The organism is Streptomyces sp. PKU-EA00015, from assembly GCF_013387495.1.
Classification (GTDB): Bacteria; Actinomycetota; Actinomycetes; order Streptomycetales; family Streptomycetaceae; genus Streptomyces.
On the sequence record NZ_JABZEE010000003.1, the window covers coordinates 1 to 95,342 of the forward strand.

90 protein-coding genes, 7 pseudogenes and 1 riboswitch are annotated in these 95,342 nt (G+C 71.9%); of the genes and pseudogenes, 48 read left to right on the forward strand and 49 right to left on the reverse strand.

The features are described 5' to 3' along the window. The 6 genes and pseudogenes from HW130_RS03380 to nagB all read right to left on the reverse strand — a co-directional run. Nucleotides 1-482, reverse strand: a pseudogene (locus HW130_RS03380) (hypothetical protein); the annotation flags it as partial. Beyond that, entirely contained in the window at nucleotides 475-1,212 is a 738-nt protein-coding gene (locus tag HW130_RS03385) for a hypothetical protein (protein ID WP_177147870.1), read from the reverse strand. The pseudogene HW130_RS03380 and the gene HW130_RS03385, both read right to left, overlap by 8 nt. 25 nt (nucleotides 1,213-1,237) lie before the next feature. Next, on the reverse strand, nucleotides 1,238-1,762 hold the full coding sequence (locus tag HW130_RS03390; RefSeq protein ID WP_159694533.1) for a phage tail protein: 525 nt from the start codon (nucleotides 1,760-1,762) through the stop codon (nucleotides 1,238-1,240). A 36-nt stretch (nucleotides 1,763-1,798) separates the two neighbouring features. Beyond that, nucleotides 1,799-3,649 (reverse strand): phage tail sheath C-terminal domain-containing protein, encoded by a 1,851-nt coding sequence (locus tag HW130_RS03395; protein WP_177147871.1) that lies wholly within the window; start codon nucleotides 3,647-3,649, stop codon nucleotides 1,799-1,801. A 781-nt stretch (nucleotides 3,650-4,430) separates the two neighbouring features. Beyond that, nucleotides 4,431-4,982, reverse strand: coding sequence for a transglycosylase SLT domain-containing protein (locus HW130_RS03400; RefSeq protein ID WP_177147872.1), 552 nt, complete (start codon nucleotides 4,980-4,982; stop codon nucleotides 4,431-4,433). A 527-nt stretch (nucleotides 4,983-5,509) separates the two neighbouring features. After that, nucleotides 5,510-6,295 (reverse strand): glucosamine-6-phosphate deaminase, encoded by a 786-nt coding sequence (gene nagB / locus HW130_RS03405; protein ID WP_177147873.1) that lies wholly within the window; start codon nucleotides 6,293-6,295, stop codon nucleotides 5,510-5,512. A 199-nt stretch (nucleotides 6,296-6,494) separates the two neighbouring features. On the opposite strand from nagB, the gene HW130_RS03410 reads away from it, so the two are divergent. After that, a complete protein-coding gene (locus HW130_RS03410; RefSeq protein WP_177147874.1) occupies nucleotides 6,495-7,499 on the forward strand; it encodes an alpha/beta fold hydrolase in 1,005 nt (334 codons plus the stop codon). An 8-nt stretch (nucleotides 7,500-7,507) separates the two neighbouring features. Here HW130_RS03410 and HW130_RS03415 read toward each other — a convergent pair whose 3' ends face one another. Together HW130_RS03415 and HW130_RS35605 are read right to left on the reverse strand one after the other, a co-directional pair. Beyond that, nucleotides 7,508-7,723 carry a hypothetical protein gene (locus tag HW130_RS03415; RefSeq protein WP_177147875.1) on the reverse strand — a complete coding sequence of 72 codons (216 nt, stop codon included), beginning with the start codon at nucleotides 7,721-7,723 and terminating at the stop codon, nucleotides 7,508-7,510. 89 nt (nucleotides 7,724-7,812) lie between these two features. Next, nucleotides 7,813-7,944, reverse strand: a complete 132-nt coding sequence (locus HW130_RS35605) for a hypothetical protein (RefSeq protein WP_256355824.1) — start codon at nucleotides 7,942-7,944, stop codon at nucleotides 7,813-7,815. 197 nt (nucleotides 7,945-8,141) lie between these two features. Here HW130_RS35605 and HW130_RS03420 point away from each other — a divergent pair, with 197 nt between their 5' ends. Then, nucleotides 8,142-8,894, forward strand: a complete 753-nt coding sequence (locus HW130_RS03420; protein ID WP_177147876.1) for a hypothetical protein — start codon at nucleotides 8,142-8,144, stop codon at nucleotides 8,892-8,894. Between the two features lie 193 nt (nucleotides 8,895-9,087). Here HW130_RS03420 and HW130_RS03425 read toward each other — a convergent pair whose 3' ends face one another. Beyond that, complete coding sequence (locus HW130_RS03425; protein ID WP_177147877.1) at nucleotides 9,088-9,474, reverse strand: metalloregulator ArsR/SmtB family transcription factor; 387 nt, start codon at nucleotides 9,472-9,474, stop codon at nucleotides 9,088-9,090. 123 nt (nucleotides 9,475-9,597) lie between these two features. On the opposite strand from HW130_RS03425, the gene HW130_RS03430 reads away from it, so the two are divergent. Continuing rightward, a complete protein-coding gene (locus tag HW130_RS03430) occupies nucleotides 9,598-11,574 on the forward strand; it encodes a heavy metal translocating P-type ATPase (protein WP_177147878.1) in 1,977 nt (658 codons plus the stop codon). 351 nt (nucleotides 11,575-11,925) lie between these two features. Here HW130_RS03430 and HW130_RS03435 read toward each other — a convergent pair whose 3' ends face one another. From HW130_RS03435 to HW130_RS03475, 9 genes are all read right to left on the reverse strand, one after another. Continuing rightward, on the reverse strand, nucleotides 11,926-12,768 hold the full coding sequence (locus HW130_RS03435; RefSeq protein WP_177147879.1) for an ATP-binding cassette domain-containing protein: 843 nt from the start codon (nucleotides 12,766-12,768) through the stop codon (nucleotides 11,926-11,928). Further along, nucleotides 12,765-13,514, reverse strand: a complete 750-nt coding sequence (gene cbiQ / locus HW130_RS03440; protein WP_177147880.1) for a cobalt ECF transporter T component CbiQ — start codon at nucleotides 13,512-13,514, stop codon at nucleotides 12,765-12,767. Before cbiQ ends, HW130_RS03435 begins: the two co-directional genes overlap by 4 nt. Before the next feature lie 6 nt (nucleotides 13,515-13,520). Then, entirely contained in the window at nucleotides 13,521-13,919 is a 399-nt protein-coding gene (locus tag HW130_RS03445) for an energy-coupling factor ABC transporter substrate-binding protein (protein WP_177147881.1), read from the reverse strand. Next, the gene (locus tag HW130_RS03450; protein WP_177147882.1) at nucleotides 13,916-14,605 is read right to left on the reverse strand and encodes an energy-coupling factor ABC transporter permease; all 690 of its coding nucleotides are present in this window, start codon (nucleotides 14,603-14,605) and stop codon (nucleotides 13,916-13,918) included. Before HW130_RS03450 ends, HW130_RS03445 begins: the two co-directional genes overlap by 4 nt. Nucleotides 14,606-14,633: 28 nt before the next feature. After that, nucleotides 14,634-14,831: riboswitch (cobalamin riboswitch) on the reverse strand. Between the two features lie 94 nt (nucleotides 14,832-14,925). Then, nucleotides 14,926-15,339, reverse strand: a complete 414-nt coding sequence (locus HW130_RS03455) for a PTS-dependent dihydroxyacetone kinase phosphotransferase subunit DhaM (RefSeq protein ID WP_177147883.1) — start codon at nucleotides 15,337-15,339, stop codon at nucleotides 14,926-14,928. Beyond that, the gene (dhaL, locus tag HW130_RS03460) at nucleotides 15,336-15,950 is read right to left on the reverse strand and encodes a dihydroxyacetone kinase subunit DhaL (protein ID WP_177147884.1); all 615 of its coding nucleotides are present in this window, start codon (nucleotides 15,948-15,950) and stop codon (nucleotides 15,336-15,338) included. The genes HW130_RS03455 and dhaL overlap by 4 nt, the downstream gene beginning before the upstream one ends. A 49-nt stretch (nucleotides 15,951-15,999) precedes the next feature. Then, nucleotides 16,000-16,992: a dihydroxyacetone kinase subunit DhaK gene (dhaK, locus tag HW130_RS03465; RefSeq protein ID WP_177147885.1), complete on the reverse strand. Its 993-nt coding sequence runs from the start codon at nucleotides 16,990-16,992 to the stop codon at nucleotides 16,000-16,002. 439 nt (nucleotides 16,993-17,431) lie between these two features. Beyond that, nucleotides 17,432-17,569 (reverse strand): hypothetical protein, encoded by a 138-nt coding sequence (locus tag HW130_RS03470; protein ID WP_177147886.1) that lies wholly within the window; start codon nucleotides 17,567-17,569, stop codon nucleotides 17,432-17,434. A 628-nt stretch (nucleotides 17,570-18,197) separates the two neighbouring features. Further along, nucleotides 18,198-18,605: a hypothetical protein gene (locus HW130_RS03475; protein ID WP_177147887.1), complete on the reverse strand. Its 408-nt coding sequence runs from the start codon at nucleotides 18,603-18,605 to the stop codon at nucleotides 18,198-18,200. A 3-nt stretch (nucleotides 18,606-18,608) separates the two neighbouring features. Here HW130_RS03475 and HW130_RS03480 point away from each other — a divergent pair, with 3 nt between their 5' ends. Together HW130_RS03480 and HW130_RS03485 are read left to right on the forward strand one after the other, a co-directional pair. Then, on the forward strand, nucleotides 18,609-19,742 hold the full coding sequence (locus tag HW130_RS03480) for a PLP-dependent cysteine synthase family protein (protein ID WP_177147888.1): 1,134 nt from the start codon (nucleotides 18,609-18,611) through the stop codon (nucleotides 19,740-19,742). Further along, nucleotides 19,739-21,040 (forward strand): MFS transporter, encoded by a 1,302-nt coding sequence (locus HW130_RS03485; RefSeq protein WP_177147889.1) that lies wholly within the window; start codon nucleotides 19,739-19,741, stop codon nucleotides 21,038-21,040. Before HW130_RS03480 ends, HW130_RS03485 begins: the two co-directional genes overlap by 4 nt. Before the next feature lie 259 nt (nucleotides 21,041-21,299). Here the strand turns inward: HW130_RS03485 and HW130_RS03490 are convergent, their stop codons facing one another. Continuing rightward, a complete protein-coding gene (locus HW130_RS03490; protein ID WP_256355825.1) occupies nucleotides 21,300-22,838 on the reverse strand; it encodes an alpha/beta hydrolase in 1,539 nt (512 codons plus the stop codon). Nucleotides 22,839-22,916: 78 nt separating this feature from the next. Beyond that, nucleotides 22,917-24,470 (reverse strand): alpha/beta fold hydrolase, encoded by a 1,554-nt coding sequence (locus HW130_RS03495; protein WP_177147891.1) that lies wholly within the window; start codon nucleotides 24,468-24,470, stop codon nucleotides 22,917-22,919. 297 nt (nucleotides 24,471-24,767) lie between these two features. Between HW130_RS03495 and HW130_RS03500 the strand changes: the two genes are divergently transcribed. Together HW130_RS03500 and HW130_RS03505 are read left to right on the forward strand one after the other, a co-directional pair. Continuing rightward, nucleotides 24,768-24,911, forward strand: coding sequence for an alpha/beta fold hydrolase (locus HW130_RS03500; protein WP_256355826.1), 144 nt, complete (start codon nucleotides 24,768-24,770; stop codon nucleotides 24,909-24,911). 141 nt (nucleotides 24,912-25,052) lie between these two features. Beyond that, nucleotides 25,053-26,081, forward strand: a complete 1,029-nt coding sequence (locus tag HW130_RS03505) for an aminoglycoside phosphotransferase family protein (protein ID WP_177147892.1) — start codon at nucleotides 25,053-25,055, stop codon at nucleotides 26,079-26,081. A 241-nt stretch (nucleotides 26,082-26,322) separates the two neighbouring features. Here HW130_RS03505 and HW130_RS03510 read toward each other — a convergent pair whose 3' ends face one another. From HW130_RS03510 to HW130_RS03530, 5 genes are all read right to left on the reverse strand, one after another. After that, on the reverse strand, nucleotides 26,323-27,396 hold the full coding sequence (locus HW130_RS03510) for an acyl-CoA dehydrogenase family protein (RefSeq protein WP_177147893.1): 1,074 nt from the start codon (nucleotides 27,394-27,396) through the stop codon (nucleotides 26,323-26,325). After that, nucleotides 27,393-28,184: an MFS transporter gene (locus HW130_RS03515; RefSeq protein ID WP_256355827.1), complete on the reverse strand. Its 792-nt coding sequence runs from the start codon at nucleotides 28,182-28,184 to the stop codon at nucleotides 27,393-27,395. Before HW130_RS03515 ends, HW130_RS03510 begins: the two co-directional genes overlap by 4 nt. A 127-nt stretch (nucleotides 28,185-28,311) precedes the next feature. Next, a complete protein-coding gene (locus tag HW130_RS03520; protein WP_177147895.1) occupies nucleotides 28,312-29,301 on the reverse strand; it encodes an acyl-CoA dehydrogenase family protein in 990 nt (329 codons plus the stop codon). Next, nucleotides 29,301-30,479, reverse strand: a complete 1,179-nt coding sequence (locus HW130_RS03525) for an acyl-CoA dehydrogenase family protein (protein WP_177147896.1) — start codon at nucleotides 30,477-30,479, stop codon at nucleotides 29,301-29,303. The genes HW130_RS03520 and HW130_RS03525 overlap by 1 nt, the downstream gene beginning before the upstream one ends. Continuing rightward, nucleotides 30,479-31,336: an enoyl-CoA hydratase gene (locus tag HW130_RS03530; protein WP_177147897.1), complete on the reverse strand. Its 858-nt coding sequence runs from the start codon at nucleotides 31,334-31,336 to the stop codon at nucleotides 30,479-30,481. Before HW130_RS03530 ends, HW130_RS03525 begins: the two co-directional genes overlap by 1 nt. Before the next feature lie 102 nt (nucleotides 31,337-31,438). Here HW130_RS03530 and HW130_RS03535 point away from each other — a divergent pair, with 102 nt between their 5' ends. From HW130_RS03535 to HW130_RS03550, 4 genes and pseudogenes are all read left to right on the forward strand, one after another. Next, nucleotides 31,439-32,605 carry an acyl-CoA dehydrogenase family protein gene (locus HW130_RS03535; protein ID WP_177147898.1) on the forward strand — a complete coding sequence of 389 codons (1,167 nt, stop codon included), beginning with the start codon at nucleotides 31,439-31,441 and terminating at the stop codon, nucleotides 32,603-32,605. Next, complete coding sequence (locus HW130_RS03540; RefSeq protein WP_177147899.1) at nucleotides 32,602-33,390, forward strand: SDR family oxidoreductase; 789 nt, start codon at nucleotides 32,602-32,604, stop codon at nucleotides 33,388-33,390. Before HW130_RS03535 ends, HW130_RS03540 begins: the two co-directional genes overlap by 4 nt. Nucleotides 33,391-33,435: 45 nt before the next feature. Beyond that, nucleotides 33,436-34,028 (forward strand): annotated as a pseudogene (locus tag HW130_RS03545) (TetR/AcrR family transcriptional regulator). Nucleotides 34,029-34,050: 22 nt separating this feature from the next. After that, complete coding sequence (locus HW130_RS03550) at nucleotides 34,051-35,208, forward strand: acetyl-CoA C-acetyltransferase (protein ID WP_177147900.1); 1,158 nt, start codon at nucleotides 34,051-34,053, stop codon at nucleotides 35,206-35,208. 206 nt (nucleotides 35,209-35,414) lie between these two features. On the opposite strand, the gene HW130_RS03555 is transcribed toward HW130_RS03550, so the two are convergent. The 4 genes from HW130_RS03555 to HW130_RS03570 are packed head-to-tail and all read right to left on the reverse strand — an operon-like array spanning nucleotide 35,415 to nucleotide 38,858. Next, nucleotides 35,415-36,479, reverse strand: coding sequence for a nitronate monooxygenase family protein (locus HW130_RS03555; protein WP_177147901.1), 1,065 nt, complete (start codon nucleotides 36,477-36,479; stop codon nucleotides 35,415-35,417). Beyond that, nucleotides 36,476-37,246, reverse strand: coding sequence for a CoA-transferase subunit beta (locus HW130_RS03560; RefSeq protein ID WP_177147902.1), 771 nt, complete (start codon nucleotides 37,244-37,246; stop codon nucleotides 36,476-36,478). Before HW130_RS03560 ends, HW130_RS03555 begins: the two co-directional genes overlap by 4 nt. Beyond that, a complete protein-coding gene (locus HW130_RS03565; protein WP_177147903.1) occupies nucleotides 37,243-38,106 on the reverse strand; it encodes a CoA transferase subunit A in 864 nt (287 codons plus the stop codon). Before HW130_RS03565 ends, HW130_RS03560 begins: the two co-directional genes overlap by 4 nt. Continuing rightward, entirely contained in the window at nucleotides 38,103-38,858 is a 756-nt protein-coding gene (locus HW130_RS03570; RefSeq protein ID WP_177147904.1) for an enoyl-CoA hydratase family protein, read from the reverse strand. Before HW130_RS03570 ends, HW130_RS03565 begins: the two co-directional genes overlap by 4 nt. 77 nt (nucleotides 38,859-38,935) lie before the next feature. On the opposite strand from HW130_RS03570, the gene HW130_RS03575 reads away from it, so the two are divergent. Then, nucleotides 38,936-39,712, forward strand: coding sequence for an SDR family oxidoreductase (locus tag HW130_RS03575; protein ID WP_177147905.1), 777 nt, complete (start codon nucleotides 38,936-38,938; stop codon nucleotides 39,710-39,712). 121 nt (nucleotides 39,713-39,833) lie between these two features. Beyond that, nucleotides 39,834-40,748 (forward strand): SDR family oxidoreductase, encoded by a 915-nt coding sequence (locus HW130_RS03580; protein WP_177147906.1) that lies wholly within the window; start codon nucleotides 39,834-39,836, stop codon nucleotides 40,746-40,748. 406 nt (nucleotides 40,749-41,154) lie between these two features. Here the strand turns inward: HW130_RS03580 and HW130_RS03585 are convergent, their stop codons facing one another. Beyond that, a complete protein-coding gene (locus HW130_RS03585) occupies nucleotides 41,155-42,669 on the reverse strand; it encodes a hypothetical protein (RefSeq protein WP_177147907.1) in 1,515 nt (504 codons plus the stop codon). Between the two features lie 239 nt (nucleotides 42,670-42,908). Between HW130_RS03585 and HW130_RS03590 the strand changes: the two genes are divergently transcribed. The 7 genes and pseudogenes from HW130_RS03590 to HW130_RS03605 all read left to right on the forward strand — a co-directional run bounded on the left by HW130_RS03590 (nucleotide 42,909) and on the right by HW130_RS03605 (nucleotide 46,043). Then, nucleotides 42,909-43,694, forward strand: coding sequence for an acyl-CoA dehydrogenase family protein (locus HW130_RS03590; protein WP_309140308.1), 786 nt, complete (start codon nucleotides 42,909-42,911; stop codon nucleotides 43,692-43,694). After that, nucleotides 43,643-43,768: pseudogene (locus HW130_RS36650) on the forward strand (flavin-dependent monooxygenase); the annotation flags it as partial. The gene HW130_RS03590 and the pseudogene HW130_RS36650, both read left to right, overlap by 52 nt. A 76-nt stretch (nucleotides 43,769-43,844) precedes the next feature. Then, complete coding sequence (locus HW130_RS36655; RefSeq protein ID WP_309140309.1) at nucleotides 43,845-43,988, forward strand: hypothetical protein; 144 nt, start codon at nucleotides 43,845-43,847, stop codon at nucleotides 43,986-43,988. A 163-nt stretch (nucleotides 43,989-44,151) separates the two neighbouring features. Continuing rightward, nucleotides 44,152-44,244: pseudogene (locus HW130_RS36930) on the forward strand (2,3-dihydroxybiphenyl 1,2-dioxygenase); the annotation flags it as partial. Between the two features lie 40 nt (nucleotides 44,245-44,284). Continuing rightward, nucleotides 44,285-44,916, forward strand: a pseudogene (locus HW130_RS03595) (SDR family NAD(P)-dependent oxidoreductase); the annotation flags it as partial. A 232-nt stretch (nucleotides 44,917-45,148) separates the two neighbouring features. Continuing rightward, on the forward strand, nucleotides 45,149-45,682 hold the full coding sequence (locus tag HW130_RS03600; protein ID WP_177147909.1) for a GNAT family N-acetyltransferase: 534 nt from the start codon (nucleotides 45,149-45,151) through the stop codon (nucleotides 45,680-45,682). Nucleotides 45,683-45,848: 166 nt separating this feature from the next. Continuing rightward, a complete protein-coding gene (locus HW130_RS03605; protein WP_177147910.1) occupies nucleotides 45,849-46,043 on the forward strand; it encodes a hypothetical protein in 195 nt (64 codons plus the stop codon). Between the two features lie 45 nt (nucleotides 46,044-46,088). Here HW130_RS03605 and HW130_RS03610 read toward each other — a convergent pair whose 3' ends face one another. Then, on the reverse strand, nucleotides 46,089-46,916 hold the full coding sequence (locus HW130_RS03610) for a hypothetical protein (protein WP_177147869.1): 828 nt from the start codon (nucleotides 46,914-46,916) through the stop codon (nucleotides 46,089-46,091). A 77-nt stretch (nucleotides 46,917-46,993) separates the two neighbouring features. Then, on the reverse strand, nucleotides 46,994-53,899 hold the full coding sequence (locus HW130_RS03615; RefSeq protein WP_256355828.1) for an RHS repeat domain-containing protein: 6,906 nt from the start codon (nucleotides 53,897-53,899) through the stop codon (nucleotides 46,994-46,996). Nucleotides 53,900-54,445: 546 nt separating this feature from the next. Here HW130_RS03615 and HW130_RS03620 point away from each other — a divergent pair. Next, nucleotides 54,446-57,898 (forward strand): DNRLRE domain-containing protein, encoded by a 3,453-nt coding sequence (locus HW130_RS03620; protein WP_177147912.1) that lies wholly within the window; start codon nucleotides 54,446-54,448, stop codon nucleotides 57,896-57,898. Nucleotides 57,899-57,994: 96 nt separating this feature from the next. On the opposite strand, the gene HW130_RS03625 is transcribed toward HW130_RS03620, so the two are convergent. Continuing rightward, nucleotides 57,995-58,978, reverse strand: coding sequence for a LysR family transcriptional regulator (locus tag HW130_RS03625; protein ID WP_177147913.1), 984 nt, complete (start codon nucleotides 58,976-58,978; stop codon nucleotides 57,995-57,997). 302 nt (nucleotides 58,979-59,280) lie between these two features. Between HW130_RS03625 and HW130_RS03630 the strand changes: the two genes are divergently transcribed. After that, the gene (locus tag HW130_RS03630; protein ID WP_309140310.1) at nucleotides 59,281-61,485 is read left to right on the forward strand and encodes a M9 family metallopeptidase; all 2,205 of its coding nucleotides are present in this window, start codon (nucleotides 59,281-59,283) and stop codon (nucleotides 61,483-61,485) included. A 178-nt stretch (nucleotides 61,486-61,663) separates the two neighbouring features. Here the strand turns inward: HW130_RS03630 and HW130_RS03635 are convergent, their stop codons facing one another. Next, nucleotides 61,664-62,563, reverse strand: coding sequence for a LysR family transcriptional regulator (locus HW130_RS03635; protein ID WP_177147915.1), 900 nt, complete (start codon nucleotides 62,561-62,563; stop codon nucleotides 61,664-61,666). Between the two features lie 223 nt (nucleotides 62,564-62,786). Here HW130_RS03635 and HW130_RS03640 point away from each other — a divergent pair, with 223 nt between their 5' ends. From HW130_RS03640 to HW130_RS03685, 10 genes are all read left to right on the forward strand, one after another. Beyond that, on the forward strand, nucleotides 62,787-63,605 hold the full coding sequence (locus tag HW130_RS03640; protein WP_177147916.1) for a hypothetical protein: 819 nt from the start codon (nucleotides 62,787-62,789) through the stop codon (nucleotides 63,603-63,605). A 269-nt stretch (nucleotides 63,606-63,874) separates the two neighbouring features. Continuing rightward, nucleotides 63,875-64,174: a gas vesicle protein gene (locus HW130_RS03645; RefSeq protein ID WP_177147950.1), complete on the forward strand. Its 300-nt coding sequence runs from the start codon at nucleotides 63,875-63,877 to the stop codon at nucleotides 64,172-64,174. 65 nt (nucleotides 64,175-64,239) lie between these two features. Beyond that, nucleotides 64,240-64,674, forward strand: coding sequence for a gas vesicle protein GvpJ (gene gvpJ / locus HW130_RS03650; protein WP_177147917.1), 435 nt, complete (start codon nucleotides 64,240-64,242; stop codon nucleotides 64,672-64,674). Nucleotides 64,675-64,677: 3 nt separating this feature from the next. Then, entirely contained in the window at nucleotides 64,678-65,391 is a 714-nt protein-coding gene (locus HW130_RS03655) for a GvpL/GvpF family gas vesicle protein (RefSeq protein WP_177147918.1), read from the forward strand. A gap of 25 nt (nucleotides 65,392-65,416) precedes the next feature. Next, entirely contained in the window at nucleotides 65,417-65,671 is a 255-nt protein-coding gene (locus HW130_RS03660; RefSeq protein ID WP_177147919.1) for a gas vesicle protein GvpG, read from the forward strand. Nucleotides 65,672-65,827: 156 nt separating this feature from the next. Further along, nucleotides 65,828-66,271 carry a gas vesicle protein gene (locus HW130_RS03665; protein WP_177147920.1) on the forward strand — a complete coding sequence of 148 codons (444 nt, stop codon included), beginning with the start codon at nucleotides 65,828-65,830 and terminating at the stop codon, nucleotides 66,269-66,271. Beyond that, nucleotides 66,268-67,098, forward strand: coding sequence for a GvpL/GvpF family gas vesicle protein (locus tag HW130_RS03670; protein WP_177147921.1), 831 nt, complete (start codon nucleotides 66,268-66,270; stop codon nucleotides 67,096-67,098). The genes HW130_RS03665 and HW130_RS03670 overlap by 4 nt, the downstream gene beginning before the upstream one ends. Continuing rightward, entirely contained in the window at nucleotides 67,095-67,307 is a 213-nt protein-coding gene (locus HW130_RS03675) for a gas vesicle protein (RefSeq protein WP_177147922.1), read from the forward strand. The genes HW130_RS03670 and HW130_RS03675 overlap by 4 nt, the downstream gene beginning before the upstream one ends. Then, nucleotides 67,240-67,665: a gas vesicle protein K gene (locus HW130_RS03680; protein WP_375256504.1), complete on the forward strand. Its 426-nt coding sequence runs from the start codon at nucleotides 67,240-67,242 to the stop codon at nucleotides 67,663-67,665. Before HW130_RS03675 ends, HW130_RS03680 begins: the two co-directional genes overlap by 68 nt. A gap of 286 nt (nucleotides 67,666-67,951) precedes the next feature. Continuing rightward, nucleotides 67,952-68,326 carry a VOC family protein gene (locus tag HW130_RS03685; RefSeq protein WP_177147923.1) on the forward strand — a complete coding sequence of 125 codons (375 nt, stop codon included), beginning with the start codon at nucleotides 67,952-67,954 and terminating at the stop codon, nucleotides 68,324-68,326. A gap of 132 nt (nucleotides 68,327-68,458) precedes the next feature. Here HW130_RS03685 and HW130_RS03690 read toward each other — a convergent pair whose 3' ends face one another. The 5 genes and pseudogenes from HW130_RS03690 to HW130_RS03710 form a co-directional block, all read right to left on the reverse strand. After that, nucleotides 68,459-68,905: a roadblock/LC7 domain-containing protein gene (locus tag HW130_RS03690; RefSeq protein WP_177147924.1), complete on the reverse strand. Its 447-nt coding sequence runs from the start codon at nucleotides 68,903-68,905 to the stop codon at nucleotides 68,459-68,461. Next, nucleotides 68,902-70,959 (reverse strand): ATP-binding protein, encoded by a 2,058-nt coding sequence (locus HW130_RS03695; RefSeq protein WP_177147925.1) that lies wholly within the window; start codon nucleotides 70,957-70,959, stop codon nucleotides 68,902-68,904. The genes HW130_RS03690 and HW130_RS03695 overlap by 4 nt, the downstream gene beginning before the upstream one ends. 239 nt (nucleotides 70,960-71,198) lie before the next feature. Further along, nucleotides 71,199-71,745, reverse strand: a pseudogene (locus HW130_RS03700) (alpha-L-fucosidase); the annotation flags it as partial. Between the two features lie 198 nt (nucleotides 71,746-71,943). Further along, the gene (locus tag HW130_RS03705) at nucleotides 71,944-72,507 is read right to left on the reverse strand and encodes a rhodanese-like domain-containing protein (RefSeq protein WP_177147926.1); all 564 of its coding nucleotides are present in this window, start codon (nucleotides 72,505-72,507) and stop codon (nucleotides 71,944-71,946) included. A 122-nt stretch (nucleotides 72,508-72,629) separates the two neighbouring features. After that, nucleotides 72,630-73,205 (reverse strand): potassium channel family protein, encoded by a 576-nt coding sequence (locus tag HW130_RS03710; protein WP_177147927.1) that lies wholly within the window; start codon nucleotides 73,203-73,205, stop codon nucleotides 72,630-72,632. 208 nt (nucleotides 73,206-73,413) lie between these two features. Between HW130_RS03710 and HW130_RS03715 the strand changes: the two genes are divergently transcribed. The 4 genes from HW130_RS03715 to HW130_RS03730 all read left to right on the forward strand — a co-directional run bounded on the left by HW130_RS03715 (nucleotide 73,414) and on the right by HW130_RS03730 (nucleotide 78,050). Beyond that, nucleotides 73,414-73,848 (forward strand): hypothetical protein, encoded by a 435-nt coding sequence (locus tag HW130_RS03715; protein WP_177147928.1) that lies wholly within the window; start codon nucleotides 73,414-73,416, stop codon nucleotides 73,846-73,848. A gap of 248 nt (nucleotides 73,849-74,096) precedes the next feature. After that, nucleotides 74,097-76,199, forward strand: coding sequence for a SpoIIE family protein phosphatase (locus HW130_RS03720; RefSeq protein WP_375256503.1), 2,103 nt, complete (start codon nucleotides 74,097-74,099; stop codon nucleotides 76,197-76,199). A gap of 164 nt (nucleotides 76,200-76,363) precedes the next feature. After that, entirely contained in the window at nucleotides 76,364-76,834 is a 471-nt protein-coding gene (locus HW130_RS03725; RefSeq protein ID WP_177147929.1) for a cation:proton antiporter regulatory subunit, read from the forward strand. A gap of 4 nt (nucleotides 76,835-76,838) precedes the next feature. Beyond that, on the forward strand, nucleotides 76,839-78,050 hold the full coding sequence (locus HW130_RS03730) for a cation:proton antiporter (protein WP_177147930.1): 1,212 nt from the start codon (nucleotides 76,839-76,841) through the stop codon (nucleotides 78,048-78,050). Between the two features lie 63 nt (nucleotides 78,051-78,113). Here HW130_RS03730 and HW130_RS36935 read toward each other — a convergent pair. Further along, nucleotides 78,114-78,307, reverse strand: a pseudogene (locus tag HW130_RS36935) (2OG-Fe(II) oxygenase); the annotation flags it as partial. A 60-nt stretch (nucleotides 78,308-78,367) separates the two neighbouring features. After that, complete coding sequence (locus tag HW130_RS35615; protein ID WP_309140312.1) at nucleotides 78,368-79,273, reverse strand: LysR family transcriptional regulator; 906 nt, start codon at nucleotides 79,271-79,273, stop codon at nucleotides 78,368-78,370. Nucleotides 79,274-79,398: 125 nt separating this feature from the next. On the opposite strand from HW130_RS35615, the gene HW130_RS03745 reads away from it, so the two are divergent. Next, nucleotides 79,399-80,103, forward strand: a complete 705-nt coding sequence (locus tag HW130_RS03745; protein ID WP_177147931.1) for a type 1 glutamine amidotransferase domain-containing protein — start codon at nucleotides 79,399-79,401, stop codon at nucleotides 80,101-80,103. 6 nt (nucleotides 80,104-80,109) lie between these two features. On the opposite strand, the gene HW130_RS03750 is transcribed toward HW130_RS03745, so the two are convergent. Then, nucleotides 80,110-80,499, reverse strand: a complete 390-nt coding sequence (locus HW130_RS03750; protein WP_177147932.1) for a VOC family protein — start codon at nucleotides 80,497-80,499, stop codon at nucleotides 80,110-80,112. Between the two features lie 671 nt (nucleotides 80,500-81,170). Here HW130_RS03750 and HW130_RS03755 point away from each other — a divergent pair. Then, on the forward strand, nucleotides 81,171-82,016 hold the full coding sequence (locus HW130_RS03755; protein WP_177147933.1) for a VOC family protein: 846 nt from the start codon (nucleotides 81,171-81,173) through the stop codon (nucleotides 82,014-82,016). 59 nt (nucleotides 82,017-82,075) lie between these two features. After that, complete coding sequence (locus tag HW130_RS03760) at nucleotides 82,076-82,756, forward strand: HAD family hydrolase (protein ID WP_177147934.1); 681 nt, start codon at nucleotides 82,076-82,078, stop codon at nucleotides 82,754-82,756. Between the two features lie 77 nt (nucleotides 82,757-82,833). Here HW130_RS03760 and HW130_RS03765 read toward each other — a convergent pair whose 3' ends face one another. Beyond that, entirely contained in the window at nucleotides 82,834-83,871 is a 1,038-nt protein-coding gene (locus HW130_RS03765; RefSeq protein ID WP_177147935.1) for an NAD-dependent epimerase/dehydratase family protein, read from the reverse strand. A 175-nt stretch (nucleotides 83,872-84,046) separates the two neighbouring features. On the opposite strand from HW130_RS03765, the gene HW130_RS03770 reads away from it, so the two are divergent. The 5 genes from HW130_RS03770 (at nucleotide 84,047) to HW130_RS03790 (ending at nucleotide 87,661) form a co-directional block, all read left to right on the forward strand. Then, on the forward strand, nucleotides 84,047-84,733 hold the full coding sequence (locus tag HW130_RS03770; protein WP_177147936.1) for a HemK2/MTQ2 family protein methyltransferase: 687 nt from the start codon (nucleotides 84,047-84,049) through the stop codon (nucleotides 84,731-84,733). Beyond that, nucleotides 84,717-84,917, forward strand: a complete 201-nt coding sequence (locus HW130_RS03775) for a CDGSH iron-sulfur domain-containing protein (protein ID WP_177147937.1) — start codon at nucleotides 84,717-84,719, stop codon at nucleotides 84,915-84,917. Before HW130_RS03770 ends, HW130_RS03775 begins: the two co-directional genes overlap by 17 nt. Nucleotides 84,918-84,922: 5 nt before the next feature. After that, on the forward strand, nucleotides 84,923-85,942 hold the full coding sequence (locus HW130_RS03780) for an iron-containing redox enzyme family protein (RefSeq protein ID WP_309140313.1): 1,020 nt from the start codon (nucleotides 84,923-84,925) through the stop codon (nucleotides 85,940-85,942). Nucleotides 85,943-86,101: 159 nt separating this feature from the next. Next, nucleotides 86,102-86,353, forward strand: coding sequence for a DUF5133 domain-containing protein (locus tag HW130_RS03785; protein ID WP_177147938.1), 252 nt, complete (start codon nucleotides 86,102-86,104; stop codon nucleotides 86,351-86,353). A gap of 69 nt (nucleotides 86,354-86,422) precedes the next feature. Next, entirely contained in the window at nucleotides 86,423-87,661 is a 1,239-nt protein-coding gene (locus HW130_RS03790; protein ID WP_177147939.1) for an aromatic acid exporter family protein, read from the forward strand. Between the two features lie 201 nt (nucleotides 87,662-87,862). On the opposite strand, the gene HW130_RS03795 is transcribed toward HW130_RS03790, so the two are convergent. From HW130_RS03795 to HW130_RS03815, 5 genes are all read right to left on the reverse strand, one after another. Further along, nucleotides 87,863-89,128 (reverse strand): cytochrome P450, encoded by a 1,266-nt coding sequence (locus HW130_RS03795; RefSeq protein ID WP_177147940.1) that lies wholly within the window; start codon nucleotides 89,126-89,128, stop codon nucleotides 87,863-87,865. Between the two features lie 55 nt (nucleotides 89,129-89,183). Then, nucleotides 89,184-89,972 carry an RNA polymerase sigma factor SigF gene (locus HW130_RS03800; RefSeq protein ID WP_177147941.1) on the reverse strand — a complete coding sequence of 263 codons (789 nt, stop codon included), beginning with the start codon at nucleotides 89,970-89,972 and terminating at the stop codon, nucleotides 89,184-89,186. A 196-nt stretch (nucleotides 89,973-90,168) separates the two neighbouring features. Further along, nucleotides 90,169-90,909 (reverse strand): metallophosphoesterase, encoded by a 741-nt coding sequence (locus HW130_RS03805; RefSeq protein ID WP_177147942.1) that lies wholly within the window; start codon nucleotides 90,907-90,909, stop codon nucleotides 90,169-90,171. Then, nucleotides 90,906-91,160, reverse strand: coding sequence for a BON domain-containing protein (locus HW130_RS03810; protein ID WP_177147943.1), 255 nt, complete (start codon nucleotides 91,158-91,160; stop codon nucleotides 90,906-90,908). The genes HW130_RS03805 and HW130_RS03810 overlap by 4 nt, the downstream gene beginning before the upstream one ends. Continuing rightward, the gene (locus HW130_RS03815; protein ID WP_177147944.1) at nucleotides 91,157-91,855 is read right to left on the reverse strand and encodes a nucleotidyltransferase family protein; all 699 of its coding nucleotides are present in this window, start codon (nucleotides 91,853-91,855) and stop codon (nucleotides 91,157-91,159) included. Before HW130_RS03815 ends, HW130_RS03810 begins: the two co-directional genes overlap by 4 nt. Nucleotides 91,856-92,114: 259 nt before the next feature. Here HW130_RS03815 and HW130_RS03820 point away from each other — a divergent pair, with 259 nt between their 5' ends. Both HW130_RS03820 and HW130_RS03825 read left to right on the forward strand, forming a co-directional pair. After that, nucleotides 92,115-92,513, forward strand: coding sequence for an STAS domain-containing protein (locus HW130_RS03820; RefSeq protein ID WP_177147945.1), 399 nt, complete (start codon nucleotides 92,115-92,117; stop codon nucleotides 92,511-92,513). A gap of 11 nt (nucleotides 92,514-92,524) precedes the next feature. After that, a complete protein-coding gene (locus HW130_RS03825) occupies nucleotides 92,525-93,028 on the forward strand; it encodes an ATP-binding protein (protein ID WP_177147946.1) in 504 nt (167 codons plus the stop codon). Nucleotides 93,029-93,056: 28 nt separating this feature from the next. Here the strand turns inward: HW130_RS03825 and HW130_RS03830 are convergent, their stop codons facing one another. Then, entirely contained in the window at nucleotides 93,057-93,932 is an 876-nt protein-coding gene (locus tag HW130_RS03830; protein ID WP_177147947.1) for a SigB/SigF/SigG family RNA polymerase sigma factor, read from the reverse strand. 129 nt (nucleotides 93,933-94,061) lie between these two features. On the opposite strand from HW130_RS03830, the gene HW130_RS03835 reads away from it, so the two are divergent. Together HW130_RS03835 and HW130_RS03840 are read left to right on the forward strand one after the other, a co-directional pair. Beyond that, complete coding sequence (locus tag HW130_RS03835; RefSeq protein WP_177147948.1) at nucleotides 94,062-94,487, forward strand: ATP-binding protein; 426 nt, start codon at nucleotides 94,062-94,064, stop codon at nucleotides 94,485-94,487. A gap of 143 nt (nucleotides 94,488-94,630) precedes the next feature. Beyond that, a partial coding sequence (locus HW130_RS03840; protein ID WP_177147949.1) for a HAMP domain-containing protein occupies nucleotides 94,631-95,342 on the forward strand: 712 nt, incomplete at its 3' end.

Consider the following 95,342-nt stretch of genomic DNA (forward strand, 5'->3'; position numbering starts at 1 on the left):
GGCGCGGCCGCCGGTGCAGCGGCCACGGGAGCGGTGTGCTCCCGCGCCGCCGGGGCGGCGGGCCGTGGGGCCGCGTCACCGGTGTCCCGCGCCGCGCGGTCCCGGCGAGGGGTGCGCGGCGCCTGTTCCGCCGCGGCCCGTACCGGGGACGGCACGGGCGCGGCAGGCCGCAGATGGGGCTCGGGGGCCGGCCGGACAGGTGCCGGATCCGTCGTTGCTCCCCGTGTCCGCTCCGTGCGCACCACCGTGCGGTTCTCCGTCCGTACGTCGTGCTCGTGCCGCACCGTCGCGGCGGGTGCGGCCGGCGGCACGTGCGCCGTCGGGATCAGGGCCGCGGGCTCGTCGGGGTCCGGCGGCCCGTACCGCAGCGCCTCCACGCGCTCGAACGGACCGGGCAGCCGAGGCCGCACCCGGACGGGCGCGCCGGTGGCCGTGCCCACCGGCGTGTACCGGGCCAGCAGCCGGTCGAAGTAGTCAGACATCTGCGCACAGCTCCAGGTAGTAACGACGCCGCAGCGGGCTGAGCGCCAGGATCTCCGGCTCGCTCCACCCGTAGGCGGAGGCGAGGAGATGGACATCGAGCATCAGGTCCCGTGCCCAGGTGTCGAGTTCGGTCCACAGATAGGAGGTGATGTCCAGCTCGGCCGGTGTGGCCTCGCCGCACTCGGGGCAGGCGACGTCGAGCGTCACGTCCGCCGTCGGGTCGGCCTCCGCCGCCTTTTCGGCGATCAGCTTCTCGACGCGCTCCGGCAGCAGCGATGCCAGTTCCTCCGGAGCGACCGGTTCGCCGCCCCGCAGCGCCAGGAGCGTGCAGCCGGTCACCAGCCTGCGGCGCGCCCCGTCCGGGCGGGACGCCGTCGCGGCCGCCGCGAGGTCGGCGACGGTCGGCAGCCGGAACTCGACCACCCACTCGCCGTCCGCCACACGCAGCGGCCCCTCGGGCAGCGCGCTCCGCGCACCCAGCACGCTCGCGTCGAGGTCGAACTCCATCGCCTCGCCGCACGCCCCGCACTCCACACGCACCTGCATGCGCTCGCCGAACAACGCCCGGCGCAGCGCGAACAGATCCGCCTCACGTTCTCCGACCGGCACCGACAGCAGCTCGTCGGTGGTGGCCGCCGGGCGGGCGGCCCGGTGCAGCAGCAGCGATCGCTCCGCTGCCCGCTGCGCCAGGCCGGCCTCCCAGACGGCCAGCAGCTCGGTGGGTCCCACCCCTGTTCCCCGTCGCGCCCGGCGGTCAGGCCGGGTGCGTGAAGGACGGTTCGACGGGCTCCGGCACCTCGTAGTCCCGCTCCCAGCCCTCGCATTCGAGCTTCACGCTCTGGATGGCGACGGCGTTGGCGTTCGCGTCGAGCTCGCCGAGGACCTGGTACTCGCTGACCCACGCCCGGTAGAGCTTGTGCGAGACGGCGACCTGCCCGGCCTCGTTGAGGACCTGGATGATGATGTCCTTGCGGAAGTCCCGCAGCGACACCTCCGAGCCGAGCCCCGCCCCGACCTGCCAGACCTTGTTGGCCCAGCGGTCGAACTCGGGGTCATGGGTGACACCGCGCTCCAGGGTCACTCCCTCGAACTCGGAGCGGCCCGGGGACTTGCGCGGCGAGCTGGGGTCGCCGCCGTGGCGGTGCTTGACCACCTCGGTGGTGCGCTTGAGCGGACTGATCTTGCTGATGCCCGCGACCGTTCGACCGTCCCACAGGACCAGGAACTTGAAATTCTTGTAGGGGTCAAAACGATGGGCGTTTACCTGGAACTCAGCCATCGGTTTCCTTTGTGTTCCTCTTCCTCGGGCCTGCGACTACGACAGGTCGAACTGGCCGGCCATCTGCTGAATCTTGACGATCACGAACTCCGCGGGCTTGACCGGAGCGATTCCGATCACGACATTCACCACGCCGCGCTCGATGTCGGCTTCGGTGGTGGTGTCCTTGTCGCATTTCACGAAGTACGCCTCGCGGGGCGTGCCGCCCTTGAAAGCGCCCTGCCGGAACAGGTCGTTGAGATACGCCGACGCCTTCAGCCGGATCTGCTGCCACAGCTGCTCGTCGTTCGGTTCGAAGACGACCCACTGCAGTCCGCGGTACAGGCTCTCCTCGATGTGGAGCGCGAGCCGGCGCACCGGCACGTACTTCCATTCGCTCGCCAGGGCATCCGCACCCGCCAGCGTCCGCGCGCCCCACACCAGCGGCCCCACGACGGGGTAGGTGCGCAGGCAGTTGACGCCCAGTGGGTTCAGCAGGCCGTTGTCACGGTCCGTGAGCCGCACGGTCAGCGAACGGACCCCGGCCAGGCGCGCCTCGGTGCCCGCCGGCGCCTTCCACACACCGCGCTCGCCGTCCGTGCGGGCGATGACACCCGCGACGGCGCCGGACGGCGGAAAGGCCCGCATCCGGCCCGTGAGCGGGTCGGTGAGCTGCAGATGCGGGAAGTACAGCCCCGCGTGGTCGCTGCGCACGGTGTCGAACGCGCCGATGCCGGCGCGGGCCGCGTCGACGCTGCCCCAGGTGGAGGGCGAGTCGACGAGCAGGAAGATCCGCCGCTCCCGGCACAGCTGCTGCGCCGCGGAGACGACGGTGACCATGTCCTGCGTCGACTCGTAGGCCGCGAGTTCCGGCAGCGCCAGCAGGTTGACGTCGTCGACGTCCCGCAGCGCCTGCAGACCGGTCTTGTCCGCCTCGCTGCCGATCAGGTCGCGCGGTCCGGGGGCGTCGCCGTCCTTGCCGCCCTGGAGTGCGAAGACCGGCGGGTTGACCGAGGCCTCCAGGCCCAGGTCGTTGGCGCATTCGCCGACGAAGCGCACCACGTCGTCCGGGTCGAGGGACCCGGCGACGACCTGGAGCCGGCGTCCGAACGCCGTGACCTCGGCGCCGGCGTAGGCGTGCTTGCCCGGAGCGTCGGGCAGGGCCCGGAGCTTGCGCTCCAGCAGCAGGGCCAGCTCGGTGACGTCGGTGGGCGGCTCGCCGTCGCGGTCGGGCTCGTAGAGCGTGAACTCCCGCTCGACGTCACCGATCTTGACCTTCAGCTCGACGTGGAGGTCCGGCAGGTCGGCGGCGAACGGCTTGGAGACCGTGCCGGAGGGATCGGGCCTGTCCTCGTCGAGCGCCTTCACGCGTACGAGAGAGGATCCGGCGTTCACGACGGTCTCGACGAAGCGGCCGTGCCCGGAGTGCATCGACAGACCGGTGAACGACTCGCGCGCGTCGCCGCGTGCGTCCAGGACGTGCAGGTTGAACGTCTCGTCCGGGGTACGGGTGTCGTGGTCGACGGCCACCCGCAGGCCCGACCCCCACACGCCGGGCTCCTTCGCGTGCACCTCCAGCACCGGGCACTCGCTGCGCCCCTCGGTGGACTCGAGCGTGACGCAGGCCTCCTCGCCGGTGCCGGCCTTGGCCACGCGTACGACGACCGCGACCGTGCCGCCGTTGCCGAAGAACTGGTGCACCGCGTAGCCGACAGCGCTCTGGGCGGTCAGACCGCCGAAGCGGCGCTCGAAGTCCGCGAAACTGGTGATGCGGACCGGTTGGTTGAGCGGACCCCGGCGGGTGTGGCCCACGAACGCGGTCACCGATGTGGTGACCGAGGCGATGGTACGGACACTGCTGGGAAGTTCTTCGATGTATACGCCGGGATAGCCCATGTGCGTCGGCATTCCCCCTCCATTCCCTTTGCGCACCAAGAAATGAGGAGAGGACGTGAAGCAGATGTCCGCGCATGCGGACGCAACGAACGAGCTCTTCACTTTCCCCCGCCACACACCCCGTGCGATATCGGTCTCAGGGGCCATGCGCATGCGCATGCGTCTGTGACCCCTGGTACATGAGTGCCTCTGCGAGTCTCGTTCGTCGCTCAAGTGCCGGTCAAGGGACCGATTCGGTCATCCGCCCGAACGCAACCGTGAATGAAGTGGTGGGTTAATCGGCATGGTCAGGGCCATGTGGGTGACCGGATATGAAGAGTAATTCACAAGGGCTTCACACAATTCCGTCGGCCATGGTCGGAATCCGGCCGATCGAAAAATGCTCCGGCGCGCCGCCTTGTGTCCTTGATGCGTCGGATTGTGTCGGAATTCTGTCCGGTGCGGCGGGGCGTGCCCGCGTGCGCGCCGTCAAAACCGGTCCCCCATGTCGGAATCGTCTTTCCCGGTCTGGCCGCATCACGCCCAACCGTTCCGGCGTGCCGACCGGATCACGCCGCGGAGCGCCGCCGGAAGGGAGCTGCTGCGTACGCGGCCGGAAAGCGGTCAACCCAGGGCGCCGCGCGAGGAGTTCCTTCCCGCCGACGGCTGCCGGCCCGGGCGTTTTCGAGGGACAACGTCACCTCGGACGCGACGGCGTCGTCGGCGCCGTCCCGCGACGACGACGCGGCCCCGCCCGTGAGGGGCGGGGCCGCGGAGTGCCGAACGGTCCGGCGGGACGGTTCAGAAGGACGTGTCAGTAGGCGGAGTCGACGTTGTCGATGGAGCCGTACCTGTCGGCGGCGTAGTTCGCGGCCGCGGTGATGTTGGCCACCGGGTCGGTCAGGTCGTGCGGGGTGCCGTCGACGTGGTAGGCGTCGAAGGTCGGCTGGATGACCTGGAGCAGGCCCTTGGACGGCGTGCCGTTCTGAGCGTTGACGTCCCAGTTGTTCTGGGCGTTCGGGTTGCCGCTGGACTCCCGCATGATGTTGCGGTGCAGGCCCTCGTAGGTGCCGGGGATGCCCTCGGACTTCATGATGTCCAGCGCCTCCTTGATCCAGCCGTCGAGGTTGTCGGCGTAGACCTTCTTGGCCTTCTTCGCCTTCTTCGGGCTGTCCTTCTTCGTCGGCGCGACCTCGGCCGTCGCGACCGTGGCCTTCGACGCGCTCTCCGTGGCCGGAGCGGCCTGCGCCGGCGAGGGAGCCAGGGTCAGCGCCAGTGCTGCGGCGCCCGCCGTGGCCAGGCCGGTGACAGAGAGCTTGCGGAAGCGGGCGGTGCGGCTGGCGGTGGTCTGCGTGGCGGCGGTCATACGGAAGGAACTCTCCAAACGGGGGACGTCATGGGGAGGCCGGTCGTCGATGCGATCGGCGGGCGGCGGAGAAGGTCTCCGCCTCGGGGCCGGAGCGGTCGACCGGGTGGGATTTCACCCGGTCCCGGCGTTGGCTCCCCGGAACGTCAGCCATGGTTAGGGGCGGTTCGAACCGCGCGCAAGAATGTGACCTACTACCCCACTACAGAGCAATGTCGCCAAGAGACGCTTCTGGGCTGTTTGTCCCGCGGGTCGACAGGCGTCGGCTCCACTATCGCCTTTAGGAAGTGACGTGGCTCCTATGCCCGGCATCACAGAAGGGCCGGTGACGCGGGGCAGCTGCGCTACTCGCTGTGAGGGAGGCGTCGCCCGTCGGCGCCGCCGGCCCGGCCCCGGATCAGGCGCGGGCGGACGCGGAGTTCAGCGGGAGCCGTCGACCGGGGCGGCCGGCGCGAGCGCGGGCCGCCGACGGCGGAACGGGAAGGGCCCGGCCGATCCGGCCGGGCCCTTCCGTGTCGTGTACAGGCCTACAGCCCCTGCCACTCCGGCTTCGCCGCGTAGGTGGCCCGGAAGTAGTCGGCGAGCTTCAGGCTGGAGGCCGCGGCCTCGTCGACCACGACCGTCGCGTGCGGGTGGAGCTGCAGGGCGGAGGCGGGGACGAGGGCGGACAGCGGGCCCTCGACCGCGAGCGCCACGGCGTCCGCCTTGGCCTTCCCGGTCGCCAGCAGTACCAGGTGACGGGCCTCCAGGATGGTGCCGATGCCCTGGGTGATGACGTGGTGGGGGACCTGTTCGATGTCGCCGTCGAAGAAGCGGGCGTTGTCGACGCGGGTCTGCTCGGTCAGCGTCTTGATCCGGGTGCGCGAGGCGAGCGAGGAGCAGGGCTCGTTGAAGCCGATGTGGCCGTCCGTGCCGATGCCCAGCAGCTGGAGGTCGACCCCGCCCGCCTCCGCCAGCGCGCGGTCGTACACCAGGCACGCCGCCGCCACGTCGTCGGCGGCTCCGTCGGGGCCCATGAAGGCCGCCTCGCTCAGGCCGAGCGGTTCGACGACCTCGCGCAGGACGACGGACCGGTAGGACTCGGGGTGCCCGGCGGGCAGGCCCACGTACTCGTCGAGCTGGCAGATCCGGGCGCGGGAGGCGTCGACCTCCTTCGCCGCCACCTTGGCCCCGAGGGCTTCGTAGACCGGTAGCGGGGTCGACCCCGTGGCCACGCCGAGGAGGGCGTCGGGCTTGCGTCGCAGCAGGTCGGCCATGGCTTCGGCGATGAGCTCGCCGCCCGCGGCGGAGTCCGGAACGATGACAACTTCCACGAAGATCCCTGTTCTCTGAAGCGCTCAGTGGTGTAGACCAATCTACCCGGCGGAGGGCATCCTGTCTCCTGGAGAGAGCGGTTACGCGCCGGTGATCAGGCGGACCCCGCAGACGTATCCCGGGCGAAACCCGGCGGAAACTCCCCGTGCGACGGCGGTTCTACGCTCGGACGAGATCCTCGTCAGCAGGAGGCCGTCGATGCTCCCGCCCCAGACGTCCCCGTCCCCGCCCCAGGGCCGGCTGCGCCCCGTGTCGGCGGCGGACGTGCGACTGCACCACCTGACGGTGCACGGCTACCGCCGCGCCTACCGCATCGCCGGTCAGGGCCCGGCGCTCCTGCTCATCCACGGCATAGGGGACTCCTCGGCCACCTGGACCGACCTCGTCCCCGCCCTGGCCCGCCGCCACACCGTCATCGCCCCCGACCTCCTCGGTCACGGCGCGTCCGGCAAACCCCGCGCCGACTACTCGGTCGCCGCCTACGCCAACGGCATGCGCGACCTGCTCGGCGTCCTCGGGGTCGACCGGGCGACCCTCGTGGGCCACTCGCTGGGCGGCGGGGTGGCCATGCAGTTCGCCTACCAGTTCCCCGAGCGCACCGAGCGCCTGGTGCTGGTGAGCGCCGGGGGAGTGGGCCGCACGGTCAACCCCGTGCTGCGGGCCGTGTCCCTGCCCGGCGCCGAGGTGCTGCTGGCCGGCCTGCGCCTGCCCGGCATGCGCCACGCGATGCGGCTGTGCACCGAGCTGATGCGCAGACTCGACACCGGCCTGGGGCAGGACGCCCCGGAGCTGCTCGGCCTCGTGGACGCGCTTCCCGACGCCACCGCGCGCAGCGCGTTCATCCGGACGCTGCGGGCCGTCGTCGACTGGCGGGGGCAGGTGGTGACCATGCTCGACCGCTGCTACCTGACCGAGGGGATGCCGGTGATGCTGGTGTGGGGATCACGCGACAGCGTGGTGCCCGTGGACCAGGCCCACACGGCACATGTCGCGATGCCCGGCAGCCGACTCGAGATCTTCGAGGGGGCGGGGCACTTCCCGTTCCACACCGACCCGATGCGCTTCCTGGCCCTCGTCGAGGATTTCGTCGCCACCACCGAGCCCGCCGACTGGGACAGGGAACGCTGGCGTGAGCTGCTGCGGGCCGCGGGCGCCGGTGCCCGGAACTCGCCCGACCCGGCGAACGAGCGCAGCGCGACCTGAGCGCACCGTCAGAACAGCGGCAACTGCCCGGGGAACTCCGGCACGAAGCGGCCGTCCAGCGACGGTTGGAGCGCCGGAGCGACCGGCGCCTGACGCCGCGAACCGGGACAGGAGACCAACTCCGCGCCCGAGCGGGCACCGGAGGGGTCGTGGCGGGCGAACCGTCCCGCCACGACGGCGATCTCGCGGCGGCACTTCGGACACAACCGGCGGGGGGCTGACATGCGCTCCAGTCTGCCAGTCCCCCCTGACACACCCGGCCCACGGACCGGCCGCGCCTCCGCCGCGACGGACGGCAGCGACCCGTGCAACGTCACCTGCTGGTCGGGGCTTCCAGGCGCACATCGTCCGGGCCGGGACCGCCGAAGGTGGTGCGGACCATGTGCGGGGTGGGACGCCGGGCGGTGACGACGTGGAGGTGACGGACCGGCAGGGGCTGGGACATCTGGTCTCCGGACGGGGGGAGAGGGGATCGGGTGACACCGTCGCAGCGGCTGCCGACACGCCGCCGACAGCGCACCGACACGCCGGCGGCCCGTGGGGGAGAGCGCAGGGATGAGTAGTCGTACTCATGCCCCGTGTCCGCCGGAGCCGGACGATGTCGGCGGGACACCGGACGCGCGGCGGCGACAGGGGGACGGCATGGGGAAGCTCTTGGCAGCGGCACTGGCGGCGGCCGCGCTCGCGGGCGCGCTGGCACTGGCGTACGCGGTGGGCGCGCCTCCCGCCGTCGTCCTCGGCACGGCGGCGGGCGTGGTCGGCCTGCTCTGGCTCCTGGTCCTGCTGACCGTGCCTTGGAACCTGTACTTCCGCGCCCACTCCGTGCTGGCCGAGATCGCGATCAGCCGCGGCAAGGGCCTGGAGGTGTCCGGGGAACGGGACGCCGAGGCCGCGCGCATCGCGCGCACGACGCTGCGGGCGGCCGTCGCGGGGCACGTCGTGACCGCGGGCCTGCTGGTGGCGCTGACGGCGGCCACCGGCAACGCGGCCGGCTACTGGTTCGCCGGCTTCTTCCTGGTGAGCACGTTCTTCCGGCCCGCGGGCGCGTACTTCACCCAGCTGCGCCGCCGCCTCGGCGTGCTGCTGAAGGACGTGACCCACCCCCGCGACGACGTCGTGGAGCTGCGCCGGCAGGTCGCGCATCTCCATGCCGGTACGAGGGTGCTGGAGGAGAAGGCCGAGGAGCAGTACCGGACCGTCTCCGAACTGCGGCGCTCCGTCGATGCGTTGGGCATCTCGGTCTTCGCGCGGGCCGACGAGGCCGACCAAAGGATCGCCGCGATGGGGCGCGAGTTCGAGTCCGCCGTCAACCGCCTGACCGACAACGAGGAGATCATCACCGGGCTGAAGGCATTCCTCCGGATGCTCCGCACGCCCGACGCGACGGGAACGTGACCGCTCAGCCCACGGCGACCAGCCGGGTGGACGCGACCACGTTCCCCTCGTAGCCGGTGTCCTTCGCGTACCGGCCGCCGCAGGTGATCGGCCGGATCTCAAAGGCCGCGCCGTCCGCGTGGACCCGCTCGGCCGGAGAGTCCTTGTGCCGACGGGACAGGCCGGGCGGTGCCCGCCGGGGCGTGGCAGGGCGTCAGGCGCGGTCGGCGCCGTCCTCGGCAGCCTCCGGCTCCGGCAGGTCGCGGGCTCCCAGACGCAGATGCTCGATGTGGTAGACCGCCTCGTCCAGGAGCTGGGCGACATGCGTGTCGTACAGGCTGTACTCGATCCGGCGGCCCTGGCGGGTCCCCGTGACCAGACCCAGGGCGCGCAGCAGGCGCAACTGGTGGGAGACCGCCGACTGTTCCATGTCGACCGCGTCCGCGAGCTCGGTGACCCCGCAGGGCCCCTGGCGCAGCCGCGTGAGGATCATCAGCCGCGAGGGGGTGGCCAGGGCCTGGAGAGTGGCGGCGATCGTCGCCGCGGAGTCCGCGTCCAGGTGGGCGGCCGGTGTGATGCCGCTGCTGACTCCGTGTCCCATGCAGCACATCGTAGCCGTGCGCTCAGCCGTACGAATGAAGACCTCTTCATGTGTTCCGCTATGGTGAAGGGCGTCAGCCGAGACGGCTCCGCCCTGCCCGGAGCCCCGAGAAGAGGTGTCCCGATGGTTCCCCCGACCTCGCCGACCACCGCGCCCGCGCCCACGGCACGGCCGGCCGAGCCGCCCGCCGCACCACCGGGCCGGCCGCGTACCCGGCTGTTCGCCCTGGCCGAGGTCCGCTGGGCCGCCCTGTCCGCCGCCGCGTTCCTGTGCGCCCTGCCGCTCGACCTCGCCGGCGCGCCCGCATGGGCCTGGGGACCGCTCTACGCCCTGTGTTACGCGGCCGGCGGCTGGGAGCCCGGCCTCGCGGGCCTTCAGGCCCTGCGCGAGAGGACACTCGACGTCGACCTGCTGATGGTGGTCGCCGCGATCGGCGCGGCAGCCATCGGGCAGTATCTCGACGGCGGTCTCCTCATCGTCATCTTCGCCACCTCCGGCGCGCTGGAGGCCCTCGCGACCCGGCGTACCGCCGACTCCGTCCGCGGACTGCTCGACCTCGCCCCGGCCCGTGCGGCACGCCTCGCGGGCGACCGGTCCGAGGCGTGGGAGACGGTCGACGTCGCCGACCTGCGGGTGGGCGACACCGTCCTCGTACGGCCGGGAGAGCGGCTGCCCGCGGACGGCACGGTCATCGACGGCGCGAGCGAGGTCGACCAGGCCACGATCACCGGCGAACCCCTGCCCGTGGACCGCCGCGCCGGTGACACCGTCTACGCGGGCACCCTGAACGGCACCGGCTCCCTGCGCGTCCGCGTCGACAAGGACGCCGCCCGGTCGGTCATCGCCCGCATCGTCGCCATGGTCGAGGAGGCGAGCGCCACCAAGGCGCCCACCCAGCTCTTCATCGAGAAGATCGAGCAGCGCTACTCGACCGGTGTCGTGGTCGCCACACTCGCCCTGCTCACCGTGCCGCTCGCCTTCGGCGCCGACTTCACGAGCACCCTGCTGCGCGCCATGACCTTCATGATCGTCGCCTCGCCGTGCGCCGTCGTGCTCGCCACCATGCCGCCGCTGCTCTCCGCCATCGCCAACGCCGGACGCCACGGAGTGCTCGTCAAGTCCGCCGTGGCGATGGAGCGTCTGGGCGAGATCGACCGCGCCGCGCTCGACAAGACCGGCACGCTGACGGAGGGTTCACCACGCGTCGCCGAGGTGCGCGTGCTGCCGGGCACGGAAGTCACGCAGGACCGTGCGCTGGCCCTCGCCGCGGCCGCCGAGGTCCACAGCGAGCACCCGCTCGGCCGCGCGATCGTCGCGGCCGCGCGTGAACGCGGGCTGCGGCTGCCGGGGGCGCGGCAGTTCGCGTCGACGCCCGGACGCGGCGTCTCGGCGAGCGTCGACGGCAGCACGGTGCGGGTGGGAAGCCCCGCCGCGCTGCTCGCCGAGGAGTGCGCGGCGGCCGTCGAGGTGGAGGCCGAGGGCCGTACGGCCGTCCTCGTCGAGGCCGCCGGGGTGCCGGTGGCCGTGCTCGCCGTCGACGACCGGCTCCGGTCCGGGGCGCCGCAGGCGGTCGCCGCGCTCGCACGCATCACGGGCCGCACGCCGACGTTGCTGACCGGCGACAACGCCCGCGCGGCCGCGCGGGTGGCCGGCGAGGCGGGCATCGAGGACGTACGGGCCGGCCTGCTGCCCGAGGAGAAGGTCGCCGCCGTGCGCGCGTGGCAGGAGGCGGGGGAGAAGGTGCTGATCGTCGGCGACGGCGTGAACGACGCGCCCGCGCTCGCCGCCGCCCACACCGGAATCGCGATGGGCCGCGCGGGCTCCGACCTGGCCCTTCAGAGCGCGGACGCGGTGGTCGTACGGGACGAACTGGCCACGGTCCCGGCCGTGGTGGCCCTCTCGCGCCGGGCCCGCAGACTGGTGGTGCAGAACCTCGTGATCGCGTCGGTGTGCATCGGCGTGCTGGTGGTGTGGGACCTGGCGGGCCACCTCCCGCTGCCCCTGGGAGTGGCGGGGCACGAGGGCTCGACGGTCCTGGTCGCCCTCAACGGCCTGCGTCTGATGCGGGAGTCGTCCTGGCGCGAGGCGACGGGGGCGTGACACCGCGGGGGCGGCACCCGCGCCGTACGCGGCGGGTCCGGCAGACCCATGGGCCCGGTGCACCGTCCGGGCGGACCACCGGCTCCGGCGTCCCTGACCCGGGGCGGGCGCTCCGCCAACTTGTACGGCGGCCGATTCGTCGGCTCCCGTGCGCGCCGGACAGTCGTCGGCTCCGGCGGCCCGACCGGCATGCGTCGGCTGGGCGGTCCGACGACCGGCGGCCGGGGTGCGTCCGTAGGTGGTCCGGGCCGACGTCCCGGCCAGGCGCGTCGCCGCCATGGTGACACGGGCCGCCGTCCCCGCTTTTCCGGACCCGGGGCCGCGCGCGGCGGCCCGCCACGTGCGGCGGGGTTACTCCGTGCCGGCCCTGGCCGGGCCCGCCGCCCAGTGGGACAGGTCCTCCGGGGTGCGGGGCCCCGTTTCCTCCGGGGCGAGCAGGCCGTGCGACTTCAGCAGCTCCGCCACCGCCGTGCCCCACGGCCTCCGCAGGCGCGCCGCGTCCAGCAGGGCCCGGTCCGCGAGCAGTTCCGCGACGGGACCGGTGCGCAGGCCCGTCGGCGCGAGGACGGCCGCATCGTCCGCCCAGCGCAGGGCCAGATCCACGTCGTGGGTCGCCATGACCACCGTCGTACCGGACGCGCCCAGCGTGCCCAGCACCTCCAGCAGCCGCTCCTGGCCGTGCGGATCGAGCCCCGCCGTCGGCTCGTCCAGAATGAGCACGCGCGGCCGCATCGCCACCGCGCCCGCGATCGCCGCCCGTTTGCGCTGTCCGTACGAGAGAAGATGCGTCGGCCGGTCCCGCAGCGCCACGATGTCCATCGCCGCCAGCGCCTCGTCCACCCGGGCGCGTACCTGCTCCTGCGGCAGTCCGAGGTTCATCGGGCCGAACGACACGTCCTGTTCGACCGACGCCGCGAACAGCTGGTCGTCGGGGTCCTGCACCACCAGCTGCACACTCGTCCGCAGCCGGGTCAGCCCGGCACGGTCGTACCTCACCGGCTCGCCGTCCAGCCGGACGTGGCCCGTCGCCGGGCGCAGCCCGCCGCTCAACAGCCGCAGCAGCGTGGTCTTTCCGCTGCCGTTGCGCCCCAGCAGAGCCGTGGAGCGGCCCTCCTGGAGCGCGAGGCCGACGCCGCTCAGCACGACGGGCCCGTCCTCGTACGCGAAACCGGCGTCGACGAGCTCAACGATCACAGGACGAACCTTTCCAGCAGATGGGTGAGCAGCACGATGCCTGCCAGCAGCGCGGCCACGGCGGCGAGGAAGGGACGCGACACGGACGCACGCGGCACGAGGACCCGCAGCGTGCCGTCGTAACCGCGTCCGGCGAGCCCGGCCTGGAGCCGGCCGGCCCGGTCGAAGGCGCGGACGAACGCGGTCGCCCCCAGCCCTGCCAGCGAACGCCACGCCGCCGCCCGGCTCGTGTGGCCGAGACGGGCCGCCTGCGCCTGGCGGACCCGGCTCATCGCGTCCAGCAGCAGGAAACTGATCCGGTACATCACCAGCGCCACGTCCACCACCGCGGGCGGCACGCCCGCCCGCACCAGCCGGGGCAGGACGTCGGAGACCGGCGTGGTGAACGCGAACAGCAGCACCCCGAGCGATGCCGCCGAGGTCCGCAGCAGCAACGCGGCGGCGTGCTCGGGACCGTCGGGCGCCAACGCCACCGGCCCCGCGGCGCCGCCCACGGCGAACAACAGCGGCAGCGCCCCGGTGACACAGAACCCCAGGGGGATGCGGAAGGCCCGCCACAGCTGCCGGGGCGCGACCCCGGCCGGGCCCAGCAGGACGGCGAGGGAGGCGGCGGCCACGAGAACGGCGCCGGGCCAAGGCGGCAGGCACACGGCCGTCACCGTCAGCCCCAGCCCGAGCACGGCCTTCTCACAGGGATGGCGGCGGCGCCAGCGACTGCTGTGCGCCGCCGCGTCGATCGGCAGCATCGGCGCCTACGGCAGCTTCGCGGCCGGGGCGTCCCCGCTGCCGGGCTCCGCTCCGGGCGCCTCGACGGCGGCCTGTTCCCGGAGGGCGCCCGCACGCGCCGCGGCCCGCTCCTCACCCTGCCTGCGTCCTCTGCGCAGGCCGAAGTAGTACGCCAGTACCCCCGCGCCGAGCGCGGCCTGGAGCGCGAACAGCGCCGACTCGATCTCGGCCGACGGCGGCTCGTACAGCGGGGAGAACCACGGCTCGTAGTCCGGCTCCAGCTCCGTGATCGCCGTCTCCGCCTGCGCGTCGGAGCCGGTGAACGGCTCCTCCCTGTGGTCGCCGAGCCCCAGTACGAGTGGCAGGACGGCCAGCGCCGCCACGGCCAGCAACAGCAGCGTATTGATCCTCGCGTTACGGCTCATCGGACCGCGGCCTCCTTCTTCGCGCCCGGGACGAGGACGCCGAGACGGGCCAGGTCGCCCTTGCTGGACTGGCTGAGCAGGCGCATGACCAGCACGGTGAGCAGCCCCTCGCTCACCGCGAGCGGGATCTGCGTGAGCGCGAAGATGCCGCCGAACTTGGCGAGCGCGCCCGCGATTCCGCTGCTCGGGTCGGGGAAGGCCAACGCGAGCTGCACGCTGGTGACGCAGTACGTCGACAGGTCGGCGATGAACGCGCCGGAGAACACGGCCACCATCAGCGGGACGCCCGACCGCCGCAGCAGCCGGTAGACCCCGTAACCGGCCCAGGGACCGACGATCGCCAGGGAGAACACGTTGGCGCCGAGCGTGGTGAGGCCGCCGTGCGCCAGCAACAGGGCCTGGAACAGCAGGGTGATCGTGCCCAGCACCGCCATGATCGGCGGACGGAACAGGATCGCGCCCAGCCCGGTGCCGGTCGGATGGGAGCAGCTGCCGGTCACCGACGGGATCTTCAGGGCGGACAGCACGAAGGTGAAGGCGCCCGAGGCGCCGAGCAGCAGGGTGGACTCGGGGTGGGCCTTGACCTCGCGCGTCAGGGCTCGTACACCGTGGACGACGAACGGGGCGGCAGCGACGCCCCAGGCGGCGGCGTGCAACGGGGGCAGGTACCCCTCGGCTATATGCATGGTCGGGAGACCCTCTCCAGCACCTCGTGGATGGACAACGCGCCCTGGCCGGTCTCCTGGCTGACGGGTCATGCCGCCCGTGACTCCGCCTTCCCAGGCACCGCGCTCTCCCCGCGGTGGCCCAGTGACTTCCCCTGAGGGGTGGAGCCGGACTTCCCGATCACAGTGGCGAGGGCCGCACCGGTACCGCACCGGTTTCCCGAACACCAAGGCTCCGTGACAGTAGTGCGCCGACCAGCGACATCACAAGCCGCGCACGGGTGCACCGGCCCGCGGCCGGGTGAGCCGTTCGCCACACCCGGCCGCACGCACCCCTCCCGTCACTCCTTGCGGTACCCGTACGCCTCCGAGGCCGCCGCCTCCACCGCGTCCAGGTCGCCCCCGGCCGACGCGGTCACCACCGCGGCCACCGCGCCCTCCACGAACGGGGCGTCCACGAGCCGGGTGCCGTCGGGGAGTTCGTCGCCCTCGGCGAGAAGGGCCTTCACCGTGAGCACGGCGCTGCCCAGATCGACCAGAACGGCCACGCCCGCGCCGCGGTCCACCTCCGCCGCCGCGGCACAGACCAGCTCCGAGCTGGTGCCGAGACCGCCGTCCGGCGTGCCGCCCGCCGCGGCGACCGGCGCGAGCTCCCCGCCGCCCGCGAGCCCCCGCGCCAGTGCGGCGACCGAGCGCGCCACGTCCGCGCTGTGCGACACCAGCACGATCCCGACCCGCTGAGCGGTGTCGCTCATACGGCCGCCTCCGCCGTCTCTGCGAGCGCGGCCACCAGCAGCGCCGACGACGTCGCCCCCGGGTCCTGGTGCCCGATGCTGCGCTCGCCGAGATAGCTGGCCCTGCCCTTGCGCGCCTGCAACGGCACCGTCGCCAGCGCCCCCTGCTCGGCCGCCTCCCGGGCCGCGGCGAACGACTCCGTGCTGTCACCGAGCGCCGCCACCGCGGGCTCCAGGGCGTCCAGCATCGTCTTGTCGCCCGCCTTCGCCCCGCCCAGCTGCGCCACGGCCGCGACGCCCGCCCGCAGCGCCTCGGCCAGCTGCCCCGCGCTCACCTCGGCGTCGTCGCCGAGGGCCTTGCCGGCACGGCGCAGCAGCGTCCCGTACAGCGGCCCGGAGGCCCCACCGACCGTCGAGATCAACTGCCGTCCCGCCAGGACCAGTACCGCTCCGGGCGCGGCCGGCGGCTCCTTGTCCAGCGCCGCGACGACGGCCGCGAACCCGCGCTGGAGATTGGTGCCGTGATCGGCGTCACCGATCGCGGAATCCAGCTCGGTCAGACGGTCGGCCTCACGGTTCACGGCCGCGGCGGCGGTCGTGAGCCAGCGGCGGAAGAATGCGGCGTCGAGCACGAGAACTCCTCGGTTCGGATGATCGGTGCGGCAGGGGGCGGGGCGAGGCTCAGCGTCCCCACCGCAGGGCGGGCGTCTGCACCGGCGCGTCCCACAACCGCAGCAGCTCCTCGTCCACCTGGCACAGCGTCACCGAGCAGCCGGCCATGTCGAGCGAGGTCACATAGTTGCCGACGAGCGTGCGGGCCACCGCCACGTCGCGCTCGGTGAGCACCCGCTGCACCTCGGCGTTGAACCCGTACAGCTCCAGCAGGGGGGTGCCGCCCATCCCGTTGACGAGGGCGATGACCGGGCCGGTGGGGCGCAGGTCGTCGAGGACCGCTCCCACGGCGAAGTCCGCGATCTCCCGCGCGGTCATCATCGCCCTCCGCTCCCGGCCCGGCTCGCCGTGGATGCCGACGCCCAACTCCAGCTCCCCCGGGGGCAGATCGAAGGTGGGACCGCCCTTGGCGGGAGTGCTGCAGGCGCTGAGCGCGACGCCGAAACTGCGGGAGGACGCGTTCACCTGGCGGGCGAGGGACTCGACCCGCTCCAGCGGGGCGCCCTCCTCGGCGGCGGCGCCCGCGATCTTCTCCACGAACAGGGTCGCACCGGTGCCGCGACGGCCCGCCGTGTACAGGCTGTCCGTCACGGCGACGTCGTCGTCGACCAGCACGGTGGCGATCCGCACGCCCTCGTCCTCGGCGAGCTCCGCGGCCATCTGGAAGTTGAGCACGTCGCCGGTGTAGTTCTTCACGACGAACAGCACCCCCGCACCGCTCTCGACAGCGGCGGCGGCCCTCACGACCTGGTCCGGCACGGGACTGGTGAACACCTCGCCCGGACAGGCTCCGTCCAGCATCCCGGGGCCGACGAACCCGCCGTGCAGCGGCTCGTGCCCCGACCCGCCCCCGGAGACGAGGGCGACCTTGCCGGCGACCGGTGCGTCCCGCCGGACGATGACGCGGTTGTCCACGTCGACATTGAGGTCGGGATACGCGGCGGCCATCCCGCGCAGCGCATCGGCGACGACGGTCTCCGGGACGTTGATGAGCATTCTCAACGGTTCCTCCTGGGGGAGTTCCAGCTAGGGCCTTGAGCAGGGTCTTACCTGGTCAGCAGGTCGATGGGCAGGCGGTGGTGGCTCTTGGCGGCCGGTGGCGACGTCCGTCGGTGTCCGGCGGGGCTGCTGACTCGATGCCGGCTTTCCTGATTGCCCGTCAGGCACGTTTCTGTCCTGTTGTCGCCGTTGATGGCTGCCGCACCCAGTATCGAAGAGACGCGCAGGAAGACGAAACGACGCGTCGATCGCCGACCGCCGTATCCGGGCCGTTCCCCTGGATGCGCAGCTCCATCCGACCGCACATGCGCCGCATCGGCAGACAAAGGGTTTGATCCGCTTCCTCCCGGCCAGGACTGTTGCCGTCCGCGCGCCGGATTCCGGCCAATCGCGGGCGGTGGGGGACTTGGTGGCGGGCGGAGGGCAAGGCGAGTGGTTAGGATCACGGCATGGTCACGGCTCGGTCGACTTCCCGCATGCCGCGGGCCCGCTCCTCTGCGGGTCCGCTGCGCTTGCTGTGGGTGGCGATCACGCTCTTCGCCTTCGTGTACGCGCACGGCGTGAGCATGGACGGGATCACCGGTCACCTCCACAGGGCGGCTGTGTCCGCATCGACCGGCATCGACCGGCATGCGGCTCCCCACGGACCGATGGACCATCACGGGGGCCGACACGGCCCCTCGCACGCGGCTCAGGACTGTGTGCCGGGCCAGCCCGAGCAGACGCCCGTTCCGGCAGCTCCGCGTGCTTGCGCGCTGATGGAGCAAGGGACGCCCGTTCTGGGCCGCCCTGCCTCGGGTGGCTTCGGTGACGCCCCCTCGGCCCGACCTCTGCCCAGTACGGCGATAAGAGCCACAGTTCTTCAGATCTAGGATCCACGCGGCTTTCCGTCGCCCCCGTGACGCCCTCTCATCCGTGTTCCTGAGGCGTGACGAGGCCGGCCATTGCCGTGAGCGGCACCGGCTCCCGAGACCGCCGGTGCGACCGACCTCTGCGGCGATGTCCTGAACCTGCCCCATTCCTGCCCACCGTCCGACGCGCCCCTGGCGTCCGACGGCCGCCTGCGGAGGAACCGTGCGTTCGCCATTCCGTATCCCGTCACACCCGCATGCCGTCCACCGCCGACCGCAGCTGCTGGTCCTGCTTCTGAGCATGCTGCTGCTGACCGCGCTCGACTGTGCTCGACCGGCGCATGCGGCTGGTCACGATCACAGCGCAGCCTCCGTGGCATCGGCTGCTGCGCGGGCCTTCTCGGCGCAATCACCGCCGCCGCGTGCCGTGACGCCGGGTGATTCGTCCTGCTCGTCCTCCGGTTCCGGGCCCCAGGGGGTAGCCCGCCCGCAATCACGCATCCAGCCGACCGACATCACGAAGCCGGCGGCTTTGGCGACGGTGAGGCGGGCCGCGGCGCACCACGAGGCGCCCCGGCCTGCGCCGTCGGGCACCGAAAGAGCTGTCCCAGGGCGCTCGACTCTGTGCGCCTTGTGCCAGTGGCGGACATAGGCCACGTCCTCAACCGCAACGCGCGCGCCCGTGGGGGCCGACGAACGCCCCCGGGCCCGCGTGATGCGCGACAGCCAGGCCGCCACACACACTTCATGAAAGGCGAGAGCCATCTCATGCACTCTTCCGATACGACACACCTGACCAGGCCCGGCCGCGCCGCCCTCTCCGGCCTGGTCGGCAACACACCGTTGCTCCGCGTAGGTGAACCCTTCGCCCACGAAGGACGGGGATTCTGGGCGAAGCTGGAAGGCTTCAATCCCGGTGGCATCAAGGACCGGCCGGGTCTGCACATGGTCGAACGCGCCCGCGCCCGCCGCGAATTGAAGGCCGGCGCACGCATCATCGAGTCCACCAGCGGGACCTTGGGACTGGGGCTCGCCCTCGCCGGAATGGTGTACGGCCATCCGGTCACCCTGGTCACCGACCCGGGCCTGGAGATGTCGATGACCCGCCTGCTCACCGCCTACGGCGCCCAGGTCAACGTCGTCTCCGAGCCGCACCCGACCGGCGGCTGGCAGCAGGCCCGACGCGACCGCGTCGCCCGGCTCATGCTGCAGCACCCCGATTCCTGGTGCCCGGACCAGTACAACAACCCCGACAACACCGCCGCCTACACCCCGCTGGCCCTGGAGCTCGCCACAGAGCTCGGACACATCGACGTACTGGTGTGCAGCGTCGGCACCGGGGGACACTCGGCGGGCGTCTCCCGTGTCCTGCAGCAGCTCTACCCGGAGCTGAAGCTCGTGGGCGTGGACACCATCGGATCCACGATCTTCGGCCAGCCGGCTCGGCCCCGGCTCATGCGGGGGCTCGGCTCCAGCATCTATCCGCGCAACGTCGCCTACGACAACTTCACCGAGGTGCACTGGGTCGCCCCGGCCGAAGCGGTGTGGGCCTGCCGGCGACTCGCCGCGTCCCACTACGCCACCGGCGGATGGAGCGTCGGCGCCGTCGCTCTGGTCGCCGGATGGCTCGCCCGGTCCCTGCCCGCCGACGCCCGGATCGCCGCGATCTTCCCCGACGGGCCGCAACGGTATCTCGGCACGGTGTACGACGACGACTACTGCGCTGCCCACGGTCTTCTCGACTCCCCGCCGGCGCAGGAACCAGAGGTGATCGGGCGCCTCGACGAGAAGGAGGTGACGAGGTGGACCCGCTGCACCGCAGTGGTCGACCCCCTCGCGCTGGTTCAGGACGACGTCACGGGCGAGAAGCCTGAAAGCATCGACGCCGAGGGGGACCGGTGAAGGGCACCGTCGCGCAGGTCCGAACGTACGACCGCAGCGTCCAGTTGTTGATGGTGAACCAGTTCACCATCAACCTCGGTTTCTACATGCTGATGCCCTACCTCGCCGCTCACCTGGCAGGACCGCTCGGCCTGGCAGGCTGGCTGGTCGGGCTGATCCTCGGGGTGCGCAACTTCAGTCAGCAGGGCATGTTCCTGGTCGGCGGCACCATGGCGGACCGCTTCGGGTACAAGCCGATGATCATCGCCGGACTCGCCCTGCGCATCGTCGGGTTCGCGACCCTCGGGCTGGTCGACAGCGTTCCCGCACTGATCGCGGCGTCCGCCGCGACCGGTCTCGCGGGAGCCCTGTTCAACCCGGCCTCCCGCGCCTACCTCGCCGCGGACGCGGGAGAACGCCGGGTCGAGGCGTTCGCGCTCTTCAACGTCTTCTACCAGGCGGGCATCCTCCTCGGCCCACTGGTCGGCATGGTGCTGACGGGCATCGACTTCCGCGTCACGTGCCTCACCGCGGCGGCTGTCTTCGCCGTCCTGGCCATGGTGCAGGTGCGCGCCTTGCCCGCACGCCGGGCTGAGGGTGGGACCGGCACCGAGGAACGGCGGGAGAGTGTTCTGGCCCAGTGGCGGAGCATCATCGCCAACCGGCCCTTCCTGCTGTTCTCCCTCGCCATGGTCGGCTCGTACGTGATGACCTTCCAGGTCTATCTCGCCCTGCCGTTGGAGGTGCGTCGCCTTGGAGGTGAGGGCGAGTTCGGCACGGCGGCAGTCGCGGCGCTGTTCGCGGTCTCGGGGCTCAGCACCATCGTCGGCCAGACGAGGGTGACCGCCTGGTGCAAGGCCCGGCTGGAACCGGCGCATGCGCTCACGTGGGGCCTGCTGGCCATGGGAGTTGCCTTCGTGCCCCTGCTGGTGGCGACGGCTGTACCCGTACCGGACGAGGGCCTCGGGCTGTGGCTGATGGCGGCGGTGCCTCCCGCCCTGTCGGCCCTGCTGCTGGCCCTCGGCACGATGATCGCGTACCCCTTCGAGATGGACACCATCGTCCGCCTCTGCGGGAACCGCCTCGTCGCAACCCACTACGGGCTCTACAACACCGTCTGCGGTGTAGGCATCACCATCGGGAACCTCCTCACAGGAGCTGCTCTGGACGCGGCCCGTACCGCCGGCCTGCCCGCCCTGCCTTGGGCTGCGCTGTTCATGCTCGGCCTGGGGTGTGCCGCGGCGGTGTACGGGATGCACCGCACCGGTCGACTGGCTCCGCCTGCCCCCACAGGCCGGCGTGAACCGGCGGTGGCGTAACGGTGGTGTCTGCCTGAGGCCTCCGCCCCCACCGACGGCTTCGGCGCCGCGTTCATCGCCGCCGCAGCGATCGCAGCGATCGGGGGTCTCGTCACCTGCTCGTGATGCGCAGTGACAAGTCGGCCGCGGCTGCCGCCCAGGCCGCCCCTGCCGCGCACGGTGAGCAGGTCGGCGCATAGCCGATGGGCTGCCGTGCGCGGCAGGGGAGCGGAGAGGTTTCGACACCCAGGGGCCGCCCGATGTCTCACCGCGAGTGGTTTCAGGGCCCGATCTCGAACTCGGGCGGCTCCAGGCTGTTCAGGCATCCGGTCTTCGGCGCGGCCGGGGTGTCGAAGAACGACACGGTGATCTCCTGGGCGCACTCCGACGAGGCGAACACCACATGCGGCTCGTAGGGGACCGTGACGACCTTGGCCCGGCTCAGCGTACGGGCGACGTACGGCCCGTTGTCCGCCCCGGTCTGGGAGTCGAACCCGCCCGACACGACGAGGGTGGGGATGTCGCTCCGCGTGACGTCCCGGATCGTGGCCGGCGCCGCGGGGACCTTCCAGACCTCGCAGTCCGGACGGAGGAAGGTGAGCTGCGGAGCCTGGGCCAGCACCGAGCGGGGGAACGACGGGAACGCTTCCTGTCCGGCCCGGAGCGCCTCTTCCCGGCTCTCGTACGGCGTCCACGCGCTGCAGAAGACGCCGTAGGCGAGACCGTGCGAAACCCTTCCCATGGCCTGGGGGCTGACCTTGCCGCCCGCCCACTGCTGGGCGATCCGCTGCGGCTTGCCGTGCGCCAGCTCGTCGAGGGCGCGGGGCACCTGGGGCGCCACATGGGTGGCGGAGGTCATCCAGTTCACCAGCGCTCCGCCGTCCAGCACGACCTTCACCGGCTTCGGGCTGCCGGGGGGCTTGACGGTGGTCGTGACCGGATCGGCTTCGAGGTCACGGACGAGCCGGTCGAAAGTGGCCGACAGGTTCGGATAGCGCCGATTGCACGCCGGCTGCTCCGCGCAGGCCTTGAACAGGCCGTCGAAGCCCTGCCGGGCGCTGCTCCAGGTCAGGGCCGACCCGGCTCTGGACGGCGGCAGTATGCCGTCGATGCCCACCGAGCGGAGCCCCTCGGGGTGCAGGCGCATGTAGACCAGCGCCAGGTGGGTGCCGTAGGAGATGCCGAACACGTTCCACTTCTCGATGCCCAGCGCGGTGCGCAGGTCCGCGTAGTCGGCGGCGCTCTCGGTGTCGTTGTAGGCGCTGAGGTCGACCCCGCGGCCCGCCAGCTTGTCGCGGCAGGCCTTGGTGGCCTCGACATGCAGACGCCCGGTGGACGGAGCGTCGTAGACGAGGCCGACCGCGCGTGCGTTGAACTGGTCGATGTCGGGGCACAGGAGCGCCGGGTCGGCCGAGTACGTACCGCGCTGGGACATGAAAATCACGTCACGGTCGCGGTTCAGGCCGCCGTCGACCGCCATCTGCGCCTCCCCCACCGAGTCGTCTCCGGGTCCGCCCGCGAACCACACGATGGGGTCGGGTTTCGGTGTGTCGGCCGCGGCGGGCACGATCGCGACACCGAGTTCGATCGTTCGACTGCTGGGTTCGGCGCGGTTCTCGGGCACGGTGAGCGTTCCGCAGCGGGCTTCTTCGAGCGCCTCGATCGGTTCCGGCGTCTTCGGGCAGGGGCCCGGTTCGAAGCCGGCGTCGCCCACCGTCCGAGCGGCCGTGCCGATCGGCGCTCCGGTCCCGGTGCCGGTGCGGGGCTGCGCCTGTGCGGGCGCTGCGAGCAGCCCGGTGATGAGGAGACCGGTCGCCATGCCGGCCGAAGTGGCCTGGAGTCGTCGTACGGGACGGCGACGACTGGGGGCTCGGTGGCGTGACATCTGCCCTCCCGGTCATTTCGGGATGATCGTGAACGATTTGGGCTCGAGGCCGTCCACGCAACCGGTGTCGGGCGCGGTCGGGCGAGCGAGGAACGAGGCCAGCACGCGTTGTGCGCAAGGCGACTGCGGGACCACCCAGTGGCCGATTCCCGGAACCTGCACGTCGGTCGAGCGGGACAGGTCACGGGCCACGTCCCGCGCCCAACTCGCCCCGGTCTTCATGTCGAACGTGCCGGAGACCACGAGCGCCGGCACCGCGCCGGCCGTGGCCACCCGCTGGACGGACGCGCGGTCCGGAACGTTCCAGACCCGGCACGCCGCGTACTGGAAGGGAAGTTGCGGCGGCTGGGCCAGGACCGTGTCCGGCCACCCCGGGAAGGCCCGGCGCCCTGCGTTCAGCACGTCGGATTCCGAGTACCCCGGCGCCCACTCGCTGCACGCCACCGACTCCGTCAGTCCGTGCGCGAACGCGCCGACGTTCTGGACCGAGCCCGCCGCGCGGGCCTGCGCGAAGCGCTCCGGGCGTCCCTGGCTGAGTTCCTCGAGCGCCGCCGGGACGTCCTTGGCCGGGACGGCGTTGCCGACCACCAGGTTCAGCAGCGCGCCCCCGTCGAGGACGACCCTGACCGGCTTTCCTCCGCTCGGCGGCGGGACGTTCAGCGTCAGGGGCTGTGCCTCCAGCCTGCGCACCTGCGACGTCAGCATCCGGGGCAGGTCCGGGTACCGGTCCTTGCAGCGGGGCTCCGCCGCGCACGCCTCGAAGATGTTGCGGATCCCCTCCTGAGCGCTGCTCCATGTCCACGGCAGGGTCGCGGTCTGGGGAGGTGCGAGCGAGTCGAGCGCCACGGCGCGGATTCCCCCGGGGTGCCTGCGCAGGTACGTGAGGGCCAGGTCGGTGCCGTAGGAGTACGCGTAGACGTTCCACCGGGGGATGCCCAGCGCCTTGCGCAGGTCGGCGAAGTCGGCGGCGTTCTCAGTGGTGTTGTAGGCACTCAGGTCGATGCCGTCGGCCGCCAAGCGGCCCCGGCACTCCTTCACCGCCTTCAGCAGGCGCTGCTCCGTGGGCTCTGCGTCATAGGGCAGGCCCACGGCCTGCGCGTTGAACCGGTCGACCTCCGGGCAGGCGAGGTTCGGCTGCGAGTAGAGGTTTCCGCGCTGGGCCATGATGATCAGCTCGCGGTCCTTGTTCAGGCCGGAGTCGACGAGGAAGGGGATGTCGTCGATCGCGTCGGCACCGGGGCCTCCCGCCATGAAGACCACAGGGTCCTGTGCGGCTTTCGCCGGGGTGGCAGCCGGAATGACCGCCACGGCCAGCTTGATGGTCCGGCCGCCGGGGCGGGAGCGGTTCTCGGGGACCTCGAGGAAGCCGCACCGTGCGCCGCTCAGCGCGGCGATGGGCTCGGGCGGCTTCGGACAGGGGCCGGGCACGAACCGGGACGGGGCTGCCGCGCCGGGCCCCGCGGACCGGGCGGGTGGTGACGCGGCACTGCTGGGTGTGGGGCCGATTGCTGCCAGGCAGACCAGAGCGGCCGCGGCAGTCATCGCGTGGATGCTGTGCTGTGGCATGTGATCTCGTTCCTCTGCCGACATCGGCGGCGGCCCTGCCGGCCCAGGGCCCCAGCGGTTTGGGCGGAACGCGCCTTTTCGACGCTACCGGGCGGCGCGTTCGCGCGCACGCGGAGCGGTCGCAACCCGTGGCACGGGCGGCCCCCGGCCGTCCGCAGTGACGCGATCGCCCCACCGCCGGTCGTGATCTGAACCGCCCAGGCACTGCTCATGCTGCTCAGCCGTTGACTGGCTGGCGTATCCGCCGTCCACCACGAACTCCGAGCCCGTCGAGTAGCTCGCCTCGTCCGACTACAGGTGAACCCGGTCGACGGTGCGTTCCTCGCCCTGAAGACGATCCCGCACGCCCGGCTGCACGTCTTCCCGCACTGCGGCCACTGGGCCCAGTCCGAGAAGTTCGACGAGTTCAACCGGCTCGCCATCGACTTCTTCACCCACTGAAGGGCCCGGCGCACGGAACGGCGTCGCGGCCGGTTCCACGGCCGCGGTCACTGCGCCGTGGCGGTCCTCGGCGGCGTGAGCCAGGGGGCTGGTCGCGCCCAGTGGCCCCACGCTCGTTCGGCCGCGTGGAAGGATGAGCCCATGGGGTCGCGACTGCCGTTCGGGGACGCGTTACGGGCCGAGCTGGGATCGCCCCGGCGCTCTCGAAGACTGGGCAGCAGCCCTCGCTCGCGCGTGTGGCGCGTCGAGCTGCCCGAGGCGACGGCGGTGGTGAAGCAGATCGTCGACGGCCCTGATGCCGACGAGCGATACGCCCGCGAGGTGGCCGCCTTGCGGCTCGCCGCCCGAGCCGAGACTCCCGTCGTGCCCGCGTTGCTGGCCGTCGATCCCGACGAGCGGGTCCTGGTGCTGGAGCATCTCGATCACCGACGCCCGCGCGGCGACTGGATCGTCGACTACGCAGCCGCGTTGGCACGACTGCATGCCACCGCCCGTCCGGAGGACGTTGGGGTACTTCCCCGTTGGCAGGGCCCGGACCAGGCCGATGTCGAGTCCTTCCTGCGACTGGCCGGGGCTCTGGAGGCTCCTGTCCCGTCCGGCGTGTCCGGCGAACTCCATGACCTCGTGAACCGGCTCGACCGGGCATCCGGGCATGCCCTTCTGCACGGGGATCCCTGTCCCGGTAACGATCTCCACACCGCCGCGGGGATCAGATTCGTGGACTTCGAGCAGGCGTCACTGGGCAGCGGCTCGATGGAACTGGCCTATCTGCGCATCGGGTTTCCGACCTGCTGGTGTGTCACTTCGGCGTCGGAGCCGCTGCTGGAACGGGCGGAGCGCGCATACCGCAAGGAGTGGCGCACCGTCACCGGTTGCGAAGCCCAGGACGGCCTCGCCGACGCGTGCGCCGGCTGGCTGCTCCGCGGCGACGCGCTGGTGGAGCGGGCACGCCGCGACAGCACTGATCACCTGGCCCGGATTCCGCACCGGGACTGGACGTGGGGCACCGCGACCGCCCGGCAGCGGCTCCTTCACCGGCTCGGGGTCGTCAGCCGGATGACGGCCGGCGACACCTCTCTCAGCGGCGTGAGCAGCCTCACCGCCGGCATGCGCCGACGCATGCTCGTTCGCTGGCCCGCACTTCAGCCCGTCCCGGCACAGCGACCCTAGAGGTCGGCTGACCCCCCCGGAATCGTCGGCGAGTCACTGGCATGCCGACCTGTCCCGAGAGGGCTTGCAGGCCGTGGTGCGAGCGGAACACGGTCCACCGCTCGGCCTCGACCCGTTGCCGGGAGAAGCCCAGCACCTGGGCTTTCGCGTACGACAGGCGAAGGTGCACGGTCACCAGCCCGCCGGCCCACCGCACCTCACCTCCCCGAAGCCCAGGTCCCGTCGGGCCGGCCTGGTCCGGTCAGGCCGCGGTCAGCCCCAGGTCCTCGGCGAGCCGGCCCCGGTGCCACGCCGGTGGTCCGAACAGCTGGGCCGAGCCGTGTGCGCGCTTGAAGTAGCGGTGGGCATCGTGCTCCCAGGTGATACCGATGCCGCCGTGCAGCTGGATCGTCTCGCCCGCCACCGCCGAAAACGCCTCCGAGCAGGCGGATTTGGCCACGGCCGCACAGCGTGACAACTGCGACGAGCCGGCGGCGGCCGCGAAAGCCGCGCCGAGCGCGGCCGACCGCGCCGACTCCACCAGCACGTACGCGTCCGCCAGCCGGTGCTTGAGCGCCTGGAAGGAGCCGATCGGCCGGCCGAACTGCGTGCGCTCCTTGGCGTAGGCGACCGTGAGCTCCAGGCAGCGCTCGGCCGCGCCGGTCTGCTCGGCGGCGAGCGCCGTGCAGGCCAGGTCCAGTACGTGCCCAAGGACACGGCCGCCGTCGCCCTCCGCGCCGATGAGCCGGCCCTCGGCGCCGTCGAGCACGATGCGCGCCTGCGCCCGGGTCTGATCCATGGCGACCACCGCCTCGCGGCGCACACCCGCGCCGTCGACGGGCACCTGGAAGAGGGAGACACCCGTCCCCGTCCGGGCCGCCACGAGCAGCACATCGGCCTCGGTCCCGTGCAGCACGAATTCCTTGGTCCCACCGAGCCGCCAGGTGCCACCCGGGCCACGGGCGGCGTCGGCCCGGACGGCCGCCGGGTCCCAGGAACCGTGTTCGGCCCACGCCAGGGCCCCCACCGTCCGGCCCTCGGCGAGCCCCGGCAGCAGTCGCGCGCATGCCCTCGTGTCGTCGGAGGCGAGCAAAGCCTGCACCGCGAGCACCGCCGAGCCGAGGTAGGGGACGGGGCTCAGGTTCCGGCCCAACTCCTCCATGACGACGTGGACTTCGCGTGGGCCGCAGCCCGCACCGCCGTACTCCTCGGGGACGGCGAGTCCGGCGACGCCGATCTGCCCGGTCAACGGCAGCCAGGCCGCCGCACCCTCGTGACGTGCGAGCGATGCCCGCACGGCGGACCGCAGTTCCTTCTGTTCCTCCGTCGGCCTCACCTGCCGGCTCCCTTCTGCGCCGCTCCGTCCGGCGTGCCGTGCTGTCCCCGTGAGGATTCGGGCTCTCTTCGCAGGACGGAGTCGTCCGCCAGGTCCCGGCCGCGGGTCTCGGCCGTCCGCCAGACGGCCGGCGCGGTCACCAGCCCGCAGAGAACGGCCACCGCCACGAGCGGCGTGCTCGAGACGCCGCCCGAGGCCGAGAGCAGGCTGCCGGCCATCAGCGGCGTGAACCCGCCGCCTATGAGGGCGGCCAGTTGGTACCCCAGGGAAGCGCCTGTGTAGCGGACCCGGGTGCCGAACATCTCGGACAGCAGCGGCCCCAGCGGCGCGTACATCGCGGACTGCACCACCTGGCCGAGGACCATGCCGAGGATCAGCAGGGCGGTGGACTCCGCGTCGACGAGCGCGTAGACGGGGGCGGCGAGCAGCATGATGCCCACGGCACCGCCGAGCACGACCGCCCGACGCCCGACGCGGTCGGAGAGCGCGGAGAGGAGCGGGATCGCCACCAGTCCCGTGACCGCGGTGAAGAGGAGACCGGCCATCACATCGGAGGTCGCGTAGCCGACGGACGTGGCGTAGGTGAGCATGAAGGTGCTGATCAGCGCCGTCAGAGCGAAGGGGCCGATACCGACGGCGCAGGCGCGAAGGAGAGTCCGGGGTTCGCGCAGCACCTGAGACAGAGCCGCTTTGCGCAGCAGAGCAGGGTCCGGGACCGCGGCCGGTCCCTCGGCTCCCTCAGCTGCCTCGGCTCTCTCAGGTCTCTGCGGGGTCGGTGCGGTGGACATGGCTGACTCCAGGGTGTGCTGGGGACGTCGGGGATGTACGGGCGGTGATCCGCCGTGTGGGTGGCGGACAGCTCGCCCTCCGGGTCGGGTGGTCCCGGGAGAACGAGTCATGGGGCCCGGAGTGGGTTCAGGGGGCGAGCACGCGGGCGCGGCAGGCGGCCGGTGTGCCCCAGGCGGACCGCAGCGCGCGGGACTTGCGGATCCACAGGGAGAGGTCGAGCTCCTCGGTGTAGCCGAGGGCGCCGTGGAACTGCAGGGCGGTGCGGGCAGTGGCGCAGGCCGCCTCGCACGCCGCGACCTTCGCCGCCGCGATCTCGCGGCCGGACGCCGGATTTTTCGCGGCCAGGGCCACGGCCGCGGCCTGGATCAGGGGCTGGGCGAACTCCAGGGCGATCAACATGTCGGCCAGCCGGTGCTTCACCGTCTGGAACGAGCCGATGGCCACCCCGAACTGGGTGCGCTGCCGGGCGTATTCGACGGTTCGTGCGAGCAGGGTGCGGCCCAGACCGAGGGCCTGTGCCGCCGTCGCCAGCGCCGCGACGTCGGCGGCGTGCTCGGCCGCGGCGGTCACCTCCGGCCCTCGCGCCAGGACGGTTCCGCCGAGCGGGCGGGCCGGCCGGCGCGCCGGGTCGGCGGACGGCTGGACGGGCCCGGCCGCCTCCGCCAGGCGTACGGCGTCGCCGTCCACGACGAAGACGGCGTCGGCGGCGTGGGCGTCAAGGGCGTACGGGCTGCTCTCGGAGAGCAGACACAGCGAGGCGGCCGTCTTGCCGGACGCGATGCCCGGCAGCCATGCGGCGGCCGCCGCGTCGTCTCCCAGACGGTCCAGGAATGCCGCCGCGGCCACCGTCTCCACCAGCGGGCCCGGCACCGCGTGGCGGCCCATTTCCGTGAAGGCGACAGTGAGTTCGACGGGGAGCGGGCCGAGGCCGTCGTGCTGCTCCGGCACGGCGAGGGCGAAGACGCCGGCCTCGGCCAGCTTCTCCCACACGTCGCGGCCGGGTGCGGTGTTCCCGGCGGCCCAGGCCCGTACGACGGCGGGGGTGCCGGCCGCCGCGAGCATGCCGTCCAGGGAGTGGGCGAACGCCTGCTGCTCGTCGTCGAGGAGGAACCGCATCACCGGCGTCCCTTCGGCAGGCCGAGCAGCCGCTCGGCGATGATGTCGCGCTGGATCTCGTTGGTACCGGCGTAGATGGGGCCGGCGAGGGAGAAGGTGTACCCCTCGGCCCAGCTCCCCTGCGCGGGCGCCTCCCCGGCCGTGTCCGACAGTTCGCCGTACGGGCCCAGCAGGTCCAGCGCGGTCTCGTGGAGGGCGATGTCCAGCTCGGACCAGAAGACCTTGTTGAGGCTCGACTCGCCGCCGATCGCTCCTCCGGCGGCGATCCGCGAGGCGCCCGCGTAGGTGAAGAGCTGGTACGCGCGGGCGCCGATGACCGCGTCGGCGACCCGGTCGCGCAGGGCGGTGTCGCTCGGGTCCGCGGCCGAGCGCCACAGCGCTGTCAGGCGGTGGGCCGCCGCGGTGAACCGTCCGGGGCTGCGCAGCGTCAGCCCGCGCTCGTTGCCCGCGGTGCTCATCGCGACCCGCCAGCCCTGGCCCGGTTCGCCGATCACGTCCCGGTCAGGGACGAAGACGTTGTCGAGGAAGAGTTCGGCGAAGGCGGGCTTGCCGTCGAGCCGGCCGATGGGGCGCACGCTCACCCCGTCCGCGTCCAGCGGGAACATGAGGTACGTCAGGCCGCGGTGGGGCTTGTCCGCGTTCGTGTCACCCCGGTCACTTCGGAAGAGGCCGAACGCGCGGTCGGCGAAGGCCGCCCGGGACGACCAGGTCTTCTGGCCGCTCAAGAGCCAGCCGCCGTCGGTGCGTACAGCCGTGGAGCGCAGGCTTGCGAGGTCCGAGCCGGACTCCGGCTCGGACCAGGCCTGGGCCCAGATCACCTCGCCGCTCGCCATCGGCGGCAGGATCCGGGCCAGTTGCTGGGCCGTGCCGTGCTCCAAGAGGGTAGGGGCGAGGAGATGGATACCGTTCTGGCTGACCCGGCCGGGTGCGCCGGCGGCGTAGTACTCCTCCTCGAAGATCAGCCACTCGAGGATCGAGGCCCCGCGGCCGCCGTACTTCTCGGGCCAGGAGACCACCGACCAGCGGTCCGCGGACAGTGTGCGCTCCCACTCGCGGTGGGCGGCGAAGCCCTCGGCGGTCTCCAGGGAGGGCAGCGGTGCGGCCGGGACACGGGTGGCCAGCCAGGCGCGGGCCTCGGCACGGAACGCCTCCTCCTCGGCGGTGAAGTCGAGGTCCATCAGGCGGAGGCCTCCTTCATCGCGCGGACGTCCATGCCGCCGAGCGAGTCCTTCGCAGTCTCGGCGTTGTGGGCGTGCGCCAGGTGGTGCAGCCCGAAGACGGAGTCCATTCCGGCGTGCATTCCCTGAAGGTCCTCGGCCTGGTTGACGGCCCGCTTGGTCAACGCCAGCCCCAGGCGCGGCATGTCGGCGATCCGGTTCGCCAACTCCATGGTCCTTCCGGCCAGTTCGGCGCGGGGCACGACCCGGTTGACCATTCCGACCTCGTACGCGCGCTGCGCGCTCATCCGGTCGCCGGTGTAGAGGAACTCCTTGGCGATGCGCGGCGGCATCACCCACGGATGGGCGAAGTACTCCACGCCCGGGATGCCCATACGCACCACCGGGTCGGCGAAGAACGCGTCCTCGGAGGCGACGATCAGGTCGCAGACCCAGGCGAGCATGAGGCCGCCCGCGACGCACGCGCCCTGCACGGAGGCGATCACGGGCTTGGGCAGTTCACGCCAGCGGCGGCACATGCCCAGGTAGACCTCGGACTCGCGGGCGTAACGGTTCTCCGCGCCCTGCTTGTCCGAGTGGTCCCACCACAGGCCCGCCTTGCGGTCGAACGGCAGATGCGTGTCCCGTTCCGGGGTGCCGATGTCGTGGCCGGCCGAGAAGTGCTTCCCCGCTCCGGCGAGGATCACGACCTTCACCTCGTTGTCGTCGGCCGCGCGGTAGAGGGCCCGGTCCAGGGCGTAGGTCATCGCGGAGTTCTGGGCGTTTCGGTAGTCGGGCCGGTCCATGGTGACCACGGCGACGGCTCCGTGGCGCTCGTACCGGACGGGCTCGGCGGGTGCAGTGCGGGCAGCGGACATCTGCCCTCCTTCCCTAACAAGTGTTTGGTAGGTTAACGTACGGACTCTCGGCCGTCGAGAAAGTCGAGTCGCCCCTTCGTCGAGAGTCGTCCGGAGCCGCCCATGAGCAGCGTCGAGGAGTTCCGCACCGAGGTCCGCGGCTGGCTGCGGGCCAACCTCACGGGGGAGTTCGCGCGCCTGCGCGGGCGCGGCGGGCCCGGCCGGGAGCACGAGGCCTTCACCGAACGCCTCGCCTGGGAGCGGCACATGGGCGCCGCGGGCTGGACCTGCGTCGGCTGGCCGAAGGAGTACGGCGGCCGCGGCGCCACCCTCGAGCAGCAGGTCGCCTTCCACGAGGAGTACGCACTCGCGGACGCCCCCGCCCGTGTCAATCACATCGGGGAGCAGCTGCTCGGCCCCACCCTGATCGCCTTCGGTACGCCCGAGCAGCGCGACCGCTTCCTCCCCCGGATCGTCGCCGTCGAGGAGCTGTGGTGTCAGGGGTACAGCGAGCCGGACGCCGGATCGGACCTGGCGAACGTACGGACGCGGGCCGAGCTCGACGGCGAGCAGTGGGCGGTCACCGGCCAGAAGATCTGGACGTCACTCGCGCACGAGTCCCACTGGTGCTTCGTCGTCGCCCGCACCGATCCCTGTTCCACCCGCCACCAGGGCCTGTCCTGTCTGCTGGTGCCGCTGGACCAGCCCGGCGTGGAGGTGCGGCCGATCACGCAGCTGACCGGCACCTGCGAGTTCAACGAGGTGTTCTTCGACAGCGCCCGCACACCGGCGGCGAACATCGTCGGAAGGCCCGGCGAGGGCTGGAAGGTCGCCATGGCCACGCTCGGCTTCGAGCGCGGTGTGTCCACCCTCGGCCAGCAGGTCGGCTTCCGCCGCGAGTTGGAGGCCGTCATCGAGCTGGCCAAGCGCAACGGCGCGGCCGACAGCCCGCTGATCCGCGACCGGATCGCCCAGGCCTGGATCGGCCTGGAGATCATCCGGGGCAATGCGCTGCGGATGCTGGAGGGCGTCGCGGCCGGCGCACCGGGCCCCGAGGCGTCCATCGGCAAGATTTTCTGGGCGACCTGGCACCGGGAGCTGGGCGAGCTCGCCATGGACGTGTGCGGCGCCGACGGAATGCTGGCGGCCGGCGAGCCCTATGACCTCGACGACTTCCAGCGGCTGTTCCTCTTCTCCCGCTCCGACACCATCTACGCCGGATCGAACGAGATCCAGCGCAACATCATCGCCGAGCGCGTGCTCGGCCTGCCCAAGGAGGTTCGCCCATGACCTCGGCCCCGCCGCCGTACGTACCGGGCCACCGCCTGCTCGCCGGCCGTACCGCCGTCGTCACCGCCGCCGCGGGAGCGGGGATCGGCGGCGCGACCGCCAAGCGGCTCCTGGAGGAGGGGGCGAGCGTCGTCGTCTCCGACGCGCACGCCCGCAGGCTGAAGGAGTCCGAGGCGGAGCTGGCCGCCGAGTTCGGTGCGGACCGCGTGACGTCGCTGCCGTGCGACGTGACCGACGAGGCCCAGGTCACGGCACTCTTCGACCTCGCCGAGGAGCGGCACGGACGCCTCGACATCGTGGTCAACAACGCCGGGCTCGGTGGCACGGCCGATCTCGTCGACATGCCCGACGAGCAGTGGAACAAGGTCCTCGACGTCACCTTGAACGGCACCTTCCGCTGCACCCGCGCCGCTCTGCGCCGCATGAAGGCCGCGGGCGGCGGGGGCGTCATCGTCAACAACGCCTCCGTGATCGGCTGGCGGGCGCAGAAGGGCCAGTCGCACTACGCCGCCGCCAAGGCCGGGGTCATGGCGCTCACCCGCTGCGCCGCGCTGGAGGCCGCCGACTACGGCGTACGCGTCAACGCCGTCTCGCCCAGCCTCGCCATGCATCCGCACCTGGTGAAGGTCACCACCCCCGAACTGCTGGAGGAGCTGACCTCCCGGGAGGCGTTCGGCCGCCACGCCGAGCCGTGGGAAGTGGCCAACGTCATCGTGTTCCTGGCCAGCGGCTACTCCTCGTACATGACCGGAGAGATCCTGTCCGTCAGCAGCCAGCACGCGTGAGGCAGAAATGGCCGCGTGCCGAGAAGCAGCAGTGGGAAGAACACGATGAGCCCGTCGCCCGAGCGGCGCGAGGAACTCCTCGCCACCGCGGCCGAGGTGTTCGCCGCACAGGGGTACAACGCCACCACGTCCGCAAGATCGCGGATACGGCGGGGATGCTCGCGGGCAGCCTCTACTACCACTTCGACTCCAAGGAGTCGATGCTCGACGAGATCCTCTCCACCTTCCTGGACGAGCTGTGGGCCCGGTACGACGCCGTGCTCGCCGCCGCACTCGGACCACGGGAGACGATCGAGGCCCTCGTCACCGAGTCCTTCCGGGAGATCGACCGGCACCGTGCCGCTGTCGCCATCTACCAGAAGGAGTCCAAGCACCTGCGGACCCAGCCGCGCTTCGGCTATCTCGCCGACTCGCAGCAGAAGTTCGAGAAGGCGTGGCTCGGGACGCTGGAGCGCGGCGTCGCCGAGCACGTCTTCCGCGCCGACCTCGACGTCCGGCTCACCTACCGCTTCGTGCGCGACACCGTATGGGTCGCCGCGTCCTGGTACCGGCCCGGAGGACAGCACAGCCCGGAGGAGATCGCCCGCCAGTACCTGTCGATGGTGCTGGAGGGGATCGCCCTTTGCGCAGGACACTGAAGACATCGGAAAAGGAGTGGCCATGGCCGAGGCATACATCGTCGAAGCGGTCCGTACCCCCGTCGGGAGGCGGAACGGCGGGCTGTCCGCCGTCCACCCCGCCGACCTCGGCGCACACGTGCTCAAGGCGCTGATGACGCGCTCGGGCGCCGACCCGGCGGGCGTCGAGGACGTCGTCTTCGGCTGCCTGGACACCGTCGGTCCCCAGGCCGGCGACATAGCCCGCACCTCGTGGCTCGCCGCGGGGCTGCCGCAGGAGGTGCCCGGTGTGACCGTGGACCGCCAGTGCGGCTCCTCCCAGCAGGCGGTGCACTTCGCCGCGCAGGCGGTGCTGTCCGGCACCAGCGACCTGGTGGTCGCGGGCGGCGTGCAGAACATGTCGCAGGTGCCGATCGCCTTCGCGAGCCGCCAGGCCGCCGAGCCGCTCGGCCTGACCCAGGGCCCCTTCGCCGGCTCCGAGGGCTGGCGGGCCCGGTACGGGGACCGGCCGGTCAGCCAGTTCCACGGGGCCGAACTCATCGCCGAGCAATGGGACATCTCCCGCCGCGACATGGAGGAGTTCGCGCTGCGCTCGCACCAGCGGGCGATCCGCGCCATCGACGAGGGGCGCTTCGACCGCGAGGTCGTCCCGTACGGGGCCGTGGCCCGCGACGAGGGCCCGCGCCGCGACACCACCCTGGAGAAAATGGCGGGCCTGAAACCGCTGGTCGAGGGCGGCCGGCTGACCGCCGCGGTCTCCTCGCAGGTGTCCGACGGCGCCTCCGCGTTGCTGCTCGCGAGCGAGCGTGCCGTACGGGAGCACGGGCTGACCCCGCGCGCCCGCATCCACCACCTCTCGGTGCGCGGCGAGGACCCGATCCGCATGCTGTCCGCGCCGATCCCGGCCACAGCGTACGCACTGAAGAAGGCGGGGATGACGCTCGACGACATCGACCTGGTCGAGATCAACGAGGCGTTCGCGTCCGTAGTGCTGGCGTGGCTGAAGGAGACCGGGGCCGACCCGGAGAAGGTCAACGTCAACGGCGGCGCCATCGCCCTCGGCCACCCGCTCGGCGCCACCGGCACCAAGCTGATGACCACCCTGTTGCACGAACTGGAGCGCACGGGCGGCCGCTACGGTCTCCAGACGATGTGCGAGGGCGGCGGCCAGGCGAACGTGACGATCATCGAGCGGCTCTGACCTGCCACGGCGCCGTATGGCCCGCCGGTCTCGTCGGCCGGCGGGACGTACGTGGCGAGGCCGCCCGTGTCGCCCACGGGGTCCGAATCCGCCGACGGTCCATCAGTCCGGCGCCGCTACGGCCCGTCGCTCCACCGGAAGACGTGGACCGGCCCTGGTGCCACGATCCCGGGGCGTGTCCCGGATGCGAAACGGTCCGCGGCCCTTCAATGCGTGGGGAGAAGAGAGCGGAGGGTGGCGTGTGCTTCGGCCATCACGCGGTCGACGAGCTCGGCACAGGACGGGAGATCGTCGATCAGCCCCGCGACCTGGCCGGCGGCCATCACACCGAGGTCGGTGCGGCCCTCGACCATCGAGGCCTTGAGCAGCATGGGAGTGCTGGCGGCCAGCAGCATCTGACTCCAGGCCAGTTCCTTGCGGTGTTTCATCGCCAGGCCGTCGCGGATCATCTGCGTCCAGCTCATGCCGCTCTCGCGCCGGAAGGCCCCGGCGTGGCGGACCGCCCGCAGCAGGGACGCGGCCCGGCCCGAGCGTTCCAGCGCGTCGACCAGCTCGGTGCGGAGCATCCGGTGGGGCAGGCCGTCCACCTTGGTGGTGACGGTGACGTCCTTGACCGCCGCGGCCAGGTACGTGGCCTTGACCGTATCGGGGACGGTGCTGTCGGAGGTGAGCAGGAAGCGGGTGCCCATGGCGATTCCGGCGGCACCGTAGGCGAGCGCGGCGACGAGGCCGCGCCCGTCGTGGAAGCCGCCCGCCGCGATGACCGGGATGTCGACGGCGTCCACGACCTGCGGCAGCAGAACGGTGGTGGCGACGTCGCCGGTGTGCCCCCCTCCTTCGCCGCCCTGCACCACCACCGCGTCGGCGCCCCACGCGGCGACCTTCTCGGCGTGCCGCCTGGCGCCGATGGACGGGATGACGACGACCCCGGCGTCCTTCAGCCGGGCGATCAGTTCCCGGGAGGGTGCGAGCGCGAACGAGGCGACCTTCACGCCCTCGTCGACGATGATCCGTACACGCTCCGCCGCGTCCCCCGCATCCGCGCGCAGATTGACCCCGAACGGCGCGTCCGTACGGGACTTGACCTCACGCACGGCGGAGCGGAGCCGGTCTGTGGTCATGGTGGCGGAGGCGAGTATCCCGAGCGCACCCGCATGGGCGGCGGCCGAGACCAGGCGGGGCCCGGCCACCCAGCCCATGCCGGTCTGCACGATGGGGTGCCGGACACCGACCAGTTCGGTGAGCGGGGTGTTGATCGTGACGTCGCTCATGCGGCCGACACCTCACGGTCGCGCAGCGCCTTCGGGTCGATGACCTCCCGGATCAGCCGCAGCTCCTCGGCGGTGGGCTCGCGGGTGTGCGGCACCTCGTCGGGGACGGTGAGCGCGAAGCCGGTGGCGGCGACGACCTGCTCGACCGTGACGCCGGGATGCAGCGAGCGCAGCCGCATCGTCCGGTCCGGGGTCTCGAAGTCGAACACGCCCAGGTCGCTGATGACATCCGGGATGCGGTGGTAGCGGGTCGCGGAGGGGCCGGCCGCGGCGGCGCGGTCGTAGCCGACCCCGGACACCATGTCGACCTGCTCGACGAAGACCCGTGGGGAGTGCTTGGGGATCCAGTAACTGGTCGGGTTGTTGAGGGTGTTGACGGGGGCGCCTCGCACGCCCAGCAACTGCCGCTCGGGCCGGGCCCACGCGCCGATGCAGGAGATGTTCTGGTTGCCGTGCCGGTCGAGCTGGCTCGCGCCCATCATCACGTGCCGCCGCCCGGTGGCGACCAGAGCCAGGTGCTGCCGGTACGGCAGCCAGCCCTCCACCACCTGTGCCCGGGCGCCGATCGCCGGTACGTCGCCGATGAGCAGCGCTTCGCCGTCCGTCAGCAGCAGGTCGGGGGAGAAGGTGAGCTTCGCAAGCCGGGCCCCGATCGTGGGGACGGTGCCCATCGGGCCGGCCAGCACCTCGCCCGCGCCGCGCCATGCCTCGGCGCACGCCACCACGCAGTACTCGGCCCGCGTCGCCGTCGTCGTACCGCTGCTCATGCTTCCTCCTCGTGGAACGCCGCCACCGCGGCCTGGTACGCGCCCTCGTCGCCCGACAGGAACCGCTCGCCGAAGGCCCGCCAGGCCTCGGGGTTGCGTGCCGCCCTGGCGTAGGCACGCTGGAACGCCTCGTCGCGGTCGTGGTCGGGGGCGCAGGAGGTGAAGTGTGCGCCGTTCGGTGTCTCGACGACGCCGTTCACGAATGCGCGCTTGACCAGCAGGGACTGTGGACCGGAGTCCTTCAGCAGGTCTGCGGTGTCGACGATCCGTTCGCAGGAGACGTACGCCGCGTCGGCGGCCTCGCAGAACAGATCGTCGAAGTACGGGTCCGGGCCCAGGTACTGGGCGTTGCCCTGCGCATCGGCCCGGTTGAGGTGGACGAGCGCGGCGTCCAGCCGCAGGGCCGGGACCGCGACCAGTTCCTCGCCGTCCTCGTACGGGGAAGTGACCGTGCGCAGCGACGGGTTGACGCTCATCACGTCCGAGGCGAGACCGGCCCGGATCGGCATGAACGGCAGCCGGTGCGCGGCGGCCGTCAGGCCCCACATGACCATGGCCTCGTCCAGCTCCACCATCTCGAACGCGCCTCGCTGCCGGGCCGCCCCGAAGTTCGGCTCGAGGGGGAGGGAGTCGAGTGTGGCGAACGCCGCGACCAGCTTGCGGATCTTCCCGGCGGCGGCGAGCAACCCGACGTCCGGGCCGCCGTACGAGACGACGGTCAGATCGGTGAGGTCCGAGCGCAGCAGCGCGCGTACCAGCGCCATCGGCTTGCGCCGTGAGCCCCAGCCGCCGATGCCGATCGTCATCCCGCTCTCGAGGCGGCCGACCACCTCCTCGGCGGTCATCGTCTTGTCGCTCACCGTCGGTCCTCCTCGGACGACACGAACGCGTCGCGGTGCCTGTCTGCGACGCCGCTGAGGTTGGCCTCGAAGGTGAAGCCCTGCTCGAAGCGGTAGCTGCGGCGGACATCCACCGGGTCGATCCCGTTGATCGCGGCCTTGGCGAGGCGGATCAGACAGCCGTCCTTGGCGGCGATCTCCCGCGCCAGCTCCAGCGCGGCGTCGTGGAGGCGCTCGCGGGGGACGACCCGCCACACCGAGCCGTGCTGGTGCAGCTCCTGCGCGGTGGCGGTGCGGGAGGTGTAGTACAGCACCCGCATCAGATGCTGGGGGACCAGCCGGGCGAGGTGGGTTGCCGCGCCCAGTGCGCCCCGGTCCAGCTCGGGCAGCCCGAAGGTCGCGTCGTCGGCGGCGACGATGGCGTCGGCGTTGCCGGCCAGGCCGATGCCGCCGCCCAGACAGAAGCCGTGCACGGCGGCGACCACCGGGACCTCGCAGTCGTAGACCGCGGCGAATGCCTCGTAGCAGCCGCGGTTGGCGCCGATCAGGGCGTCGTGCCCGGTCGTGCGCTGCATTTCCTTGATGTCCACGCCGGCGTTGAAACCGCGGCCGGCGGCGGTGAGCACCACGCAGCGAACCGTCGGGTCGGCCCCGGCGGCGCGCACAGCGGCGGCCAGGTCGTACCAGCCCTGTACCGGGAGGGCGTTGACCGGGGGGAAGTCCACGGTGACGACGGCGATGCCCTCGTGCGGGGCGGAGGTGGAGACACCCATGAGCAGATCAGCTACCTTTCCACCAAACGTTTGTTAGGCGAAGGTAGCAGTGGATCCTCCACTGCGGGAGGTGTCAATTGGCAGCGATCATCGACCTGTCCGGCTCCGTCGCCGTCGTCACCGGCGGAACCCGAGGCATCGGCGCGGGGATCACCCGCGCCCTGCTCGAAGCCGGTGCGCAGGTCGTGACCTGCGCGCGACGGGCCCCCGACAACCCTGTCGAGGCTGCGGGGCGCATGGCCCGCTTCCTCCCCGTCGACCTCCGCGATCCGCAGGCGGTCGGTGGATTCTTCGAACGGGTGCGGAGCGACTACGGGCGGCTGGACACACTGGTCAACAACGCCGGGGGAACTCCCTTCCGGATGCTCGACGAGGGCGGAGCCGAACGCCACGCCCGGGTCGTCGAGCTGAACCTCGTCGCGCCGCTGACCGCCTCGCTCGCCGCGTACGAGGTGATGCGCCATCAGGGCGGCGGCGGATCGATCGTGATGATCGGCAGCGTCAGCGGGACCCGCCCGTCCCCGGGGACAGCGGCGTACGGAGCCGCCAAGGCGGGCCTGGAGAACCTCGCCCGCTCCATGGCCGTGGAATGGGCGCCCCGGGTGCGGGTCAACACGCTCGTCCTCGGCATGGTCCGCACCGAGCTGTCCCACCTGCACTACGGGGACGAGGACGGCATCGCCGCCGTCGGCCGCACCGTGCCGCTCGGCCGGCTCGCCGATCCCTCCGACATCGGCGACGCCTGCGTCTTCCTCGCCTCCGACCGGGCCGCATACATCAGCGGCGCCGCCCTGCACGTCCACGGCGGAGGGGAGCGCCCCGCCTTCCTCGACGCCGCAGGCGTCAACAACTGACCGCCTGACCCCCTCCGGCGGGGGTGGGGCGTTGAAGACGCGCGCCCGCCGCCGTGGCGCCGGGGGGGACCTGCCCAGGACGGCTGCCGCAAGACATCCGCGCACCGAAAGGACACCAGCCATGACCACGGGAATCTGCACCGAACGCGTCGCCGTCGTCACCGGGGCCGGCCGCGGGCTCGGCCGCGCGCACGCCCTCGCCTTCGCCGCCGAGGGAGCGAGAGTCGTCGTCAACGACCTCGGCGTCGGTCCCGACGGCACGGGAGGGGCCCGCGGGCCCGCCCAGCAGGTCGTCGACGAGATCCGCGCGCTCGGCGGGGAGGCGGTCGCCCATGGCGGGGACATCGCCACCGCCGACGGCGCGGCCTCGCTCATCGCCACCGCGGTGGACGCCTTCGGCCGCCTCGACACCCTCGTCAACAACGCCGGATTCCTCCGCGACCGCATGCTCGTCAATCTCGACGAGGACGATTGGGACGCCGTCATGCGCGTCCACCTCAAGGGCCACTTCCTGCCTCTCAGGCACGCCGCCGCGCACTGGCGCGCCGAGGCGAAGGCCGGCCGTACGCCCGAGGCCCGCGTGATCAACACCAGCTCCGGGGCCGGCCTGCTCGGCAGCGTCGGCCAGGGCAACTACGCCGCCGCCAAGGCGGGGATCGTCGGCCTGACGCTCGTCGCCTCGGCGGAGATGGCGCGCTACGGCGTCCAGGTCAACGCGATCGCCCCGGCCGCCCGCACCCGGATGACCGAGCAGACCTTCGCCGACACCATGGCCGCCCCCGAGGACGGCGCATTCGACGCCATGGCCCCGCAGAACGTCTCTCCCCTTGTCGTCTGGCTGGGTTCCTCCGCCTCCGCGGGGGTGACGGGCCGGGTCTTCGAGGCCGAGGCCGGCCGGATCACCGTCATGGAGGGCTGGCGGCGGGGTCCCACCGCGGACAAAGGTGCGCGCTGGACCCCGGCGGAGGCGGGAGAGACCGCCCTCGAGCTGCTGGCCGAGGCCGAGAGCCCCCAACCGGTGTACGGCGCGCGGTAGCAGCCGCCGGACGCCGCCGGCCCGCCGTCAGGGCGGAGCATTCTTCAACGGCCCCGAGAGCCGCGGACCGCGGCCCCCGGGGCCGTCCGCGTCTTCCCGCCGCGCCTTTCCCGGTCAGCGGGAATTCACGCTCCCCCTCGCAGAGCACCCCGCTTAGCCTCCCGGCACAGCCCAACGCACCGCCGCGGGCCGCTTCCTGCGGCCCGCCCACGCCCGTGTCACCGGTCCCGTGCAGCCGGTTCCGTGTCACCGGTCCCGTGCCCCCGGTTCCGTGCCCCCGGTTCCGTGTCACCGGTCCCGTGCTCCCGGTTTGTGCCACCGGGACCAGGAACTGTCCAGGCAATCACATCGCGAGGGCATGCCAAGGGCTCCTGTCACACGTCCCAGCCCCACCGAAACGGCGAGGTCAGGTCCGTTTCCGGCGGCGGATGATGTGGTGGGCCACGGTCACCATGAGGAGAAGGGCCGCGGGGACGGCGTAGGGGAAGGCGGCCGAGGCGAGGCGTTGGGCGCGCAGGGCGGACGTGATGCCCGCGACCCGGAGGGGTATGGCGAGGCTGTCGTTCTCCCGCACCCTGTCGTGCGCGGAGTAGGCGTCACCGTGGACGACTTCCAGGCGGCCCGCAGCGCCCGGGACCTTCCGGTCGATGCGCAGCCTGATGTCCTCGTCCTCGAACCCCCAGGGGCAGGAGACCTGCCGGCCATTGGTCGAGCAGAGTGCTTCGCCCTCGTCCATGGGGACGCCGACCACCGTCGTGCCCTCGGGGGCGGTGAACCGCAGACCGTACTCCACGTGGTTGGTGACATCCGCCTCGGTGCCGTCCGGCCAGCGCTTACGGACGCCGATCCCGACATCCACGGTTTCGCCCTCCGCTCCGTGGACGGCTGCTGCGCCGACGGCCGCGAGGTCGAGGTGGGTGTCGACCGCGACCATGTCGTCGGGGTTCTCCTGGAAGCGGCCGGTCACGTCGGTCTCCCGCACCCCGAGGGCCGGATCCGTGTCGTGCCCGGCGCGCCAGTTCCCATGGCGCTCCAAGTGCTTCTTCTGTGAACTGCCGGGGTTCAGGTCGGGGTCATCGGGTCCGCCGATCGCAAACGCCGAATAGGAGAAGTTGCTGTAGATCACCCGCTTCGGAATCCGGAAAAGGAGCGGGCGGTCCAGGGAAACGGTTTCCTGAGGGCGCAATTCGCGCTCGAATTCGCATTGCACGGACGAGGGGTAGAGGTCTTGGTAGCCGCAGTTCCGGTACGTTCGGGTGCGGCTCATCCTGACGCCGTCGCCCGATTCGACGCTGATACCGAAGCCGTTCTCGGCCCGTACCTTCCCCTCGTTCCGTACGGCGAGTCGGAAGGGCATCGTGCCGCCGGGCTTCGGTCGCTGCTCACCGTCGCCCTGCCTGATGTCCTGCTTGCGCACCGTGAGTCGGGGGACTCCGACGACTACGTCGGTCGTACGGCGGGCGACGGTGGAACCGGACGCCGGCCCGGACTTGCCGACGTCCGCAACGATGGTCACTCGCCCCCGGTCGCCGTTCTCGCTGCCCTTGGCCGCACGCAGGTCGAACGGTTCCACCGACTTCGTCGCCCCGCCCGCGCTCCCCGGCTCGCCCACCTCGTACACGCAGTCGACCCGCGTCTTCTCGCGGTGACAGGCCTTACTGAGGTGACTGACGGCAGCTACACCGGCCAGCCGGCCGATATCGATACGCACCCTGACCCGACCGTGACCGGCCGAGGCCGCACGGCGGATCCCCACCGTGAAGCCGAATGCCCGATCGGGCGTCCACTTCTCTTCCACGCTGTGCCGCTCCGCCAGGAAGCGGGTGTGCTGCGGGCCGTCGAGGGTGACCGCGCCCCGCTCCTCGTCCGCCGCGGCCGGTCCCGCCACCGGTCCGAGCAGAGCACCGAACGCGGTACCCATGACGATCCCCAGGGCACCGAGAGCAAGATGTTGAGGTCCATTTCTTTGCATCGCAGGCTAGGACTCCTGACGCGGACTCGCGGTTGCAACCCGCACGGATCAAGGTCGGCGCCGAACCTGGATCTCGGCCGGGGCCGCTGCTGCCGCGGATGCTCCATGGCCGAAGATGTGCTCGCAGCGATCCGCGCCCTTGCCCCGACGCTGCGCGAGCGCGCGGCCGAGGCCGAGCACTGCGCCGCGTGCCCGAAACCTCCATCAAGGAACTGGAGGACACCGGCTTCTTCCAACTGCTGCAGCCCAAGGCCTTCGGCGGGCAGGCGGCCGACCCACTGGTCTTCTGCTCGGCGGTGAAGGAGATCGCCAAGGGGTGCGGCTCAACGGGCTGGGTCGCCTCCGTGATGGGCGTCCACCCCTGGCACGTGGCCCTGTACGACCCACGCGCCCAGCAGGAGGTGTGGGGCCAGGACCACAAGCCCCGCATCGCCTCCTCGTACGCCCCCACCGGCAAGGCCACCCGGGTCGACGGCGGCTTCCGGCTCTTTGGCCGCTGGCACTTCTCCTCCGGCTGCGACCACGCCCAGTGGGCCCTGCTCGGCTGCCTCGTCCCGGACGCCGAGGGCAACCCGGTGGACATGCGGACCTTCCTGATCCCGCGTACCGAGTACCGCATCGACGACGTGTGGGACACCGTCGGCCTGCGCGGCACCGGCAGCAACGACATCGTGGTCGAGGACGTCTTCGTTCCCGACCACCGTGCCCTGAGCTTCGGTCCGGTCACCGCCCTGAAGACGCCCGGCCATGAACTCAACCACGAGCCGCTGTACCGGCTGCCGTACGCCGGTGTGTTCACCACCACCATCTCCACCCCGATCGTCGGCATCGCGGAGGGCGCCTACGACTCCCACGTCGAGGCCACCCGCAGCGGTTCCGCGTCTCCTACGGGCAGAAGGTCGCCGAGGACCCCTTCGCGCAGGTGCGCATCGCCCGCGCCGCCAGCGACATCGACGCGAGCTGGCTGCAGCTGACCCGCAACATCGGCGAGATGTACGCCCTCGCCCAGTGCGGCGAGGAGCTCCCCACGGAGCTGCGCACCCACACCCGTCGGGACCAGGTGATCGCCACCGAGCGTGCGGTCGCGGCACTCGAACTGCTGATGGAACGCCGGCGGCAACGCCATGCGCACCGGCCCCGACCCCGTCCAGCGCGCCTGGCGCGACGCGCACACCGGCCGTGGCCACGCCGCCAACGACCCCGAGCGCGCCCTGCTCCTCTTCGGCCAGGCGGCCCTCGGCCTCGTCTTCCAGGACACGATGTTCTGACGGTGCATCAGGTGGCTGGCGCAAGCTGCCCACGAGTCGAGCTCCGGCACCGCCGAGGCCGCTTTGGCCTCACCCCGCACTGCCAGCCGGGACCCCCCGTCGCCCACTGACCCGCACTCACTGACCGCACGACTGCCGACCCCCGACGGAGAGGTGCTCAACCATGGACATTCGCGCTCTCGGCTACCTCCGCCTGGAGACCACCAAGTTGGAGGAGTGGCGCGCCTACACCCTCGACGTCTTCGGCATGGTGGAGGCCTCCGGCACCACCGAGGACACCCTCTACCTGCGCATGGACGACCGCTCCTACCGCATCGGACGAGTCCTCGGTGCAGGAGGGCGTCGAAGGCGCGCTCGCGGATCTGGGGGCCTGGACGTGCTGGTCAACGCGGCGGGCATCCTGCGGTCCGCGCACACCGAGCAGATGTCACTGGAGTTCTGGAACCGGATCGTCGCGGTGAACCTCACCGGCACCTTCCTGGTGACGCGCGAGGCGCTGCCCGCGCTGCTGGTCACCGGCCGGGGCGTGGTCGTCGACTTCAGCTCCACATCGGCGTCGTTCGCCCCCTACATGGCGGCGTACGCGGCGAGCAAGGGCGGTATCCAGTCCTTCACCCACGCCATCGCGCTGGAGTACGCCAAGCAGGGGCTGCGGGCGTTGTGCGTGGCGCCGGGCAGCATCTCCAGCGGCATGACCGACGGCTCCGGCGCCGGCGGCTCGAACCGCGGGCCCGGCCTGCCGGAGGACACCGACTGGGAGCTGCTCGGCAAGCTGCGGCCGGCGCTGACGGGGGAGGGCTTCGCCGATCCGGCGACGGGCTTCGCCGGTCCGGAGTCCGTCGCGGGCGTCGTGGCCATGCTGGCCTCGGACGAGGGCGCCTTCATCACCGGCACCGAACTCCGCATCGACGGCGGCACGCACATGTGACGGCGCGCCGGTCCTCACCCGAAGGACGTGCTGACAAGGAAGGGCCCATCGCGCCCCACGGCGGGATGGGCCCTTCCGCGTCTGGGCAGCAGGGTGCCGAGGCCCGACACGGGGGCTCGCCCGGTAGTTGGGTGGTGTGGCGGCATCCCACCGACTGGCCGCGTGGCCGGAAGAACCAGACGGCGGAGTGCTTCGGTTGGCCAGGAGCCGGCACGAACAGGATCATGGCGAGATGACTGATCGCCTCTCGTCCACATCGCCAACCGTCATACGCCTCACGGAATATACGAAGACCGAGCAGATCGAAATCCTCGGCGACAGCGCCGATCCCTTCGGCGTCGCTGACGCCGGACTGACGTGGCTGCCCAAGGAAGATCATTTCGGTATCAGGCAGAAGGGCCGCCTCGTGGCACACGCGGGTCTGCTGCGGCTACCCATGTCGATCGGCGGGGTCGGTACACAAATGGTCGGTGTCGGCGGGGTGGCCGTCGCGCCTGATCTGCGGGGGCAGGGACTGGCGCGGTTGGTCGTATCGGCGGCTCTGGAGCACGCGCGGACGATGGGGCCGCAGCATGGGCTTCTCTTCTGCCGACCGCCCCTCGTCTCCCTCTACGAGCGACTCGGCTGGCGAACGCTTGAGCAGGACGTCCAGGTCGACCAACCCGAGGGACCCGTGATCATGCCGCTGCGGACCATGTGGACACCACTGCGGGACGGCGCGAATTGGCCCGCCGGAGCAGTACGCCTGCTCTCGTTCCCCATGTGATCGATGGCTCCGGTGAGTGCCGTCCCCGGCCCGGCGGCCGGACGCGCCAACCGGGCCTGATCCATCGGTACCGGCGCCGTGCACGGCGCGACCCTCGCGCCGCAGCCAGTGCGCGGCCGGTTTGCCCGGAGAAGGCGTCCGGGGCGTCAGGGTTTCGGCGCCTGCGGTGGGGCGTTCCCTGGGCGCGGGTCGGCCCGTGCTCCTCTGCGCGTCACTGGTGAAGGTGCTGCGCGCCGAGCCGGTCGGCCGGAACGCGGCGGAGACCGTGCCTGGTGACGGCGGTGACGACCACGAGGAGACGCCGGAAGCTGCCGTCACGCCGGAGACGGATGTCGCGACGGCCGGGTCCGCCGGGCCTTGAACGGGCGCCGCCCAAGGGGGATGTTCCGAACATCCCCACGGGCGGCTACCCGCCGAAGCGGGACGCGTCGGCAGGGAAGTAGCGCAGGTCCGGGTGGGCCGGGTCGAACCGGGGCAGGCCGGGGGGAAGGACAGGGTGCAGCGCCTCGAAGACCCTGCGCACGGCGTCGTCCGTGTACTGCGCTGCCGTCTGGGTGGCCTGGAGGACGGCCCCGCCCGCCCGGAGCGGGAACACCGCGTGGAAGGCGCCCGACGCGGCGAGAGCGTCGGGCCCGCCCAGGCGTTGTGACAGCTCCTCCGGGCACACCGTCGTCCACGAGTAGCCGCGGAGCAGCTTCCTGGCCTCCCGGACCGAGTCCCTCACCCGCCGGCCCAGCACCCAGTCGAGGTTGGTCTCCTCCGAGGCCGGCGCGTCGGCGCCCAGCCACGCGAAGGCCGGGTTCACACCGTCCAGCGCGGCCACCAGAAACTCCACCGCACGGGCGCAGAACCCGGCGTCGTCGAGCTCTCCGCAGTCCGCCCCGAACAGCAGCTGGGCCTCGGCGTTCGGGCGGCGGACCCTGATGGTCGAGCTGCGTACATGGACGAGCGGCCTCCCCAGGTACTCGCGCATGAAGAGCACGTGCGCGGTCTCCGGCTCGCGCAGCAGTTCCTGGCGCATGGCATCCCACTTTGTGGCCAAGGGCTGGAACTCCCGGCTCGGGGCACGTTCGTCCGCCCGGGTGCTCGCCGAGAAGAAGGCGGTGCCCTGGCTCTCCTGCTCCAGGTGGCTGCGCAGGGGGCCGGCGAGGGCGGCGCCGAACCAGGAGGCGAGCCCGTTTCCGACTCCACCGCCGGTGCTGACATCGAACGTTGCAATGGCCCGCAGGGTCATGCCGCGCTCCTTTCTCGGACGATCTCCCGCACAGACTAACCACCGGCCGGGACACCCCGGCCGGTGGTCAGCCTGCGCTATGCCGCGAGCTCGTAGAGCGTCATTCCGCCGACGGTGACCGAGGTGCCCACGGCCACCCCGCCGCCACCCCCTGTTCCTCCGAACAGGACGAGCGGAGCTCCGACGACGACCAGCGCTCTGCCCCACTCCGAGCTCCACCAGGGCTGACCGGGCACCGGCGGATTCGCCATGCCGGTGGCGGAGGGCTTGGGCTCGGGTGTCGACTGCGCCGACGGGCGGGACGTCGACGAGGCGTCCGGGCTCGGGCCGGGCCCCGGCGAGGGCGACGGCGTTCTCTTGCGCTTGGGATCGACTCCGTAGTAGCGCATGCCTTCGTAGGCGGTGTCCTTGTCGCTCCACACGGTGCCCGTACGGTCCTTGCCGAAAGCGAACTTCGCCGTGGCGAGTGCGGGCCCTCTGGCGACTCTGCGGGTGTCGCCCTTCGAGTCCAGGTGGTCCTCCAGCTTGTCGACGTAGCGCGTCAGCTGATCGGGGCCGTCCTCATAGGCGTACTTGTGCTTCTTCGCCGCCGCCTGGTCACCGGGCTTGGGCTTCTTGGAGGCCGTGGGCTTCACCTCCCAGATGTACACGGTGCCGTTGGACCAGAAGATGACATCGGCTCGTCCGTCGGCCCCGGATCCGTCGGCCTTGGCGCCGGGAATCTCGTTGGCCGCGTGACCTCCTCGGCCGACATCGACGGTGACGAAGCCCTCGACCCCGTACTTCTTCGCCCACGACGCCGCCGCGAAGCCGGTGGCGCAGACAGCCGCGTCGTGTGCCGTGGCCTGCCGGGAAAGGCAGTTGCCGAGGTTCGTCTTTCCCCCGTTGCGCTGGACGGGGGGCGCTCCGCCGCCGGCGTTCTGGTCGTTGCCGGTGTCACCACCGCCGCCACCACCGCCACCGCCGGTCGCCTGGTTGCCCAGCCATGAGCAGTAGCAGAGGAGAAGTCCCGTGGGGTCGCTCTTGCTGACCGGGCTGCTGTTGCCGTAAACGTATCCGTTCATCTGCAGCGGATCGGCCAGGTCGGTGATCGGATCCGCGGACAGGAAGCGGCCGGCGTTCTGGTCGTACTCGCGCGCACCGATGTGCGTCAGTCCGGTCGCCGCGTCGTCGATGCCGACGCCGAGGTAGCCGCGCTTGTTGGGCCAGGTCGTCGGCTTCGGGCCGCGGGCCTCGCCGTAGGGCTTGAACTCCCGGCGGGTGACCGGCTGGCTGCCGGACAGTTCGACCGAGGTGCCGGCCGTGCCGAGGTGGTCGGCGATCAGGACATGGAGCTTGTGGCCGGTGGTGGCGCCGTTGAGGGCGGTACGGACGACGGTCGGCGCCCCGGGGTGCGCGTAGGACCGGGAGGCGCGCGTGATCTTTCCGGTGGCGTCGGTGGTCAGTTCGGTCTCGTCGAGGTGGAGGGTCGCACCGGTCGGCGAGTGCTCCAGCAGGCGGTTGCCTGCCGCGTCGTAGATGTAGGACGTCTTGTTGCCGTCGTCGGTAATGGACTCCAGTTTGCTGTCGGGCGACCACTTCAGGGTCTGCGTCGTCGTCGGCAGGTCACGGACCTCGGTGTTGCCGGTGGCGTCGTAGGTGTAGGCACTGCCCTGGCCGGACGGTGTGGAGCCGACCCAGGCCAGTGTGTGCGGCTGCTGCACGACCGTCTCGACCGGACCGGTGCCCGTGACGGTCTTTCCGTAGCCGTAGACGTAGTCGACGTTCTTCGTCGCGTCCGCCGTGTTGTGCTCCGTCATCGTGGCGCGGTTGCCGAGCCAGTCGAAAGTGAACGACTGGCGGTACGCCGTGGCGCCGGTCGCCACGGTGCCCGCGGCGGGCGCCGCAGCGGCCAGACCGGCCGCGAGCGCCGGATCGGGCGCGTCTGCGTCGGACTCCGCGTCGGGGGCATCGGCGACCGGGCCGGAGGAGGGGGCCGCGTCGGTGCGGTGTCCCCATGTGGCGCCGCTCGCCGACTTGCAGCCGGTGCCGTTGCCCGCGGGCTCGATGCTGGACGTCCACGCGTTCACGAGCTCACCCAGCGCGTCGTAGGTGAAGCACTGGTTGTCCCAGACGGCGCCGGTCGCGCTGCTGAGCCTGCGGGCGTTGGAGGTGATGGTGCCGGAGGCGTCGTACGAGTAGTAGCTGTCGTTGATCGCGTGCGGGGAGGCGGTCTCCCGGTCGGTCACCGTGCGCTGGAGCCGCCCGGTGTGCGCGTCGACGAAGTTGGTCGTCCAGACCCTGTAGGGCTGCGCTCCGGAGACCGTGCGCAGGACCTCGCCGTAGGGGGAGTACGTGGCGTCCGAGGTGTACCAGGCGAGCCCGGAGGTGGACTCCGCGAGCCCGTCGTCGTTGTAGCGGGTGATGACCTTCTCGCTCGCGAGGCCCCCCTTGGCGGGCATGGTCACCGACAGCGGGCGACCGGTGAGGCTGTAGCTGTACGAGTAGGCGTAGGTGCCCGAGACGCCGGCGGTCATCGTGTTCGCGGGGATCACGGTCTCGCGGCCGGTCGGCCGGTACCCGGCGTCGTAGCCGGTGACCCGGGTGATGTAGTCGCCGCCGGCGTCGTGCCGGATCGCGGCGACCGGCTGACCCAGTCCGCCCGGCAGGGTGTCGAAGGTGAACTCCTTGGCGGGCGCGGCGGTCGCGGATCCCTCCCGGACCGCGGTCACGCGGTCGAGGTCGTCGTACTGCGTGAAGGTGGACTGTTCGCGTGCGTTGGTGACCTTGACCGGGCGGTCGGCGTCGTCGTACTCGGTCCGCGTGGTCCCGGTGTCCGGATCCGTCGCGGCGGTGACGCGGCCCCGGGCGTCGTAGGTGTACGACCACACGTTGCCGGCCGGGTCGGTGACCTTCTCGCGGTTGCCGCGCTTGTCGTAGCTGTACGACGTCACGCGCCGGCCGCTGTTGTCCGCGTTCGTGTAGTGTTGGACGGAGGTGACACGGCCCAGTGCGTCGGTGAAGGACTTGCTCGACGGGGTCGTGGAGCCGGGCGGGTCGACGAAGGTGCTCGTGTCGTAGTAGTAGGTGTGGGCGGCGTGCTTGAAGTGCTGCCCGTGGTAGGTGGACAGGCGCACCGGACGGCCGAGGCCGTCGTAGCGGGTCTTGGTCCAGTTGGGGATCAGCGTGTTCGACTTGGGCTCGAAGAGCTCGCCGGCCGGCTGGCCCTTGGCGAGGTAGCCACCGGTCTTCTCGTAGAGCAGACCGTGGTCGTTGTAGGTGGTGTCGACGATGATGCGGCCGGGTCCGTGCGCCTCCGACTGGCTCTGGACCTCGCGCATCAGACCGTCGTAGATCGTCACCTGGGTGGCGTAGGTGCCGTCGTCCTTCAAGGACTTCATCGTGACCGCGGCGGGCCGGGACGCGTCAGGCGTGGCGAGCGCCGCCTGGTAGCCGAACTCCACGTCCGGTGTCGGCGCTGTCGCCCGCGCCGCCGACCAGCCCTTGACCAGCCGGCCGAGACCGTCGTACTCGGTGCGCGAGACGCGGCCGTTGGGGTCCGTGACGGTGAGCGCGAGTGCGCGGCCCGGGTCGAACGTGGTGGTGGTGGCGTGCCCCTTCGCGTTGATCACCTTGGTGGAGGTGACCGGCCCGCCGGTGTCACCGGGGGTGTACTGGGTCTCGGTGGTTCCGGCACCCGGCTTGGTCACGGTGCGCACGCGCCCCAGCGGGTCGTAGGACGTGCGGGTGACAACGGAGTGCGCCGTGCCGGCGCCGTTGATCTCCGCGACGCTGGTGGCGAGTCCCCGCGTGGGAGCGGTGCCGTACGCCAGGTCGTCGTAGGAGATGCGCCGTGAGCCCTTGAGCTCGGTGGCGGGATCCGCGGTGGCGAACGCCGCGCAGCTGGTGGCGGTGGAGCGCTGCTCCTTGGGCAGCCCGATCAGCCAGTCCGCGGAGTTGTGCACATAGCTCGTGCGCGTGCAGCTGTGCTGGGAAAGGCTCTCACCGGTGCCGTTGGGCTTGACCACCATGGTTTCGACCTGCACCGGGAGACCGTAGGTGGCATCGACCTCGGTCAGCGTGCGCACCGCCTGCCAGCTGGTGCCGACCGTCTGTACGGCATCGATGCGCTTGATGCCTCCGCGGTGGGAGAGCAGCGGGGCGAGCGTGGTCCCGTCCTCGCCTTCGCGGGGGCGCGACGCGGTCTGCTCGGACCAGGGATAGTTAAGGGTGCGCTTGACGACCCGGCCGTCGGAGTTGGCGTAGGCGATGCTCTCGGCGGTCATGCCGGCGTACTGACGCGCGTCGTCCGCCACCAGGGTGAGGGTCCCGGTCGAGTCCTTCACCGCGCCGCCGACACCCTGGAAGTAGCGGGTGACGGCATACGACTGGGACTGCGGTTCACCGATCCGTGAGGAGGACTTGCTGCCCCGGGTGACGGCCACCTGCCGGTAGCCGCGCCAGTCGCTGTGGGTGCGCAGGGCCGCGCGCGTGAACTCGTCGTCGCTCTTGGACCAGGCCGGGTCCTTGTAGGCGTACGTCGTGTGAACCGGCTTGCCGTGCGAGGTGACGTTGTCCCTCTCGGTGACCGAGGCGACGACGTACTTGTTGAACCACGCCTTGGCGGGCGTCTTCTCCTCGCCGTCGGGGGACCAGCGCAGCGGGAAGCAGGTGGTGTTGTCCCTGCCCTTGTCCTCGGCCGGTTCCTTGGCGCATCCACCGGTGTACTCGACCTCGATCTCGCCGCCGTACTCGGTGGCGACGGTGCCGATACGGGGCCGGGTGAAGCCGGGCCGCTGGTCGCCGCTTCCGGTGGGGACGAGGTTGGGCAGCTGACGGTCCTTCAGGCGCGCGCGCAGCGGTGAGGAGGAGCCGACGGTGTAGTGGGCGAAGCTGACGCCGTCCTTGGACTGGACGGTGCCGGTGGTGGCCCCGGGCAAGTACCCGGTGCGGGTGATGGAGTTGAGCCACAGTCCCGGCGAGGTGTCGTACCAGTCCTCGGGGAACGACTGGTGCAGCGTGTAGGTGTCGACCTTCTGCAGCGTGGTCGCGCCGGGGCGCTGGGCGTAGGTGGTGACCGCGGACAGGCGCAGCCGCGTCCAGAACGACGGGAAGGCGGGGCAGAGCTTGGAGGTGGCCTTGCAGTTGAGGTTGCCTGGGCTGTCCCACCACGGCCGGTAGGCGCCCGGGTCGTCGGTCTTGTCGAAGTTGGCGCCGTCGCAGACGGTGGCCGACGCGAGGCAGCGCTGGGCGGCGACGAGGTCGATGCGGGCGGACGGCTTCGTCAGATCCGCAGCGCGCATGCCGTACTCGATGAAGTCCGGGTACGCCGCCCGGTCGTAGGCCTCGGGCGTCTTGAACTTCTTGCGCACCGCGTAGTGGTTCACGGACTGGTGCCAGTCGACGACCATCACGTTGCCGTGCACGTCGACGACCTTGTCCAGGCCCCAGCGCCAAGCCTGCTGCTTGCCCGCGCCGCAGCGGGAGTCGGCGTACGCGGCGGCGTGGCAGGGCTCCCCGGGGTGGTTGCCGAAGACCGGCACCGTGGAGACGGAGTCGGTGTCGGCATGACCGCCGCCGACCTTGTTGAGGCCGAAGTGGTACATGGTGCCGTCGGGTGTGGTGACGACCCAGTACTCGCCGTTGTTGTCACCGTTCTCGGCGCCCACCCGGTGTTCGACGCGGGTGCCGTCGTCGCGCATCGGCCGGTAGATCTCCGTGGCACCCTCGGGGTTGCTGCCGGTGACCCTCACCAGCTCGGTCGTGCTGCCGGCGAGCGACATCACGGCGTTGTACGACACCCAGCACAGGTCGGGCGTCTTGTCCTTGGACGCCGTGTTGTTGGGCGTTCCGGCGTCGAGCGTCTTGCGGTCGTCCTCACAGTTGCGATAGCGGCGCTCGATGTGCCCGGGGTCGTAGTCCCACCCCTCGCCGATCCACGACGCCTGGGGCGACGACACGGCGGTGCGGCCGTCCACACTCTGCGAGTTGTAGTTGAAGACGACCTTGGGAGCCGGTCCGGCCGGGGCCGGCGGAACCGCGAGCGGATACGACCAGGTGAACGCGCCGGACGAACCGCCTGCCTCCCACTTGCCGTTCGACGCAAGAGGTGTGGCCTTGAACGAGCCACCGGCACCGGCTCCGGAGTCGATGGCTCCGATCACCGCGCTGTCCCCTCCGGCGGTGACGGCCGCCGGGGTGCGGTAGGCCGCCTGCATCACCGACGGTCCGGTCTGCCCGGCCGCCGGAGCCGGGGCGGAGGCCGGGGTGACGGTTCCGTCGGCAGCCGTGTCGACGGTCGCGGTGATGGACTCGCTCGCCGTGTCGTTCGCCGTCTCCAGCTCGACGTACTGCTGGCACGCCTCGTCGTCCGGTGTGGTCCGGTAGCACTCGGGGAACTGGACGAACCGCAGGCGGGACGCCCAGTCGGCGCCGTAGAGGTTCTTGAACTCGGAGTAGTCCAGCTTCACCGAGACGGGGACGGAGCCGCTCTCCGGAGCCTGCACGGTGACCACGGCACCGTCCACGCCCTGCGCCACGGACGCCGTGCGGTCGGTGATGGACACCTGCCATGTCCCGGTCGGCGCCGGCTGGTCCGGGGCCTGACCGAGACTGACCGGCAGGTCGTCCACCGGTGTGAGGGCCACCGGCTCGGCGTCGGCGGCGGTCCCGAAGGACGCGGGGCTCACGGGCGAACCGAAGGTGACCGTGCCGGAGTCGGCGGGAGGCGCGGCGGTGGTGCCGGCGGGAGCCTGCGCCCGGTCCTCGGGCACGTCGACCTTCAGCGAGTCGAGACTCTTGTCGAAGATCTCACCGCTGACCGGCAGATCCTTCTCCAAAGGCTCCAGCGCCAGGGTCTCGCGGCCCTTCTCCGCCGTCGCGGGGTCGGGCGGGAGCGCCAGTGACTGGGTGGGCAGCAGGCCCACCAGCAGGGCCGCCCCCACAAAGGGCACGACCAGCAGCCGCGTTCTCAGGACGCGGGCACGGGAAAGTCGACCGAACAAGACGAGGTCCCCCCGGACCACTCGGAGCGGGACCGGACGGACCTCGCATGATGGCGTATCAGACAGCGCAGATTGTGTGGGGACTCTGTGAACTCGCGCCACTGCCGACGACCGTATGTGATCATCGCCACGCCGCCAACCAGGGCTTTTACGTATGGGGCAGCCCAGATGCGGATGCTCGCACCCTTGGAGCGGATCTCCTCTGCGAGAGGGTGACATGCCTCAAGGTGGCTGAAAAACGCTCAAAGGCTCGTGACGGACGGGGTTTTTGGGCGCGATCTCCCGATGTGCCCTCGGCGGATCCCTCCCGCTGCACGCCCTTCCCCCGGCCACCCTCCGCGGAGCCACCGGACCCGGCCCCGGGGACGCCGCCCCCATGCGCGGGCGGCGCTCGCGTGACGAAGAACAGCTCATGGGCCATCATCAGCTCGCTTCGCCATGCCCGATTCGGATCGGGAAGATCCGCTGCGCATGGTCAGGCTCTGCATCCCCGGTGACGCCCGAACGGCGTGCGCCGGTTCCAGGGGGAAGGGGAACCGCCCAACCATGACGCGCAATTGGCGCCGCACGCCCAGCCGTCGAGCAACAGCCGTGGTTGTCGCCACCGCTCTCGCCGCGACCGTGCTCGGCTACGCAGGCCTCGCCACGGACGACTCCGCCGGCCGCACCGACGCCGACCGGGGCCGGCACACCAGGCCGATCGGCGAGTCGGAGGCGATCTCCCAGGCGGTGAAGGCGGGCAAGCCCGTCGAGGTCACCGCGCTGCGGACTCCCCGGTCCACCACCTGGGCACGGCCCGACGGGCTCATGGCCAAGCACCTGTACTCCTCGCCCGTGCGGGCCGAGGTGGACGGCGTCTGGAAGGCCGTCGATCCTGACCTGCACCGCACCGCCGACGGCTGGGAGCCGAAGGCGACCAACACCCGGATGGTCTTCTCCGCGGGTTCGGGCTCGGAAAGGGAGGCCGACCGCGCCTCACGCGCCCAGGTGCGCCGAGTCTCCCTGGTGTCAGGGTCCGCCACAGCCGACGAGACCGCGACGCCCCTGGCGACCCTGTACGTGGACGGCTACACCATCCAGCTCACCTGGCCGGGCCCCGTCCCCACTCCCGTCATCGACGGCTCGCGCGCTCTCTACCCGGAGATCTTCCCCGGAGCCGACCTGGTCCTGACCGCGGACGACGACGGCTTCGCCCAGCTCGTCGTGCTGAAAAACCGTCAGGCGGCGGCGGATCCGCGCGCGCAGACCCTGTCGTACGGCATCACGTCCGACGACCTCACCTTCCGCCTCGACCCGATCTCCGACATCGTGATCGCGGAGAGCGCCTACGGCGACGAGGTCGCGACCTCACCGACGCCGCTGATGTGGGACAGCAGCGGAGTCCCCGCGGTCACCGACAGCACCGTGGGGGCCAGCGCCCAGCCGACGGCGTCGGAGACGCCGGCCCCCTCGGAGACACCCGGGAGCACTCCGGAGGCAAGCCCAAGCCCCTCCGGGGAAGACCCGGTCGCGGCGGACGAGCAGACCGACCCGTACACCGAGGTCCTGCCCTCCGCCACCGACGGCGCGTACGTGGCGCCGTCGGAGTCACCACTGCCGTCCGCGCCACCGGAGCCGACAGCCTCACCGTCGCAGTCCGGGACCCTCGGCCTGCCGTCCCTCGACGGCCCCTCGCCCGACTCGCGCGGCGAGCTCGTCGACGCCGACCTGACGGGGGAGAACTGGACCCTCACCCCCGACCAGGCATTCCTGGCCGACCCGGCCACCACGTACCCCGTCTTCATCGACCCGTCGGTCAAGAAGCACACCCAGAACTGGACCACCGCTTACAGCCGCCACCCCAACGCCACCTTCTACAACGGCAAGGGCTTCAACAAGGGCGGAACCCACGAGGCCCGCGTCGGCTTCGAGTCCGACACATGGGGAACCTCCCGGTCGTACTTCAACATCGCCTTCGACAAGGACCTCAAGGGCGCCCAGATCACCAGCGCGAAGCTGCGCCTGCTGGAGACCTACGCATGGTCCTGCAGCGCCCGGTCGATGAGCGTGCACCTCACAGGACCGGTCAACGGGCGCACCAACTGGAAGAACGCGCCCAAGCTGCACGACGGCAACAAGTTCGCCACCAAGAGCTTCGCCCACGGCTACAAGTCCGGCTGCCGCGACGCCTACGAGACCTTCGACGTCCGCAAGGCCGCCCAGAAGCAGGCCGACCAGGGCAAGGACAGCATCACCTTCGGGCTGCGCGCCCGGGACGAGAACTCGCAGTACGCCTGGAAGAAGTTCCAGGCCAACGGAGAGAACGCCCCGGTCCTGGAGCTGGTGTACAACCGCAAGCCGAGCGCGCCCACCTCGCTCGACCTCGGTCCGGACGCGAAGTGCACCACCACCGAACCGTACGTCCGCATGGGCTCCGGCAGCCTGACGTTCACCGCGAAGGCGTCGGACAAGGACAAGAACCTGGACTACCTCGACTTCGACCTCTGGCCGACCGGCAAGCTGACCACCTCCGGTGACCTGCTCGGCTCCACCGGCAAGGTCTCCGTCGGCGGCGACACCGACACGGCGCTGCGCACCACCTCCGCCTTCTCGACGAGCAAACTCACCAACGGCACGCTCTACTCGTGGCGTGTGCGAGCCGTCGACGACGCCGGCGCCAGTTCCGCCTACTCGCCGTCGAGCACGCCGTGCCGTTTCGTCCTGGACACCGCGCCGCCCAAGCCGCCGAAGGTCAGCTCGACGGACTTCCCGAACGCCGACGGCAGCGAGAACGGCTTCGGCAACGGGGCCGAGGACGCCAACTGGAGCACCAAGAAGTTCGGCACGCCCGGCTCGTTCACCGTGCGCGCACTGAACAGTGACGCGGTGCGCTACGAGTACGGCTTCAACTCGGCCAGCTACCCGTTCTCGCTGCCCCGAACGGCGGGCACGGACACCGCCGTCAGCGCGACCATCAGCAACGCCAAGCCTCCGACCGCCGGGCCCAACGTGCTGTACGTCCGGGCCGTCGACGGCGCGGGCAACGCCTCCGAGCCCACGAAGTACTTCTTCTACGTCTCGCCCCGCGACCAGGCCGACGCACCAGGAGACTTCACCGGCGACAAACTCGCCGACCTCATGGTGATCACGGAGGGCGGCAACCTCTCGCTGTACCCGTCGCAGGCCACCAATGACCTTGTCAGGGGCAGCGGCGACCTGGACTACTCCATGTCCGGCGCGTACCGGGGCAACCCCGACAAGGACCCGCAGGGAGACGACCTGCCCCCCTTCGTCGCCGCGCCCTCGGGGCACTTCAAGGGCGCCCTGATCACGCACAACGGTGACATCTACGGCGGTGACGGACTCCAGGACCTGGTGGTCCGGGTCGGCGGAAAGCTCTGGGTCTATCCCGGAGACGGCTACGGCGCCGTCAACGTGGACAAGCGGCGGGAGATCCTTCTGCCCGCCGACGCGCCCAGCCCCGCCGATCTCACCCAGATCGTCGCGGCGGGCGACGCCACCGGGGACGGCCGGACCGACTTCTTCGCCACCGTCGGCGATGCGTTGTGGGCCTTCACCGGTTACAACGGCGCCTCGATCGACAAGGCCGTCCGCCTGTCCTCGTCCCCCTGGACCGAACGGGACATCGTCACGGCCCAGGACATCTCGGGCGACGGCATCACCGATCTCGTCTACCGCACCGACGTCTCCAGCCGGCTGATGCTCCGCAAGGGCATCGCGGCCGCCGGTGGCGGTGTGGAGCTCACCTCGCTCGCCGCCGCGGTGAATTCGGCCGGTGGCGTGGACACCGAGTACGGCGCCTCCGGCTGGTCGAGTGCGAGCATCCCGCACCTGATCGGAACGCCGGACGTCAACGGGGACGCGATCCCCGACATCTGGACGGTGCGGTCCGACGGATCCGTGAGGTTCTACGCGGGCAGCCGGACCGCGCTCTCCGGCTCCGGCACGGAGATCATCGGCGCCGCGAGCTACTGGAAGACCCGCATCGGCATCGGATGACGCCGAGCGCACGGCAGGGCCGGAGGACTCTCCGGCCCTGCCGTCGTGTCGCCGGCCGGCTGCCGGATCGCCGGTGTGCGCGGTGCGGCAGCCCCCTCACGTGAGCTTCGTGCCGGCCCGCCCCGTCGGACGAGCCGCGGCGTAGGTCCGGTTCGCCCAGGCCTGGAAGTGCGGGGCACGGATGACGAGTTCACGGTAGGCCGCGGCCGCGTAGTGGTGGAGCGCTTCCGCCGTCACCTCGTCGACGCTGCCGCGCCGCCGGATCATCAGGTGCCTGAGCCACAGCGGCGTACCGGCCAGCGGTTTGATCTGCACGCCGTCGACGGGCCTGTGGGTGGCCTGGATGGCGGAGACGCCGTGGCCGTCGGCGATCAGTGCCTGCAGCTGGTCGAGCGGGCTGAACTCGTGCACGGCCGCAGGGGTGAAACCGGATGCCCGGCACGCATCGTAGAACGCGCCCGGCCAGCCCACCCCGTCGTCGGGAGCGACGAACCAGGTGTCCTCGGCCAGCTCCTCGAGCGGCACCTCCACCCGGTGCGCCAGCCGGTGATCGGCGGGCAGCGCGACGAAGACCGGCGCCGTGACGATGGCGCGGTGCGCGAGCGCGGGGGAGTGGCGCAGATCCTGCCCCGGGTAGTCGATGCCCAGCGCGGCGTCCAGTTCGCCGTCCTCCAGGAGCCTGACCAGCTCCCCGGTGGAGTACACGCTGCTGATCGACATCGTCAGATCCGGGAAGGCCGTGCGCATCGAGGCCACGAGGCCGGGCAGGACCGGGGTGTTCGTGGCACCGAGCCGCAGCGTGCGCGTCGGTCCCGGCGGGGTGGCGGTCCGCCGCCGGCCGAGGGCGTCCGCACGGGCGAGGACGTCGCGGGCCTGGCTGACGACCTCGACACCGTACGCGGTGAGCCCCACCCCCGTGCTGCCCCTGGTGAACAGCGGCTCGCCCAGCGCCTTTTCGATGCGCCGGAGCTGCGTGCTCATCGCAGGCTGGGTGTATCCGAGGGCCGTGGCGGCCCGGCCCACGCTCCCGGCGTCCGCTATGGCGCACAGGGCACGCAAATGGCGTAGTTCCAGCTCCACTTGCACACCTCGCCGGCCGGGGGACTGTGACGACCGGCCCATTATGAGCGGCTCCCCGCCCGTCCGGTACGGCACGGGCCCGTGGGGCCGTGCCCCCGGTGTTATGCCTGGTCCGGTCGAGCTCCTATCCCTCAACTCGTTGTTCCGGCAGGGCAGTCGTGGAAATCTCCCTGTGCGCCTTCGCCCCCGACCGGGCGAGCGGGCGGAGCCGCCCGGCGGCGCAACCCAACCCCCCACCAGGAGTGTCGATGCGAAGAAGAATGCCTGCCTTGCTCGGCAGGGCATCCGGAATATGTGCGTCCGTGGCGCTGGCGATCATCGGAACCCTCCCCGGCTCCGCGTCCGGGGCCGCCGGCCGGCCCGCTCCCGAACCGGCCGTCTCCTCCGCTGTGTCGGCCGCAGCCGACCGGGCATGGACGGGGAACGGGAACGCCCAGACGGACCGCCAGCTCAGGCCGCTGACCCCGGGCGAGCTTCCCCCGCTGTCCGGCACGGGGTCCGGGAACGGACCGGCCCCGGCCACGCTCACCGCCCCGGCCGCCGGGACAGCAGCCGCCTGCTCACCCGCGGACTTCGGCTCCCGTGACGGCGCGCAGCTCGTGAGTCTCGTCAAGTCCTCCACCGACGCCTGCCTGAACAGCCTGTTCAGTGTCGGAGCGGCCGACGCGCACAGCGTGTTCCGCGAGGCGAAGATGGTCACCGTCGCCGACGCCTTCCGCACCTCCGCGCTCCGCTACGCCGGAACCAACGCGGACAGCACGTACCAGCTGGTCCTCTTCCTTCGCGCCGGCTACTACGTCCAGTACGGCCATCCCGACGAGGTCGGCGAGTACGGAGCGCCGCTGAGAACCGCGATACGCGGCGGCCTCGACGCGTTCACCCGGAACACCCACTACCTGGACGTCACCGAGGAACACGGCCGTACGCTCAGTGAGTCGGTCATCCTGATCGACAGCGCCGCGGAGGCGGGCCGCTATCTCGGGCCGCTCCAGCGGATCCTGAACGGCTACAACGGCAGCTGGGACGCGTCGAGGAGCATGGTGGCCTCCGCCAACGCGGTGTACACGCCGTTGTTCCGGGGCCACCAGTTCCCCGACTTCGTCAGGGCCGTCACCGCCGATCCGGGCATTCTGCGCACCCTGAACCGGTTCGCACTCGGCCACCTGGACCTGCTCGGCACCGACCGGGCGTACCTGACCAGCAACGCCGGAGCCGAGCTCGCCCGCTTCCTCAGGGACGCCCCGCTCAAGGCGACGGCCCGCCCGCTGGTCAAAGGGGTGCTCGACGCCACCGGCATGACCGGGCCGACCGCCCGGCTGTGGCTGGCCACGGCGAACCTGGCCGACTACTACGACGCCGCGGCGTGTGGGTACTACGACATCTGCGGATTCAAGGAAGAGCTGGCGAAGGTCGCCCTGCCGATCACCCACGCGTGCGATCCGGCCCACACCATCCGGGCCCAGGAGCTGACGGCCGCCCAGCTGGCCGCGTCGTGCGGCAGTCTGCGAAATCAGGACGCGTACGTCCACGACATCATCGCCGACAAGGGCCCCGTGGCAGACGACCACAACACCACCATCCAGGTCGTCGTCTACAACAGCCGTGCGGACTACCAGATGTACGCGGGGGTCATGTTCGGCATCGACACCGACAACGGCGGCATGTACCTGGAGGGCGACCCCTCCCGCCCCGGCAACCAGGCCCGCTTCATCGCCTACGAACAGGAGGGCCAGGTCTGGAACCTCAACCACGAGTACACGCACTACCTCGACGGCCGCTTCAACACCCACGGCGACTTCGCCGACTCCGTGGCCGTTCCCACCGTCTGGTGGATCGAGGGCTTCGCCGAATACGTCTCCTACAGCTACCGCGGCATCGACTACACCGCCGCCATCACGGAAGCCGGCAAGCACACCTACGACCTGAGCACCCTGTTCCGGACCACCTACGAGAACAGCAACCAGGCCAGGACCTACCAGTGGGGTTACCTGGCGGTCCGCTACATGCTGGAGAAGCACCGCCCCGACGTGCTGGCCGTCCTGGCCAAGTTCCGCACCGGTGACTACAACGGGGCCTACGCCCTCTACGCCGACGGCATCGGCACCCGCTACGACGCGGACTTCGACGCCTGGCTCACCGCCTGCGCCGCCGGCGCGTGCCAGGGCGGCCCGTCCGCGACGCCGTGCACCGGCGCCGACACCCGGCTGCTGGGCCGGAACTGCTCACGCTCCGGCCGTTCGGCCGCGGCGGGCGGCACCGACCACCTCTACCTGTGGATGCCGGCCGGCTCCACCACCCTGACCGTCACCACCAAGGGCGGCACGGGCAACGCCGACCTCTACTACAACGCCGGCACGTGGGCTTCGCCGAGGGTGTACAGCGCCCGCTCAACCGGCACCGGCACGACCGAACGCCTGACGGTCACCAACACCACGGCCGGATACCGCTACATCAGCCTGTACGGGGCCACGGCCTTCAGCGGCGTGACGGTGACCACGTCGTACTAGGCCCATGTCGTCGTCCGGCCGCTGCTGCCCGAGTCGTTTGCGGGGCAGGAAGCGGCTGGACGACCGCCTTGTGCTCAACGGAAGTTCCGCACCGGGACCGCCTGGCGGGACGTGCCCGAGCGGTGCGGCCCGCGCGTCGGCCCGGACCGCCGAGGTCGCGCCGCCGGTTCGGTGTCGCCTACACCCTGGCCCGGCGGGACTCGGCCTCGTACAGCAGATCCCGCAGTTTCCGTGCCGCCGGCAGCGGGGCAGCAGGCAGCGCCACATGTACGGTCCGGCGCAGGGCCGGGTCGGTGAGGCGGCACAGGACGAGTTCGTCGGGGACCGCCCAGGCGGCCAGCGAGGGGACCAGCGCCACCCCCAGCCCGGCGGCCGCGTAGCCGAACTTCCCGGTCCACTCCGCGATGCGGATGATCTTTCTGGGGGTGAAGCCCGCTCGCGCGCAGGCGTCGGCGAGCATCGTGGGGCGGTCGCCGTACGCGTTCTGGAGCCAGGCCTCGTCGTGCAGTTCACGCAGGTCGATCGTCCCGACTCCGGCCAGACGGTGCCCGCGCGGCAGAGCGACGAACAGCTCGTCCTCGCACAGTGCGGTCGTCGTGACACCGTCGGCCGACGGCAGACCGGACGGGTAGTCGCTGACGACGGCGAGGTCCAGCGCCCCGTCCGCGAGGCGCTCCATCAGCGTGTCGGTCGGGCCCTCGACCGCGACGACCTCGACATCCGGCCTGGCGTCCTGGAGCGCCCGCAGGGCGGTGGGCACCAGCGAGATGTTGGCGGTGGCGAACGCGCCGACGTGCAGCAGCCCGCCGTGGCCCGCGTGCAGTACTGCCAGCTCCCGCTCCGCCCGCGACAGCCGGTCGAGCACTTCCATGGCGTGCCGGTGCAGCGTGCGGCCTGCGGGATTCAGTCGTACGCCTCGCGGGAGCCGTTCCAGCAGTGGTCCGCCCGCCTGCTGTTCCAGGGCGGCGATCCGTCGCGACACCGCGGACTGCGTGTAGTTGAGCCGGGCCGCCGCTTTCGTGAACGATCCGGTCTCGGCCACGGTCACGAGCAGTCGCAGTGCGTCGAGCTCGAACACGTTCCTCCCCCTCCAGGTTCTCCTCCGCCCCCACCATCTTCCCCAAGGCATTCCTCTAGCGCATGGATTCTATGCAATCCAGTCGCTGGTGGAATGCCTTGTGCCGTCCTAACGTCGTTCACGAGGCAGTGCTCTGGAGGGGGACTCGGCTCCACCACTCCAGCGGCCCAAGAGATCCGAGGGGAAGAAGTGTGTTGAGCGACTCAGGGCTCGGGGGGCGGGTTTGACGGGGAGTACGGGCCGGCCGACCAGGGACTACTACGCGGGAGCGATCGGCGAGAGGCCCCGGCGCCCGGCACCGCCGCCCCTGTTCGGCCCCGTCCCGCGGGAGCGGCGCGGGGCCCGCTGGTGGCTGGGCTGGCTGCTGCCGGTGATCGCCGCCCACCGGTTGTGCTCCCCGACGCGCCCGGACCGGATTGTCGACCCCCTGGTCGCCAGGGTGCGGCTCTGGCGCACCGGTGTCGGCTTCGCCGCGACTGTTGGCGCCTGGCTGGGCCTCGGACTCGTGGCCCCTCGCGACATACCGGCCCAACTGCACGAGAACTTTCGCGTGAGTCTCAGCGCCACCGCCTTCATCCTGCAAGTCCTCTGGCTGGTGATCGCCATGGTCCCCAGCGGCCACAGGTGGCCGGTGGCGGTACGCGCACGCGGCTCGCTCGTGGCGTTCCTCGCCACATGGACCGCCACCGCGACGCTGATGCAGACCAGCCTCTCCCAGTGGCCTCCCGCGTCGCCCGCGGCCGCCGCCGGCGCGCTGTGGCTGGCACTGTTCAGCGTGTCCACGGGCCTGATGATCATCACCAACGGGGTGCGCACCGCCGACCTCAACGACGCCCTGCCGGCCGTCGTGTCCGTCGTGCCGATCCTGCCCGTCAGCATCCCGCTGCTGGCAGACGCCATGTACGACCGGGTCTCGCTGCCGCTGCGCCTGCTGATCGGCCTGATCGGCCCGGTGACCCTGATCGCACTGGCCCGTTGGGAGCTGCGCCGCCTGCGCAGGCTGTACGGCATACGCCTGTCCGACCTATGGCGTCGGCCCTGAGCAGCCCGCCGAGTCACTGGTGAGCGGCGTCCGGAAGCCTGGCGTAGTCGGCCTCGGTGACGCCTCGCGCGCCGGCAGCCCGTCCGCCGAGGGGCATGTCCCCTTCGTCGCCCCCGGGGGGTATCTGAGCTGGAACGCGGAAAATCAGTGGCGACAAGTACCCGACACCGCCGCATAGGTTCGGTTCTCACGGGCACGCGCATCGAAGCCACGGCGGACGGCCGAAGGCCTCGCCGGGACACAACTTCCGAGGCGCGACAGGCGGGATGATGAACACCACGGACGGCAACGGCGGTACGGCCGCCGAGAAACGGATCGATGTTTCCACGGCCATGCGCCGTGCCTCCGACCAGCTCGCCGAGTTGCTTCGGTGCGAGCCCGGCGCCGTTTCCGCGCTGCGCGCCACCGATGAGGGGTGGCGTGCCGACGTGGAGGTCGTCGAACTCGAAAGAGTCCCGGACACCATGAGCGTCATGGCGTCCTACCGCGTCGAACTCGACGCCGACGGCCGACTCGTCGCCTACGAGCGCAGGCACCGGTATGCGAGAGGCCGGATCGACCGCCGCTGAACCCGGGGCCCGGCCCGTCAGGTGAGAGGCCGGGTCCGAACCAGCTCATCGGATGGAGTTCTGCTGTGACTGTTGTCCAGCAAAGCAATGCAGCGACCAGTGGGAGCGGCTCGGGAACCCTGTACGACGTCCTCGAGCTCATCCTCGACCGAGGGCTCGTCATCGACGCCTTCGTGCGGGTCTCCCTGGTCGGGATCGAGATACTCAAGGTCGACGTGCGCGTGGTCGTCGCCAGCGTCGACACCTATCTGAGGTTCGCCGAGGCGTGCAACCGGCTGGACCTCGAATCCGGGCGCAAGGCGCCCAGCCAGCTCACCGACATCGTCGGCGACATGACCGAGAACGGCGCGAAGGGCAAGTCGAAGGGCGCGCTGAGCGGGGCGGTGGAGGCTTTCACCGACACGATCAAGGGCAACCGCGACGAACCCGAGGAGGAGCCGCGCAAGCGCTCCACCCGCAGGACTTCTGCCGGCCAGACGTCCCAGAGCCGGGGGGAGTGACCGGTGCCCACCTACGTGTACGCCATCACCCGGGCCGACCACCCGCTGCGTCTGGACGGCGTGTCCGGCGTCGGCGACCCGCCGGCGGACCTGCGCACGGTCACGGCGCGGGACCTCACGGCCGTGGTCAGCGAGGCGCCGCCCGGTCTGCGGGCCAAGCGCCGGGACGTGATGGCCCATCAGAGCGTCGTCGAGAGGCTCATGGACGACGGCGCGACCCTGCCGATGCGCTTCGGCCTGCTCGGTCCCGACGACGAGCAGGTGGCCGCCGTCCTCGAACAGGAGCAGTCCGGCTACCGCGAACGGCTCGCCGAGCTGGAAGGCCACGTCGAGTTCCATCTCAAGGCGTCCCGCGACGAGGACGACCTGCTGCGCGAGATCATGGAGCGGAACGACGAGATCCGCCGGCTCAACGAGCGCACACGGGACGACCCCTCGGCCCACCAGGACCGCATGGCGCTCGGTGAGATGGTGTCCGACGCCGTCACGGCCCGCCGGCAGAGCGAGGCCGACGAACTGGTGGCCCTGCTGGAAGGGGCCGCCGCGCGGACCGCGCGGGGCGAGGCCGCCACGAGCGTCTTCCTCAACGTGTCGTTCCTCGTCAGAGACGAGGAGGCGGCGGCCTTCACCCGGCTCGTCCGGGAGGAGGCGGAGCGGCGGGGGAGTACCTACCAGCTCACGCTCACCGGGCCGCTTCCCCCGTACAGCTTCGTCTGACCGCCCCCGACGGAAGGTGGCAGCCGTGGGGCTCATCACCGGCCTCCTGACGTTCCCGCTCGCTCCCGCCCGGGGTACCGCCTGGGTCCTCGACCAGCTCGTGCTGGCCGCGGAACGCGAGTACTACGACCCGGAGCCGGTGCTCAGGGAACTGGCGGCACTGGAGCGGGACCTGACCGCCGGCCGTATCGGGGCCGAGGAGTTCGACCGGCGGGAGGACGAACTCCTCGACCGGCTGGAGGAGATCGAAGCCCACCGGCGTGGAACGCGCGGCCCCTGACGGGCCGTGCGGGCCCCGGGCGCCGCGGCGTCCCGCGGTGCCGAGACAAGGAGGTACACGGGCCATGACGGACAACGCCGGGCCGGGCGCAGACCCGGCAGGGCAGCGGAGCACGTCGCCGGGCGAGGCCCCGGCGGTGCGGAGGAGGCGGACCCCGTGACCCAACCGATCGCCGGCCGCACGGCCGCTTCCCCGTACGGACAGCAGGGTTCGTCGGCCAACCTCGCCGACATCCTGGAACGCGTCCTGGACAAAGGTGTCGTCATCGCCGGCGACATCCAGATCAACCTGCTCGACATCGAGCTGCTGACCATCAAACTCCGCCTCCTCGTCGCCTCCGTGGACAAGGCGAAGGAGATGGGCATCGACTGGTGGGAGCACGACCCGTCGCTGTCCTCCCGAGCGGTGGCGCCGCGGCAGGCCGCCCCGAACGGGCACGCGGCAGCGGCAGAGGCCGCACACGACGGGCAGGAGGCCCTGGCGCAGGAGAACGAGCGGCTGCGGGCCGAACTCGCCGCACTGCGGGCGGCGGCGGGACTGCCCCGAGCGGCCACGGGCACGCAGGGGCACGCCACCACAGAGAGGCGGGAGGAACAGTGAACACCGCGGCCGACACCCCGCTGAGCCGCCGGACCGGCGACGAACTGTCGTACGTGTACGCGGTCGGCCGGGACCACGACGCGCTGGGGCGCACCGCCGTGCGCCTCGCCGGTGTGGACGACCGGCCCGTGGGCGTGGTGGCCCGCGCCGGCGGACTCGCCGCCCTCGTGTCGCGCGTACCGGCCGTCGCGTACGGTGAACACGGGCTGAAGGCACAGCTGGAGGACCTGGCCCGGCTCGAGGCGGTCGCCCGCGCCCACCACGCGGTGGTCGACGCCGCGTTCGCGGCGGCGACGGTGCTGCCCATGCGGCTGGCCACGGTCTACCTGGACGACGAGCGCGTGACCGCGATGCTGGAGGAACGTCACCACGAGTTCGACCTGCTGCTCCGACGACTGGACAGGCACGTCGAGTTCGGGGTGAAGGTCTACGCCGACCCGAGCAGCGCCCGCATGCCGGAGCCGGCCGGGGAACCGGCGGCCGGGAGCCCCGGGCGCGCCTACCTCCAGCAGCGGCGGGCGCAGCGGCGCGCTGGGCGGGAGGCCCACCGGGCTGCCGCCGCCGTGGCCGCGGACGCCGCCCTGGCCGTCCGCGATCTCGCCCGGGAGCGTGTGGTGCACCGCCCCCAGCAGGGCGAACTATCCGCCCGGGAGGGGGAGAACGTCGCCAACGAGGCCTACCTCGTGGCCGAGGACCGTGCCGGAGTGTTCCGTACGAGGCTCGAGGCGCTCGTCCGTGACACACCGGGCGTACGACTCGAGGTCACCGGTCCCTGGGCTCCGTACTCGTTCGCAACCCCCGTCGCCGGCGGCGACGCCGCACGATGAGCGCCGAGCCGGACCGTGCGGACGTCGCCGCGACCGGCACGCCTGCGGGTCCGCAGGTCGCCCTCGTCGATCTGCTGGACCGCCTCCTCAACGGAGGAGCAGTGCTCACGGGCGACCTCGTCCTGTCCGTCGCCGACGTGGATCTGGTGCACATCAATCTCCGCGCCGTCATCCGGTCGATCACGGCGGACGAGCCCGGCCCGTGGTGACGCGCGCCAGGCACCCGGCGGGGAAGCCCGTCCGGTCACACCCGAGGAGGACCCAGTGAGCGGCGAAGCCAGCACGACGGCCCGGCGTCTGGAGACGGATCCGGACACGGTGGAACGGGACCTGATCAAACTCGTGCTCTCCCTCGTGGAGTTGCTGCGGCAGCTGATGGAGCGCACGGCACTCCACCGTGTCGACGAGGGGGATCTGAGCGAGGACCAGGAGGAACGCGTCGGGATGACGCTGATGATCCTCCAGGAGCGGATGGCCGAGCTGTGCGACCGCTACGACCTCACGATGGACGACCTCAACATCGACCTCGGCCCGCTCGGCTCCCTGCTCCCGCGGCACGGTGGCTGAGCCGCCCCCCGGCGCGCGACGTCGCGGAGGTATGGCCCGACTCCGGGCTGCCGCGGGCTCAAGGGCCTTCCTCGCGCATCTCTGTTGTCGTGGTCGGCCGGATCACGTAACGTCACCCGACGTGAACACCGGACCGGCGATACGCCACACACAGACGGGCCATCCGGTGGAGGGCTGATCGCTCGTCGGGTGCCGAGAAGGCACCCCCTCGTCTCGGCACGCGGACCTCCCAGTGCTTGCGCACAGCGAGTCCCTTTTCGTGTCGAACACCAGCGAGGTCAGCCGTATGACAGTCACGTTCAACCACACCATCATCGCCGCCAAGGACCGCACCGAGTCGGCGCGGTTCTTCCGAGAGCTGTTGGAACTCCCGGAAGCGCCGTCCTGGGGCCCGTTCACGAACATCCAGCTCACCGACGGCGTTCTGTTGCAGTTCGCCGAGCCGCCGGTCGACATCCAGATGCAGCACTACGCGTTCCTGATCGACGACGAGCTGTTCGACCGGGCGTACCAGCGCCTGTGCGACGGCGGCGTCGACCATTGGGCCGATCCGCAGATGCGGCGCCCGGGCGAGATCAACAACGAGCACGGCGGTCGAGGGGTGTACTTCAAGGACCCCGCGGGCCACGCGATCGAGCTGATCACACGCCCCTACCTGTAGCCGGCTCAGTGCCCGGCCGGGCCCCCGCGACGGGGCGCCCGGCCGGGCACCGGCGTCACCTCTTCGCAGGGGGCCACGGTGTTCTCGAACTCCTCGCCGGCCTTCGTTTGCTCATGGGGGGCAGAAGGCGCGTCAGCGCGTGGCGACCGCCTGGAGCTCGGTGACCAGCTGCGGCGTGAGCAGGCCGCCCACGCGGTCGGACAGCACCCCCATCTCGTAGCCGATCATGCCGACGTCGCTGCCCTCCGCCGCGACCACGCCCAGACAGCTTCCGTCCCGGACCGTGGTGACCAGCAGGAAGCCGCCGTACATCTCGACCATCACCAGCCTCACACCCCCTCCGCCGTGCCGGCCATGGGCCCGGGCCGCGCCCAGGGCGAGGCTCGTGATGCCGGAGACGACGGCAGCCAGGTGGTCGGCGTGGTCGCGGCCCAGGGAATCGGAGGCAGCCAGCAGCAGCCCGTCGGACGAGACGGCGACCGCGTCGGCGACGCCGTGGACGGTCCGTACGAATTCGGCGATGAGCCAACTGAAGTTCTGCGCCTCGCCGGTGAGCGGGATGCCGGTCGTCAGGGTCATGCGCTGTCCTTTCCGGCTGCCGCGCCGCGGGCGACGCCCTCGCGGAAGCCGCTGAGCATGGACCTGATCCGGTCCTTGCCTGGTGGTTGTTCGATGGGGGCGGGGGCGGCGAGCAGCGCGGGCGGCAGGGCCACGTATGCGGTGATGCCTGAGCCCTCGGTCTCGCGGAGTTCGACCTGCGCGCCGAGGCGGGCGGAGAGCCGACCGACGACGTAGTGGCCGAGGAAACGGGTGGGGGCGACGAGGAAGCTCTGCTTGCCGGAGAGACGGGCGTTGGAGCGGGCCAGCGCCTCGGCGGTCATGCCGACGCCGCGGTCCACGACGGCGAGGCAGTATTCGGCTCCGTCGCGCCAGCCGTACACCTCGACGGGGCTGTGCGGCGGTGAGAAGACCAGTGCGTTCTCGATCAACTCGGCGAGCAAGTGGGACAGTTCGGCGACCGCGTGGCCGCGGATCCGGCACGGTTCGACGTCCACGGCCGCCACCCGCTGGTACTGCTCGACCTCCGACACCGCTGACTGGACGACCTCCAGGGCACCGACCGTGCCCGTCCACGTACGCGGCGGCCCGTGCTCGCCGACGAGGACGAGCAGCGACTCGGCGTTGCGGCGCATCCGGGTGGCGAGGTGGTCGAGCTCGAAGAGCTCGGCGAGCGCGTCCGGGTCGACCTCCTGGCTCTCCAGCGTGGTGATGAGGCCGAGCTGGCGGCGGAGCAGGCTCTGGTTGCGGCGCCCGAGGTTGGCGAGAGACTCCGAGGTGTTGCGGCGGAGGACGGCCTGCTCGGCGGCGAGGCCGACAGCCGTCCGCTCGACATTGTGAAGAGCCGCGGCGAGCAGGGCGATCTCCTGCGCCCCGTCGTGGAATCCGGGCTCCGGCCGTGCTTCGGGCGGCTCCGGTGTGAGGCCGGCGGCGGTGTCGTCCGGGTCGGCCTGCTGAATGCGCAGGACCGCCTCGGACAGGCGTGCACCCGCCACCTCGTCCGCCTCCTGCGCGAGGGCGCCGAGCGGGCGTGTGATGGAGCGGGCCGAGAGTACGGCGAGGGCGGTGGCGAGCGCGACGATCAGCACGCCGAGGCCGAGAAAGCCCCCGAGCTGGCCGGTCGCATCATCGCTGAGCTGCCCTGCCCTGTCGCGTACGTCCGCGCCGACGCTCCGCTGAACGGCGTGCAGGTCGTCGACCAGCACGGTCATCGACCGCCACCACACATCCGGGTCGACGTTCAGCCGGGACCCGTCCGCGCCGGCCGCCGCACTTTTCTCCAGGCCGGTGGCCCGCTTGGCGTCGCGGGTCGCGAACGCACGGTCGAGCGCCCCCCGCTGGGCCTCGGTGGCCGACTGCGCGTACTGCCCGAGGGCGGCGACCCGGGCGGCCCGTACCTCGGTGAACGCCAGATACTCACCGCCTCTGAAGCGCCCCGCCGCGAACACTCCGTTGAGCGAGCCGCGCTCCAGCGCCACGGATTCCTCGATGTCGGCGAGCGCCTGGAGCGCGTCGATCCCGTCCGCCAGCGCCCGGTCGCCGCGCGCCGCGTCATCTCCGTCCGCCGACTGTGCCTTGATCAGCGCGGTGATGACGGAGGTGTAGAAACGCAGGGTGGCCGCACGGTCCGCGGACCCGTCGTCGACCTCGGCCCGTACGGCGGCCAGACCCGTCAGCAAAGCCCGCGCTCCCTCCACCGCGGACGCGGTCTCCGTGTCGTTGTCGCCCTCGGCGAGCAGCACGGCGAGGTCGGCACGGGCCTCGTCGGAGCGCAGGCGCTGCCCGTCGACGTCGTCGCGGTACTGGCGGGCGCCGCCCAAGAGGCCGTTGGTGAGGCCCCGTTCGCGCTGCAGATCGTGTACGAGCGCCTGGACCCGGAGCACGAGGTCCACCCGTTCCCGGGTCTCCCGCGCCGCGGACCAGTCGGCGGCGCGATCCGCGACCGCGAGCCCGGTGAGCACGAGCAGCAGACACGTCGGCACGGCCAGCACGATGGCGACCCGCCCGCGGATGGTCTTCCAACCAGGCAGTGCACGTGCGATGCGGCCGATCCCCGGCCTGGCGTTCCCCGTCACACGACCGACGCTAGGCAACGACCGTCAGCACGCCATTTCCCGTCAGTAAGGAGCCCGTTGCACCCCCCTCACCACGGGGCGGTCTCCGGGTGCGGGCCGCGCCATCTGTCCGTAATACGGTGCCGAACCGGGCGAGGGAGCCGTATCGATCTCTTCGCCGGAACGCCACGACGGCCGTCCCGGATCCGGGGCGGGCCGTCGCGAGTGGGTCCCTACGACAGGGGCTCGATCCACACGGAGCGGTAGCGGTCGACCAGCTCGCCGACCTGGCCGTCGCGGTAGGCCAGGTAGCGGGCCCAGGCCGCGGGGTCCTCGACACCGCAGGCGGGGGTGACCCAGCGGCTGGTGAGCACGTCCTCGTGGGTCGGGCGGGGGTGCAGCATGCTCGCGTAGTCCGGGGTGGTTCCAGTCCGAGTGCGAGTAGTACAGGCCCACCTTGAGCCCCTGTTCGCGCAGCGCGGCGGCGTAGGGGCCGACCAGATCGCGTGCGGCGGGCGTGCGGCGCACGACGTCCAGGTCGCCGAGCGCGGTGTCCCACAGGGCCACGCCGTCCTGGTGACGGGCCGTCAGCACCGCGTACCGGGCGCCCGCCCGCGCGAACAGCGCCGCCCATTCCCGCGGGTCGTATCGCGCGGCGGTGAAGCCGTCCAGCTGCTTCATGTACTGCTCGTGGGACACCTGACCGGTGTAGAACGACCAGGACTCGGGCACCCCGTCGACGGCGTAGACGCCGTAGTGGACGAAGATTCCCAGCTTCGCGTCGGAGAACCGGGACTGCATGTGCATGAGGGCAACGCCTCGGTCGTGGTGACGGAAGGGGCGGCCGTGCGCCGCGCCGCGCCGACGCTATGCCGGACGCAGGATCCGGTGCGTGGGGCGTGCTCACCTCAACTGGTCGTTTTTCACCGTCGCAGAGGAGTCGGAGGGGAGTGGAACCTCCCGTGCCGTCACACCGGGCGGCCCCGGGTGACGGCACGCGGCCCCTCACGCCGTCAGCGAGGCGATCGTGGCGTCGAGATCCGTGTCCTTCGGACGGTTGTGGGGCAGCTTGGCCAGGACGTGGGCCATGCCGCAGGTGTCGGTCAGGGCCGAGAAGACCAGTCCGCCCGCGATGCCCGCGGACAGCAGCCGGGCCGCGGGCCGCACCCGCCCCAGGGCGAGACCCGCCAGGACCAGCGAGCCGGCCGCCAGCCGGACCTGCCGCTCCATGGCCCACGCCGTCCGCGCCCCGGCCGGCCGGTGCAGGTCGTGACCGAGCTCGGCCCAGCTGTCGGTGCCCCCGGTCAGGGTCGCCGCGGGGATGCCGTGCCCGGCGAGGATGTCGCACGCCTGGGCCGAGCGGGTGCCCGAGGCGCAGACGACCAGCAGATCGCCGCGCTCGGCCGCGGTCCTCAGCGCGGGCAGCGCCCGGTCCAGACGGTCGAGCGGAATGTTGTGGGCGCCGGGCAGATGGCCGGAGGCGTACTCGCCCGGTGTGCGCACGTCGATGACGGTCAGGTCGTGCAGCCGGGGGCGGGCCTCGGAGGCGGTCAGGGAGGAGCTCGGCATGGTCGTTTCCCTCTTCCTTGTCTTCCTGGTCGGACGTACACCCCACTGAACCAGGTTTCCAGGGGGTTTCCGGCGCCGGGCGTCGTGGCCCCGGCCGGGATACCCGCCGGAGACGCTCTGGACTAGGAAGGCCCGTCCGACGGTAAGTCCCGGCTCTGCCGCAGCCTTTCGCCGAGTCGCCCGCGCAGCGTGCGGGTGAGCGCGGCCGTGGCCGCGGTCAGGAAGACGAATGTGTAGAGGAGCTGCACCATGGTCACCACGCGCGCCGTCTGCCCGGCGGGCGTGATGTCCCCGTAGCCGACCGTCGCCAGGGTGGTGACGGTGAAGTACAGGGCGTCGACCCGGGTGGCGAGTCCGTCGAACTGGCCCGGCTGCTTCGCCAGCGCGTAGTACGCGCCGGCGAAGATGACGATCGACAGGCACATCAGCAGCGGGATCACGATCCCGGGCCTGGCCCGCGTGCCGCCGGCGACGACGTCGCGGATCTGGACGAGCAGCAGCACGCTGACACCGGCCAGCGCCAGGGCGAAAACCGTCCAGCTCGCGACCGGGCGGTGCGGGCCGATCTCGTCGAGCGGCAGCACGAAGTACCCCGAGGTCATGGCGGTCACGGCGACGACCGCGAGCAACCGCAACCGCGCCGGCTCCCGGCGGCCCGGGCCGCTCGGCGCCTGGCGCGGATTCGGTGTGGCCGTCATGGTGCCTCCCGGAGCCGGCGTCCGCACCAGTCAACGCCCGTGCCGCCCCGACACGCCCCAGGTGCTGCGGAAACCGGGTGAGGCCGGCCGTCGCGGGCCCGCCGCCGTCACCCGTCCGGATTCCTCCGCATGGCGCAGGGGACGGCGCCGCCGGACGCTCGAAACCCCGCACGCGTCCGCGTACGGGGACCCAGCGCGAGGAGTGGTCATGAGTCAGCAAACGCGCCCGGTCGGCGCCACACCGCCCGTACCGGACCCGGCCGCCGGCTGGGTGACCGGCGGAGTCGCCTTCGCCGGCGTCCTGATGCTGTGCGGCGGCGTTCTGGCCGTGCTCCAGGGCATCGCGGGGATCGTCGAGGACGACTGGTACCTCACGGTCGGTGACTACGTGTACCGGGTCAGTCTCACCGGCTGGGGCTGGATCCATCTCGTCATCGGGCTCCTCGTCGCGGTCACCGGCGCCGGGGTGCTGAAAGGCGCCGAGTGGGCCCGGATCACCGGCATCGTGCTCGCCTCGTTGAGCCTGGTCACGCAGTTCCTCTTCCTGCCGTACGCCCCGATCTGGTCGGTGATCATGATCGCGCTGGACGTGTTCGTGATCTGGGCGCTCGCCGCGTACCGCAGCAGCGGCCGGGTGCTGTGACGGGCGATCTCAGCGGGGCCGGCGAACTCCCCGTCGTGCGGGCGGAGTTCGCCGTTCCGTCCCGCCTGCCGCGCCGGGTGCGCGGCGCACGCGCCGGGCGAGGACCGGGCGAGGTCCGCCGCGACAGATCGGTCCGAAGGGCTGCGGTGCACGCCGGTGGGGAGGGAATATGGGAGGTACCCGTCATCCGGTGTGAGGTCGTGAGCGAACGGCCGTGCCTGTGCATCGTGACAGGGGAAGGAGCGATTGTGGGCAGCGCTGACCTGTTCCGTGCCGGCCTCGCAGCAGACCGCCGTACGGACGCCGCGCTGTCGCCGCCGGGCGGCCTCATGGACGTGCTCGCGGTCGCCGCCGTCGTCCTCGACTCACAGGGCCGCATCGTGCTGTGGAGCCCGCAGGCGGAGGAGCTCCTCGGCTACACCCCGCAGGAGGCACTGGGGCAGTACGCCGCGCAGCTTCTGGTCGCCGACGAGCACTTCGACCTGGTGCTGAGCCTGTTCCAACAGGTCATGGAGAGCGGCCAGGGCTGGGAGGGCGTCTTCCGGGTACGGCACAAGGACGGCTCCACACGGCTGCTGGAATGGCGCAACATGCGCTTGCAGGACGACCTCGGCGGCTACTACGCCCTGGGGCTCGCCACCGACCAGCCGACGCTGCGCCGCGTCGAGCGCGACCTGGCGCTGTCGGTGCGCCTGGTGGACCAGTCCCCGATCGGGCTCGCCGTGCTCGGCGACGACCTGCGGTACGTGGCGGTGAACCCCGCCCTGGAACGGATCGGGGGGCGGCCCGCCGGCGACCTCATCGGCCGCAGCATCCCGGAGACGCTGCCGTTCGGCGACGCGGAGAGCCTCGAGGCCGCCATGCGCGAGGTCCTGGCCTCCGGTGCGCCGCTGCTGGACCGGCATGTGCTCGGCCGGGTCCCCTCGGACCCCGTCGGTGAGCGCGCCTGGTCGGTGTCCCTGTACCGGCTGGAGGACCCAGGCGGACGCGTGCTCGGGATCGCTCTCTCCGTCGTCGACGTCACCGACCGGCACCGCGCGGCCACGGAGGCGGAGCGGGCGCGCCGGCGCCTGGCCCTGGTCGCCGACGCCTCCGTACGCATCGGGACGACCCTCGACCTGGAGCAGACGGCCCGCGAGCTGGCGGACGTGGCGGTGCCCGAGCTGGCGGACGTGGCCGCCGTCGACGTCCTCGACAGCGTCCTCGTCGGCCCCGACGGCCGCCCGGACCGAAGAAGCGACGACGCCCCGATGCTGATCCGCGCCCTCGCGGTCGCCGCCGCCTACCCCACCGTCGCGGTCGAGGCCGCCGACCGCCCCGGTGAACTCGCCCGGTACGACGCCGGACGCCTCGTCACCCAGTGCGTCAACACCGCACGCCCCGTCACGATCCCCCGACTCGGCGAGCAGGACCTGCGCGACATCGCCCGCGACAGCAGGGCCGCCGGAATCCTCGCCGAGGCCGGCGTGCACTCCTACATGGCCGTGCCGCTGATCGCCCGCGGCGAGGTCCTCGGGGCGCTCGACCTCAAAAGGGCCCGCAATCCCGACCCGTTCACCGAGGACGACGTCCTGCTGGCGACGGAGTTCGCCGCGCGCGCCGCCGTCTGCATCGACAACGCGCGGTGGTACCGCCAGCAGCGCCAGACCGCGCTCACGCTCCAGCGCAGCATGCTGCCCGAGACGCCCGAGCATCTCGTCGGCCTCGAAGTGGCCTCCCGCTATCAGCCGGCGCGCGCGAACAGCGAGGTCGGCGGCGACTGGTTCGACATCATCCCCATGGACAGGGAACGCACCGCCCTGGTCGTCGGCGACGTGATGGGCAGCGGGATCAACGCCGCCACCGCCATGGGCCGGCTGCGCACCGCCACCCAGACGCTCGCCCGGCTCGCCCTGGACCCCGCCGTCGTGCTGCGCCACCTCGACGAGATCACCGCCGGACTCGACCCGTACATCGCCACCTGCATGTACGCCGTGTACGACCCGCACCGCGCCCAGTGCTGCATCGCCAACGCGGGCCACCTGCCCCCGGTCCTGGTGCGCAGCGGGTGCGCGCCCCGGCTGCTCGACCTGCCCACCGGCACCCCCCTCGGCGTCGGCGGCGTCGGCGGCGTCGCACTGCGCAGCATCACCGTCGGCATCGACCCGGGTGACGTGCTCGTCCTGTACACGGACGGCCTGGTCGAGACGCGCGACCAGGACATCGACGTCCGGCTGAACATGCTGCTCGACCTGCTCAAGACCGCCGACGCCACGCTGGGGGAGACCTGTGACCGGCTGCTGCACGCTCTGCGCCGGCCCGACGCCCCGGACGACGTCGCGCTGCTCCTGGCCCGCGTGACCGGCTCGTAGCGTCGGCTCGCCCCCGGGCCGCGGCGGCGCTGTGCGCATCCGCCGGACGGGCCCGGGGGCGGGGGTGACACGATGGCGGAGCGGTGCCGCGCCGATCACCGCAGGTCCCCGTAGGCAAGCACGACGCGAACGAACAAGGAGGACGGGCCGTGCCCGCTCCCCGGATGAGCACGACACCTCTGCCAGGCATTGGGGTCCAGTACGACCTCACCACCCGCGAGCACCGGCACCTGTCGGTCATCGCCCACCGCGACGGCACCCGCTCGGTGAACGTCTACCGGCCCGACGATCCCGACGCCTGCGCGCAGTCCGTGCACCTGACCAGCGCCGAGGCCGCCTCGCTCATCGACGCCCTGATGCCCGACCACCACAGCTCCAACGTCCTGCACACCACCGACCTCGGCCTGATCGCCGAACGCGTCGAGGTGTCCGCGCACTCCGTGTGGAACGGCCGTGTGATGGGCGAGATGCGGCTGCGCACCGAGACCGGTGCCTCGGTGGTGGCCGTACTGCGCCGGGCCGAGGCCATCCCCTCGCCGGGGCCGGACTTCCGGCTGGCCGGCGGGGACACGCTGATCGTCATCGGCACCCGCGAGGGCGTCGAGGCGGCCGCGGCGATACTCGGACGGGAGTGACCGGGTGCACTCCGCGGTATTCCTCATCGAGTTCGGCGCGATCATCCTCGGCCTGGGACTGCTGGGCAGATTCGCGGGGCGGCTGCGGTTCTCGCCGATCCCGCTGTACCTGCTCGCCGGTCTCGCCTTCGGCACGGGCGGTCTGCTGCCCCTCGGCGCGAGCGAGGAGTTCGTGGCGATAGGCGCCGAGATCGGCGTCATCCTGCTCCTGCTGATGCTCGGCCTCGAGTACACGGCGAGCGACCTCGTCTCCAACCTCAGGACGCAGTACCCGGCCGGCCTCGTCGACTTCACCCTCAACGCCCTGCCGGGCGCGGCGGCGGCGCTGCTGATGGGCTGGGGCCCGGTGGCGGCCGTCGTCCTCGGCGGTGTCACGTGGATCTCGTCGTCCGGCGTCATCGCCAAGGTGCTCGGCGACCTGGGCCGGCTCGGCAACCGGGAGACGCCGGTCATCCTCAGCATCCTGGTCCTCGAAGACCTGGCGATGGCCGTCTACCTGCCGATCATCACCGCTCTGCTCGCCGGCGTCGGTCTCGCCGCGGGCAGCGTGACGCTGGCGATCGCGCTGGGCGTCGCGGGCGCGGTGCTGTTCGTCGCCGTCCGCTACGGGCGGGTCATCTCACGCTTCGTCAGCAGCGACGACCCGGAGAAGCTGCTGCTGGTCGTGCTCGGCCTCACCCTGCTGGTGGCGGGCATCGCTCAGCAGCTCCAGGTCTCGGCAGCGGTCGGCGCGTTCCTCGTCGGGATCGCGCTGTCCGGCGAGGTGGCCGAGGGCGCGCACACGCTGCTGAGCCCGCTGCGCGACCTGTTCGCCGCGGTGTTCTTCGTCTTCTTCGGACTGCACACCGACCCGTCCAGCATTCCGCCGGTGCTGCTGCCCGCCCTGGCGCTGGCCGTCACAACGGCCCTCACCAAGGTCGCCACCGGCTACTGGGCGGCGAAGCGCGCGGGTGTCGGCCCCAAGGGCCGCTGGCGCGCGGGCGGCACACTGGTGGCGCGCGGCGAGTTCTCCATCGTCATCGCGGGCCTCGCGGTCTCGGCGGGGATCGAGCCGTCGATGGGTCCGCTGGCGACGGCGTACGTCCTGATCCTGGTGGTCGTCGGCCCGCTGACGGCGCGGTACACGGAGCCGGTCGGCCTCTGGCTGACGTCCCGGCGCCGTCGGCCCGTCACCGGGCCGGTTCCGGAGCCGGCCCGGGTGGAGGCCCGCGACTGACGTCTCGCGCCCGCCCCGGCGGCGGCCGCGGCCACCGCCAAAGGCCCCGGGGCGCGTACCGCGTCACGCCGCGTCGTGGAAGACCAGGCCCGGCGAGCGGCGCTGCCCGAGCGGACGGTGCTCACGCCGTGCCGGACCGCCCCGGCGGACCAGCCGCGGCGGGCGGCGACCGGGCGGCCCCGTGTGGTGAGGACCAGGCCGTGGCCCTGTTCCCGTACGTGCACCGTGCCGCGGGACTGCGCCCGGGGCCGCTGCTCGCCTGTCCGGACCGCGACCGGGAGCCGTTCGTCCGGCGGGAATCGGACGTCGCTGTCGCGTCAGAGCGCGCCCCACAGGTGGGCCCTGGTGCGCAGATGGTCGTGCACGAGCGCGAGCGGGGGGTGGACCAGGGCACCCGCGCGGACGGCGAGATAGAGCGTGTTGAGCGGGGGTGCGGCCGGTTCGTGAAGAAGCTCCACCGATCCGGCGGCGAGGGCCGGTTCCGCCAGGTAGCGCGGGAGCGTGCTGACGCCCGCCCCCGCGACGACGGCGGCGAGCACGGCCCGCAGATCGGGAACGGTCACGGCGATGCCGTTCGGCGGACGCCGGCCGAATTCGCTCAGCCAGTAGCGCCTGACGATCGGCAGATCGTCCGCGTACGCGACGAGAGGCAAGTGGGCCAGTGCGCCCGCAGGATCGGCCGCCAGCCGCACGGGGTCGACGGTGCGGGCCAGCGTCGGCGGTCCCACCAGGACGAATTCCTCGTCGACGAGCGGTGTGGCGGCGATCTCCTGCTGCGTCGGCCGCACGGCCGACACCACCAGGTCGACGCGTCCCGCCGACAGGGCCGCCAGCAGGTCCGCGGCGAGTCCCAGCGTCACCTGCAGGCGCAGCCCTCGCGTGGTGAGCGGGGCCAGCGTGGGCAGCACCCGCAAGGCCATCAGCTCGGCGGCGCCCGCGATGCGTACGGTGCCGACATGAGCGGCGCCGTCGCCCGAGGTGTCCAGCGCGGCGCGGAGCTCGTCCAGATGCGTGCCGATCCGCGCGGCGAGGTCGGCCGCGCGGGCCGTGGGCGTCGCCCCCTTGCGGGAGCGTACGAACAGCGGCTCGCCCAGCTCCTGTTCCAGCCGTGCCAGCTGGCCGCTGACCGCGGGCTGGGTCAGTCCCAGCCGCTCGGCGGCGGCGGAGAGGGAGCCGCAGCGGTAGATCTCGAGGAAGGTGGACAGCAGATGCAGCGCGGGCACGCCACCCTCTTTCCATAAGGGAACTTATGGCGTCCATGATGCCCGCGGATGGCGTCGGGTGAAAGCTGTTGTTGTCCGCTTCGAGCCCCAACAACCGACATCCATCAGTGAAGGACCCATTCCTCATGTCGAAGATCCTTATGGTCGTCTCCGGTGCCGACAGCCTGGAACTGGCCGACGGCTCCAGCCATCCGACCGGCTTCTGGGCCGAGGAGGTCGCCGCGTCGCACGAGCTGCTGAGTGCCGCGGGCCATGACGTGACCATCGCGACCCCGGGCGGCGTGCGGCCCACCGCCGACCCGATCAGCCTGGACGCGCGGGGCGGTGTCGATGAGGAGGACGCCCGTCGCTTCACCGCGTACCTGGCGGCCATCGACGGAGACCTCGCCGCGCCGCTCGACCTCGCCAAGGTGTCCGCGGACGACTACGACGCCGTCTACATCCCCGGCGGCCACGCGCCGATGACGGACCTCGCCGACAACGCCGACCTCGGCCGGCTGCTGAACGACGCCGACCGGGGCGGCAGCGTCGTGGCGGCCCTGTGCCACGGGCTCGCGGCTCTGCTGAGCGCGCGCCGGGAGGACGGCTCGTTCACCTTCGCCGGACGGGAGGTGACCTCGTTCAGCGACGAGGAGGAGCGCCAGGGCGGGCTCGGCGACCGGTCGCCGTACTTCGTCGAGTCGCGGCTGCGCGAACTCGGTGCGAGGGTCAGCACCGGCCCGGCGTGGTCGAGCACCGTTGTCGAGGACGGCAACCTGATCACCGGCCAGAACCCGCAGTCCAGCGCGGACACGGCACGGCGCGTCGTGGGCGCGCTCGCCGCGCGCTGACACGGCTCAACCGGTGCGGGGAGCGGGCTCCAGCGTGAAGGAGTGGCCGGCCGGGTCGGCGTAGACGCGCGCATGACCCGGGCCGGGCCCGGCGCCGTTGTCCACGGGCATCGCGCCGAGGGTCACCGCTTCGCGCTCCGCCGCGTCCAGGTCGCCCTCTGCGACCCGGATGTACAGATGGGACTGCTGGGAGTCCTCGGGGCGCGGCCAGCTCGGCGGCGCGTACCCGTGGTCGCGTCGCACGGCGAGCACCACGCCGTCCTGCCCGGCCACTTCCACGAGATCCGGATCATGACCGACGCGGACCTCGGCGTGGAGCAACGCCGCGTAGAAATCGGCGAGTTGCCGGGGTTCGGCCGAGTCGAGGACGAGGACTGCTGTCTTCGTAACCGTCATGCAGTCCGCCTACCCCGGCCGTCCCGCCGCACACGACGGGTGGCCGGGCGGTGCGGGCGGTACCCGGGGCTGCGCGTCGCTGCCCTCCGCGGCCGGGCGCGGGGCGCGGACGTCTGCGGCCGAGCCGCCGCCGGGGTGCGCGCTGTACGGCGGCGTCGCCGGGGCGTGACCCGCGGGCAGGGCGTGGCGAGGCGGCGTGTTCGCCTGCCGAGCGGATGCCGACCCGGTCGCCGCGCACTTCATGCGGGTGGCGTGCGGCGCCGTTCGCTCGGGCGAGGGCGCGACCCGGGCAAGCGGCGCAGGGGCGTGGTCGCGCGGCCTCACGGGACCGTGCGCCGGCCGTCGCCCGGCGGGGTCTGTCGTCGGCGTCGGGCGGTGCCCGCCCGCCCGACGCCGCGCGGCACCGGCGACGCCGCAGGCCGGGGGGCGCGCCTGGGGCAAGGAGCCGGTCGGGGCGGGGGTTACCGATTCCCCGAGCGGGCACCAGCAGGGCGAAGCCGGTGCTGTGACGCCGGGAGGCGTGGCCCGTGGCGACATGGTCACGTACAGTGATCGCCGGGTTCGCCTCTTGCCGTCGCACGGGGGAACATGGGTTCCGGGACGCGGCCCTGCCAGGCGCCGCAGGTCCCGGCGACAGGTCCCAGCCGAGCCCACGACAGCCGGACATGGTGATGAACGACAAGACGACCCCGGCCCGGTCCGCGACCGCCGCGCAGAGCGCGGCGGTGTTCGGCGCGCCCTGCTGGGTCAGCCTCATGGCCCGTGACCTCAAGGCCGCCCAGGACTTCTACGGGGCGGTGCTCGGATGGGAGTTCCGCAAGGGCAGGCTCGGTGAGGAGTTCAGCGTCGCCCTCTCCGACGGCGCGCCCGTCGCCGGTATCGGCGCCCTCGCCCCCCGCCTGACGGTCGCCGTCGCCTGGACCCCGTACTTCGCGGTCCAGGACGCCGACGAGGCAGCCGGCCGGATCAGGGAACGCAGCGGCACGGTCGCTGTCGGCCCCCTCTCGCTGGCCACCGGCCGCGGCCTGCTCGCCGCGGACCGCGACGGCGCGGTGTTCGGCATCTGGGAGGGCGAGCTGGTCAGGGACTGGCCCGCCTGGCAGGACAACGCGCCCGCCTGGATCAGGCTGCTGGCCAGGGACGCCTTCGAATCCGCGATCTTCTACGGCGAGATCCTCGACTGGGCCTCCGACCGCGCCGGCTGCTGCGAGGTCAGCTACGCGGAGGACGCGGTACTCCTCCACCGCTCCGGACGCGTCCTCGCCCGCCTCACCTCCGGCGCCGACGGCACCGCGATCAACCCCCTCCTGCACCCGCGCTGGCACGTCCACTTCGCGGTGAAGGACGTGGAGGAGACCGCCCACACGGCCCGCAGGCACGGGGCGACGCTGCTCGGCGAGCGCTCCACGGCGCGGGGGATGGAGGCAAGCCTGCGCGACCCGGACGGGGCGATCTTCACGGTCAGCTCGCTGGACGACGCGGTCCCCGGTCCCGACCCCTCCCTCGTCGGCCCGTAGAGCCAGGAGTCTTGAAGCCCCGTACCGCAGGAGCCCCGGCAGACGCAGGAAGGCCCGCCATGGAACGAGCCGCCGTCTTCGACGTGGACGGGACCCTCGTCGACACCAATCACCTGCACGTCGTCTCCTGGTGGGAGGCCTTCCGGCAGTCCGGCCACCGCGTCGCCATGCACGACATCCACCGCGCCGTCGGCCTGCCCGGCGGCGACCTCGTCGCCCACCTGCTCGGCGACGACCGCGACCGCGACCGGGACGAGACCGTCAAGGCCGCCCACAAGGCCCTGTACGCGGCGTACTCGGACCGGCTGCCGCCCCTGGACCAGGCGGGGCAACTGCTGCGCACCCTCTCCCGTTCCGGCTGGACCGTCGTGCTCGCGACCTCGGCGTCGGGCGCCGAACTCGCGGCCCTGCGGCGGGCCATCGACGCGGACGACGCCGTCAGCGCCATGGCGAGCGCCGACGACGTCGCCGAGGGCAAGCCCGCGCCCGAGCCGGTCCGGCATGCGCTGGAACTGGCCGGGGTGCCCGCCGAGCGCGCCGTCTTCGTCGGCGACACCGTGTGGGACATGCGGGCCGCCCGGCGCGCGGGCGTGCTCTGCGTCGGCCTCCTGTGCGGCGGCATTCCCCGCGCGGACCTCGTCGAGGCGGGCGCGCACGCGGTCCACGACGACCCGGCGGATCTGCTCCGCGCCCTGCACACGGGCCCGTTCGCCGAGATCGTGCGCCGCTCCACGGGCTGATCCACGTGCGCGCCGCCATGCGCTGATGCGCGGAGATCGTGCGCCGCTGCACGACCTGAGCGGCACGGCCGCCCGCGTCAGTGCGCCCGGTGACCCGCCAGTGGCGCGGTGGCCTCCCCGCTGCCCTCCCGTACGCCCCGCAGGAACTCCTGCAGCGCGTCCACCGACGTGTGCTCCGGCCGCCACTCGAGCTCTTCCCGGGCCCGCGTGGAGTCCATCAGAGGCAGCCGCAGCACGGCGTCGAAGAGCTGCGGCGATGCCGGTACGAGGCGCATCGCCCAGGCCGCCGCCAGTGCGGCGTGCACGGGCCCCTTCGGCACCCGCACCACCCGGGCGTCCAGCAGCTCGCCGAGTACGTTCGCGTCCACCACGGGATCGGCGGTCAGGTTGAACGCTCCGCGCGCATCGAGAAGGACCGCCATGAGGTAGGCGCGTGCGGCGTCGTCGGTGTGCAGGACCTGGAACCGGAGCCCTTCGATGTCCGGCACGACGGGGAGCAGCGACGGCCTGAGCAGCGGTCCGGGCAGGAAACGCCCGGCGAAGATGCGGCGTTGCTCGCTCGCGGAGCTCTCCTTGAACAGGAAGCCGGGGCGCATCCGCACCACCCGGACCTCCGGATGCCGCTCCTCGAAGGCGTCGAGCACCCGCTCCAGATAGGCCTTCTCACGGCAGTACGCGGCACCGGGCACGCCATGCGTGGGCCACGACTCGTCGACACCGGGCAGGGACTTGGGCCCGGGCGCATACGCGCCGACCGACGAGGCGTGCACCAGAACCGGTACGCGGGCCGCGACGACGGCGTCGAAGACCCGCAGCGAACCGAGGACGTTGCTCTGCCAGGTGGTGCCGGGATCGTGCGTGGGCTGGAACCGCCAGGCCAGGTGCACCACCGCGTCGGCGTCCTCGAAAAGGCGGGCGAGGTCCGCCGTCGCGTCGTCGGCCGACAGGTCGGCCGACGCCCACTCGGTCCGGGACAGCCGCAGCTCCGGCATGCGGCGGGCCAGTCCGAGGACCGACGCGACACGCGAATCCCCCGAGAGCGCCCGCACCACACTGGTGCCTACGTTCCCCGTCGCTCCTGTGACCACCACTCGCAGCCCTGTCGTCGTATTCATCGGGTCTCCGTCGTGCTGTCGTTCCCGCATTCGGATGTCGGTGGCTTCCGGGTCCCCGCGGGGCACCGACCGAAACAGCAGGGACAGGAGTTGCCGGGATGAAAACCGCCGACGCGGGCACCCGGGGATCACGGCCGGGCGACGACCGCCCGCACGAGACCCCGAGGTGGCGACGATGGTGACCATTGCGACGCCCGAGAGGACGCGCTCGCCCCGACTGCTGCGCACCCCGGGTGTGTACGTCCCGCAGGCGGACACGTTCCTGCTGGCCGACGCACTGGCGCGCGAGCCGCTGGGGCCCGGGGCCGACGTACTCGACGTCGGAACGGGCAGCGGAGTCCTGGCGCTCGCGGCCGCCCGGCGCGGTGCCCGGGTGACCGCCGTCGACACCTCCTGGAGTGCCGTGCTCACCACCCGCGCCAACGCCGCTCTCGCCGGTCAGCACGTCGAAGTGCTGCACGGCGACCTTCTCGCCCCGGCGGCCGGCCGTCGTTTCGACCTGATCGTCGGCAACCCGCCGTACGTGCCCGCGCCCAGGACGCGGCCGCCGCGGCGCGGCCCGGCCGTCGCCTGGGACGCGGGCCCCGACGGACGTGCGGTACTGGACCGGATCTGCGACGGCGCCGCGGAGCTCCTGCGGCGCCGGGGGGTGCTGCTGCTGGTGCACTCCGCGCTGTGCGGCGTGGCGCCCACCCTGGAGCGGCTGCGCCGCACTGGGCTGGATGCGGTCGTCACCGACCGCGAGCAGGTGCCCTTCGGGCCGGTCCTGAGGTCCCGTGCCGCATGGCTGCGCCGGCAGGGGCTGATCGCCCCTGGTGAGGACAAGGAAGAGCTGGTGATCGTCCGTGCCGACCGCATCTGAACGGCCCTGCCGCATCACGCCGACCCGCGACGGCCCGCTGCTCGTCGAGGGCCCCGTCGACGTCGTCCTCGAGGACGGCACCGTCGCCACCTCGGACCGTTTCACGGTGGCGCTGTGCACGTGCCGCCGCAGCCGGGCCTACCCCTGGTGCGACACGAGCCATCGGCGCAAGGCCAAGGAGTGAGCGCGGTGCAACACGCCCCCACACCCCTCGGGCGGGGCACGACGGAGCGGGAACTGCCGCAGGCCCGCGGAGACCTGTCGGCCGCCGTCCTGGACGCCCTGCGGACCTCGCCCGCCCTGGCGCGGTTCCCCGGCGCCCACGAGGCCGAACAGGCCGATCCGCTCGGCGACGACCTGCAACTGGCGCTCTACGCCTGCTACGAACTGCACTACCTGGGCTTCACCGGCGTCGACCCGGCCTGGGAATGGGACCCGGAGCTGCTGCGGCTGCGCGCGGCCATGGAGGAGAACTTCCAGTGCGCCCTGCGCGCCGGGACCACCGGCCACCCGGACCTCGACGACGCGCTCGACGCCCTGCTCGTCGAACCGGTCCGCGGCACCGGCGTCAGCCGGTACCTGCACGACGAGGGCTCGCTCTGGCAGCTGCGCGAGTACGCGGCCCAGCGCTCCCTGTACCACCTGAAGGAGGCCGACCCGCACGCCTGGGTCATCCCGCGCCTGCGCGGCCGGGCGAAAGCGGCGTTCGTCGCCGTGGAGTTCGACGAGTTCGGCGGCGGCCGACCCGAACGCGTCCACGCCCGGCTCTTCGCCGACCTCATGGCCGACCTACGCCTCGACACCGCCTACGGCCGCTACGCGGACGCCGCGTCCGCACAGATGCTGGCGACGGTCAACCTGATGTCCCTGCTGGGACTGCACCGCGCCCACCGCGGCGCTCTGGTGGGGCACTTCGCCGCCGTCGAGATCACCTCGTCGCCCGCGTCCCGGAGGCTGGCCGCGGCGATGCGCCGCACCGGGGCGGGCAGTGCCGCCGAGCGTTTCTACGACGAGCACGTCATCGCCGACGCCGTCCACGAACAGGTCGTGCGCCGGGACGTCATCGGCGGGCTCCTGGAGGACGAGCCCTCCCTCGCGCCGGAGGTGGCGTTCGGGATCGCGGCGACGGAGTTCGTCGAGGACCGGTTCGCCGAGCAACTGCTGGGCGCCTGGCGGCAAGGGGCCACGAGCCTGCGGACGCAGGTGTGAGATGACACGGTGCCGTCGCGTGGTTCGACCGTACGGATACGAACCGCTACGCAACGTGATGGTCCACGTGGCGGAAAAGGGCGCTCCGGATCACAATGAGGCACCGGACGGACGTCGTTCCGCCGCGTGGCTGGGGGCCGCAGAAACCGGGAGACCACGATGCTGATGCCCGACACGAGCGTCATCACCAGGCTGATTGCCCGCTACCGGGCCCAGGAACACCACCTCCTCGCCGCTCCGCACGACGAGCACGCCCGAAGACGCTTCGAGGACACCGCGTACACGCTGTGCGTCCTGATGTGCGAGCGCACGGCCCGTGAGGCGGTGCTGGCGGCCGAACGCTACGTGCACCGTCACATCCGCTCCGGTGCGCAGCCCATGGGCGAGCGCGCGGCGTCCGGCGGCTGCTGACCGGACGGAACGTCCGCAGCGGCCGGCCGGACCGGCGAGGGAAGCCGGCCCGGACCAGGAAGGAGCAAGGTGCTCGAAGTCCGCAGAGCGCTTCCCGAGCCCGTCGTCGGCTTCGTACGCCGGCGCAGGGAACCCGTCGTCACGCAGACTCTGCGCTCCACGGCGGCGGCGACCATCTCCTACGTCGTCGCCCTGTACGCGGTCGACAGCACCGCTCCGCCGCTGACGGCCCCCCTCACCGCGCTCCTGGTCGTGCAGGTGACCCTCTACTCCACGCTCACCACCGGCGTACGGCGGGTGAACTCGGTCGTCGTCGGCGTGCTCATCGCCATCGGGTTCAGCGTGCTCGTCGGGCTGAGCTGGTGGAGCCTCGGTCTGATCATCCTGGCCTCCCTGGTGGTCGGACACTTCGTGCGCGTCGACGAGTTCGTCCCCGAGGTCGCGATCAGCGCCATGCTCGTGCTCGGTGTGACCCAGGTCGCCGACACCGCCTGGGACCGGGTGCTGGAGACCCTGATCGGGGCCGTGGTGGGTCTGCTGTTCAACGTCGTGTTCGTACCGCCCGTGTGGGTCGAGACGGCCGGTGACTCCATCGAGGACCTGGCGCGGCGCATGCGGCGGCTCCTGCTCCTGATCGGCGAGGAACTGACCCGCCCCACGCACGTCGAACGGGCCGCCGCCCGCCTCCACGAGGCCCGCCGGCTCGACAACGACGTCGCCGACGTCGACGCGGCCCTGCGGCAGGCGGAGGACAGCCTGCGGCTCAACCCCCGCGTCAAGGAAGGGCTGCTGCACCGCATCGTGCTGCGCACCGGACTGGACACGCTGGAGATCTGCGCCGTCGTCCTGCGCGTCCTCGCGCGCACCATCACCGACCTCGCCAAGGAACGCAGGGACGAGGCCCTGTTCACGCACGAGGTGGGCGTCGCCCTCCAGGAACTCCTCGGCCATGTCGCCGACACGCTCGTGAGCTTCGCCGTCCTCGTCACCACCACGACCAGCGGCAGCGCGGACGCCGCCGAGGCCCGGCTCACCGGAGAACTCGCCGCCGCCCGCACCAGCCGCGACAATGCCGCGGACCTGCTGCTCCAGGGCATGCAGGAGGTGCCCCGCCACTGGCAGTTGTACGGCGCCCTGCTCACCGAGATCGACCGCATCCTCGACGAACTCGACCTCGACCACCGCTCGCGGCGTCTGATGGAGGAACTCGACCGTCACACCAGGGAGCAGCGGGCGCGCCGCCCGAAGCTCTCCGCGCTGCTGGACCGGGCGCGCAACCGCAGGCAGCGCCGGTCCGCCGCCCACTGACCGGATGCCCGGCAGGAGACACCCACGAGGAACCGTCACCACCGAGGTCCCGGCTGCCCACCGCTGCCACCATGGCTCTGTGCTGGTGCGTCGTGCTCTTCTTCGCCTCGGCCGGGGCCGGTTCGGCGCATCTCACGGCGAGCGATGTGGTCGGGGACGCCGTCCCCGCCTCCGGTGCGGCAGCCCGGTGAGGCGAGGGACTCAGCCCTCCGGAGCGGACCGCACGTCGATCACGAAACCGTCGGCGGGGCGGGTGGGGATCCGGCTCAACGGGATGGACAGATCCTGCGCAGGCACCTCGTACTCGAGCCGCGCCAGCCGCACGGCCAGCGTCGCCAGGAGCGCGACCGTGACGTCCTCGCCCGGACAGCGGTGGCCGGTCGCCGCATCGCCGCCGCCCTGCGGAATGAGCGCGTACGGGTCGGCGGGAGGGCCGGCGGTGAAGCGGGCCGGGTCGAAGGCGTACGGGTGGGGCCACAGGGCCGGGTCGTGCTGGTGGCCGTACACGTCGAGGACGATCAGCGTGCCCTCGGCGATCTCCGCGTCCTCGTAACGCACGTCCGCCGCTGCCAGCCCGACCACGAAGGGCACGAACGGGTAGAACCGGCGCACCTCGTGGGTGAACGCCTCTGCGTACGCGGGATCGCCCGTGCGCAGTGCGTCGCGGTGCTGGGGCCAGCGGTGCAGCGCGTGCGCGGCGAACGTCAGGTACCAGGCGACCGCGGCGGTCGGGCGCACGATGTTCAGCACCTCCACCGCCGCCGTGTGCGTGTCCAGCGGTCGTCCGCCCGCCTCCTGGTGCAGAGCGACGGCCCGCAGGGCCGAGCCGCGGGGCGCGCCGTCCTCGTCCGGGACCGCGTCGTCGCGCACCGCCTCGATGAGCTCCGCGATCCGCGCCTCCTGCCGGGCGCGGGCCTGGCGCGCCCGCCAGTGCCGGGGGCCCGCCGTGGCGAAGCCGTCGACCATGGCCACGAGGTCGTCCGCCACGGCCGGGACCTCGGCGTCGCCGAGCGGCATGCCCGCCCACGAGCAGACCGCGCGGGTGATCACCCGCGCGGTCTCGGTGAACAGCTCCGTCCGCGTCGAGGCGGCCCACGACCGGGACGCGAGGTCCCACTCCGTGCCGGCGCTCTCCGCGAGAGAACCGACGGCCGCCTCGTCCTTGAGCAGGGACACCAACAGCGCCTTGCGCACCCGGTGGCTCTCGCCGTCCAGGGTGTGCACGGCCCCGCGCCCGAACAGCGTGTCGACCACGGGGCCGGGCAGCGCGGCGCGGCGGACGACGTGCCGTTCGTCGTAGAAGAAGCGCGCCGCGTCCGCGCCGTGCAGCACGACGGCGCGGCGGCCGAGGAAGCGGGTGGTGACGGGCGCTCCGCCCTCCCGGCGCAGCAGGTCCGGGATCCAGGCGTAGCCCTGGGTCAGAGCGGAGAGGGTGGCGTCGGGGCGCAGTGTCTCGCGGAGATCCATGCGCTCAGGGTTCCCCGCCGCGCGGGCGGAATGCTCCCTTTCGTCGCATTACCGCTCATGCGGCGTCCCGCATGACCTCGCTGCGCAGCTGATCGCAGCAGCGGCTGATGAGCCGGGACACGTGCATCTGGGAGATGCCGAGCGTCTGGGCGATGCTGCTCTGTGTCATGTCGCGGAAGAAGCGCATGTAGAGGATGTTCTGCTCCCGCTCGGGCAGCTTGCGCAGGCCGGGTTTGACCGCCTCCCGGTCGACGAGGACGTCGATCGCGGGATCGGCGGAGCCGAGCGTGTCGCCGAGGGAGTAGCCGTCGTCCGCGCCCGGCAGCTCGGCGTCCAGGGACAGGGTCGTGAAGCTCTCCAGGGCCTCGAGCCCGAGGAGCGCGTCCTCCTCGCACACGCCGGCGCGTTCGGCGATCTCGGCGACCGTGGGGGAGCGGCCGGAGATGGTCTGGCTCAGGTCCTGGCGCGCGAAGCGGACGCGGTTGCGCAGGTCCTGCACCCGGCGGGGTACGTGCAGGGCCCACATGTGGTCGCGGAAATGGCGCTTGACCTCGCCGACGACGGTGGGGACGGCGAAGCTCTCGAAAGCGCCGCGCGAGGGGTCGTAGCGGTCGACGGCCTTCACGAGGCCGAGTGCGGCGACCTGTTGCAGGTCCTCGAGGGATTCGCCGCGGTTGCGAAACCGGCCCGCGATCCGTTCCGCCATGGGCAACCAGGCCGCCACGATCTCCTGCCGCAGCTCCTGCCGCTCAGGGCCGTCGTCCAGCTCGGCCATCCTCCGAAAGGCGTCTGCGGTGTCGGGGGCATCGGAGTGCGAGTGCTTGCTTTGTGCCAGCGTGCGCATGATGTCGGGTCTTCCTGCAGGGTGTGGTGCCTTGAAGGATTCGACTCACCCGCAGAAGCGGTCCCTGGGCCGGTCTCCCGCACCCGGAGCCTCGGCTCCCGCGGGGTGTGCTCCGTCCGAAGCACAACACGCGGCTGCCCGGGACTTCACAGCCAAAACGTGGCACAGAGGGCGCTTTTCCCCCCGGGGGACGGCCTCACAGGGCGGCGGGCGCCCGCACCGGCAGGTGGTACACGGCGAACGCGTGCCCGATGACCGGCTGGGCGACGTTGCGCACCTTCACACCGCCCGCGGTCAGGCCGTGCTCGGAGCCCAGATGCGCGTGCCCGTGCACCGCGAGGTCGGCACGGCCCTCGTCCACCGCCTCGGCCAGCAGATAACTGCCCAGGAACGGGTAGATCTCCGGCGGCTCACCGGCCAGCGTGTCCGGTACGGGGGAGTAGTGCGTCAGCGCGATCCGCACGGCGCAGCCGCGCTCCTCGAGCTCCAGCAGCGAACGGCACAGGTCCGCCGCACACCGCCGGGTGTAGCGGACGAACGCCTTCATCTCCGGCTCCCCGAACTCGCCCGCGCTGCGCCCCGCGAACCCCCCGCAGAAGCCCTTCGTACCGGCGACCCCGAGCCGGGTGCCGTCGATGTCCAGCACGGCCGCCGAGCCCTCGAGGACCGTGACCCCGGCCCGCTGGAGGACCATGGTGACCTTGTCATCCTGGTCGCTTTGGTAGTCGTGGTTGCCCAGCACGGCGACGACGGGCAGGGGCAGCCCCTCCACCTCCGCCGCCACCACCTGCGCCTCCTCCACCGTGCCGTGGCGCGTCAGGTCACCGGCCAGCAGCAGGACGTCGGCGCTCTCGCCGAGGGTGTCGAAGGCCGGACGCAGCGCACCGTGGCTGTCCGGGCCCATATGGATGTCTCCGACGGCGGCTACGCGAATCACTCCAGCTCCTCGGGGCGTTCGGGGGCCGTCGCGCCGGCGATCACCAGATCGGCCCGCATCGGCAGCCCGCCGAGTTCGGCTTCGGCGATGCGCAGGATCTCGGCCCTGCACGAAGCGCTGGACACGGTGCCGTTCAGGTGCACGTATCCACCGCGCATATCGATCTGGACGCCCAGTTCGGCGATGTCCTCCTCCGCGAGCCGCTCGCGCAACCGCGCGATGCGGTACTCGGACGCCTCGAGGCGGGTCATGGCACACCTCCCGGGCCGCCGGTCCGCGGCGAGATCACGTCGAGCCGTTCCAGCAGGTACAAGAACGCGTCCGGCATGGGGGACGCCGTGTGTTCGCGGCGCAGCGCGTTCCAGTCGACCCGCTCGCGCAGCGCCCGCGCGACGGGCAGCAGCCGGCCGAAGTCGCAGTGGTGCTCGGACAGTGCCGCGAGTCTGCTGCTCATCAGGTCCGTCGGCGCCAGCACCGGCATGTGCACGGAGTCCACCGACAGGATCTCCGCCCGGTCCAGCATCTCCTTGGTGACCGGACGGTGCGCCAGCTCGAAGATCAGGTCGATCTCCTCGCCGCCCGCCCTCGCTTTCATGAGCCAGTCCTCCGGAGGGGACACGACCTCGACCCCTCCCTGCGTGAGGGCCCGCACGACGCCCTCCGCGTCCTTGCGCCGCAGGCAGAAGTCGGAGTCGTGCTGGAGCCGCAGCGGGACCCCGTAGGCGTACACCGCGACGCTCCCGACGAGGGCGAACGGGTAGCCCGACGCCTTGAGCAGCGCCGCCACTTCTTTGGTGGCCTGGAGGATGGCCTGCGTGTGGTCCTCGGGCAGCGGCTCGGCCTCGGTCCGGGTCGCCGGGGCCGCCGCGGTCCCGCCCGCGCCCGTGACCCGGCCGGAGACAGGCCGCACATGCGCGGTGCGGGGAGTTTCCTTGATGGGGTTCATCGCCGGTGCTCCGTCCAACGTCGGGAACGTCATGTACCCCTTCGGCGGCTGTCGATCCATGGTCGCACCTGTCCGGATGGAATTCGCGGGGGACCGGTGTGCCCGGGCGGCAGGCGGGTACCCGCAGGTTCCTCCGGTACGGCCGCCCCCACCGGACCGCGGCGCGCGGCGCGCCGACGGGAACAGTGGCAGGGCGGCCCGGCCGGGCAACAGCCGAAGAGCCGGAAGGGCGGCGCGAGTGTCGAGGAGGCGGGAGCCCATGGGTCCGGAAGCGACCAGAGGGGCCGGAGAACAGGCGGCCACCGGAGGCGATCGGTTCTCCGTGACCACCGAGCGGCGGGCGGACGCCGTCGTCCTCACACTCAGCGGTGAACTCGACCACGACACGGCCGAGCCGCTGCGCGAGGCGCTGGCCCTGCACGTGCGCCAGGGAGCCCGGCGCATCCTCGTCGACTGCGGCCCGCTCGGCTTCTGCGACTCCACCGGCCTGAACGTCCTGCTGCACGGGAGGCTGGCCGCGCTGGAGACCGGGGGCCGGATCGAACTCGCCGGACTGCGCCCGCCGGTGGCACGGATGTTCGAGATCACCGGAGCGCACGCGGTCTTCCAGGTGTACGCCGGCGTCGAGGAAGCGCTGGCGGACGAGCGGCCGGCATAGCGGGGGGTCCGATGAACAACGCGACCCTCAGCGGCCCGGGACAGACCCGCAGGCTGGCGCTGTACGGCACGAAGGGCGTGGTGACCCGGTGCCGCGACTTCACGCAGGACGCGCTGTACGACTGGGGGTGGACGCGGGCCAGGGATCTGATCGGACTCGACGACGAGAACGGCGAGGTCGTCGAGGACGTGCTGCTGCTCGTCTCGGAGATCGTGACCAACGCCTGCCTGCACGCGGGAGGGCCGCGTGAGCTCGTGCTCCACCAGTACGGGCCGCGGCTGCGGATCGAGGTCGCGGACGCCAGCCCCGAACCGCCGCGCCGCCGCGTGCCGAAGGACCTCACGCAGCCCGGCGGCCACGGCCTGATCATCCTGGAACGCCTCGCCCGTACCTGGGGCTCCGAGCGCCGAGGCACGGGCAAAGTGGTCTGGGTCGAGGTCCCGGTCCCCCCGCCCGCACACCGCGGGCGAGCGGTCGGCGGGGCGGGACCGGTAGGTCGTGATCCCTTGCCGTGATCCCTCGGGGCGCCGTGATCCCTCGGGGTCAGGCCATGATGCCTTCGCGCAGCGTGCCGAGGATCCGCGCGAGCAACCGGGAGACGTGCATCTGCGAGATGCCCAGCCGTTCGCCTATCTCCGCCTGGGTGAGCTCCTCGCGGAAGCGCAGCGACAGGATCAGCCGGTCGCGCTCGTCGAGCGTCGCGATGAGCGGCTTGAGCGCTTCCAGGCAGTCCACGATGTCGAACGCGGGGTCCTCCACGCCCAGTCGGCGCGAGACACCGGTGGAGGCGTCCTCCTCGTTGACCGCCGTGTCCAGCGACTGGGCGGTGTAGCCGTTGGACGCGCGCTCGCCCTCGAGCACCTCCTCCTCGCTGACGTGCAGGTGCTCGGCCAGCTCGGCGGTGGTGGGCCTGCGGCCCAGCTGCTGCTCCAGCACGTCGAGCGCCTTCGCGAGCTCGATGCGCAGCTCCTGCAGCCGCCTGGGGACGCGGACCGACCAGCTGGAATCGCGGAAGTACCGCTTGATCTCCCCGACCACGGTCGGCAGCGCGAAGGAGGCGAACTCCACCTCGCGCTGCACGTCGAAGCGGTTGATCGCCTTGATGAGGCCGATGGTGCCGACCTGGATGATGTCCTCCATCGGCTCGGCCCGGTTGCCGAAACGGGTCGCCGCGAACTTGACCAGGCTCAGATTGAGCTCGACCAGCGTGTTGCGGACGTACGCGTACTCCGCAGTGCCCTCGTCGAGTTCGGCAAGGCGCCGCAGAAGCGCTGCCGAGAGGGGACGGGCGTCCGCGGGGCTGACGGTCCGGGGATCGCGGATCTGCGGCAGCCCGGCCACCGCGGCGCGGGCGGCGCCGCCGGGATACGGCGGCGCGGCCGCGGGGGGAGACGGCTGGGCGTCTGCGGTGCTGGACATCGGGTTTCCTTCGACGGGGCAGGGGCCGGCGCTGTCGGCTGCAGCGGGACCGTCGGGCGAATCCCTGTTGTGAGGGGGTTTTCCCACTTTTGCATGCTTTGATGCAGATTTGATGGGCACTGGCACGTTATGGGAAGTGCACGGGAACTGAGCCCGGTCTCGACCGGCCGCCGGTTCGCCCTCGACGGCGGGCCGGGGGTCGTGGCGCGCTGCCGGGACCTGACGCGTGAGGCCCTGCACGACTGGTTCCCGCAGACCGGACCCGGCGTGGCCGTGGCCATGGGCGATGTGCTGCTCCTCGTGTCCGAGATCGTGACCAACGCGTACCGGCACGGTGGCTTCCCGTACGAGCTGGAGCTCGACCGCGGACCCGGCCGGATCTGGGTCCAGGTCAGCGACACCAGCGCGGTCCGCCCCCGACCCCACGGCCCGCACCGTGCCGCCCGCTCCTCCGGACACGGTCTCTACCTGCTGGAACGGCTCTCCGCCGACTGGGGGTGGGCCCGGCACGGCACCGGCAAGACGGTGTGGTTCGCCGTCGACATCCCCGGCTGAGCCGCGCCCGGCGACGCCCGAACCCTGAGCGGTCCGCTGGGGTGTCCCGCACATGCCCGCGTGCCACAGTGGAGGAAGCCGTAGACGACGCCGCCCGCGCTTGAGTCGCGCGGCGCCGCGCCCCCCACAGCACGAGGTCTGCGATGGATGTGTCCGCCCCCGCGCCGGGCCCGGTACCGGGCCGGCCGCCCGCCGATCTGAGCGAGGAGGAGCTGAGGAAACTGCTCGCCGGTCTCGTCGCCGTACGCGACGGGGACCTGTCCGTCAGGCTGCCGAGCGATTCCTCGGGCCTGCTCGGTGAGATCGCGGGGATCTACAACGAGATGGTCGACCAGTTGTCCCTGGTCACCTCGGAGGTCACCCGCGTCGCCCGCGAGGTCGGCGGCCAGGGACTGCTGGGCGGCCAGGCACGGGAGCCGCGGGACAGCGGAGTGTGGACCGAGCTGACGTCCGGCGTGAACACCATGGCGAACAACCTCACCTCCCAGGTGCGCAACATCGCCCAGGTCGCCACCGCCGTCGCCCGCGGCGACCTCACCCGCAAGATCGACGTCGACGCGCGCGGCGAGATCCTCGAACTCAAGGAGACCATCAACACGATGGTCGACCGGCTCTCCTCGTTCGCCGAGGAGGTCTCGCGGGTGGCCCGCGAGGTCGGCACCGACGGAAACCTCGGCGGACAGGCCACCGTCCGCGGCGTCTCCGGCACCTGGAAGGACCTCACCGACAACGTCAACTCCATGGCGAACAACCTCACCAACCAGGTGCGCAACATCGCCCAGGTCACCACGGCCGTCGCCCGCGGCGACCTCACCCGCAAGATCGACGTCGACGCGCGCGGCGAGATCCTGGAGC

Bases quoted from the DNA above. Each gene is read 5' to 3' on its own strand.
- HW130_RS03390 (WP_159694533.1), bottom strand. From the start codon at position 1,762: ATGGCTGAGTTCCAGGTAAACGCCCATCGTTTTGACCCCTACAAGAAT.
- HW130_RS03395 (WP_177147871.1), bottom strand. From the start codon at position 3,649: ATGCCGACGCACATGGGCTATCCCGGCGTATACATCGAAGAACTTCCC.
- HW130_RS03400 (WP_177147872.1), bottom strand. From the start codon at position 4,982: ATGACCGCCGCCACGCAGACCACCGCCAGCCGCACCGCCCGCTTCCGC.
- HW130_RS03410 (WP_177147874.1), top strand. From the start codon at position 6,495: ATGCTCCCGCCCCAGACGTCCCCGTCCCCGCCCCAGGGCCGGCTGCGC.
- HW130_RS03415 (WP_177147875.1), bottom strand. From the start codon at position 7,723: ATGTCAGCCCCCCGCCGGTTGTGTCCGAAGTGCCGCCGCGAGATCGCC.
- HW130_RS35605 (WP_256355824.1), bottom strand. From the start codon at position 7,944: ATGTCCCAGCCCCTGCCGGTCCGTCACCTCCACGTCGTCACCGCCCGG.
- HW130_RS03420 (WP_177147876.1), top strand. From the start codon at position 8,142: ATGGGGAAGCTCTTGGCAGCGGCACTGGCGGCGGCCGCGCTCGCGGGC.
- HW130_RS03425 (WP_177147877.1), bottom strand. From the start codon at position 9,474: ATGGGACACGGAGTCAGCAGCGGCATCACACCGGCCGCCCACCTGGAC.
- HW130_RS03430 (WP_177147878.1), top strand. From the start codon at position 9,598: ATGGTTCCCCCGACCTCGCCGACCACCGCGCCCGCGCCCACGGCACGG.
- cbiQ (WP_177147880.1), bottom strand. From the start codon at position 13,514: ATGCTGCCGATCGACGCGGCGGCGCACAGCAGTCGCTGGCGCCGCCGC.
- HW130_RS03445 (WP_177147881.1), bottom strand. From the start codon at position 13,919: ATGAGCCGTAACGCGAGGATCAATACGCTGCTGTTGCTGGCCGTGGCG.
- HW130_RS03450 (WP_177147882.1), bottom strand. From the start codon at position 14,605: ATGCATATAGCCGAGGGGTACCTGCCCCCGTTGCACGCCGCCGCCTGG.
- HW130_RS03455 (WP_177147883.1), bottom strand. From the start codon at position 15,339: ATGAGCGACACCGCTCAGCGGGTCGGGATCGTGCTGGTGTCGCACAGC.
- HW130_RS03475 (WP_177147887.1), bottom strand. From the start codon at position 18,605: ATGGCTCTCGCCTTTCATGAAGTGTGTGTGGCGGCCTGGCTGTCGCGC.
- HW130_RS03480 (WP_177147888.1), top strand. From the start codon at position 18,609: ATGCACTCTTCCGATACGACACACCTGACCAGGCCCGGCCGCGCCGCC.
- HW130_RS03490 (WP_256355825.1), bottom strand. From the start codon at position 22,838: ATGGCGACCGGTCTCCTCATCACCGGGCTGCTCGCAGCGCCCGCACAG.
- HW130_RS03495 (WP_177147891.1), bottom strand. From the start codon at position 24,470: ATGCCACAGCACAGCATCCACGCGATGACTGCCGCGGCCGCTCTGGTC.
- HW130_RS03505 (WP_177147892.1), top strand. From the start codon at position 25,053: ATGGGGTCGCGACTGCCGTTCGGGGACGCGTTACGGGCCGAGCTGGGA.
- HW130_RS03515 (WP_256355827.1), bottom strand. From the start codon at position 28,184: ATGTCCACCGCACCGACCCCGCAGAGACCTGAGAGAGCCGAGGCAGCT.
- HW130_RS03520 (WP_177147895.1), bottom strand. From the start codon at position 29,301: ATGCGGTTCCTCCTCGACGACGAGCAGCAGGCGTTCGCCCACTCCCTG.
- HW130_RS03525 (WP_177147896.1), bottom strand. From the start codon at position 30,479: ATGGACCTCGACTTCACCGCCGAGGAGGAGGCGTTCCGTGCCGAGGCC.
- HW130_RS03530 (WP_177147897.1), bottom strand. From the start codon at position 31,336: ATGTCCGCTGCCCGCACTGCACCCGCCGAGCCCGTCCGGTACGAGCGC.
- HW130_RS03535 (WP_177147898.1), top strand. From the start codon at position 31,439: ATGAGCAGCGTCGAGGAGTTCCGCACCGAGGTCCGCGGCTGGCTGCGG.
- HW130_RS03540 (WP_177147899.1), top strand. From the start codon at position 32,602: ATGACCTCGGCCCCGCCGCCGTACGTACCGGGCCACCGCCTGCTCGCC.
- HW130_RS03550 (WP_177147900.1), top strand. From the start codon at position 34,051: ATGGCCGAGGCATACATCGTCGAAGCGGTCCGTACCCCCGTCGGGAGG.
- HW130_RS03555 (WP_177147901.1), bottom strand. From the start codon at position 36,479: ATGAGCGACGTCACGATCAACACCCCGCTCACCGAACTGGTCGGTGTC.
- HW130_RS03560 (WP_177147902.1), bottom strand. From the start codon at position 37,246: ATGAGCAGCGGTACGACGACGGCGACGCGGGCCGAGTACTGCGTGGTG.
- HW130_RS03570 (WP_177147904.1), bottom strand. From the start codon at position 38,858: ATGGGTGTCTCCACCTCCGCCCCGCACGAGGGCATCGCCGTCGTCACC.
- HW130_RS03580 (WP_177147906.1), top strand. From the start codon at position 39,834: ATGACCACGGGAATCTGCACCGAACGCGTCGCCGTCGTCACCGGGGCC.
- HW130_RS03585 (WP_177147907.1), bottom strand. From the start codon at position 42,669: ATGGGTACCGCGTTCGGTGCTCTGCTCGGACCGGTGGCGGGACCGGCC.
- HW130_RS36655 (WP_309140309.1), top strand. From the start codon at position 43,845: ATGCGCACCGGCCCCGACCCCGTCCAGCGCGCCTGGCGCGACGCGCAC.
- HW130_RS03600 (WP_177147909.1), top strand. From the start codon at position 45,149: ATGACTGATCGCCTCTCGTCCACATCGCCAACCGTCATACGCCTCACG.
- HW130_RS03610 (WP_177147869.1), bottom strand. From the start codon at position 46,916: ATGACCCTGCGGGCCATTGCAACGTTCGATGTCAGCACCGGCGGTGGA.
- HW130_RS03620 (WP_177147912.1), top strand. From the start codon at position 54,446: ATGACGCGCAATTGGCGCCGCACGCCCAGCCGTCGAGCAACAGCCGTG.
- HW130_RS03645 (WP_177147950.1), top strand. From the start codon at position 63,875: ATGAACACCACGGACGGCAACGGCGGTACGGCCGCCGAGAAACGGATC.
- HW130_RS03675 (WP_177147922.1), top strand. From the start codon at position 67,095: ATGAGCGCCGAGCCGGACCGTGCGGACGTCGCCGCGACCGGCACGCCT.
- HW130_RS03685 (WP_177147923.1), top strand. From the start codon at position 67,952: ATGACAGTCACGTTCAACCACACCATCATCGCCGCCAAGGACCGCACC.
- HW130_RS03690 (WP_177147924.1), bottom strand. From the start codon at position 68,905: ATGACCCTGACGACCGGCATCCCGCTCACCGGCGAGGCGCAGAACTTC.
- HW130_RS03705 (WP_177147926.1), bottom strand. From the start codon at position 72,507: ATGCCGAGCTCCTCCCTGACCGCCTCCGAGGCCCGCCCCCGGCTGCAC.
- HW130_RS03710 (WP_177147927.1), bottom strand. From the start codon at position 73,205: ATGACGGCCACACCGAATCCGCGCCAGGCGCCGAGCGGCCCGGGCCGC.
- HW130_RS03715 (WP_177147928.1), top strand. From the start codon at position 73,414: ATGAGTCAGCAAACGCGCCCGGTCGGCGCCACACCGCCCGTACCGGAC.
- HW130_RS03725 (WP_177147929.1), top strand. From the start codon at position 76,364: ATGAGCACGACACCTCTGCCAGGCATTGGGGTCCAGTACGACCTCACC.
- HW130_RS03745 (WP_177147931.1), top strand. From the start codon at position 79,399: ATGTCGAAGATCCTTATGGTCGTCTCCGGTGCCGACAGCCTGGAACTG.
- HW130_RS03750 (WP_177147932.1), bottom strand. From the start codon at position 80,499: ATGACGGTTACGAAGACAGCAGTCCTCGTCCTCGACTCGGCCGAACCC.
- HW130_RS03755 (WP_177147933.1), top strand. From the start codon at position 81,171: ATGAACGACAAGACGACCCCGGCCCGGTCCGCGACCGCCGCGCAGAGC.
- HW130_RS03760 (WP_177147934.1), top strand. From the start codon at position 82,076: ATGGAACGAGCCGCCGTCTTCGACGTGGACGGGACCCTCGTCGACACC.
- HW130_RS03765 (WP_177147935.1), bottom strand. From the start codon at position 83,871: ATGAATACGACGACAGGGCTGCGAGTGGTGGTCACAGGAGCGACGGGG.
- HW130_RS03770 (WP_177147936.1), top strand. From the start codon at position 84,047: ATGGTGACCATTGCGACGCCCGAGAGGACGCGCTCGCCCCGACTGCTG.
- HW130_RS03785 (WP_177147938.1), top strand. From the start codon at position 86,102: ATGCTGATGCCCGACACGAGCGTCATCACCAGGCTGATTGCCCGCTAC.
- HW130_RS03795 (WP_177147940.1), bottom strand. From the start codon at position 89,128: ATGGATCTCCGCGAGACACTGCGCCCCGACGCCACCCTCTCCGCTCTG.
- HW130_RS03800 (WP_177147941.1), bottom strand. From the start codon at position 89,972: ATGCGCACGCTGGCACAAAGCAAGCACTCGCACTCCGATGCCCCCGAC.
- HW130_RS03810 (WP_177147943.1), bottom strand. From the start codon at position 91,160: ATGACCCGCCTCGAGGCGTCCGAGTACCGCATCGCGCGGTTGCGCGAG.
- HW130_RS03815 (WP_177147944.1), bottom strand. From the start codon at position 91,855: ATGAACCCCATCAAGGAAACTCCCCGCACCGCGCATGTGCGGCCTGTC.
- HW130_RS03820 (WP_177147945.1), top strand. From the start codon at position 92,115: ATGGGTCCGGAAGCGACCAGAGGGGCCGGAGAACAGGCGGCCACCGGA.
- HW130_RS03825 (WP_177147946.1), top strand. From the start codon at position 92,525: ATGAACAACGCGACCCTCAGCGGCCCGGGACAGACCCGCAGGCTGGCG.
- HW130_RS03830 (WP_177147947.1), bottom strand. From the start codon at position 93,932: ATGTCCAGCACCGCAGACGCCCAGCCGTCTCCCCCCGCGGCCGCGCCG.
- HW130_RS03835 (WP_177147948.1), top strand. From the start codon at position 94,062: ATGGGAAGTGCACGGGAACTGAGCCCGGTCTCGACCGGCCGCCGGTTC.